Annotated in this window: 118 protein-coding genes, 5 tRNA genes and 1 pseudogene (1 of these 124 only partly in view); 57 read left to right on the forward strand and 67 right to left on the reverse strand. The window is 60.4% G+C overall.

Annotated features, from left to right (window positions below; genetic code table 11):
* Positions 1-167 precede the first annotated feature (167 nt).
* Positions 168-353, reverse strand: coding sequence for a hypothetical protein (locus tag QQL85_RS16350; protein WP_284354819.1), 186 nt, complete (start codon positions 351-353; stop codon positions 168-170).
* Positions 354-1,073: 720 nt separating this feature from the next.
* Between QQL85_RS16350 and QQL85_RS16355 the strand changes: the two genes are divergently transcribed.
* Positions 1,074-1,268 carry a hypothetical protein gene (locus QQL85_RS16355; RefSeq protein ID WP_284354818.1) on the forward strand — a complete coding sequence of 65 codons (195 nt, stop codon included), beginning with the start codon at positions 1,074-1,076 and terminating at the stop codon, positions 1,266-1,268.
* A 130-nt stretch (positions 1,269-1,398) separates the two neighbouring features.
* Here QQL85_RS16355 and QQL85_RS16360 read toward each other — a convergent pair whose 3' ends face one another.
* On the reverse strand, positions 1,399-2,304 hold the full coding sequence (locus tag QQL85_RS16360; RefSeq protein ID WP_284354817.1) for a LysR family transcriptional regulator: 906 nt from the start codon (positions 2,302-2,304) through the stop codon (positions 1,399-1,401).
* Positions 2,305-2,404: 100 nt separating this feature from the next.
* Between QQL85_RS16360 and QQL85_RS16365 the strand changes: the two genes are divergently transcribed.
* Positions 2,405-3,166, forward strand: a complete 762-nt coding sequence (locus tag QQL85_RS16365; protein WP_284354816.1) for a sulfite exporter TauE/SafE family protein — start codon at positions 2,405-2,407, stop codon at positions 3,164-3,166.
* A 1-nt stretch (position 3,167) separates the two neighbouring features.
* Here QQL85_RS16365 and QQL85_RS16370 read toward each other — a convergent pair whose 3' ends face one another.
* The 4 genes from QQL85_RS16370 to QQL85_RS16385 form a co-directional block, all read right to left on the reverse strand.
* Entirely contained in the window at positions 3,168-4,592 is a 1,425-nt protein-coding gene (locus tag QQL85_RS16370; RefSeq protein ID WP_284354815.1) for a GGDEF domain-containing protein, read from the reverse strand.
* 137 nt (positions 4,593-4,729) lie between these two features.
* Complete coding sequence (locus tag QQL85_RS16375; RefSeq protein ID WP_284354814.1) at positions 4,730-6,559, reverse strand: SLC13 family permease; 1,830 nt, start codon at positions 6,557-6,559, stop codon at positions 4,730-4,732.
* Between the two features lie 138 nt (positions 6,560-6,697).
* Positions 6,698-7,087 carry a glycine zipper domain-containing protein gene (locus QQL85_RS16380; protein WP_274080488.1) on the reverse strand — a complete coding sequence of 130 codons (390 nt, stop codon included), beginning with the start codon at positions 7,085-7,087 and terminating at the stop codon, positions 6,698-6,700.
* A gap of 73 nt (positions 7,088-7,160) precedes the next feature.
* Positions 7,161-7,352: a hypothetical protein gene (locus tag QQL85_RS16385; RefSeq protein WP_284354813.1), complete on the reverse strand. Its 192-nt coding sequence runs from the start codon at positions 7,350-7,352 to the stop codon at positions 7,161-7,163.
* 224 nt (positions 7,353-7,576) lie between these two features.
* Between QQL85_RS16385 and QQL85_RS16390 the strand changes: the two genes are divergently transcribed.
* From QQL85_RS16390 to QQL85_RS16400, 3 genes are all read left to right on the forward strand, one after another.
* Positions 7,577-8,737 (forward strand): GGDEF domain-containing protein, encoded by a 1,161-nt coding sequence (locus tag QQL85_RS16390; RefSeq protein ID WP_284354812.1) that lies wholly within the window; start codon positions 7,577-7,579, stop codon positions 8,735-8,737.
* Positions 8,738-8,810: 73 nt separating this feature from the next.
* A complete protein-coding gene (locus QQL85_RS16395) occupies positions 8,811-9,161 on the forward strand; it encodes a hypothetical protein (RefSeq protein WP_284354811.1) in 351 nt (116 codons plus the stop codon).
* A 116-nt stretch (positions 9,162-9,277) separates the two neighbouring features.
* Complete coding sequence (locus QQL85_RS16400; RefSeq protein WP_284354810.1) at positions 9,278-10,099, forward strand: class I SAM-dependent methyltransferase; 822 nt, start codon at positions 9,278-9,280, stop codon at positions 10,097-10,099.
* On the opposite strand, the gene QQL85_RS16405 is transcribed toward QQL85_RS16400, so the two are convergent.
* From QQL85_RS16405 to QQL85_RS16420, 4 genes are all read right to left on the reverse strand, one after another.
* Positions 10,100-10,867, reverse strand: coding sequence for an SDR family oxidoreductase (locus QQL85_RS16405; RefSeq protein WP_284354809.1), 768 nt, complete (start codon positions 10,865-10,867; stop codon positions 10,100-10,102).
* Positions 10,868-10,903: 36 nt separating this feature from the next.
* Entirely contained in the window at positions 10,904-11,971 is a 1,068-nt protein-coding gene (locus QQL85_RS16410) for a phosphotransferase family protein (protein ID WP_284354808.1), read from the reverse strand.
* 184 nt (positions 11,972-12,155) lie between these two features.
* On the reverse strand, positions 12,156-12,473 hold the full coding sequence (locus tag QQL85_RS16415) for an SCP2 sterol-binding domain-containing protein (protein WP_016487959.1): 318 nt from the start codon (positions 12,471-12,473) through the stop codon (positions 12,156-12,158).
* Positions 12,474-12,529: 56 nt separating this feature from the next.
* Complete coding sequence (locus tag QQL85_RS16420) at positions 12,530-13,240, reverse strand: histidine phosphatase family protein (protein ID WP_284354807.1); 711 nt, start codon at positions 13,238-13,240, stop codon at positions 12,530-12,532.
* A gap of 197 nt (positions 13,241-13,437) precedes the next feature.
* On the opposite strand from QQL85_RS16420, the gene sohB reads away from it, so the two are divergent.
* Both sohB and QQL85_RS16430 read left to right on the forward strand, forming a co-directional pair.
* Positions 13,438-14,457 carry a protease SohB gene (gene sohB, locus QQL85_RS16425; RefSeq protein WP_284354806.1) on the forward strand — a complete coding sequence of 340 codons (1,020 nt, stop codon included), beginning with the start codon at positions 13,438-13,440 and terminating at the stop codon, positions 14,455-14,457.
* A 154-nt stretch (positions 14,458-14,611) separates the two neighbouring features.
* Positions 14,612-14,685, forward strand: a tRNA-Cys gene (locus tag QQL85_RS16430).
* Between the two features lie 276 nt (positions 14,686-14,961).
* On the opposite strand, the gene QQL85_RS16435 is transcribed toward QQL85_RS16430, so the two are convergent.
* The 4 genes from QQL85_RS16435 to QQL85_RS16450 form a co-directional block, all read right to left on the reverse strand.
* The gene (locus QQL85_RS16435) at positions 14,962-16,290 is read right to left on the reverse strand and encodes a PDZ domain-containing protein (RefSeq protein ID WP_284354805.1); all 1,329 of its coding nucleotides are present in this window, start codon (positions 16,288-16,290) and stop codon (positions 14,962-14,964) included.
* A gap of 560 nt (positions 16,291-16,850) precedes the next feature.
* Positions 16,851-17,750: a DMT family transporter gene (locus QQL85_RS16440; protein WP_284354804.1), complete on the reverse strand. Its 900-nt coding sequence runs from the start codon at positions 17,748-17,750 to the stop codon at positions 16,851-16,853.
* A 142-nt stretch (positions 17,751-17,892) separates the two neighbouring features.
* Entirely contained in the window at positions 17,893-19,404 is a 1,512-nt protein-coding gene (locus QQL85_RS16445) for a sensor domain-containing diguanylate cyclase (protein ID WP_284354803.1), read from the reverse strand.
* A 302-nt stretch (positions 19,405-19,706) separates the two neighbouring features.
* On the reverse strand, positions 19,707-20,774 hold the full coding sequence (locus tag QQL85_RS16450) for an SDR family oxidoreductase (RefSeq protein WP_284354802.1): 1,068 nt from the start codon (positions 20,772-20,774) through the stop codon (positions 19,707-19,709).
* A gap of 73 nt (positions 20,775-20,847) precedes the next feature.
* Between QQL85_RS16450 and QQL85_RS16455 the strand changes: the two genes are divergently transcribed.
* Entirely contained in the window at positions 20,848-21,243 is a 396-nt protein-coding gene (locus QQL85_RS16455) for a MerR family transcriptional regulator (RefSeq protein WP_284354801.1), read from the forward strand.
* Positions 21,244-21,307: 64 nt separating this feature from the next.
* Here the strand turns inward: QQL85_RS16455 and QQL85_RS16460 are convergent, their stop codons facing one another.
* Together QQL85_RS16460 and adhP are read right to left on the reverse strand one after the other, a co-directional pair.
* A complete protein-coding gene (locus QQL85_RS16460) occupies positions 21,308-21,514 on the reverse strand; it encodes a DUF6434 domain-containing protein (protein WP_284354800.1) in 207 nt (68 codons plus the stop codon).
* Between the two features lie 90 nt (positions 21,515-21,604).
* A complete protein-coding gene (adhP, locus tag QQL85_RS16465; protein ID WP_019096527.1) occupies positions 21,605-22,615 on the reverse strand; it encodes an alcohol dehydrogenase AdhP in 1,011 nt (336 codons plus the stop codon).
* A 158-nt stretch (positions 22,616-22,773) separates the two neighbouring features.
* On the opposite strand from adhP, the gene QQL85_RS16470 reads away from it, so the two are divergent.
* Positions 22,774-23,187, forward strand: coding sequence for a DUF3224 domain-containing protein (locus QQL85_RS16470; RefSeq protein WP_284354799.1), 414 nt, complete (start codon positions 22,774-22,776; stop codon positions 23,185-23,187).
* Between the two features lie 290 nt (positions 23,188-23,477).
* A complete protein-coding gene (locus tag QQL85_RS16475; protein WP_284354798.1) occupies positions 23,478-23,675 on the forward strand; it encodes a hypothetical protein in 198 nt (65 codons plus the stop codon).
* A 1-nt stretch (position 23,676) separates the two neighbouring features.
* On the opposite strand, the gene QQL85_RS16480 is transcribed toward QQL85_RS16475, so the two are convergent.
* A complete protein-coding gene (locus tag QQL85_RS16480) occupies positions 23,677-24,090 on the reverse strand; it encodes a DoxX family protein (RefSeq protein ID WP_284354797.1) in 414 nt (137 codons plus the stop codon).
* Positions 24,091-24,194: 104 nt separating this feature from the next.
* A tRNA-Leu gene (locus QQL85_RS16485) sits at positions 24,195-24,279 on the reverse strand.
* 201 nt (positions 24,280-24,480) lie between these two features.
* On the opposite strand from QQL85_RS16485, the gene QQL85_RS16490 reads away from it, so the two are divergent.
* From QQL85_RS16490 to QQL85_RS16505, 4 genes are all read left to right on the forward strand, one after another.
* Positions 24,481-24,756 (forward strand): hypothetical protein, encoded by a 276-nt coding sequence (locus QQL85_RS16490; RefSeq protein ID WP_284354796.1) that lies wholly within the window; start codon positions 24,481-24,483, stop codon positions 24,754-24,756.
* Between the two features lie 84 nt (positions 24,757-24,840).
* Positions 24,841-26,001, forward strand: coding sequence for a two-component system sensor histidine kinase NtrB (locus QQL85_RS16495; protein ID WP_284354795.1), 1,161 nt, complete (start codon positions 24,841-24,843; stop codon positions 25,999-26,001).
* A gap of 5 nt (positions 26,002-26,006) precedes the next feature.
* Positions 26,007-27,452, forward strand: coding sequence for an ATPase domain-containing protein (locus QQL85_RS16500; RefSeq protein WP_284354794.1), 1,446 nt, complete (start codon positions 26,007-26,009; stop codon positions 27,450-27,452).
* A 12-nt stretch (positions 27,453-27,464) separates the two neighbouring features.
* Positions 27,465-27,818: a response regulator gene (locus QQL85_RS16505; RefSeq protein ID WP_284354793.1), complete on the forward strand. Its 354-nt coding sequence runs from the start codon at positions 27,465-27,467 to the stop codon at positions 27,816-27,818.
* Between the two features lie 43 nt (positions 27,819-27,861).
* Here QQL85_RS16505 and csrA read toward each other — a convergent pair whose 3' ends face one another.
* From csrA to QQL85_RS16545, 8 genes and pseudogenes are all read right to left on the reverse strand, one after another.
* Positions 27,862-28,059: a carbon storage regulator CsrA gene (csrA, locus tag QQL85_RS16510; RefSeq protein WP_004375914.1), complete on the reverse strand. Its 198-nt coding sequence runs from the start codon at positions 28,057-28,059 to the stop codon at positions 27,862-27,864.
* 253 nt (positions 28,060-28,312) lie between these two features.
* Positions 28,313-28,522 (reverse strand): annotated as a pseudogene (locus QQL85_RS16515) (DNA topoisomerase IB); the annotation flags it as partial.
* Between the two features lie 5 nt (positions 28,523-28,527).
* A complete protein-coding gene (modC, locus tag QQL85_RS16520) occupies positions 28,528-29,619 on the reverse strand; it encodes a molybdenum ABC transporter ATP-binding protein (protein ID WP_284354792.1) in 1,092 nt (363 codons plus the stop codon).
* Between the two features lies 1 nt (position 29,620).
* Positions 29,621-30,301: a molybdate ABC transporter permease subunit gene (gene modB / locus QQL85_RS16525; protein ID WP_016487935.1), complete on the reverse strand. Its 681-nt coding sequence runs from the start codon at positions 30,299-30,301 to the stop codon at positions 29,621-29,623.
* Positions 30,301-31,059 carry a molybdate ABC transporter substrate-binding protein gene (gene modA, locus QQL85_RS16530; protein ID WP_284354791.1) on the reverse strand — a complete coding sequence of 253 codons (759 nt, stop codon included), beginning with the start codon at positions 31,057-31,059 and terminating at the stop codon, positions 30,301-30,303. The genes modB and modA overlap by 1 nt, the downstream gene beginning before the upstream one ends.
* Before the next feature lie 80 nt (positions 31,060-31,139).
* Positions 31,140-32,228: an NAD(P)H-dependent flavin oxidoreductase gene (locus tag QQL85_RS16535; RefSeq protein ID WP_284354790.1), complete on the reverse strand. Its 1,089-nt coding sequence runs from the start codon at positions 32,226-32,228 to the stop codon at positions 31,140-31,142.
* 51 nt (positions 32,229-32,279) lie between these two features.
* A complete protein-coding gene (locus QQL85_RS16540; protein ID WP_012051910.1) occupies positions 32,280-32,450 on the reverse strand; it encodes a hypothetical protein in 171 nt (56 codons plus the stop codon).
* A gap of 7 nt (positions 32,451-32,457) precedes the next feature.
* Entirely contained in the window at positions 32,458-32,760 is a 303-nt protein-coding gene (locus QQL85_RS16545; RefSeq protein ID WP_284354789.1) for a DUF1883 domain-containing protein, read from the reverse strand.
* A gap of 159 nt (positions 32,761-32,919) precedes the next feature.
* On the opposite strand from QQL85_RS16545, the gene QQL85_RS16550 reads away from it, so the two are divergent.
* The 8 genes from QQL85_RS16550 (at position 32,920) to QQL85_RS16585 (ending at position 40,249) form a co-directional block, all read left to right on the forward strand.
* Entirely contained in the window at positions 32,920-33,279 is a 360-nt protein-coding gene (locus QQL85_RS16550; protein ID WP_284354788.1) for a hypothetical protein, read from the forward strand.
* Between the two features lie 77 nt (positions 33,280-33,356).
* Positions 33,357-34,007, forward strand: coding sequence for a c-type cytochrome (locus QQL85_RS16555; RefSeq protein WP_284354787.1), 651 nt, complete (start codon positions 33,357-33,359; stop codon positions 34,005-34,007).
* Positions 34,004-34,918, forward strand: a complete 915-nt coding sequence (locus QQL85_RS16560; RefSeq protein ID WP_284354786.1) for a c-type cytochrome — start codon at positions 34,004-34,006, stop codon at positions 34,916-34,918. Before QQL85_RS16555 ends, QQL85_RS16560 begins: the two co-directional genes overlap by 4 nt.
* A 237-nt stretch (positions 34,919-35,155) precedes the next feature.
* Positions 35,156-35,995: a UTP--glucose-1-phosphate uridylyltransferase GalU gene (galU, locus tag QQL85_RS16565; protein ID WP_085676094.1), complete on the forward strand. Its 840-nt coding sequence runs from the start codon at positions 35,156-35,158 to the stop codon at positions 35,993-35,995.
* 97 nt (positions 35,996-36,092) lie between these two features.
* Positions 36,093-37,448: a glutathione-disulfide reductase gene (gene gorA, locus QQL85_RS16570; RefSeq protein ID WP_284354785.1), complete on the forward strand. Its 1,356-nt coding sequence runs from the start codon at positions 36,093-36,095 to the stop codon at positions 37,446-37,448.
* Positions 37,449-37,654: 206 nt separating this feature from the next.
* Positions 37,655-38,218 (forward strand): alkyl hydroperoxide reductase subunit C, encoded by a 564-nt coding sequence (ahpC, locus tag QQL85_RS16575; RefSeq protein ID WP_003250537.1) that lies wholly within the window; start codon positions 37,655-37,657, stop codon positions 38,216-38,218.
* Positions 38,219-38,342: 124 nt separating this feature from the next.
* Entirely contained in the window at positions 38,343-39,905 is a 1,563-nt protein-coding gene (gene ahpF / locus QQL85_RS16580) for an alkyl hydroperoxide reductase subunit F (protein WP_284354784.1), read from the forward strand.
* A gap of 155 nt (positions 39,906-40,060) precedes the next feature.
* Positions 40,061-40,249 carry a hypothetical protein gene (locus QQL85_RS16585; RefSeq protein ID WP_284354783.1) on the forward strand — a complete coding sequence of 63 codons (189 nt, stop codon included), beginning with the start codon at positions 40,061-40,063 and terminating at the stop codon, positions 40,247-40,249.
* Positions 40,250-40,253: 4 nt separating this feature from the next.
* Here QQL85_RS16585 and QQL85_RS16590 read toward each other — a convergent pair whose 3' ends face one another.
* From QQL85_RS16590 to nhaR, 3 genes are all read right to left on the reverse strand, one after another.
* Positions 40,254-40,901 (reverse strand): YceH family protein, encoded by a 648-nt coding sequence (locus tag QQL85_RS16590; protein WP_284354782.1) that lies wholly within the window; start codon positions 40,899-40,901, stop codon positions 40,254-40,256.
* An 88-nt stretch (positions 40,902-40,989) separates the two neighbouring features.
* A complete protein-coding gene (sstT, locus tag QQL85_RS16595; RefSeq protein ID WP_284354781.1) occupies positions 40,990-42,201 on the reverse strand; it encodes a serine/threonine transporter SstT in 1,212 nt (403 codons plus the stop codon).
* Between the two features lie 91 nt (positions 42,202-42,292).
* On the reverse strand, positions 42,293-43,186 hold the full coding sequence (gene nhaR, locus QQL85_RS16600) for a transcriptional activator NhaR (protein WP_284354780.1): 894 nt from the start codon (positions 43,184-43,186) through the stop codon (positions 42,293-42,295).
* 131 nt (positions 43,187-43,317) lie between these two features.
* On the opposite strand from nhaR, the gene QQL85_RS16605 reads away from it, so the two are divergent.
* On the forward strand, positions 43,318-43,557 hold the full coding sequence (locus QQL85_RS16605; protein WP_284354779.1) for a hypothetical protein: 240 nt from the start codon (positions 43,318-43,320) through the stop codon (positions 43,555-43,557).
* A 28-nt stretch (positions 43,558-43,585) separates the two neighbouring features.
* Entirely contained in the window at positions 43,586-44,338 is a 753-nt protein-coding gene (locus QQL85_RS16610) for a TerC family protein (protein ID WP_284354778.1), read from the forward strand.
* A gap of 47 nt (positions 44,339-44,385) precedes the next feature.
* On the opposite strand, the gene QQL85_RS16615 is transcribed toward QQL85_RS16610, so the two are convergent.
* Positions 44,386-44,562: a hypothetical protein gene (locus QQL85_RS16615; RefSeq protein ID WP_284354777.1), complete on the reverse strand. Its 177-nt coding sequence runs from the start codon at positions 44,560-44,562 to the stop codon at positions 44,386-44,388.
* A 166-nt stretch (positions 44,563-44,728) separates the two neighbouring features.
* Between QQL85_RS16615 and QQL85_RS16620 the strand changes: the two genes are divergently transcribed.
* The gene (locus QQL85_RS16620; RefSeq protein ID WP_284354776.1) at positions 44,729-45,463 is read left to right on the forward strand and encodes a peptidase C39 family protein; all 735 of its coding nucleotides are present in this window, start codon (positions 44,729-44,731) and stop codon (positions 45,461-45,463) included.
* Between the two features lie 120 nt (positions 45,464-45,583).
* Here the strand turns inward: QQL85_RS16620 and QQL85_RS16625 are convergent, their stop codons facing one another.
* Positions 45,584-46,867 (reverse strand): NAD(P)/FAD-dependent oxidoreductase, encoded by a 1,284-nt coding sequence (locus QQL85_RS16625; protein ID WP_284354775.1) that lies wholly within the window; start codon positions 46,865-46,867, stop codon positions 45,584-45,586.
* A gap of 202 nt (positions 46,868-47,069) precedes the next feature.
* Between QQL85_RS16625 and QQL85_RS16630 the strand changes: the two genes are divergently transcribed.
* The 4 genes from QQL85_RS16630 to QQL85_RS16645 all read left to right on the forward strand — a co-directional run bounded on the left by QQL85_RS16630 (position 47,070) and on the right by QQL85_RS16645 (position 48,622).
* Positions 47,070-47,146, forward strand: a tRNA-Val gene (locus QQL85_RS16630).
* Between the two features lie 170 nt (positions 47,147-47,316).
* Positions 47,317-47,393: transfer RNA gene (locus QQL85_RS16635), tRNA-Val, on the forward strand.
* A gap of 131 nt (positions 47,394-47,524) precedes the next feature.
* Positions 47,525-48,094: an SPOR domain-containing protein gene (locus tag QQL85_RS16640; protein ID WP_284354774.1), complete on the forward strand. Its 570-nt coding sequence runs from the start codon at positions 47,525-47,527 to the stop codon at positions 48,092-48,094.
* Positions 48,095-48,196: 102 nt separating this feature from the next.
* The gene (locus tag QQL85_RS16645) at positions 48,197-48,622 is read left to right on the forward strand and encodes a GTP pyrophosphokinase (protein WP_284354773.1); all 426 of its coding nucleotides are present in this window, start codon (positions 48,197-48,199) and stop codon (positions 48,620-48,622) included.
* Positions 48,623-48,625: 3 nt separating this feature from the next.
* On the opposite strand, the gene QQL85_RS16650 is transcribed toward QQL85_RS16645, so the two are convergent.
* From QQL85_RS16650 to QQL85_RS16710, 13 genes are all read right to left on the reverse strand, one after another.
* The gene (locus tag QQL85_RS16650; RefSeq protein ID WP_284354772.1) at positions 48,626-49,318 is read right to left on the reverse strand and encodes an endonuclease I family protein; all 693 of its coding nucleotides are present in this window, start codon (positions 49,316-49,318) and stop codon (positions 48,626-48,628) included.
* A gap of 6 nt (positions 49,319-49,324) precedes the next feature.
* Positions 49,325-49,567, reverse strand: a complete 243-nt coding sequence (locus QQL85_RS16655; protein ID WP_016711353.1) for a DUF1654 domain-containing protein — start codon at positions 49,565-49,567, stop codon at positions 49,325-49,327.
* A 210-nt stretch (positions 49,568-49,777) separates the two neighbouring features.
* Positions 49,778-50,968, reverse strand: coding sequence for an aromatic amino acid transaminase (locus tag QQL85_RS16660; RefSeq protein WP_284354771.1), 1,191 nt, complete (start codon positions 50,966-50,968; stop codon positions 49,778-49,780).
* A gap of 18 nt (positions 50,969-50,986) precedes the next feature.
* Positions 50,987-52,633, reverse strand: a complete 1,647-nt coding sequence (locus QQL85_RS16665) for a thiamine pyrophosphate-dependent enzyme (protein ID WP_284354770.1) — start codon at positions 52,631-52,633, stop codon at positions 50,987-50,989.
* Between the two features lie 11 nt (positions 52,634-52,644).
* Positions 52,645-54,057 carry an amino acid permease gene (locus QQL85_RS16670; protein ID WP_284354769.1) on the reverse strand — a complete coding sequence of 471 codons (1,413 nt, stop codon included), beginning with the start codon at positions 54,055-54,057 and terminating at the stop codon, positions 52,645-52,647.
* Positions 54,058-54,243: 186 nt separating this feature from the next.
* Positions 54,244-55,194, reverse strand: a complete 951-nt coding sequence (locus QQL85_RS16675; RefSeq protein WP_284354768.1) for a LysR family transcriptional regulator — start codon at positions 55,192-55,194, stop codon at positions 54,244-54,246.
* A gap of 8 nt (positions 55,195-55,202) precedes the next feature.
* Positions 55,203-55,922 carry a B3/B4 domain-containing protein gene (locus QQL85_RS16680; RefSeq protein ID WP_284354767.1) on the reverse strand — a complete coding sequence of 240 codons (720 nt, stop codon included), beginning with the start codon at positions 55,920-55,922 and terminating at the stop codon, positions 55,203-55,205.
* Between the two features lie 151 nt (positions 55,923-56,073).
* Positions 56,074-57,369: an NAD(P)/FAD-dependent oxidoreductase gene (locus QQL85_RS16685; RefSeq protein ID WP_284354766.1), complete on the reverse strand. Its 1,296-nt coding sequence runs from the start codon at positions 57,367-57,369 to the stop codon at positions 56,074-56,076.
* A gap of 54 nt (positions 57,370-57,423) precedes the next feature.
* Positions 57,424-57,846: a RidA family protein gene (locus QQL85_RS16690; RefSeq protein ID WP_284354765.1), complete on the reverse strand. Its 423-nt coding sequence runs from the start codon at positions 57,844-57,846 to the stop codon at positions 57,424-57,426.
* 31 nt (positions 57,847-57,877) lie between these two features.
* Positions 57,878-59,017, reverse strand: a complete 1,140-nt coding sequence (locus tag QQL85_RS16695; protein WP_284354764.1) for a tyramine oxidase subunit B — start codon at positions 59,015-59,017, stop codon at positions 57,878-57,880.
* A gap of 125 nt (positions 59,018-59,142) precedes the next feature.
* Entirely contained in the window at positions 59,143-60,360 is a 1,218-nt protein-coding gene (locus QQL85_RS16700; protein ID WP_284354763.1) for a multidrug effflux MFS transporter, read from the reverse strand.
* A 144-nt stretch (positions 60,361-60,504) separates the two neighbouring features.
* Complete coding sequence (locus tag QQL85_RS16705) at positions 60,505-61,815, reverse strand: hypothetical protein (RefSeq protein ID WP_284354762.1); 1,311 nt, start codon at positions 61,813-61,815, stop codon at positions 60,505-60,507.
* Between the two features lie 173 nt (positions 61,816-61,988).
* A complete protein-coding gene (locus QQL85_RS16710; protein WP_284354761.1) occupies positions 61,989-63,476 on the reverse strand; it encodes an aldehyde dehydrogenase family protein in 1,488 nt (495 codons plus the stop codon).
* A gap of 249 nt (positions 63,477-63,725) precedes the next feature.
* Here QQL85_RS16710 and QQL85_RS16715 point away from each other — a divergent pair, with 249 nt between their 5' ends.
* The 3 genes from QQL85_RS16715 to feaR all read left to right on the forward strand — a co-directional run bounded on the left by QQL85_RS16715 (position 63,726) and on the right by feaR (position 66,833).
* A complete protein-coding gene (locus tag QQL85_RS16715) occupies positions 63,726-65,222 on the forward strand; it encodes an APC family permease (protein ID WP_284354760.1) in 1,497 nt (498 codons plus the stop codon).
* Positions 65,203-65,775, forward strand: coding sequence for a DUF3156 family protein (locus tag QQL85_RS16720; protein WP_284354759.1), 573 nt, complete (start codon positions 65,203-65,205; stop codon positions 65,773-65,775). The genes QQL85_RS16715 and QQL85_RS16720 overlap by 20 nt, the downstream gene beginning before the upstream one ends.
* Positions 65,776-65,888: 113 nt before the next feature.
* A complete protein-coding gene (gene feaR / locus QQL85_RS16725) occupies positions 65,889-66,833 on the forward strand; it encodes a transcriptional regulator FeaR (RefSeq protein WP_284354758.1) in 945 nt (314 codons plus the stop codon).
* Here the strand turns inward: feaR and QQL85_RS16730 are convergent.
* Together QQL85_RS16730 and QQL85_RS16735 are read right to left on the reverse strand one after the other, a co-directional pair.
* A complete protein-coding gene (locus QQL85_RS16730) occupies positions 66,815-67,180 on the reverse strand; it encodes a cupin domain-containing protein (RefSeq protein WP_284354757.1) in 366 nt (121 codons plus the stop codon). The two genes, feaR and QQL85_RS16730, sit on opposite strands and share 19 nt — an antisense overlap.
* Before the next feature lie 29 nt (positions 67,181-67,209).
* Positions 67,210-68,508: an NAD(P)/FAD-dependent oxidoreductase gene (locus QQL85_RS16735; protein ID WP_284354756.1), complete on the reverse strand. Its 1,299-nt coding sequence runs from the start codon at positions 68,506-68,508 to the stop codon at positions 67,210-67,212.
* A 245-nt stretch (positions 68,509-68,753) separates the two neighbouring features.
* On the opposite strand from QQL85_RS16735, the gene hpaR (QQL85_RS16740) reads away from it, so the two are divergent.
* On the forward strand, positions 68,754-69,176 hold the full coding sequence (gene hpaR / locus QQL85_RS16740; protein WP_284354755.1) for a homoprotocatechuate degradation operon regulator HpaR: 423 nt from the start codon (positions 68,754-68,756) through the stop codon (positions 69,174-69,176).
* 11 nt (positions 69,177-69,187) lie between these two features.
* Here the strand turns inward: hpaR (QQL85_RS16740) and QQL85_RS16745 are convergent, their stop codons facing one another.
* Positions 69,188-69,787 (reverse strand): TetR/AcrR family transcriptional regulator, encoded by a 600-nt coding sequence (locus QQL85_RS16745; RefSeq protein ID WP_284354754.1) that lies wholly within the window; start codon positions 69,785-69,787, stop codon positions 69,188-69,190.
* A 201-nt stretch (positions 69,788-69,988) separates the two neighbouring features.
* Between QQL85_RS16745 and QQL85_RS16750 the strand changes: the two genes are divergently transcribed.
* On the forward strand, positions 69,989-71,158 hold the full coding sequence (locus QQL85_RS16750; protein WP_284354753.1) for a p-hydroxyphenylacetate 3-hydroxylase oxygenase component: 1,170 nt from the start codon (positions 69,989-69,991) through the stop codon (positions 71,156-71,158).
* Between the two features lie 79 nt (positions 71,159-71,237).
* The gene (locus QQL85_RS16755) at positions 71,238-72,167 is read left to right on the forward strand and encodes a p-hydroxyphenylacetate 3-hydroxylase reductase component (RefSeq protein WP_284354752.1); all 930 of its coding nucleotides are present in this window, start codon (positions 71,238-71,240) and stop codon (positions 72,165-72,167) included.
* A 38-nt stretch (positions 72,168-72,205) separates the two neighbouring features.
* Here QQL85_RS16755 and hpaI read toward each other — a convergent pair whose 3' ends face one another.
* From hpaI to QQL85_RS16795, 8 genes are all read right to left on the reverse strand, one after another.
* On the reverse strand, positions 72,206-73,009 hold the full coding sequence (gene hpaI / locus QQL85_RS16760; RefSeq protein ID WP_284354751.1) for a 4-hydroxy-2-oxoheptanedioate aldolase: 804 nt from the start codon (positions 73,007-73,009) through the stop codon (positions 72,206-72,208).
* Positions 73,010-73,019: 10 nt separating this feature from the next.
* Entirely contained in the window at positions 73,020-73,823 is an 804-nt protein-coding gene (gene hpaH, locus QQL85_RS16765) for a 2-oxo-hept-4-ene-1,7-dioate hydratase (protein WP_284354750.1), read from the reverse strand.
* Between the two features lie 17 nt (positions 73,824-73,840).
* A complete protein-coding gene (locus tag QQL85_RS16770; protein ID WP_284354749.1) occupies positions 73,841-75,148 on the reverse strand; it encodes an MFS transporter in 1,308 nt (435 codons plus the stop codon).
* A 55-nt stretch (positions 75,149-75,203) separates the two neighbouring features.
* Positions 75,204-75,608: a 5-carboxymethyl-2-hydroxymuconate Delta-isomerase gene (locus QQL85_RS16775; RefSeq protein ID WP_016498996.1), complete on the reverse strand. Its 405-nt coding sequence runs from the start codon at positions 75,606-75,608 to the stop codon at positions 75,204-75,206.
* Positions 75,609-75,671: 63 nt separating this feature from the next.
* Positions 75,672-76,595, reverse strand: a complete 924-nt coding sequence (gene hpaD, locus QQL85_RS16780) for a 3,4-dihydroxyphenylacetate 2,3-dioxygenase (protein ID WP_284354748.1) — start codon at positions 76,593-76,595, stop codon at positions 75,672-75,674.
* A 66-nt stretch (positions 76,596-76,661) separates the two neighbouring features.
* Positions 76,662-78,122: a 5-carboxymethyl-2-hydroxymuconate semialdehyde dehydrogenase gene (gene hpaE, locus QQL85_RS16785; protein ID WP_043199800.1), complete on the reverse strand. Its 1,461-nt coding sequence runs from the start codon at positions 78,120-78,122 to the stop codon at positions 76,662-76,664.
* 5 nt (positions 78,123-78,127) lie between these two features.
* On the reverse strand, positions 78,128-78,892 hold the full coding sequence (locus QQL85_RS16790; protein WP_284354747.1) for a fumarylacetoacetate hydrolase family protein: 765 nt from the start codon (positions 78,890-78,892) through the stop codon (positions 78,128-78,130).
* Positions 78,893-78,902: 10 nt separating this feature from the next.
* On the reverse strand, positions 78,903-79,562 hold the full coding sequence (locus QQL85_RS16795) for a fumarylacetoacetate hydrolase family protein (protein ID WP_284354746.1): 660 nt from the start codon (positions 79,560-79,562) through the stop codon (positions 78,903-78,905).
* A gap of 171 nt (positions 79,563-79,733) precedes the next feature.
* On the opposite strand from QQL85_RS16795, the gene hpaA reads away from it, so the two are divergent.
* Both hpaA and hpaR (QQL85_RS16805) read left to right on the forward strand, forming a co-directional pair.
* Complete coding sequence (gene hpaA, locus QQL85_RS16800; protein WP_284354824.1) at positions 79,734-80,639, forward strand: 4-hydroxyphenylacetate catabolism regulatory protein HpaA; 906 nt, start codon at positions 79,734-79,736, stop codon at positions 80,637-80,639.
* A 154-nt stretch (positions 80,640-80,793) separates the two neighbouring features.
* Positions 80,794-81,216 (forward strand): homoprotocatechuate degradation operon regulator HpaR, encoded by a 423-nt coding sequence (gene hpaR / locus QQL85_RS16805; protein ID WP_119370607.1) that lies wholly within the window; start codon positions 80,794-80,796, stop codon positions 81,214-81,216.
* Positions 81,217-81,279: 63 nt separating this feature from the next.
* On the opposite strand, the gene QQL85_RS16810 is transcribed toward hpaR (QQL85_RS16805), so the two are convergent.
* Positions 81,280-82,368, reverse strand: coding sequence for an asparaginase (locus tag QQL85_RS16810; protein ID WP_284354745.1), 1,089 nt, complete (start codon positions 82,366-82,368; stop codon positions 81,280-81,282).
* Positions 82,369-82,682: 314 nt separating this feature from the next.
* On the opposite strand from QQL85_RS16810, the gene QQL85_RS16815 reads away from it, so the two are divergent.
* The 7 genes from QQL85_RS16815 to QQL85_RS16845 all read left to right on the forward strand — a co-directional run bounded on the left by QQL85_RS16815 (position 82,683) and on the right by QQL85_RS16845 (position 89,713).
* A complete protein-coding gene (locus tag QQL85_RS16815; RefSeq protein ID WP_284354744.1) occupies positions 82,683-83,639 on the forward strand; it encodes a sugar ABC transporter substrate-binding protein in 957 nt (318 codons plus the stop codon).
* A 21-nt stretch (positions 83,640-83,660) separates the two neighbouring features.
* Entirely contained in the window at positions 83,661-85,214 is a 1,554-nt protein-coding gene (locus QQL85_RS16820; RefSeq protein ID WP_284354743.1) for a sugar ABC transporter ATP-binding protein, read from the forward strand.
* Entirely contained in the window at positions 85,211-86,206 is a 996-nt protein-coding gene (locus tag QQL85_RS16825; RefSeq protein ID WP_284354742.1) for an ABC transporter permease, read from the forward strand. Before QQL85_RS16820 ends, QQL85_RS16825 begins: the two co-directional genes overlap by 4 nt.
* 4 nt (positions 86,207-86,210) lie before the next feature.
* Entirely contained in the window at positions 86,211-87,233 is a 1,023-nt protein-coding gene (locus QQL85_RS16830; protein WP_284354741.1) for a LacI family DNA-binding transcriptional regulator, read from the forward strand.
* A 9-nt stretch (positions 87,234-87,242) separates the two neighbouring features.
* The gene (gene rbsK, locus QQL85_RS16835; RefSeq protein WP_284354740.1) at positions 87,243-88,151 is read left to right on the forward strand and encodes a ribokinase; all 909 of its coding nucleotides are present in this window, start codon (positions 87,243-87,245) and stop codon (positions 88,149-88,151) included.
* Positions 88,148-88,546 carry a D-ribose pyranase gene (gene rbsD, locus QQL85_RS16840; RefSeq protein WP_198750848.1) on the forward strand — a complete coding sequence of 133 codons (399 nt, stop codon included), beginning with the start codon at positions 88,148-88,150 and terminating at the stop codon, positions 88,544-88,546. The genes rbsK and rbsD overlap by 4 nt, the downstream gene beginning before the upstream one ends.
* A gap of 165 nt (positions 88,547-88,711) precedes the next feature.
* Complete coding sequence (locus tag QQL85_RS16845) at positions 88,712-89,713, forward strand: nucleoside hydrolase (RefSeq protein ID WP_284354739.1); 1,002 nt, start codon at positions 88,712-88,714, stop codon at positions 89,711-89,713.
* On the opposite strand, the gene QQL85_RS16850 is transcribed toward QQL85_RS16845, so the two are convergent.
* Entirely contained in the window at positions 89,685-89,897 is a 213-nt protein-coding gene (locus tag QQL85_RS16850) for a hypothetical protein (RefSeq protein ID WP_284354738.1), read from the reverse strand. The two genes, QQL85_RS16845 and QQL85_RS16850, sit on opposite strands and share 29 nt — an antisense overlap.
* A 258-nt stretch (positions 89,898-90,155) precedes the next feature.
* Here QQL85_RS16850 and QQL85_RS16855 point away from each other — a divergent pair, with 258 nt between their 5' ends.
* The gene (locus tag QQL85_RS16855) at positions 90,156-90,476 is read left to right on the forward strand and encodes an I78 family peptidase inhibitor (RefSeq protein WP_284354737.1); all 321 of its coding nucleotides are present in this window, start codon (positions 90,156-90,158) and stop codon (positions 90,474-90,476) included.
* A gap of 75 nt (positions 90,477-90,551) precedes the next feature.
* On the opposite strand, the gene QQL85_RS16860 is transcribed toward QQL85_RS16855, so the two are convergent.
* On the reverse strand, positions 90,552-90,764 hold the full coding sequence (locus QQL85_RS16860) for a cold-shock protein (RefSeq protein ID WP_003250656.1): 213 nt from the start codon (positions 90,762-90,764) through the stop codon (positions 90,552-90,554).
* 162 nt (positions 90,765-90,926) lie between these two features.
* Positions 90,927-91,232 (reverse strand): hypothetical protein, encoded by a 306-nt coding sequence (locus QQL85_RS16865; RefSeq protein ID WP_075044741.1) that lies wholly within the window; start codon positions 91,230-91,232, stop codon positions 90,927-90,929.
* Between the two features lie 339 nt (positions 91,233-91,571).
* On the opposite strand from QQL85_RS16865, the gene thrS reads away from it, so the two are divergent.
* The 11 genes from thrS to QQL85_RS16920 all read left to right on the forward strand — a co-directional run bounded on the left by thrS (position 91,572) and on the right by QQL85_RS16920 (position 101,489).
* Positions 91,572-93,494 carry a threonine--tRNA ligase gene (gene thrS, locus QQL85_RS16870; RefSeq protein WP_284354736.1) on the forward strand — a complete coding sequence of 641 codons (1,923 nt, stop codon included), beginning with the start codon at positions 91,572-91,574 and terminating at the stop codon, positions 93,492-93,494.
* Complete coding sequence (infC, locus tag QQL85_RS16875) at positions 93,494-94,045, forward strand: translation initiation factor IF-3 (RefSeq protein WP_012052879.1); 552 nt, start codon at positions 93,494-93,496, stop codon at positions 94,043-94,045. The genes thrS and infC overlap by 1 nt, the downstream gene beginning before the upstream one ends.
* Before the next feature lie 61 nt (positions 94,046-94,106).
* Positions 94,107-94,301, forward strand: a complete 195-nt coding sequence (gene rpmI, locus QQL85_RS16880) for a 50S ribosomal protein L35 (RefSeq protein ID WP_003250667.1) — start codon at positions 94,107-94,109, stop codon at positions 94,299-94,301.
* A gap of 27 nt (positions 94,302-94,328) precedes the next feature.
* Positions 94,329-94,685, forward strand: a complete 357-nt coding sequence (gene rplT / locus QQL85_RS16885) for a 50S ribosomal protein L20 (protein ID WP_003250671.1) — start codon at positions 94,329-94,331, stop codon at positions 94,683-94,685.
* 109 nt (positions 94,686-94,794) lie between these two features.
* The gene (pheS, locus tag QQL85_RS16890) at positions 94,795-95,811 is read left to right on the forward strand and encodes a phenylalanine--tRNA ligase subunit alpha (RefSeq protein ID WP_016487883.1); all 1,017 of its coding nucleotides are present in this window, start codon (positions 94,795-94,797) and stop codon (positions 95,809-95,811) included.
* 33 nt (positions 95,812-95,844) lie between these two features.
* Positions 95,845-98,226 (forward strand): phenylalanine--tRNA ligase subunit beta, encoded by a 2,382-nt coding sequence (gene pheT / locus QQL85_RS16895; protein ID WP_284354735.1) that lies wholly within the window; start codon positions 95,845-95,847, stop codon positions 98,224-98,226.
* A 4-nt stretch (positions 98,227-98,230) separates the two neighbouring features.
* The gene (gene ihfA / locus QQL85_RS16900) at positions 98,231-98,533 is read left to right on the forward strand and encodes an integration host factor subunit alpha (RefSeq protein WP_003250679.1); all 303 of its coding nucleotides are present in this window, start codon (positions 98,231-98,233) and stop codon (positions 98,531-98,533) included.
* Positions 98,514-98,870: a MerR family transcriptional regulator gene (locus QQL85_RS16905; RefSeq protein WP_003250681.1), complete on the forward strand. Its 357-nt coding sequence runs from the start codon at positions 98,514-98,516 to the stop codon at positions 98,868-98,870. Before ihfA ends, QQL85_RS16905 begins: the two co-directional genes overlap by 20 nt.
* Positions 98,871-98,986: 116 nt before the next feature.
* Positions 98,987-99,063, forward strand: a tRNA-Pro gene (locus QQL85_RS16910).
* A gap of 482 nt (positions 99,064-99,545) precedes the next feature.
* Positions 99,546-100,565 carry a hypothetical protein gene (locus QQL85_RS16915; RefSeq protein ID WP_284354734.1) on the forward strand — a complete coding sequence of 340 codons (1,020 nt, stop codon included), beginning with the start codon at positions 99,546-99,548 and terminating at the stop codon, positions 100,563-100,565.
* Positions 100,566-101,489, forward strand: coding sequence for a hypothetical protein (locus QQL85_RS16920; protein WP_284354733.1), 924 nt, complete (start codon positions 100,566-100,568; stop codon positions 101,487-101,489).
* Positions 101,490-102,458: 969 nt separating this feature from the next.
* On the opposite strand, the gene QQL85_RS16925 is transcribed toward QQL85_RS16920, so the two are convergent.
* From QQL85_RS16925 to QQL85_RS16955, 7 genes are all read right to left on the reverse strand, one after another.
* The gene (locus QQL85_RS16925) at positions 102,459-102,977 is read right to left on the reverse strand and encodes a hypothetical protein (protein WP_284354732.1); all 519 of its coding nucleotides are present in this window, start codon (positions 102,975-102,977) and stop codon (positions 102,459-102,461) included.
* A 5-nt stretch (positions 102,978-102,982) separates the two neighbouring features.
* Entirely contained in the window at positions 102,983-103,441 is a 459-nt protein-coding gene (locus QQL85_RS16930; protein ID WP_284354731.1) for a very short patch repair endonuclease, read from the reverse strand.
* Positions 103,441-105,099, reverse strand: a complete 1,659-nt coding sequence (locus QQL85_RS16935) for a DUF2357 domain-containing protein (RefSeq protein ID WP_284354730.1) — start codon at positions 105,097-105,099, stop codon at positions 103,441-103,443. Before QQL85_RS16935 ends, QQL85_RS16930 begins: the two co-directional genes overlap by 1 nt.
* Positions 105,100-105,102: 3 nt before the next feature.
* Positions 105,103-106,785 (reverse strand): McrB family protein, encoded by a 1,683-nt coding sequence (locus QQL85_RS16940; RefSeq protein WP_284354729.1) that lies wholly within the window; start codon positions 106,783-106,785, stop codon positions 105,103-105,105.
* The gene (locus QQL85_RS16945) at positions 106,751-108,256 is read right to left on the reverse strand and encodes a DNA cytosine methyltransferase (RefSeq protein ID WP_284354728.1); all 1,506 of its coding nucleotides are present in this window, start codon (positions 108,254-108,256) and stop codon (positions 106,751-106,753) included. The genes QQL85_RS16940 and QQL85_RS16945 overlap by 35 nt, the downstream gene beginning before the upstream one ends.
* 462 nt (positions 108,257-108,718) lie before the next feature.
* Complete coding sequence (locus QQL85_RS16950; protein ID WP_284354727.1) at positions 108,719-108,988, reverse strand: DUF3077 domain-containing protein; 270 nt, start codon at positions 108,986-108,988, stop codon at positions 108,719-108,721.
* A 160-nt stretch (positions 108,989-109,148) separates the two neighbouring features.
* Positions 109,149-109,391 carry a hypothetical protein gene (locus tag QQL85_RS16955; protein WP_284354726.1) on the reverse strand — a complete coding sequence of 81 codons (243 nt, stop codon included), beginning with the start codon at positions 109,389-109,391 and terminating at the stop codon, positions 109,149-109,151.
* A 470-nt stretch (positions 109,392-109,861) separates the two neighbouring features.
* On the opposite strand from QQL85_RS16955, the gene QQL85_RS16960 reads away from it, so the two are divergent.
* Positions 109,862-110,578, forward strand: coding sequence for a hypothetical protein (locus QQL85_RS16960; RefSeq protein ID WP_284354725.1), 717 nt, complete (start codon positions 109,862-109,864; stop codon positions 110,576-110,578).
* Between the two features lie 259 nt (positions 110,579-110,837).
* Here QQL85_RS16960 and QQL85_RS16965 read toward each other — a convergent pair whose 3' ends face one another.
* A protein-coding gene (locus QQL85_RS16965; RefSeq protein ID WP_284354724.1) for a TonB-dependent receptor domain-containing protein crosses the window boundary here: on the reverse strand, positions 110,838-111,117 show its 3' end. It continues 1,769 nt past the right edge of the window; the window shows 280 of its 2,049 coding nt (coding positions 1,770-2,049); its start codon lies off the right edge, out of view; it ends in the stop codon at positions 110,838-110,840.

Genomic DNA, 111,117 nt, shown 5'->3' on the forward strand with positions numbered 1-111,117 from the left:
ACGGTCTGTACTGCTGTGAACAGTCAGAATCGGGCATTTAGTCCCACCACCCCTTCAAGTCTAACCATACAAGCGGGCATGCCCGCTCCCACAGGTTTTGCGCGGGTTTCAGCTATGGCGCAATCCTGTGGAGCCAGCCAGCCAGCGCTGTGCAGAAAGAGTACAGGTCACTGCAAAGTCACGGGCTTCACGCTATCCGGTAACTGCTGGATCGCCGCCTCGATCTTGGCGATCGGCTCAGCCAGCGTGTCTGCTTCCTTGTCCTTGCCCTCTCTTCTCAAGCGATCGCGCTCAAGGCGCAGGTTAAGCAGATTCTTCTGCAGTTTCAGGGCTGAAGCATTGTACGGGTCCATGCTTTTCTCATGCGGTGGGCTTCCGTGCCGTTGTAGGAAAACCGGACCGTATCAGCTCGAAATTGCTGGGGAAACTGATGTTTCATACAGGAAAATCCATCTACCTCAACTATTCCTACACGGCACGGTAAAACATCCTACAAGCCGTATTTCAAGTCGTGTCATTCAAACGCCGTTCAACCCCGCGTGATAGCTGTCGAGGATAGGTTTTCGCCCCTGCAGGCCCTTTGCCCAGTCCTGCCCAGTCCCTGCCGAGCGTTTCGAAATCTTATGTAGCAATTGCCGCATTGCCAGGGCAATTGTGAGCGTGGCTGTCTACGCGTAGACAGCTTCAGGGGTCTTCATCTGATCTGGCTTTTTTTCACGAAGCTGAATCTGTAACCGTATCAGTCCACGCCCGACAATAGGCCCATTCCCGCATCACAACTGTAGAGGTTCCAATGGGCAAGCTGGCGCTGTTCCTGGGTGGTTTTCTGCTGCTGACCATTCTGATTGGTATTCTTGGCACCATTCCGCCAAGCTGACTTCAACTGCGGTTTTCCTGCGCGGCCCGTCTACTTCAACTGACGGGCCCAACCTCTGAGCCATTGGTCAGTATTCTCCCTTGTTGCACGGCTGAATCAGTGCCATGTGCAAATAATTCTCAAGTGCAAAGGCTTCGTGTAGTCTCCTGCTACCGCTCATTCGGGCTGGTATTTTTGCCTTGGAGTCGATACATCAATGGAATACAAAGAAGGCACTTCAGCCATGCTGGAGTGGCGTTGCTGTTTTCTTGCCGAGGGCATACTTGATGAGCAGGGCTATGACCAGGCATTGCGCAATGCCCAGGTGATGGAGCAAGCGGGGCTGATCAGTACGCGGGAGTGGATCGAGCTGGTCAAACTGGCAAACACAGCATTGCTGCGGGTGCGATAAGTCATTCTTTGCGCTGGGAAATCTGTCCACAAAAAACGTGGGTAGGTCTGTGGATAAAGTGCTGTAAGCCAAGCCCACGGCGGGCTCTGTTAAATTGAGCAGAAATTGAACAGTCGTTTCAGTGGCTGTTTCAATGGCCCAGGCCGGCTCGGCGCAGGGCTGTCAGCACGTCACGTACACGCGCCGGCAGCTCGCCAGCAGGGTATAGCGCATGCATCTGAGGGTCCTGGCCGCTGCTGGAGGTCAGGCGGTACTGCGGGCACACCCGCACCAGGCGCCCGGTCTTGACCTGCGCTTCGCCAACCCAGGCGGCCAGGCGGGCGATACCGGCACCGGCCAGGGTGCTGTGGTACACCGCATTGCCCGAATCCAGGCGCAGCCTGGGCCTAGGGCGCAGGCTAGTGATCTGGCCATCGCGGCAGAAATGCCAGGCCTTGAGGATGCGTGGTGCGGTATGCAGGATCAGCGTGTGCCCATCCAGGTCCTCCGGCTGTTGCGGTGTACCGGCCAGGCCCAGGTAGCCGGGGCTGGCATACAGGTGGCGCTGGTAGGGCCAAAGCGGGTAGCCGATCAGTTCGCTTGATTGCGGGAAGGCACCGCGCACCACGAAATCGAATTTGCCCTGCAGCGGGTCAAGGGCTTCGTCGGTGTACTGGACGTCCAGGGTCACTTGCGGGTGATGGCGAGAAAACTCGGCAAGCACCTGCGGCAGCACATGCTCCCCCAGCAGCTGCGGCACCGCAAAGCGGATCCAGCCTTGGGCACTGCCGCTGAGCGCGGCCAGTTCGTCGGCTGCATCACGTTGCACATCCAGCAAGCGTTCAGCGTGCGGCAGCAGTCGCTCGCCGGCTTCGGTCAGCGTCACGGCGTTGGCGTTGCGATTGAGCAGTTTGCTCCCGGCATTGTCTTCCAGGGTTTGTACAGCCCGGGTAACGGCGCTGGGTGAGCGCCCCAGTGCGCGGGCGGCGGCCACGAAGCTGCGCTTGTGCGCCACGCTGACGAATGCCTGGATTTCCCGCAGCATGTCCAATGCCATCGCCTGCTCCTTGTTGCAGTTTTCGCAATATGGCATTTCAACACAAGCGCGGCACTTTGATTAGCCTTGCTGGCGTCTTCTCTGCCTCTGGGCCCGCATCATGATGGATATCGCTGTACTTTCCGTGTTCGCTTTTGCCGCCGGGCTGATTGACGCCGCCGTGGGAGGCGGTGGGCTGATCCAGATCCCGGCCTTGTTCAATGTGCTGCCCACCGCACAGCCAGCGGCATTGCTCGGCAGCAACAAGCTGGCGTCGGTATGCGGCACGGCCTTCGCGGCGCGATCGTTTATCCGCAAGGTGACGCTGGACTGGGGGTTGATCGTACCGGCGGCGCTCAGCGCCTTTGTCATGTCGTTCGCCGGCGCCGCCACGGTGTCGCTGGTGCCGCCCAGCATGATGCGCCCGGCGGTGCTGGTGCTGATCGTGCTGATGGCCATTTACACCTTCTGCAAGAAAGACTTCGGCACCCTGCACAAGCCCGCGCGAATCGGCCGCAAGGAGCAGTGCCTGGCGGTGCTGATCGGCGGTGCGATCGGCTTTTACGATGGCCTGTTCGGCCCCGGCACGGGTAGCTTCCTGATCTTCCTGTTCATCCGCTTCTTTGCCCTCGACTTCCTGCACGCCTCGGCGTCGGCCAAGGTGGTGAACATTGCCACCAACCTGGCGGCGCTGGTGTTCTTCGTGCCGACGGGCAACGTGTTGTACGCCATCGCCCTGCCCATGGCGGTGTGCAACATCCTGGGTGCGTTGACCGGTACCTGGCTGGCAGTACGCAAGGGCGCCGGCTTTGTCCGCGCGCTGTTCCTGGTGCTGTTGTGCGTATTGATCGCCAAGCTGTCGTGGGACTTGCTGGCCGGTTGACTCAGATCACCTGGCGCTGCGCCTCGGCCTGCTCGACACGATTGCGGCCATGGGCCTTGGCCCGGTACAGCGCTTGGTCGGCGCTTGCCAGCAACGCGTCCAGGCTGGGGGCCGGGCGGTCGGCGTCGCAGCCGGCCAGGCCGATACTGACGGTAATCTGCAGGCGCTGGTCGGCCTGCACCACATGCAGGTCCTGTATGGCGCGGCGCAGGCGTTCGGCGGTGAACTTGGCCCGTTCTGGCGCAAGGCCCGGGAGAATGACGACGAACTCCTCGCCACCCAGGCGCGCGAGCAGTTCATCGTTGTGCAACTGGTCTTGCAGGGTGCTTGCGAACTGGCGCAACACCTGGTCACCGACCGCGTGGCCGTGGGCATCGTTGATTGACTTGAAGTGGTCGATGTCCAGCATCATCAGGGTCAGCGGCAGTGCCTGGGCATGCTGCTGGCGGCTGTCCAGCAGTGCGTTGGCGCGGCGGGTAAAGGCACTGCGGGTGAGCACGCCGGTAAGGTGGTCGATGGTCGCCTGGTGCGCCAGGCGGGCCATCAGGCTGCGGTTGGCCTGGCTGACGCAGGCCACCACCAGCGGGCCAAGCACCAGCATGGCGATGCCCAGGCGCGCCGACATCAGCGTGGTCACCCCTGGCTCGCTTTGCGGCACGCTAAAGTGCATGAGGTTTTGCGCCACCGCCACAATCAAGGTACTGCCGGCGGTGAGTGTCAGCAGTGAAACCATGAACGGCGAATAGGTCCAGGCACACCACAGCAAGGCGGCAATCGGGAAGGCGATGGCCCCGGGGCCGCCAAAGGCAATGCTGAACGCGAGCGAGGCCAGCAGTACCAGCAGCGGTGCCAGGCGAATGGCCTGGGCACCACCGCGCACCAAGGCCCGCACCGAGGGCGCAGTGAGCAGTACCGGCAGCACCAGCACGCTGGTCGAGAACTGTTCGCTGAACCAGGCCAGCCAAGTGGCGCGCAACGATTGTTCGAACCAAGGCGTGGCCATCACCGCCGCCATGCTGGCTGCCACCATGGCGCCGGCGGCGCAGGCGGCGAATACGCTGAGTACGCCGTGCGGGGTTCGCATGCGTCGGTGCAGGCGCGGCAAGCGTGACAGCAATTGCCAGAGGGTAACCACCACGCCCAGGTTGCACAGGTTGAACCACAGGGCCGGGGCCCAGGCACTGCCACACAGCAGGTCGGCACCGACCATGGCCAGCCAGACGAGGCCAAAGCCGGTAAGCGTGGCCTGGCGAGGGTAGCGCAGCAGTACACCGGCCAATACTGCATTCACCGGCCAGAACAGCGACAGCGACTCGATCGGGCGTGCCAGGATGCCGCCCAGGGTAAGGGCAAAAGTCAGGCAAAGCAGAACGACGTAAGGCAACAAGCGCGATTGGGCAGCAAAAACCATGGGCTCGACCGGCAAGCGGAAACGAAATCCAGGACAACGCCTTGAAGCACCTGGGGCAATGATCCGCAGTGTGTTTCGTCAGGGTAGTTGATGTCAATCTGCCGCGATCGGTCGGGATAATGTCAAATTGCCTTCATTCGCGAGCTTTGTCCTCACAGCCCGAAGAACCACGGTACCATCAACACGGTCACCAGCATCACCAGCAAGGTGAATGGCACACCGATTTTGACGAAGTCGGCAAAGCGATATTGCCCAGGGCCCAACACCAGCGTGTTGACTGGCGATGACACCGGCGTCATGAACGCCGCCGACGCGGCCAGTGCCACGGTCATGGCAAACGGGTAGGGCGACATCCCCAGCTGTGCTGCGGTACTGACGGCCACCGGTGCCATCAATACCGCAGTGGCCGTGTTGGAAATGAACAGGCCAATCACCGCCGTGACGGCGAACAGGCAGGCGAGAATCGCAACCGGGCCGGCGCCCCCCAATACGTTGACCAGGCCGCCCACCGCCAGGTCGATGCCACCGGTTTTCTGCAGGGCCTGGGCGAATGGCAGCATGCCGACGATCAGCACCAGGCTTTGCCAGTGAATGGCCCGGTAGGCGCTGTTCATGTCGATGCAGCGGCCGGCACCCATCAGCAGGCACCCGATCAGCGCGGCGATGACATTGGGTACGGCGCCGCTGACCATCAACCCGACCATCACCGCCAGGCTCAGCAACGCTTGCGGCGCGCGCGTGCGGGCGGGTGCGACCTGGTCGATCTCGGCGGGCAGGCTCAGTACCAGGAAGTCCTTGGGCTTGCTTTGCAACTGGCGCACCGCTTTCCACGGGCCGACCACCAGCAGGGTATCGCCCAGACGCAGCTTTTCTTCCACCAGTTGCTCTTCAATCGCCGCCTGCTCGCGGCGTAGGCCGACCACGTTGAGGTCGAAGCGGGTACGGAAGGCCAGTTCGAGAATGCTCTTGCCAATCAGCTGTGAGCCCGGTGGCAGAGAGACTTCCGCCATGCCCAGCTCCTGGGACTGATCGATGAAATAGGCTGCCTTGAAATGCAGTGGCTCCAGTTGCATGGTCTGGCACAAGCTGCGCAGGTCGTCACGGTTGGCGAACAGGTCGAGCAGCAGCACGTCGCCCTGGTGCAGCACGGTGCTGGAGTCGGCGGCGATCACACGCGTGGTGAACTTGTGCTGGCGCTCGATGCCGATCACGTTGGCGCCGTGCCGGGTGCGCAGTTCCAGCTCTCCGAGGGTGTGGCCGATCAGTGGCGAGTGGGGGCGGATGCGCAGGCGCCGTTCGCGGCCGTTGAGTTTGTAGTCCAGCACCAGGTCCAGCAGTGTCCGGCGGGTTTCCACACGGCCGTCCTTGCGCACTTCGCCGTTGAGCCAGTGGCGGGTCAGCAGCATGTAGCCGATGCCCAGCACCAGCACCACCAGGCCGAACGGGGTAAAGCTGAAGAAGCTGAAGCCGGCTTCGCCATTGCGCACCAGCTCGCTGTGTACCACCACGTTGGGCGGTGTGGCCACCAGGCTGAGCATGCCGCTGATCAGGCCGGCGAAAGCCAGTGGCATCATCAGGCGGCTGGGTGAAAGCTTCAGGCGTGCGGCAATGCTGAGCACCACCGGGATGAAGATGGCCACCACACCGGTGGAGCTCATGATCGAGCCCAGCCCGGCCACCGACACCATCAGCAGCACCAGCAGGCGTGCCTCGCTGTTGCCGGCCCGTTCGCTCATCCACTCGCCGATACGGTAGGCAATGCCGGTGCGCACCAGGCCTTCGCCGATCACGAACAGGGCGGCGATCAGCACTACGTTGGGGTCGCTGAAGCCGGCCAAGGCCTGCTCCACCGTCAGGATGCCGAGCAGTGGCAGGGCGAGAATTACCAGCAGTGCGACCACGTCCATGCGTGGGCGGTTGATGACGAACAGGATGATGACGATGGCCAGCAGGCCGAGGACCCAGAGCAGCTCTTGGTTCATGGGGAGGGGGCGTTCCTTCACACGGGGGCACGGTAGACAGTAGCAGCCAGTGTGCCAGCTTGTGATGAAGGGGGCGTTGATGTGCTGCAGGGTTTGCCAAACAAAAGGGGCCGCATTGCGGCCCCTTGGATCACCAGATCAGTGACGGTGACGGCGGTGCTTCTTGCTGCCGTTGTTGTCGCCCAGGTGGTTGCCGATGGCACCACCGGCTGCGCCGCCCAGGCCGGCACCCACCGTGGAGCCGGTCTTGCCGCCCACCGCGCCGCCCAGCAGCGAGCCACCAGCCGAGCCCAGGCCACCGCCGATAGCGGCTTCAGTACGGTTGCCCTTGCGTGCACCTACCGCACTGCCGGCTGCGCCGCCGAGGCCGGCGCCGATGGCCGCCCCGGTCTTGCCGCCCATCGATTGACCGACAACGTTACCCAGGGCACCACCCAGGCCACCGCCAATGGCGGCAGTACCGTCACCGGCGAAAGCGCCCTGGCACAGCAGCAGGCCGAGAGCAAGGGAAGGCAGAGTCAGACGCATGATACGAACCTCAAAGGAATCATCAGGTTAAGGTGCCGCGCAACGGGCGGCAGGTCAGGGGTGTAAAGACGCTTCAGCGGTAGTAGCGGTCACCGCGGTATTGACGATCGTCATCGTCGTCATCGTCGCGGTCATGACGATGGTGGTGGCGATGGCCACGGTCGCGGTCACGCCAGCCATCGTCGTCGTCATGGTAGCGGTGGCTGTGGCAGCCCGCGGTCAGCAGGACAACAGCAATCAGTGAAAGGCTTGCAAGGCGGGTCATCACGATGTAGGTCCTTGATCCGCAATGGTTTACAGGGCATTTGTTGAGACTGGAAATGATCCATTTGGTTTCCCTGACAAGCAAAAATTTGTCGCGCCAGTGATGAGCGGCGTGCTTATGAGCTGCTGTTCTGTCTCATTCGGTCATGGTCGAGCTGCTAATGCCCCTCTAGACTGTGGGGTAAGCCGCAGGCAAGACGGCAATTTGCCACACAGTGAATCATGATGATCGCCCATACCCCCACGTTGTTCGCCGCCGTTGCCTTGGTTGCAACCATTCTGGCCTTCTGTCTGTTGCTGGTCGGGCGTAGTAGCCGCAGTGACAACCTGCTACTCACAGGGTGCGGGCTGCTGGTGCACGCCTTGGCCTATGTCTGCTACACCGTCTATGCCCAGGCCCCGCTGTGGCTCAGCTACGGCTTGGGCAACAGCCTGCTGTCGCTGGCCCTGGCGTTCTATACGGCCAGCCTGTTCCGGGTGCGTCAGCAAGTGGTGCCTTGGCGCATTATCTTCATTATTCCGGCGTGCATGCTGGTGGGGCTGATGCTGCTGCTCGATACGGTGGAGCCTCGTATGCTGCTGGCAACGCTGGTACTGATGCTGCAGTGCTCGATGATCCTCTACTGGGCGCGACGCTATGCCGAGCGGCCGGGCAAGGCCCATCTGTTGCTGCAGATCGGTGCATTGATCAGCCTGGTCGGCCTGGGCATGCGCGTGGTGGCGGTGGCCAATGGCACGGCGGTGGAAATGCGTTATGACACCAGCAACCTCAAGCAGAGCATTTCCGTGGCGATTGGCACAGCCACGGTGATGATGTACTCGATAGGGCTGGTTCTGATGGCCAAGGAACGCAGCGAATCCCGCTTGCAGCACCTGGCCCTGCACGATGTGCTGACCGGCACACTGAACCGCAGGGCGATCCTGGAGCGCTTTTCCGTAGAGTTGGACCACGCTCGCCAGCAGCAGGGGAGCCTGGCTGTGGCGATGATCGACATCGACCATTTCAAACGCATCAACGACCTGTATGGGCACCTGGCCGGTGACGAGGTGCTGTGCCATTGCGTACGTCAGTTGCAACAGCGGCTGCGCCAGGGTGACTGCCTTGGCCGTTACGGCGGTGAGGAATTCCTGTTGTTGCTGCCGGGCGCTGACCGCAGCGGAGCGATGGCGGCGCTGCAAGGGCTGCGCGAGGCCATTGCGCGCAACCCGGCGTGTTTTGCCGGTGATCAGATCGAGCTGCGTTTCAGCGTTGGCTTGTGGTGTGGCGTACCGGGCCCCAGGGACAACACCGCCAGCCTGTTGGCTCAGGCTGACGCAGCGCTATACCAAGCCAAGGCCGCCGGGCGCAATACGGTGCATATGGCGGCAATGGCCGAGGCGGGTTGAGTGCGCACAAGCATTCACGCGTGATACTGGCCAATGCTAGAGTCGCCTTCTTTTTTTACCCTGAGGATGGAACATGCGTGCGATTCTGCCGATGGCCGCAGCGCTGATGCTGGTCGGTTGTGCTTCTGCGACCATGGAGGCAGCCCGCGGCGGCAAGCCGACTGCGCAGCTCGATTCGCACAAGGCGTCAGCGTTGGTAGCCCAGTGCATCCAGTTCAGCTGGCAGGAAGAGAAGGTGTTCGGTGACGATGCCAGTGGCTACCTGGAGCCGCGCAAGCAGGGCGGGTTTACCGTGTACACCCGCGAGGCCGAGGCGTTTGTGGACGTTTACCCGCAGGCGGGTGGAGCGCGGGTCGACTATTACGCGCAGAAGAATGACAGCGTGGCGCTGCAGCGCCGGGCGGCAGCGGCTACCTGTTTGTAACAGCTTAGAGCAGCCCCAGTGGCGCGAGCGGGGCTTTACAATTTTTAGCAAGGCAGTTGTGTCACATGGCGCGTGGTGACGGCTAGCATGAGCCGTTACCACTCAAGGACGACACCATGGACCGCTCACTGCAACTCAACCGTGCCAGCTGGGACGAACGCGCTCCGCTGCACGCTGCCTCCAAGGACTATGAAGTCGAGCTTCTGGTCCAGCGCCCCGGGCATCTTTCCGAAACCGTCCGCTTCGACCTGCCATTGCTCGGCGATATCAATGGGCTGAACACTGTTCACCTGCAGTGTCACATCGGCACCGACACCCTTTCGCTGGCGCGCCTTGGCGCCAAGGTCTGCGGCCTGGACTATTCCTCAGCTTCGCTGGCCGAGGCGCGGCTGTTGGCCGAGCGTTGCCGGGTGCCGATCGAGTATGTCGAGTCCGACGTCTATGCCGCCGACAAGGTGCTGCCGGCAGGCACGTTCGACCTGGTCTACACCGGTATCGGCGCACTGTGCTGGCTGCCCCGCATCGAGCCGTGGGCACGCACGGTCGCAGCGCTACTGAAACCAGGCGGGCGGCTGTTCCTGCGCGATGGGCACCCGATGCTGATGGCCGTCAACGAAGACCACCAGGACCGCCTGCAGCTCGAATACGCGTATTTCGAGCACGAAGCGCCAACGGTGTGGCACAACGACCAGACCTACGTCGAAACCGAACAGCGCCTGACCCACATCGAAACCCATGAATGGAACCACGGCCTGGGCGAAGTGGTTACCGCGTTGCTGGCGCATGGGCTGCAACTGACGGCACTGGTCGAGCACCAGAGCATCCCCTGGGAGGCGCTGCCAGGGCAGATGGTCAAGGGCAGCGACGGTGAGTATCGCTTGCGCGAGCAGCCTGCGCGCTTGCCCCTGAGCTACACCTTGGTGGCGGTCAAAGCCTGATCAGGACAGGTAGCCGCCGTCGACATTGAGTGCCGTACCGGTGGTGTAGCTGGACGCATCGCTGGCCAGGTACAACACCGCGCCGGCCATTTCCTTGGGGTCGGCCACGCGCTTGAGCGGGATTTGCTGCAAGGCGGCGTTGAGGATGGCATCGTTTTTCACCAGCGCCGAGGCGAACTTGGTGTCGGTCAGGCCCGGCAACAGGGCGTTGCAGCGAATGCCGAACTGGGCGCACTCCTTGGCGAAGACTTTGGTCATGTTGATGACCGCCGCCTTGGTCATCGAATAGATACCTTGGAAGTGGCCGGGCGACACCCCGTTGATGGACGCCACGTTGACGATGCTGCCACCGCCGTGCTCGCGCATCAGTTTGCCGGCCTCTACCGACATGAAGAAGTAGCCGCGGATGTTCACGTCCACGGTCTTCTGGAAGGCGTTCGGGTCGGTGTCCAGCACGTTGCAGAATTGCGGGTTGGTGGCAGCGTTGTTGACCAGCACGTCCAAACGCCCGAATTGCTCGCGAATACCCGCGAACACCTGCTGGATCTGCTCCAGTTCACCAATATGGCAGGCCACCGCCGTCGCTTTGCCACCTGCGGCAATGATGGCGTCGGCCACCTGTTGGCAACCGTCGAGCTTGCGGCTGGAGACGATGACATGGGCGCCTTGCTGTGCCAGCAAGTGGGCGATGGCCTCGCCGATGCCACGGCTGGCGCCGGAAACGAAGGCAATCTTGCCGTCGAGGTCGAACAGGTGGGTCTTGGACATGCTGTTTTCCTTGTTATCCGTCGTCGTGGTCGTGGCTTACAGGCTGGACTTGGCGATGACCTGCAAGGTCATCTGCTCCAGCAAGCGGTTCATGTGGATGAACTGGGCGAAACGCTTGTCCTGGGTCTGGCCGTGGTAGTAGCGGTAATAGATTTGCTGGACGATCCCGGCCAGGCGGAACAGGCCATAGCAATAGTAGTAATCGAAGTTGTCCAGCTGGATGCCTGCGCGCTCGGCGTAGTAATCGACGAACTGGCGGCGGGTGAGCATGCCCGGCGCGTTGCTCGGCTGGCGGCGCATCAGCTGCACCGGCGCCGGGTCGTCAGCCTCGATCCAGTAGGCCAGGCTGTTGCCCAGGTCCATCAGTGGGTCGCCCAGGGTGGCCATTTCCCAGTCCAGTACCCCGATGATGCGCATGGGGTTGTCAGCATCGAGGATCACGTTGTCGAAGCGGTAATCGTTGTGCACGATGCCGGGCTTCGGGTGGTCGGCGGGCATTTTATCGTGCAACCAGGTGGTCACCTGTTCCCAGCGTGGGGCATCCGGGGTGAGGGCTTTTTCGTAGCGGCTGGTCCAACCCTCGATCTGGCGCTGCACATAACCTTCCGGTTTGCCCAGGTCGGCCAGGCCGCAGGCGTTGTAGTCCACCTGATGCAGTTCGACCAGGCGGTCGATGAAGCTTTTGCACAGGGCCTCGGTGCGGTTGGTGTCCAGATTCAGCTCGGTGGGGATGTCCGAGCGCAGGATGATGCCTTTGACCCGCTCCATCACATAGAACTCACCGCCGATCAGGCTGCTGTCGGTGCAGTGCGCATAGGCCTTGGGGCAGTACGGGAAGCCTTTGTTCAACTGGTTGAGGATGCGGAACTCGCGGCCCATGTCGTGAGCCGACTTGGCCTTTTGCCCGAATGGCGGGCGGCGCAGCACGAAGTCGCGGCCCGGGTAGCTGACCAGGTAGGTGAGGTTGGAGGCGCCACCGGGGAACTGGCTGATGCTTGGCAGCCCATCCAGGCCGGGGATATTGGCCTTGAGGTAAGGGTCGATGACGGCCGCGTCGAGCTCTTCGCCGGGGCGTACCTGGGTGGACTGGTCGGTGAGCGTCATGCGTTTTCCTTATTCTCGATCGCAAGGACTATTGGCTAATCTAATGGCCAGCCGGGGCTGGAACAAGCGTGCCAGGAGCCATATAGGTGAGGGTGTTGCCGATGGATCACTGCACCGAATGCAGGGCGAAAAAAAACCGAAGCCGGGAGGGCTTCGGTTTTCGATCATCCAGTATCCCCAGCCCTCAGGACGGGAACAGCTCGCTGAGTTTCATCGACAGCATCATGTCGCCTTCAACGCGCAGCTTGCCGCCCATGAAGGCCTGCATGCCGTCGGTTTCGCCGCTGACGATACCCTTCAGGGTTTCGCTGTCCATCACCAGGGTGCAGTTGGCATCCGGGTTCTCGCCTTCCTGCAGGTCGCAGGTGCCATCTTTGACGATCAGCGCGTACTGCTTGCCTTCGTCAGTGATGTTGAAGCCGAACACCAGGTCCAGGCCGGCGGCAGCGGATGGGTTGAACTTCTCTTGCATCTTTTTGACGGCATCAGCTACGGAGGTCATGGCGCATTCCTTATAAAGTTATTTACACGTCCCCGCAGGGACACAACAAGCCGGGCTCATCGATAGGTGACAAGCTCCGGCGCCCTCAACAGCTGCACATGGGCCTGGCTGTTGAAGGAGGCCAGTGCTACGTCGCGGCCGCGGAACTTCAGCTGGCTGAGCGACGTGTTGATGATCTGCCAGTTCAGCGCGAACGCCTGGCTGGGGGTGATACGGGTAACCAGGTGGAGCAGGGCGGCTATGGTGCCACCCGAGGTGAAGATGGCGATATTGTCGCCGCTGCCGGCGTTATCCAGTACGCGTTGCAAGCCACCCTGTACGCGGGCGGTGAACGCTTGCCAGGTTTCCAGGCCGTCGTCGGCATGCTCCCCATCGTGCCAGCGCTGCACCATCAAGGCGAACAGGCGCTGGAACTCGCTGCGATGCTGCGCACCATTGCGCAGGATGTGCAGGGCGTTTGGCTCTTGCGGCAGCAGCCCGGGCAACAGGGCACGGATGACACCGTCGGCATCGAACTCGTTGAACGCCGCGTCGGTCTCAACCGCTGGCACCGGGCAGCCATTGGCCTGCAAGGCCTCCAGAGCCAGGCGCGCGGTATCCTGCTGGCGGCGCAGGTCGCCTGCCACGCAACGGTCCAGCCGCACACCCAGCTGGACAAGGTGCTCACCCAGGGCCTGGCTCTGACGCACGCCCACGGGAGAGAGGACGTCGTAGTCATCGGCACCGAAGGAGGCTTGGCCATGTCGGATCAGGTAGAGGTTGCCCACGAAAGGTTCCGGCCTGTTGGAGGTTGCTGCGAGGTTAGGATGCGGCACACGGGCTGTCAACGAAAAAACATACAAGCGTTTGAAAAGGTTGTTTGAAAGGTGTTGCCAGCGTTTACACCAGCTGGCAGCGCCTCGGGCTCAACGGTATGCTTGCAACAGTTACGCGCCGCATTGGCGCAGGTATTTAAGGAGTCAACGTGGAGTTTCTTGCCGAGTACGCAAGCTTTCTCGCCAAAACCGCCACCCTGGTCATTGCCATCCTGGTGGTGCTGTCGGCCATCGCCGGGCTGCGCGGCAAAGGGCGGCGTAAACCGGGTGGGCAATTGCAGGTCACCCGCCTGAACGAATTCTACAAGGACCTGCGCGAGCGCCTGGAGTCCGGCCTGCTCGACAAAGCCCAGCTCAAGACGTTGCGCAAGCAGCAGGCCAAGGCGGAAAAGCAGCAGAAGAAAGGCAAGGCCGAGGAAAAGGGCCGGGTCTTCGTGCTGGACTTCGATGGCGACATCAAAGCGTCTGCCACCGAAAGCCTGCGCAACGAAATCACCGCGCTACTGACCCTCGCCACCCCGCGTGACGAAGTGGTGCTGCGCCTTGAAAGCGGTGGTGGCCTGGTGCACAGCTACGGCCTGGCGGCATCGCAACTGGCGCGCATTCGCCAGGCGGGCATCCCGCTAACCGTGTGCATCGACAAGGTGGCCGCCAGCGGTGGTTACATGATGGCCTGCATCGGCGAGAAGATTGTCAGCGCGCCGTTCGCGGTGCTGGGTTCGATCGGGGTGGTGGCGCAGTTGCCCAACGTCAATCGCCTGTTGAAGAAGCACGACATCGACTTCGAGGTGCTGACCGCTGGCGAGTACAAGCGCACCCTCACTGTGTTTGGCGAGAACACCGAGAAGGGCCGGGAGAAGTTCCAGGAAGACCTGGACATCACCCACCAGCTGTTCAAGGACTTCGTTGCCCGCTATCGCCCGCAACTGCACATTGACGAAGTGGCCACCGGCGAAGTCTGGCTGGGCGTTGCCGCACTCAACCGCCGGCTGGTGGACGAGCTGCAGACCAGCGACGAATACCTCAGCGAGCGTGCGCGCAACGCCAACCTGTTCCACCTGCACTATGCCGAACGCAAGAGCCTGCAGGAACGCATCGGCATGGCGGCCAGTGGCACGGTGGAGAACACGGTGGTGGGTTTGTGGAGTAAACTCGGGCGCCTGCGCTAACACCTTGAACCCGTTGAAATTTTTTTTCGTTCAGGGGGTTGCAAGGTTAGATGAATAGGGACATAATGGCGCCCATCGAAACGCAGCAAACTTTGAAAAAGGTTAAGCGTTTCAAGGAGATAGCGAAGCGTAAGCAGCTAGATCCGACCTTTGAGGCCGAGTAGCAAAGTGGTTATGCTCCGGATTGCAAATCCGTCTACGCCGGTTCGATTCCGACCTCGGCCTCCACCATTCGAAAGCCCCGCAGATTAACGTCTGCGGGGTTTTTCTTTGCGGGTCGAAAAATGCCGAAGCCCCAAAACCAATCACCCGCAGTCCCAAAACATCCTTACTCCGACGTCGCCGTCGGTCGGATGTCGCGGAACTGGAGCTGCCGAGCTTTGGTGGCTTTTCGCGCAGCCGATCGGCGATCAGGCGCCACTGCTGGTGACCTTCGGTGAAGCTAGAAATATCAACGAGGTTACAAGTTCCCGATGGGCGTGCACGACCGGATTACACACAGTACTAGTTCAACACCATCTTCAAATCCTTTTTCGCCCGATCACGCCACACTACGATGGGTGCGTTGTAGCCCTTGCGCATTTTCGATCCTATGGCTGTGAAGTCATCTGGCGAGGTGACTTCCTGCCCGGAGACTTCGAGGATGACATCCAAGGGTTTGATGCCAGCGCGTTCGGCCGTGCCGCCTTTAGCCGTTTCGATCACCCAGGCGCCTTTTGGCTCCTGTAGGCCGACCGCCTTGGCGTAATCGTGCGTGACGCTACCTAATTGCATATCCAGCGGCGAGGTCATGACCGCTGGAGTCGTGCTGGAGGACTTTGGTGCGGCTGCGACTGGAGGCGCCAATGGCGGGCCAACCTGCACAGGGACATCGATGAAAGCCGTTTTACGCCATACCTTCAGGACGGCGGTAGAACCAGTGGGCATCTTGCCGATGGCGACTAGAAACTCCACATCGTCATTTACCGGTGTCGATCCGACCCCTACGACCACGTCGGTAAACTGTAGCCCCGCCCGTTCGGCATTGCCGCCGGGTACAAGGCCCTCTACCGATGCCCCTTGCCCCGGCATGTTCAATTGCGGCGCTTTGATTGGATCAACAGCACTGATATAGGCGCCTGTGCGGCCACTGCCATTGGCGGTCCATACAGGGCAATTCCGGGAGTCCAGCACTTGACGGACAGCCACGCGCTGGCTGGCTCCCACCGCCTGGGCCGGAACACTCGAAGAGGCTTCCAGTTGCTGGCTGCGAGCCAAGGCTTGCTGCAGGTAGTCACAGGAGCGTCCCTGGTACTTCTGTGGATTTTCACGGGCAACCCATTGTGCAAGTGACGTCTGGTTACGCCCTGTTTTCGACACCGAACCCCAACCTTCTGGAGGGCTGGCGATGACTGCGGAAAAACTAGCTGGGTCTCGCTCTACAGTTGCCGCAGGGGTTGGCGTTGGCACGGATGCGGACGCTGCAGCAACGGGGGTGTCCGGGACTACGCAGCCCTTCTCCCGAATGACCTGCTCAGCCGCATCCAAGGCTATTTTTCCGCCCCACTGAGTATTGTCTTTGGCAACGGCTTCTTTCCTCTCGGGCCAGAACATCGTTATCTGTTCGCAGGTTTCACCCCGGTATTCAGTGATAAAGGTGTTCTTCATATAGGCATCATGTTCTGCCTGTATCTCGGCATCAGTGGGGCCGGCGGCGTCAGCCGCATACATGATCGGGTCCGTGATGAGAGATATCGGATCCAGCACGCATCCGCTCAACAGCGTACAGGATGTCCCCAGCACAGTCGCCAGCGTCACTGTGGTGACGCGTTCCATCGACTTGTTCATTTTCACGTTCTGACCCTCCCCAGGCAGTTCGCCATCATCACCGATCAACCACAGCCAAAGATAGTGTCCGTCATCGCTAAACGAAGTGGCGGTAGTGAAAATTGTTACGTTTGATGCATTCACCGTTCGTGAGCTGGAACGTGAAACTATCGAGGGCGAGCGCGATGGGGTTTCTGTCAGTCAATAGCCGGGGCTCTTAACATCTCATTGATCAACGCTAACGGAAACCCGTTTAATACTCGCCAACTAGGAAGCCAAGTAGTTCAGGCCTTGCGGGCGACAACCAAGGGTGCAGAATTAGTCCCAGGCCAAGCCTGTGGAAACGTGCCAAATTCGTCAGCCCCAGTTTTATAGGCGTTGCTGAAATGGCAACCCTTTTAGAGGGCGGGTTAAAGGAGGTCAAGTCGTATTGCCCGCGCCGTGTCGTCGCTGTGGTTCAAGGTAGAGACTTGCCTCCTCTCCACCAGGGCGCACATCGGCAGTTGTCCGATGTGCGCTGGCTTCATTTGATACGGTGCTTTTATGCCGATGCATATTTAAATATGCATCGGCCTCGTAGGGGCGGATTAAGCACGGGATGGCAGTGATGCTTTCTTGCCCAATCGAATCAACTCGTTCGAGAAGCACAGCCCGCATAGAATAAGCCCAGCCCCCAAGTACAAAGTGTCTCGCGGCAGCTCATTGAGGAATGCGAACGCCAGCAGCGCGGCAAACAGCGGTTCAGTCAGTTCCAGTGCTTGAACTTGTGATGGCTTCAAGTGCTCGATGGCCTTGGTGGTGCAGAAGAAACCGAGGATGGTCGGCAACGCAGCCAGAGCCAGTAATGCCATGACCGCCACGAGCGACAGTTCTCCCATGATGAACCCATCGGTCGCAGCCGGCATCAGCAGGTATAAACTGCCGAAGAACAACAGTTGCCGAGTGAAGTGCAGGCCACCCGAAACGCCCATGCGCTTCATGACAACCGAGAATGCGCCATAACCGCAGCCTGCAATCGAAGCGAGTAGGGCGCCCTGCAGCGTGAAGCCTTGTTCCAGGTCTGCGCCAAATATCACGGCGATACCGGCTATCGTCAATCCGGCACCTACCGTCGCGTTAGCGGTAATGGCGTCCTTGAGAACAATCCGTCCCAGCAATATCGAAGAAATGGAGGCGCTTGCCATCAGGATAACCACCACGCCTGCTGCGGCGTAATGGCGATAAGCCGACGTTTCAAAGTGGAACAACACAAAAATGCCGAGAAAGGCGCAAGCCGCTGCCTGGAACCACTTCGCCGTGCGCAGGGGGCGCTTGAGGAACAGTAGCAAGACTGAGAGCAGTAGGCAGCCGACTACGGTTTTTATGAGGGCGATGCTGCTGGAGCTGAAACCACTGCTCATCAGCACCTTGCTGAGTACGCCGATTGTTGCATTCAGTGCAGCGGCGCAGAGCGCAAAGAGGACGCCTTTGCCGAGATGAGATTGCATTGTACATTCCTTGTCATGGGTCTTTGGGCTGTGGGGCACATATCGCTATGAACAGACACCAGGCATCGCGTGGCCCGCGTACAGGTATTCCTTGCGCCATCATTTAGAGGGGAGGCGTCCCCGGTCATCGGCACGTTTTCTGTTATGGATTGGCTCGGTCTGCATGCATGCAATTGCGGCCCGCCTGCTTTGCGATATAGAGCGACTGGTCGGCGCGCTCAAGTAGCGATGATGAGTTATCGAGTGCCGTTCCATCGGAGCAAGCAATCCCGATACTGACAGTCACATGTCCGAAAGGGCTTGCTTTGTGAGGGATAAGTTCTGAGGCCAAGCGCTCGAGCATCAGACTGGCAACGACAACCGCTCCGTCGTAGTGGGTATCGGGCAGGATCACAGCCATTTCCTCCCCCCCGTAGCGTGCCAGCAGGTCGTGAGGGCGGCGGATGCAGGAAGACAGTAGAGCCGCCATCTGCTGTAGGCAGGCGTCGCCAGCCGGATGCCCGTAGGTGTCGTTGAAGCGTTTGAAATGGTCGATGTCGATCATCAGCAATGCCAACGTGGTTCCATGTCGATTGGCGCTGCGGATTTCCTGGCTCAGCGCCTTGTCGAAGAAGCGTCGGTTGGCAAGCCCTGTCAGCGCATCGTGCATCGCTTGGCGTTCAAGCTTTTGGTTACTTTCAAGCAACTCCTGTTGAGTCAGTCGAAGTTTGCTTTCGATCGCATTTCGCCGACTCATGGCACGAATGAGCAGCCAGCCAATAGCGCCTGTCAGTGTGAGCAGCGTAGAGACTACCAGCAACGACAACAGTGCCTCGAACCGCCAGGCTGCGAGTGCCTCATGCTTGCCCAACGCGACCGTTGTCACCAGGGGTAGCTTGTCACTCTTGCGAAATGCATAGAGGCGATCCACGCCGTCCAGGCTGGAGGTGAACGACGCGGTGCCCACTGATTGGTCGACGAGGTACTTGGTGTAGATTGGCGACTTCGAAAAGTTGCGATCCATGTCTTGTTCCCGAAAGGGATAACGCACCAGCATGGAACCGTCGGTATAGGACAGTCCAATCGCACCGTCATGGCCGACGTCCAGCTTGCCGAAAAGTTGCAGGAAGTTCTCCACGCCAAGCGTTACGGCCACAACACCTGCGAACTCGCCTTGCTCATTGTTGAATCGCCGGCTGATAGTGATCACCCATTCCTGGGTAGCGCGGCTACGGATGGGTAGCCCGATAAAAGGGTCGCGGGAAGGGTCGTCGCGGTGGTGGATGAAAAAGGCGCGATCGCTGCTGTTGGCGCCTGCGGGGATTGGACGATTGGATGACATCAGCCAGCGCCCATCCTTGGCGTAGATAGTGATGCCGCTCATTTGCGGCATCAATGTGTGCTGGCGCTTGACCAGCTGACTCAGTCGTTCGATTTGCGCAGGTCCGGCGCCCTCTGTTTCCAGGCGCTCGACCAGGCCGAGCAAGAGCAGTGAACTCTGTCGGACGATACCGTCTGAATAGGTGGACAGTGCTTGGGTCAGGTTCAGGCCATGAACGTTAATTTCTTCCAAGGCGCGTTCACGAGAGGCCATGACCTTCCATAACGTCAATGACGCGAGAGAACAACCGATGATCGATAACAGTAGAACAACGAGATGGATGTCACGCTTCACGTCAATACCTGATGGAGATTCCGGTTTCTCTTGCGGTTTATTCTTGTTCTCAAGAACGAATCGCGTGATCTTGGCGCTAAGCCTCCTGACGAGCAATACAGCGTGCATGCTTATGCAGGGCAGGGGGCGTAGTGATAGGCCAAGCATCTTTTTCCCAAAGACAAAACTAGGCGTCGATGCGATTTAATTAACCAAACGGTCAAGAAGTAACCAGTTGGTCCATGCGCAAAAATATAGCATCTAAATTACAGGGATGTCTGGCAAACTGCGCGGCGGTCAGGCACCCGCAGTAGAAGGCTGCATTATGTCTTCGCCAAGTAGCCGTTGACGTAGCGCACTGTGTTTTCCAATGCGCGTGTCATGTCGGGATGTGTAAACTGGTACTTTCGCTCCAATTGCCTGCTGCTGCCCATGTCGAAGCGCTGCGTCTGAATGAAGTTTAATGACTCGGCGCTGATTGCGAGCCGGGTTGCCAATCCGGGAATGGTCAAAAGCGACCTGAGCAACCCAATGGGTATATGGCGGCGGGGGGCCTTGACCTCTAGCGTGTTTGCGATCTGCAGAAGCATCTCCTGTAAGTTTGGCGTTTGCTCATAGAGCGCCAAGACCTGCCGATTCGCCATCGAGGGGTCGAACGCCACGCCAATCATCATCTTCACCAGATAATCGACGCTGACTAATGGCAACCAGTGTCTGGTGGAGCCGGGGACGGCTTTGAACCGGCCTTGTGCCAGATTTCGAATGAGTTCGGCAAGCGGTTGTCCTTCCAGGATATGCCCGTTCACGCTGTGGCCGCACACCGTGGCAGGATGAACAATCGTGTAATCCGCGTCCGTGTCCTGCATGTAACGGATGACTGCAAAATGGGACTCGAGTTTGCTGCCTTCGTAGCCACCTACACGGCCATAGACTGCAGGCCAATTTGTGTTTTCAGGGCACTCGATATCCACCCCGACACTGGAAAGGTGGGTAAGGTTTTGCAGCATGAAGCCGCCTACCATCAGCAATCGGATGCGCCGGCTAGCCGCGAGCCTGGCCACGTTCAGAGCCCCTTGAACATTAACTGCACGCGCGCGCTCCAGTGTCAGCCCCCAGGAAAACTCGGCAGCGAGATGGAAAAATACAGCGGCCGAGGACACGCGTTCTTCGTCTGCCTCGCTAAGCCCAAGCCCCGTTCTGCTGATATCGCCTTCAACCGCATGGATACATTCAGGGTTACCTCCCAGTTGGCCTACCTGATCCCTGAGGCGTTCAATGTTTCCAGGGCGGCGCATAAGCACCCAGGTCTTGTGCCCTGCCGCAGTAAGGCGGGCCAGTAAATGTTGGCCTACAAACCCACTGCCACCTGTGACGAAGCATTCCACACTCATGTCTGAGTCCTTGTTTGGATGTTCGGCGCAGGCTAAGGTATAGAGCCAGCTCTAGGGTCAAGGAGTTTCTATCGTGAACATTGGGGAGTTGGAGCGCCGGAGTGGGCTCAGTCGCCATGCATTGCGCTATTACGAGCAGCTCGGGCTTATCGTGCCTCACCGACAAGCCAACAACTACCGCAGTTACAGCGACCAGACCGTTGTTGACTTGGCCTTCATTCAAAGTGCCCAGAGTGGGGGGTTTTCACTGACGGAGATCGGGGGCATCCTTGCGGCCAGGCGGGGTAATACGATCGATTGTGCGCAAGGTGCGGCCTTGGTCGCTGCCAAGATGGCTGAGATTCAAACGAAGATCACCACGCTCCAAGCCGCTTATGTTTTTCTGGACGCGGAGCGTGCGAAGCTTGTGGCCAGTGCTATTGCGAACGGACAGACTGTTCCTCAACTTCCTGTTCATGGCCATGCTTAGAGGCAAATCATATTCGCATCAGTGAGCATCGTTTGCGCATGACGCCCTCAGCCAGGCAGCGCGTTCACCGCTGCCTGCGTTGCCACTCGTCTGCCACATCGCCCATGGTGGAGGGGGCCCCGCTCTTGATCCAGGCCATGAAAGGGCGGTCGAACTTGAAAGCCTCACCACACTCGCGGACCAGAAACTGGCGGACGGTCTGTGTGTTGCGGTAGTGCTTGTCCAGTGGGGTGGCTCTGCTAATCGGCCCGGCGTGCCAGTCGAAGCTCATGGTCTGTTCCTTGACGATCAAGATAGAAAAAGCCCGCAGATGGCAGGCTGCGGGCGTTGGTGTTGGTCGAAACTGTCAGGCTTCAGCCTATCAACCTTCGAACTGGATCACCATCCGGCCTTTGATCTTGCCTTCCAGCATCTCGTCGAAGATCTGGTTGATGTCCTCGATCGGCCGCAGGGTCACCTTCGGCACTACCTTGCCTTCAGCGGCAAACTGGAAGGCCTCTTGCAGGTCTTGCCGGGTGCCTACCAATGAGCCAACCACTTCGATCCCGTCCAGCACCAGGCGCGGGATATTCAGGTCCATGGACTCTGACGGAAGCCCGACGGCAACCAGGCGGCCGCCTGCGCGCAGCGCGTCGACGGCCGAGTTGAACGCGGCTTTGGCAACGGCAGTAACCACAGCCGCATGGGCGCCCCCGGTCTTGGCCTGGATGACTTTCGCGGCGTCTTCAGTGCGTGAGTTGATAACCAGATCGGCGCCCATTTCGCTGGCGAAGCGCAGTTGCTCTTCGTTTACATCAATGGCGATCACTTTGGCGTTGAAAACGTTCTTGGCGTATTGCAGCGCCAGGTTGCCCAGCCCGCCTAGTCCGTAGATGGCAATCCATTGGCCAGGGCGGATGTTGGAAATCTTTACCGCCTTGTAGGTGGTCACGCCGGCGCAGGTAACGCTACTGGCGGCAGCGGAGTCGAGGCCGTCGGGTACTTTGACCGAATAGTCGGCTTTGACGATGCAGGCTTCGGCCATGCCGCCGTCCACGGTGTACCCGGAGTTCTTCACCTCGCGGCACAGCGTTTCGTTACCGCTGGTGCAATAGTCGCAATGCCCGCACCCTTGGTAAAACCATGCAACGCTGGCACGGTCGCCCGGCTTGAGTGAGGTAACACCCGGCCCGACTTCCTGGACCACGCCGATGCCTTCGTGGCCTAGCACGACGCCGGTCTTGTCACCGAAGTCGCCATTTTTTACATGCAGGTCGGTGTGGCATACACCGCAGCATTGCATCTTCAGCAGCGCTTCGCCGTGTTCGAGGGGGCGCAGGGTTTTCTCAACCACATCCACGCGACGGCCTGGTGCAACAACAGCAGCTTTCATAAGAGCCTCCGTGTCTATCCGAGTGAGCTTGGGTTATCGCTGGGTTAGCATAGCCCTTGCGTGGCCGGGCAAAACTGCTTCAGGTCATGATCGCTGGCATAAGCCGGAACGCCCGTAGTCAACGCGAAACCTCTCGAACATGGATGGAAGTAATCCTTATGGAAGCGTCAGCCACTTTTTCTACCTGCAATTTCAAACCCGTGGGCGTAAGCCTTGAGCCTCAGGTCGCAACAGGTTTGCCTGTTTCCGTCAGCACCATGGAAAAGCGGTATTCAGGTGCCATCGAGGGCACTTCCTCGACGGTGTTCACGGCGGCATTCGATCATGCGACCAGAACCGGTAGCTACATCGCGATTGAAAGCTTCAAGGGCGCAGTGAACGGGAGGCAGGGGGCGTTCAACTTCATTCATTCTGCTTCTACGAGCGGTACGGATCGTGCGGGCGAGTTCTTCAGCATTGTCGCCGGCAGTGGTACGGATGAGTTGGCAGGGATCACCGGGGCCGGCGGTATCGCTATCGAGGCAGATGGCACACACCGCATCTGGTTGAGCTACCAGTTCCAGCCAGGCTAGCGGCGGGCGCCACAAAAAGAAAAGCCCGCGGCAATGAGGCGGCGGGCTGCAAAAACGTACGGAGCAGGGCCAGTGTGCCCATCCGTTTGTCAGCATTTCGTGAAGCGCAGGTCATGAGGCTGTCATGTGCGTAATACCATAAAAAAGCCCGCCATGAGGGGCGGGCAAAAGACGTTTGAAGGGAGAGCCTGCAGGCTGCGCCCGGCCGGTTAACCCAGGATTAAGTGGCAACGCATTGACCCAGGATCCTGATCAGCCTATATAGGCCTGCCATCACGCCAGGAGCCAGCATGCACGACGAAGACGACCTGCACGAACCCGAGCACGATCACCTGCTCGACCGTGAGTTTCTCTATGACGACCTGGAGTACGAGGCGGATGCCCAGGGCGCCGAGGATGAGGTGGAAGAAGACGAGGAAACGCTGGATGACCTCGATGACGAGGAGCGGGACCACCCAGCCTGGTTCGACGATTGCGAAGACGACTGACTCAGCGGCCGTCCACCGAGAAACGCCCTGGGCCGCTCACGGCCAGCAATAGCAGGCCGCCCATGATGGCGAGGTTTTTCAGGAACTGGGTCATGTTGGCGCTGCGCTCGGGGTCGACCATGTTCCAGAACGGGTGGCCCAGCAGCGCCGTGCCCAGTACGAACAGTGCGAACAGAAACGCCAGCGGCCGGGTGTAGAAGCCGAGGATCAGCAGAATGCCGACCACGAACTCCATGAGCACGGCAACCGCTGCCGCCAGCATAGGGGCAGGGGCACCCAACGAGGTCATGTAGCCAACCGTGCCATCAAAGCCGGTCAGCTTGGCCCAGCCAGACAAGATGAACAGGATCATCAGCAGCACGCGGGCAATCAGGATAATGATGTCGCGTTGGCCATCGAACAGGGAGTAGCGCATGGCGGCGTTCCAGTGGACGAGTACACGCTCCACTCTAGCAGCTGCGCAAGACATTGCTGGCAGGCAGCAAAAAAGCGCCGCAAGGGCGCCTTTTCAAAGAAGTTTGGTGCGAGTGGCGGGACTCGAACCCGCAAGGCTCACGCCGACAGATTTTAAGTCTGCTGTGTATACCAATTCCACCACACTCGCACATATGAAGGGGTCGTACCGACCGGCTCGCTTCTAAGCAGAAGGGCTTCGCAATCAAGCGCGCTTTATAACCCATTGTTATAGTTGAGTCAACCGCAGCACCTATGATCAACAGAATGAAGGGTCGATCGAACCGGCAATTGACACCTTGCTGTCATTACGCCACTGTTGCCCTTTTATTGGATCCAAGAGTATGCGCCGATGACTCAGTCTGACGCTTGCGAGCGCGTCGTGCGCCCACGGCTGTTCTGGCGGCTGCTGTTTGCGCAGGTGATCGTGTTGGGGGCTTTTCTCTACCTCAGCCTGGTCAGCCTGGGTGTTTACCTGCTGATGGTGGGGTTGGATGTCGAACATCCTCAGCCGCAGCGGCTGATGGCCTTGGCAGGGGGCGGGTTTATCATGCTGGTTGGCCTGTGGCTGCTGAAAATAGCCATGCCACGGCGCATCAGCCCGACGTTGGTCGAGCCTGAGCGTTGACCGTCGGTAGCCCCACGGCTGTCTATCGCAGGGCGCGTTCGGCTAAGCTCATTTTGTCCCTCCTGCTGTGCCAGTGGAGTTTGCATGGTTTCAGCTGACTGTCTCGACCACCCCGTCATGCCTGCCCACCGCTATGAGCAGTTGGTTCAGTCGGTGGTGGATTACGCCATCTACATGCTTGACCCATCCGGTCATGTGGTGTCGTGGAATGCCGGTGCGCAACGGATAAAGGGTTACCGTGCCGATGAAGTGATCGGCAAGCATTTTTCGCTGTTCTTCACGCCTCAGGATTGTGCCGAAGGCCGTCCCGAGCGCTTGCTGCGCCAGGCGCTGGAGCAGGGCGTGGCGCAGGATGAAGGGTGGCGCGTGCGCAAGGACGGTACACAGTTCTGGGCCTTGGCGGCGCTGGACGTGATCCGCGATGACCAGGGCCAGATCATCGGCCTGGCCAAGGTCACGCGGGACATCACCGACCGCCGCGAGTCAGCGATGCAGCTGGACGCGGTGCGTGCTCAGCTGTTCCAGGCGCAGAAGCTGGAGGCCCTCGGCCAATTGACCGGGGGCTTGGCGCATGACTTCAATAACATGCTGACCATCATCCTCAGTTCGGCGCGCCTGGCGCTGGCCACTCAGGACCCGGCGCGTGCCCAGCGCATGCTGCAGCATATTCTCGATGCCGGGCAGCGGGGCACCGAACTGACCCAGCAACTGCTCAGCTTTGCCCGCCACCGCCAGCTCGATGTCGCTCGCGTCGCCCCAGCGGATCTTGTTGCGGCCACCCGAGGCCTGCTGGAACATGCCCTGCCAGGTTCGATTGACCTGCAGGTGCAGTTGCAGGCGGACTTGCCAATGATCGAAGTGGATGCCGGGCAGTTGCAGATGGTGCTGCTGAACCTGTTGTTCAATGCCCGGGATGCTATCGCAGGAGAGGGCCGAATCGGCTTGGCGGCCGAGGTGGTCGAGCTGGCTGGGGAAGTAGATGGGCTGCGCGGCAGTTTCGTGCGCTTCGTGGTGGAAGACAGCGGCGAAGGGATTGCGCCGGACGTTTTGCCGCGTATCTTCGAGCCCTTCTTCACGACCAAGCCCTTTGGCAAGGGCACTGGCCTAGGCCTTAGCCAGGTGTATGGCTTTGCCAGGCAGAGCGGCGGCGCCATTTATGTGGTAAGTGAGCCCGGCCATGGAACTTCCATGCAGCTTTACTTGCCAACGTATCAGGATAGGACCAACAGCCAACTCGACAGGTAAACATCATGGCGCAGGCACTCAGGCGACTGGTGACAGGTATCGAAGGGCTCGATGCGCTGCTCAAGGGTGGCCTGGTAGCCGGTGCCTCCTACATCATTCAAGGCCCGCCGGGTGCCGGCAAGACCATCCTGGCCAATCAACTGGCCAGCGGGCATGTTCACGCAGGTGGTCGGGTGTTGGTGGCCACCTTGTTAAGCGAGTCGCATGAGCGGTTGTTCCAGTACCTGGCGACCCTGGACTTCTTCGACCCGGCACTGGTCGGTGACCAGATACAATTCGTCAGTGCCTTCGACACCCTTGAGCAGGAAGGGTTGGATGCCGTGGTGCGGCTGCTGCGCCAGGAAATCGCCCGGCAACAGGCCAGCCTGTTGATCGTCGACGGCGTGCTCAATGCCCGGGTGCGTGCGGAAACCACACTGGATACCAAGAAGTTTGTCTCCGAGTTGCAGGGCCATGCGGCCTTCGCCGGCTGCACGGTACTGTTGCTTACCAGTGCACGGCTGGATGAGGGCAGCCCGGAGCACACCATGGTCGATGGCGTGATCGAACTGGGTGAGCAACTGGTGGGCAGCCGCGCCGTGCGCCATGTACAGTTGCGCAAGACCCGCGGCAGTGCGGCGTTGTCGGGGCGCCATGAGTGCCTTATCGATGAAGGCGGCATGCATGTCTACCCACGCCTGGAGGCGTTGTACAGCCACCCCAGCCACATGGGCAGCACCACGCTGGCGCGTGTCAGCAGCGGTGTACCTTCCCTGGATGAAATGCTCGGCGGTGGCCTGGCCACGGGGTCGGTCAGCCTCCTGATCGGGCCTTCGGGTATTGGCAAGACATCATTGGGATTGGCCTTTCTTGGCGCCAGCAGCGTGCAGGCACCGGGGCTTCATTTCGGCTTTTACGAAACACCTGAACGCTTGCGCAGCAAGGCGGCATCGCTGGGTTACGATTTTGCGGCGATGGAGCAGAGCGGCAGCTTGCAGCTGTGCTGGCAACCGACAACTGAAGGGCTGCTAGACCAGGTCGGTGCGCACCTGCTTGAACGCGTCGAGGCTTTGGGCAGCAAGCGTGTGCTGATTGACAGCCTCGGGGCGTTCAGCCGTCTGGCCGTCGACCCTGCACGGCTCAATGCGTTTTTCCGGGCCTTGACTGGCGAGCTGCGCGCGCGCGATGTGAGCGTGATGCTGACTTGGGAAATGCGCGATATCTTCGGCGCAGAAATCAGCGCTCCGGCCCCAGACCTTTCGAGTATCGTCGATAACCTGATGCTGATGCGCTTTGTCGAACTGGACTCGCGACTGCGGCGCATGCTGTCGATCCTCAAGGTGCGTGACAGTCACCATGACCCTGCCTTGCACGAGTTGCTGATCGGGCCGCAGGGCATTACCTTGCGCAAGGCGTTCGAAGGCGCCTGCGGTGTGCTCTCGGGAACGCCGGTGCCGCCTGGGGGCGGGTGACGGAGCGAGCCGATGAACACCATCCTGATCGTCGATGACGAGTACCTGATTGCCGACATCCTTGGCTTTGCCCTGGAGGATGAAGGTTATCTGGTGGAAAAGGCCAGCAACGGCAGCAAGGCACTGGAGGCGCTAAAGGAAAAGCGCGTGCAGTTGGTGATCACCGACTACATGATGCCGCTGCTCAACGGCGAAGAGCTGGTGCGTGCCATGCGCGATGACCCGGCGCTCAGCGAGTTGCCGGTCATACTCATGAGCGGCGCGCAGGCCAGCCAAGGATGCCCGGCCCTGTTCGCCGCCATTTTCGACAAGCCGTTCGACATGGACGAGATGATCGCCAAGGTGCGTCAGTTATTGAGCACCTGAGGCTGGCGGTCGAGCGCATCCATGCACCGCGGGGAGGGTAGGCTCAGTGCGAGTCGTCGTGCTTCTCCGGCGCCGGGCTTCCGGCCTGGATGCGCTTGAAGATTTCTTCGCGATGGACCTGCACATCTTTCGGTGCATCGATACCAATCCTCACCTGCATCCCTTTGACGCCCAGAATGGTGACTTTGATGTCATCGTTGATGACGATGCTTTCGCCAACCTTACGGGTGAGTATCAGCATGTAGTTCTCCTTGGTGATGTAAAAGACCGCAGGGCTAGTTGCCGCAGCGGCGGGAGCGGGTCCCTCTTCCTTCTCATTAAAGACGCTTTCGGCGGATAGTAATTCCCCGACAGAAAAATTCTGTTGCGTGCCTTCACTTGCAGGCGCCAAAGCAAACCGTCAGCGGTTTGTCGGCCAAGGTGCTCGATGGCAAGAATAGGGCGCTTGGTGGTCAATGGGAAATTTCTTCTCATCATAGGCTGAATAGACAGGCTTAATGGTCATCCTGTTCCTCAGGTGCCTGAAGAAATAACAGCAGCGCTACTTCTTCGCGGTCCAGGCCCTTACGGACACGGTGTTTCGGCAAGTTGGCCAGGCGCCCAAGGGCATAGTGCTCAAGTACCGCCAGATGGATGTAGCAGCGCCTGCATACCGCTGGCGTATTGCCCAGGCGTGTGGCGACTTGGCGGACTATTGCGGCGACGATGCTCAGCCCAACAGGGCCACCGACTTGATCTGGGCAAACAGCACCTGCCCCGGGTGCAGGCCAAGCTGGTCTGCCGAGTAGCGGGTGATTCGGGCGAGCAAGGCGTTGCCACCGGCATCCAGGCTGACCAGCACATGGGCGGGGTTTTCGGCCGGGCGGCTTTCACGCACGCGCACCGGCAAGCGGTTGAGAATGCTCGACGTGCTGTCGGCCATCAGCGCCAAACTGACGTCCCGGGCCTGCACTTTGATGCGCAGGGTACTGCCCATCACATGCGCGGGGTGGGCGATGCGCAACAGCGGCCCGCCGCTGCCGGGCAGGCGTAGGTCGAGCAAGTCGTAGTGCGGGTCATGGCCCACCACCATGCCCTCGAACACCACGCCGGCATCCTCGCCCTGGGCCAGCGACAGGTCCAGGCGGGCAAGGGTTTCGCCGATAGGGCCGCTGGCGACCGCCTGGCCTTGCTCTAGCAATACCAGGTGGTCGGCCAGGCGTGCCACTTCATCCTGGGCGTGGCTGACATACACCAACGGAATGTCCAGTTCGTCGTGCAGGCGCTCCAGGTAGGGCAAGATCTCGCGCTTGCGCGGCCCGTCGAGTGCTGCCAGTGGCTCGTCCATCAACAGCAGGCGCGGGCTGCTGAGCAGGGCGCGGGCAATGCCCACCCGCTGCGCCTCGCCGCCAGACAAGGTAGCAGGGCGGCGCTCCAGCAAGTGGCCGATGCCCAGCAACTGGCAAGCCTGGTCGAGGCTGACCTTGCGCTCAGCCGCAGCCACCCGGCGCCAGCCGAATTCCAGGTTGCCGCGCACTGACAGGTGCGGGAACAGGCTGGCCTCCTGGAACACATAGCCTACCGGGCGCAGGTGCGGTGCCTGGAAGTAGCCGCGGGTACTGTCTTCCCAGACTTCGCCGTTAACCTCGATGTAGGCGCTGGCGGCCCGCTCCAGCCCGGCCAGGCAGCGAAGGCAGCTGGTCTTGCCTGAGCCCGAGTGGCCGAACAGCGCGCTGATGCCGCGCCCAGGCAGGTGCAGGTCAACGTCCAGGGTAAAGTCATCGCGCGCCAGTTTCAGGCGCGCCACAATCGATGCGGTCATTTCAGCTCCAGCCGGCTTTGCCGCGGCGCCCGGCGTACAGCAGGAGCAGCACCAGGAATGAGAACACCAGCATGGCACCGGCCAGCCAGTGGGCTTGCGAATACTCCATGGCCTCGACGTGGTCGAAGATCTGCACCGAAACCACGCGGGTCTTGTCGGGGATGTTGCCACCGATCATCAGCACAACACCAAACTCGCCCACGGTGTGGGCAAAGCCGAGGATGCTGGCAGTGACGAAGCCGGGGCGAGCCAGCGGCAGCACCACATGGACGAAGGTGTCCCACGGGCTGGCGCGCAGGGTGGCGGCGACCTCCAGTGGCCGCTGGCCGATCGCGCCAAAGGCATTCTGCAGGGGTTGCACCACGAACGGCATGGAATACACCGTCGAGCCGATTACTAGGCCCGTGAAACTGAACACCACACTGCCCAGGCCCAGTGCCTGGGTCGCCTGGCCGAGCCAGCCGTGCGGGCCGAGAGCGATCAGCAGGTAAAAACCGATCACTGTTGGGGGCAGTACCAGCGGCAGTGCCACCACCGCACCCACCGGCCCGCGTAGCCAGGAGCGCGTGCGCGCCAGCCACCAGGCGATGGGTGTGCCAATAACCAGCAGGATCAGGGTGGTCAGGCTAGCCAGTTTGACCGTCAGCCAGATTGCACCCAGGTCACTGGCGTCCAGTGGCATCAGAGTTCATAGCCGTAGGACTTGATCACGGCAGCGGCTTTAGGGCCTTTCAGGTACTCGACCAGCGCCTTGGCGGCGGCGTTGTCCTTACCTTTGTTGAGGATCACGGCGTCCTGGCGGATAGGGTCGTGCAGGTTGGCTGGCACGATCCAGGCCGAGCCATTGGTCACTTTGCCGTCCTTGTAGATCTGCGACAGGGCGACGAAGCCAAGCTCGGCATTGCCGGTGGAGACGAACTGGAAGGCCTGGGTGATGTTCTGGCCTTCGACGATCTTGCCTTTGGTGGCTTCGGTGAGCTTCAGCTTGTCCAGCACCTGGGTGGCGGCCAGGCCGTAAGGTGCCGCTTTCGGGTTGGCGATGGACAGGTGTTTGAATTCGTTCTTCTTCAGTACTTCGCCCTTGGCGTCTACATAGCCTTCTTCGGCAGACCACAGGGCGAGGGTGCCGATGGCGTAGGTAAAGCGCGAGCCGGGGACGATTTCCTTTTCGTCTTCAAGCTTCTTCGGGGTGCTGTCATCAGCGGCAAGGAACACTTCAAACGGTGCGCCGTTCTTGATCTGTGCGTAGAACTGCCCGGTGGCGCCGTAGGCTGCGACCAGTTTGTGGCCGGTGTCTTTCTCGAAGTCCTTGGCAATGGCCTGGATTGGGGCTGTGAAGTTGGCTGCGACCGCGACCTGGACTTCATCGGCCCAGGCAGTGTTGAAGGCGAACAGGCTGGCCAGGGCAGTGACGGCCAGGTGGGACGGGCGGATACGCATGAAGACAGCTCCTTGGGGTTATCGTTATAGCTTGAACTATATAGCGATAGGCCATTTGCCGGGAAGAGGTCCGTGCCTGCTTATGAAAATGTCTGCTGCCCGACCACAGCCAGTGCTTTTTCAGCAATCGCCTGTGTCAACGCCCTCGCGGGCATGTGCCTGCCCAGCCGCAACGCCTGCCCCGACCACAAGTTACTGAAATCACTGTTGCATTGCGGGTCGGTAATTGCGCGCAGCGGCATCAGTGCCCCACCTGCCAGCGGGAAGCGCGGCGCCAGGTCGCTCATTGGCCCCAGCTCGCGCATGAGGCGGTTGTTGATGCCACGCGCCGGGCGGCCGGTAAACAGGTTGGTCAACGCCGTGTCACTGGCGGGCGCGCTGTCCAAGGCCTGGCGGTGGGCTGCTGATACCTTGGCCTCGGGGCAGAAAAGGTAAGCCGTTCCGATCTGCACTGCCGACGCCCCCAAGGCCAGTGCCGCCACCAGGCCGCGGTGGTCACCGATACCGCCAGCGGCAATGACCGGCACGCTGACCGCATCCGCCACCTGCGGTACCAGGGCGAAGGTACCAATCTGGCTGGTGATGTCGTCGCTGAGGAACATGCCGCGATGGCCGCCGGCTTCATAACCCATGGCGATGATCGCGTCACAGCCATTGCGTTCCAGCCAAACCGCTTCTTCCACCGTCGTCGCGCTGGACAGCACCTTGGCACCGCTGGCCTTCACCCGCTGCAGCAGGTCAGCCTGCGGTAGGCCGAAGTGAAAGCTGACCACCTCCGGGCGCAGTTGTTCGACCAGCTGGCAGCTTTGTTCGTCGAACGGCGCACGGTTGGACACCGGCGTGGGTGCCGAGAAGTCGGCGCCCGTTTCGCGGTAATAAGGCGCCAAGGCCTGCTTCCAGCGCGCGTCACGCTCGGTATCGGGTGCTGGCGGCTGGTGGCAGAAGAAGTTCAGGTTCAGCGGGCGCCCCGGGCAGCCGGTGCGGAAAGCGGCGACTTCCATGCGTATCTGTTCGCCGTTAAGCATGGCGCAGGGCAGGGCACCTAGCCCGCCTGCCAGACCCACGGCAATGGCCATGGACGAGCCCGTCGCACCGGCCATGGGCGCCTGCAGAATGGGCAGCTCGATGCCCAGCAGGTCGAGGATACGGCGGTCGGGCCAGTGGCTCATGCGATTCTCCTTGCGTGGGACGAGCGGCGCGGCGGGGCTGCGGTGCCTTTTTTACAGGGCCTTGCTGACCTGGATGTCGCTGATTTTCTCGGCGTCTTCGCCATGGATCTTGCGCAGGGCCTCAAGGGCTTGCTCTTGCGAGGCATCGGGCATCAGCGCGAAGTCCCAGCGGCGCTGGCCGTCGAGCTTGTATTTGATGACGTACTTGATGGTTTGGGTCATGGTGGCCTTATCTGAGTTTCGACGACGAACGACGGATGATCTTGATCTTGTGGGTCAGGGTCGGCTTGCGGGTGACCGAGATCGGGCGGGTGGTTACGGTATCGATGGTGATGTTCCAGAACCCCGTGCTGGGTACGGTGATTTTCGCCGGGAACTTGTCGAAATGGCCGCCGTGGTAGGTGTGACGGCCGCCGTTCTTGAAGCTGCGGAAGTTGGCGTCGTTCATCAGGCGGATATTGCAGCGCTGGGAGCACTCGATGACGATGATATCGTCCTCGTTGAGGTGCTCGCGCTGGTGTACGAATTTCATGTGATGCTCCGCAAGGTTTGGATCTGCAAAGGCAAAAGATACCACGATGTGCCGTTACACTGCCGCGCTGTTCGCCAGGCGCAGATAATTCTGCCAAAGCAGGGAGCAAAACCGCTTGGCTGTGGTCGAAACGGATTCTTGATGGCAGAGGTGCTGCAAATGAAATGGATGGTAGCGGCGTTGTCGGTGACGCTCGGTGGCTGCGTGAGCGTTACGGAGTTGGAACAATCGCGAGAAACGCTGGATGTGATTTCTGGCAAGAGCCCACGCGCCTATGCCGATTGCATCAAACAGAAGCTGGCCGATACACGTGACCCGCTGACGGAAGAGCAGCGTGGCGACGGCCTGCGGCTGATCGTGCCACAGAAGATTACCTCGGGTGCTGGCCCGGCGGCGTTGGTGGATATCGACAAGCGGGGCAGCGGTAGCAGCATCAAGCTGCACGAGCGGTTGAACAATTTCCCGCTGCGCCTGGGTGACGTACGCACTGCCGCCACCCAATGCATCTCCGGGAGTTGATCTGAGGCAACGGACCTTCCGCTCTTTGCTTATATGTTTTAAGCCTAAACATATAACAAAAGAAAAGGAGCTTCGTGATGACACCGTTGAGACGCGTTGTGATCGGCAGCCTGCTGATCCTGGCCTGGCCGATGGCGCATGCCGCCGATGGCCAGAAAATCTTCACCCAGGGTGGGGCCAACCCCGCCGCCATGGCCTGCCTCGGTTGCCATGGCCCGGACGGCAAGGGCATAGCCGCTGCCGGCTTCCCACGTTTGGCCGGGCTACCGGCCGGTTACCTCAGCAAGCAATTGCATGACTGGCGCAACGGCAGCCGCAAGCAGCCGGTGATGGAGCCGTTGGCCAAGGCCTTGAGCGAAGATGAAATCAAGGCGGTCAGCATCTACCTGGCCAGCCTGCCGGCAGACCCCGTTGGCGACCTGCGGCGCCAGCAGATTGCCGATGACCCTACCACTCGCATGGCCCTCTACGGCGACTGGAGCCGGCAGATTCCCGGCTGCGTGCAGTGTCACGGCCCCGGTGGTGGCGGGGTTGGCGAACACTTCCCACCCTTGGCCGGCCAGCCCGCCAGTTACCTGATTGCGCAGCTCAACGCCTGGCGTGACGGCAACCGCAGCAATGACCCCAACCAGCTGATGGTCGGCGTGGCCAAGGCCATGACCGATGACGAGATCAAGGCCGTCGCCGAGTTCTTCGCCCGCCCCGTCAGCCAGGAGGTCAAACCATGAAGCCAATGATTCCAGCCTTGTTGCTGCTGGCCGTGGGTAGCGTCCAGGCCGCCCCGATCGCCATGGAAGACCAATCGCAGTTGAAGGTGCCCGGCGTCCAGGCCGCACCGCAATTCGTACCGCCTGCTGAAAGTGAATTGCCCGACAATGCCTTTGGCAAGATGGTGCGCGAGGGTCATGCCCTGTTTGTCGACACTCGCCGGCTGATGCCCGAGGCCGTGGGCAACGGCATGAACTGCAGTAACTGCCACCTCGACCAAGGGCGGCTGGCGCATTCGGCGCCGATGTGGGGCGCGTACCCGATGTACCCCGCGTACCGCAAGAAAAACGACAAGGTGAATACTTACGCCGAGCGTATCCAAGGGTGTTTCCAGTTCAGCATGAATGGCAAGCCGCCTGCCGCCGATAGCCCGCAGATGACCGCATTGGCGACCTATGCGTACTGGCTGTCGACCAAGGCGCCGACCGGCGTGGAGATTGCCGGGCGTGGTTACCCGGAGGTGCCGCAGCCTAAGGATGGCTATGATTTCAAACGTGGCCAGCAGGTGTACCGCGAGCAATGCGCGATTTGCCACGGTGACAGCGGCGAAGGGCAGAAGGTGGCAGGCGAATATGTGATGCCGCCGTTGTGGGGCAAGGATTCGTACAACTGGGGGGCCGGGATGCACCGCATCAATACGGCGGCGTCGTTCATCAAGTACAACATGCCGCTGGGCAAGCCGGGCAGCTTGAGCGATCAGCAGGCCTGGGACGTGGCGGCGTGGATCAACCGCCATGAACGACCGCAGGATCCACGGTTGGTGGAGGGCTCCATCGAGAAGACACGCGTGAAGTTCCATGCCAATGACGGAGTGAACCTGTATGGGCAGAAGATTGATGGGGTGCTGATTGGGGAGGGCACGGGTAGTTGATGTCTGGCCTGTACCGGCCGCTTCGGGGTTTTGCCCGCGAAAAGGCCGGCACAGGCAACATCATTTTGCTGTCATCCACCCGTCATGTATGACCGTAAAATTCACGATCCCCCGGAACTATCTACACTGGGATATCTCTATGATGGCATCGGTCGATATCGGGGGGCATTGTAAGGTGACTGCCGCCTGATTAGACTGCGCCGAATTCCACAGGCCTAGCCTTTTGTAAGGACGTTTATGATCAAGAAATGCTTGTTCCCGGCAGCCGGCTACGGCACTCGCTTCCTGCCTGCTACCAAAGCCATGCCCAAGGAAATGCTGCCGGTGGTCAACAAGCCACTGATCCAGTATGGCGTTGAAGAAGCATTGGATGCCGGTCTGAACGAAATCTCCATCGTTACCGGTCGCGGCAAGCGCGCCCTGGAAGACCACTTCGACATCAGCTACGAGCTGGAAAACCAGATCAAGGGCACCGACAAGGAAAAATACCTGGTCGGCATCCGTCGCCTGTTGGACGAGTGCTCGTTCTCCTACACCCGTCAGACCGAAATGAAAGGTCTGGGCCACGCCATCCTGACCGGTCGCCCGCTGATCGGTGATGAGCCGTTCGCCGTGGTGCTGGCGGATGACCTGTGCGTCAACCTCGACGGTGAAGGCGTGCTGGCGCAGATGGTCGCGCTCTACAAGAAGTACCGCTGCTCGATCGTCGCCATCCAGGAAGTCGATCCGCAGGAAACCAACAAGTACGGCGTCATCGCCGGTGAAGAGATCAAGGACGGCATCTTCCGTGTTGACGCCATGGTCGAGAAGCCGAAGCCTGAAGATGCGCCGTCGAACCTGGCCATCATCGGCCGTTACATCCTGACCCCGGATATCTTCGAGAAGATCGAACAGACCGAGCCGGGCAAAGGTGGCGAGATCCAGATCACTGACGCCCTGATGAAACAAGCGGCCGAAGGCAACGTGATTGCCTACAAGTTCAAAGGCAAGCGTTTCGACTGCGGTGGCGCCGAGGGTTACATCGAGGCGACCAACTTCTGCTTCGAGAACTTCTACAAGGCTGGCAAGGCTTACTGATAAGCCCAGCTGGTACCAGAGCCACCCTTCGGGGTGGCTTTTTTGTTTGTGGCGGTCAACGGCGTTATGCTGGGCGCCTGCCTAGGAGACTGAATACATGGCCTACGATTTTGATCTGTTCGTGATTGGCGCCGGTTCCGGCGGCGTGCGCGCGGCGCGGTTTGCCGCTGGCTTTGGCGCAAAAGTGGCAGTGGCCGAGAGCCGCTATCTGGGCGGTACATGCGTCAATGTCGGCTGCGTGCCGAAAAAGCTGCTGGTGTACGGCGCGCACGTTGCCGACGAACTGGAGCAGGCCGCAGGATTCGGCTGGACCCTGGAAGAAGGGCATTTCGACTGGGGCACCCTGATTGCCAACAAGAACCGCGAGATCGAGCGCCTCAACGGCATTTACCGCAACCTGCTGGTCAACAGTGGTGTGACCCTGCTGCAGGGCCATGCACGCCTGACCGGCGCCAATGAAGTGGAAGTGGACGGCCAGCGCTACACCGCCGAGCACATCCTCATCGCCACCGGTGGGTGGCCGCAGGTACCGGACATCCCCGGCAAGGAACTGGCCATCACCTCCAACGAAGCCTTCTACCTCAAGGACCTGCCACGCCGGGTGCTGGTGGTGGGCGGCGGCTACATCGCCGTCGAGTTCGCCGGCATCTTCCAGGGCCTGGGGGCCGACACCACGCTGCTGTACCGTGGCGACCTGTTCCTGCGTGGCTTCGATGGTTCGGTGCGCACGCACCTGAAGGAAGAGCTGGAAAAGCGCGGCCTGAACTTGCAGTTCAACGCCGACATCCAGCGCATCGACAAGCAGGAGGACGGCAGCCTCAAGGCCACCTTGAAAGACGGCCGCGAGTTGGTCGCAGATTGTGTGTTCTACGCTACAGGACGGCGTCCGATGCTGGACAACCTGGGCCTGGAGAACACTGGCGTCGAGCTGGACGCACGCGGATACATCCGCGTTGACGAGCAGTACCAGACCACCGCGCCGTCGATCCTGGCGATTGGCGACGTGATCGGCCGTGTGCAACTCACGCCGGTAGCCTTGGCCGAAGGCATGGCCGTGGCACGGCGTCTGTTCAAGACTGAACAATACCGCCGGGTGGATTACCAGAACATCCCCACTGCCGTGTTCAGCCAGCCACCGATCGGCACTGTGGGCCTGACCGAGGAGCAGGCACTGGAAGCCGGGCATAAGGTGCAGGTGTTCGAAAGCCGCTTCCGCGCCATGAAGCTGACCCTGACCGACATTCAGGAAAAAACCCTGATGAAGCTGGTGGTCGATGCCGAGACTGACAAGGTGCTGGGTTGCCACATGGTGGGCCCTGACGCTGGCGAGATCATCCAGGGCCTGGGCATTGCCCTGAAGGCCGGTGCGACCAAGCAGCAGTTCGACGAAACCATCGGCGTGCACCCGACGGCGGCTGAAGAGTTCGTGACCATGCGCACCGTTACCCGCTGATGCTAACAGCCTCATTGCTGGCTTGCCGGCAATGAGGCCCAAACGCACCCCGCAATCCTTTGCTCAGCCGATTCCCTTCTATTAATTAACCCCGGTTATAGCCAAAACCAATCGCAAGCATGAGCTTTGCCAATGAGCCATCTGCGGGATGATTAGTTAGGATTCTATCCATCAACTGATTCCAACCCCATGAAGGAGCGTCTCTCATGCCAATCATCAACAGCCAAGTCAAACCGTTCAACGCCACCGCCTACCACAAGGGCGAGTTCGTCCAGGTCAGCGAAGCCGACCTGAAAGGCAAGTGGTCTGTCGTGTTCTTCTACCCGGCCGACTTCACCTTCGTCTGCCCGACCGAGCTGGGTGACCTTGCCGACAACTACGCCGAGTTCCAGAAACTGGGCGTGGAAATCTACGGCGTGTCCACCGACACCCACTTCACCCACAAAGCCTGGCACGACACTTCGGACACCATCGGCAAGATCGAATACCCGCTGATCGGTGACCCGACCCATGTCATTTCGCGCAACTTCGACGTGCTGATCGAAGAAGCCGGCCTGGCCGATCGCGGTACCTTCGTGATCAACCCGGAAGGCCAGATCAAGATCGTCGAACTGAACGACGGTGGTGTAGGCCGCGATGCTGCCGAACTGCTGCGCAAGGTGAAGGCTGCCCAGTACGTTGCCGCTCACCCAGGCGAAGTGTGCCCGGCCAAGTGGAAAGAAGGCGAAGCCACCCTGGCGCCATCGCTGGACCTGGTCGGCAAGATCTAAGACTGTGAGCCAGTCGCGGGCGGTACTCAGCCGCCAAAGCTGAAGTTGTTACCGCCCCGTCAAACGCCCGGGCGACCTCGCCTGGGCGTTTTTGTATCCGAGTTTTGAAAAAGGAATCGCCCGTATGTTGGACGCCACGCTTAAATCGCAACTGAAAACCTACCTGGAGCGGGTCACCCAGCCGATCGAGATCGTTGCCTCCCTCGACGACGGCGCGAAGTCCCGCGAATTGCATGACCTGCTGGTGGAAATCGCCGGCCTGTCAAACTTGATTACCCTGCGCGCGGATGGTGATGACGCCCGTCGTCCATCGTTCTCGCTCAATCGCCCCAATGGCGAGATCAGCCTGCGCTTTGCCGGCATCCCCATGGGCCACGAATTCACCTCGCTGGTGCTGGCGCTGTTGCAAGTCGGCGGCCACCCGTCCAAGGCCAGTGCCGAAGTGATCGAGCAGATCCAGGCCCTGGAAGGCGAATTCACCTTCGAAACCTACTTCTCGCTGTCGTGCCAGAACTGCCCGGACGTGGTCCAGGCGCTTAACCTGATGGCGGTGCTCAACCCCAACGTGCGCCATGTGGCCATCGACGGCGCGTTGTTCCAGGCAGAAGTGGAAGCGCGCAAGATCATGGCGGTGCCAAGCGTCTACCTGAACGGCGAAGTGTTTGGCCAGGGTCGCATGGGCCTGGAAGAAATCCTCGGCAAGATCGACACCAATGCCGGCGCTCGTCAGGCGGAGAAGATCAACGCCAAGGATGCCTTTGATGTATTGGTGGTCGGCGGTGGCCCAGCTGGCGCCGCAGCGGCCATCTACGCCGCACGTAAAGGCATCCGCACCGGCGTTGCCGCCGAGCGTTTCGGCGGCCAGGTGCTCGATACCCTGGCCATCGAGAACTTCATCTCGGTGCAGGAAACCGAAGGGCCGAAGCTGGCCACGGCACTGGAAGAGCACGTCAAGCAGTACGATGTCGACATCATGAACCTGCAGCGCGGTGAAGCGCTGATTCCGGCCACCGATGGCGGCCTGCATGAAGTACGCCTGGCGGGTGGCGCCTCGCTCAGGGCCAAGACCGTGATCCTGGCCACCGGTGCCCGCTGGCGCGAAATGAACGTACCGGGTGAGCAGGAATACCGCGCGCGTGGCGTGGCCTACTGCCCGCACTGTGACGGCCCGCTGTTCAAGGGCAAGCGCGTGGCGGTGATCGGTGGTGGCAACTCGGGCGTGGAAGCGGCCATCGACCTGGCTGGTATTGTCGCCCAGGTGACGCTGATCGAGTTCGACAGCCAGCTGCGTGCCGATGCGGTGTTGCAGCGCAAGCTGCACAGCCTGCCGAACGTGAAAGTGATCACCAGCGCGCTGACCACCGAAGTGCTGGGCAATGGTGAGAAAGTGACCGGCCTGCGTTACAAGGACCGCACCACCGACGAGCAGCATGAGGTGGCGCTGGAAGGTATCTTCGTGCAGATCGGCCTGCTGCCGAACACCGACTGGCTGAAAGGCACCGTCGAGCTGTCACCGCGTGGCGAGATCATTGTCGATGCCAAGGGGCAGACCAACATCCCGGGTGTGTTTGCGGCGGGTGACGTAACGACCGTGCCGTACAAGCAGATCGTGATTGCGGTGGGCGAGGGGGCCAAGGCCTCGCTGGCCGCCTTCGACCACCTGATCCGGACCTCGGCGCCGGCGTAAGCCTGTACAGGCCCGATCGCCGGCAAGCCAGCTCCCACAGGGTAATCACAGATTCCGAAACTGTGGCACACCTGTGGGAGCTGGCTTGCCGGCGATAGGGCCTATGAGGTTCAAGGGTGTCTATGATTACTGAAGACCCCCTCAGGAATCCCACCATGACCCTGATCAGCCGCGAACCCTGGTGGTTAGTCCCTCCAAAGCCCGGGCAAAAAGAACAGGACCTGCACTGGGGTTACCTGGAAATCTACGCCGACGGCCACACCGTGTTCGTCAACCAGCGCCCCAGTGACCGGGAGCTGGCCGAGCGCAAGAGCTGCCGCAACTTCCCCGACCCCGAGCCGTGACGGCTCAGCCTTCCAGTTCGGCCAGGCGCGCCTCCAGCGCCGCGATGCGGGCCTCCAGGGCTTCGATGCGTTCTTCCGACACACTGGCACCACTGCTGCGCGCGCCACCTTCCTGCTGACGTGCAGCGAGGATCGCCTCGATCTCCGCCGGGTCGCCCAATGCATGGGTGTAGCGGTCTTCACGCTGGCCGGGCTGGCGTGGCAGGTGCAAGGCCAGATCCCGCGAAATCAGGCGCTCCAGCTGGTGCTGGATCTGCTCGGTGTCGTCGAAGTCGTGCAGGCGGTTGCTGCGGGTCAGCAGTTCGTTGAGGGTTTGCGGGCCGCGCAGGAACATCAGGCCCATCAGTATCAGCTGCGCCGGCACCAGCTCCAGCGCCTTGTCCACCCGTTGTTCCCAGCGATCGGCACGGCTGCCCATCTGCAGGCGGGTCATGTCCTGCCCTTCGAGGGCGCGCAGGGCCTGGCCGACCTGGCCTTGGGTAAGGTTCATCACCGGCTCGCGGCTGGTCTTCTGGTTGCAGGCCAGGACCAGGGCATTGAGTGTCAGCGGGTAGCTTTCCGGGCTCGTGGCCTGCTTTTCGATCAGCGAGCCGAGAATGCGGATCTCGACGCTGTTGAAGCGGCCTTCACCTGCGGTTTCGTGTTCTGGCATGGCCCTGTCTCATTGCTGGGGAAAGGCCACTAGGGTAGGTAATGCCGCCGTGTAAGGCAATTGGGGCCGCAAAGCGGCCCCGACGATCTCACGCGTTGCGTCGCGCTTCTGCCTGGCACGCCGCCGCTGTGAACAGCACATCGGTCGATGAGTTCAGCGCCGTTTCGGCCGAATCTTGCAACACGCCGATAATGAAGCCCACCGCCACCACTTGCATGGCAATTTCGCTAGGGATGCCAAACAGGCTGCATGCCAGCGGAATCAGCAGCAGCGAGCCCCCGGCCACGCCCGAGGCGCCACAGGCACATACCGCAGCCACCACGCTGAGCAGCACGGCAGTCGGCAAGTCCACCGGAATACCCAGGGTATGCACGGCCGCCAGGGTCAGCACGGTAATGGTGATCGCCGCACCGGCCATGTTGATGGTCGCGCCCAGCGGGATCGACACCGAGTAAGTGTCTTCATGCAGGCCAAGGCGCTCCGACAGGGCCAGGTTGACCGGGATGTTGGCCGCCGAGCTGCGGGTGAAGAACGCGGTAATGCCGCTTTCGCGCAGGCACAGCAGGGTCAGCGGGTAGGGGTTGCGGCGGATTTTCCAGAATACGATCAGCGGGTTCATCACCAGTGCCACGAACAGCATGCAGCCGATCAGTACGGCCAGCAGATGCAGGTAGCCCAATAGAGCCTCAAGGCCCGACTGGGCCAGGGTAGAACTGACCAGACCAAAGATGCCCAGCGGGGCGAAACGGATGACAACCCGGACGATCAGCGTTACGCCGTTGGACAGGTCGTCGACCACAGTACGGGTAGTTTCGCCGGCATGACGCAAGGCGATGCCCAGGCCGATGGCCCAGGTCAGCACGCCAATGAAGTTGGCGTTGAGCAGGGCGTTGACCGGGTTGTCGACCGCGCTCAGCAACAGGTTCTGCATCACCTCGGTGATCCCGCCAGGCGCACTTAGTGTGGCCTCTCCGGTGCTCAGCACCAGGTTGGACGGGAACAGCATGCTGGCGACCACGGCCACCACCGCTGCGGCGAAGGTGCCCAGCAGGTACAGCCAGAGGATCGGGCGGATATGGGTTTCCTGGCCATGGCGGTGGTTGGCGATCGAGGCCATGACGAGGATGAACACCAGTACGGGCGCCACCGCCTTCAGTGCGCTGACGAACACCTTGCCGAGGAAGGCCAGGTCGCGGGCAACGGCGGGCGCCAGAAGGGCCAAGGCAATACCGGCAAGCAGGCCAATGACGATCTGCGTCACCAGGCTGGTTCGGTTGAGTAGGCGAAGTACAGGGGGCATGTGCAGCACAATCTCATTATTGTGAAAGGGCGCGACTTTAGCACAGAGCTTGGCGCCGCTGCCCCGGCTGTGTCGTCACAGGGCGTCCACGTCACCAGTGAAACAACTCCCGCCGCGCGCCTTCGGTAATCGCCACGATCCCCGGGTGCTTGACCTTGCGCTCCACCGAAATGGCATAGAACGACTCATGCACGGCCTCGGTCTGCCCGATCAGTTCCACACCATACTGGCGGCACACTTCCTCGGTGATCACGCTGGGGGCGACGAAAATGCCGCTGCCCGACTGCCCGAACGCCTGCATCAAGGCGCTGTCATCGAACTCGCCCACGATCCGTGGCTGCACCTGCTGCTCGCCTAGCCAGCGCAGCAGGCGGCTGCGCACCACGGTCTCCTGACCAGGAACAAGCAGCGGCGCATCCCGCAGGCAAGCCGGGAAGGGGCCGTCCAGCCGTTGCGCCAGCGCCGGGGTGGCGAAGAAGCTCAGCCCGCACTCGCCCAGCTTCTGACTGTAGCCTTTGATGTCCAGATGGTTGGGCATGGGGCTGTCGGAAATCACCAGGTCCAGGCGCTGGATGGCCAGGTCTGCCAGCAATCGCTCCAGTTTGTCTTCGCGGCAGTTGATACGCAGCACTTCGTCCAGCTCCATGGTCGGTGCCAGCAACCGGTAGACAATGGATTTGGGCACTACGTCAGCCACCCCCACGCGAAACAGGATCTGTTCCTGAGGGCCGGCACGCAGCATGGCTTCCAGCTCGCCACCAATCTGGAACATTTGCTCGGCATACACCAGCGCCTGGCGGCCGGTCTCGGTCAGCTCCAGCTGCCGGCCAGCACGCTGGAACAGTTCCAGGCCGTAGGTTTGCTCGAACAGGCTGATCTGCCCGCTGATGGTTTGTGGTGTGAGGTTCAGCTGTTCGCTGGCGCGGGTAATGCTGCCCGTCTTGGCCACGGCCCAGAAATAATGCAGCTGGCGATAGTTGAGCACCGTTGGTCGCCCCGATTCGTAAAAACCGAAGTATACGCCATGAAAATACGAATTTTCCTGAACTATTGACGTCTCTAGAATGCACGGCATCAGGCGCTATGCGCCGCCGGGATATTTCAAGCGAGGACACCATGCTGCAACTCAAATCCATTGGCACCCCGTTGGTGCTGGCTATGGCCCTGTTCGCCCTGGCAGGCTGCGACCAGGCCGAGAAATCGGCCCAGCAGATGCTCGACCAGGCTGCGCAGTCGGCCAAGCAGGCGATCGACGACACCAACAAGGCCGCCCAGCAGGCGTTGAGCGAGGCCATTGGCACTGAAGGACACAAGCCTGAAGATGCCGACAAGAAGAAAGACACTCAGGAAATCTGACCCCAACCGCCGCTGCAGGATTTGAACAATGGAATACTTGCTGGAACTCGCCGCTAGCCCTACCGCCTGGGTTGCCCTGGCTACGTTGGTGGCCATGGAGGTTGTACTGGGCATCGACAACCTGATCTTCATCTCCATCCTCACCAACAAGCTGCCGGTGGAGTACCGTTCCAAGGCGCGACGCATTGGTATCAGCATGGCCTTGGTCATGCGTCTGGCCTTGCTCAGCACGGTGGCCTGGATCGTTCAGCTGACCGATCCGGTGTTCGAAGTGTTCGGCAACGCCTTCTCGTGGAAGGACGTGATCCTGATTGCGGGTGGCCTGTTCCTGCTGTGGAAGGCGACCAAGGAGATCCACGAAAGTGTTGACCCGCACGGTGCCAAGGAAGAAGCCAAGGTCGGTTCGACAATTACCTTGGGCTTTGCTGCGGCGATCTTCCAGATCCTGCTGCTGGACATCGTCTTCTCGGTCGACAGCATCATCACCGCTGTGGGCATGACCGAGCACTTGCCGATCATGATCATTGCCGTGATCACCGCTGTAATCGTCATGATGGTGGCCGCCGATCCGTTGGCTAACTTCATCAATGACAACCCGACCGTGGTGATGCTGGCCCTGGGCTTCCTGATCATGATCGGCATGACACTGATCGCCGAAGGCTTTGGCGCTCATGTGCCGAAGGGGTATGTGTATGCGGCCATGGCATTCTCGACCGCGATCGAGATCCTCAACATCCTGGCTCGCAGGGCGCGATTGAAGCGTGAGGCGGCTGAAGGTTGATAAAAAGATACGGGGCGCCATGCGCCCCGTTCGCGGTTTCTGAAACCTTAGTGCACCCCGGCATGCCGCCGAGCCCGGCGCACAGGCTGCGGCTTGGCTGGGGCCTGCGGTGGCAGGTGGTGGTGGGAATGACGCCGCACGATACGCAGCACACCCCACAGCATGGCGGCTGCGACGCTCAGCCACATGCCTATCAGCATGAGGATTGCCATGGTCAGGCTCATCTGTGCCTCCATCTCCAAGGGCAGCGCTCGGTCAGCCAGCGCTCGCCTTCCAGACACTGCTTTAGTCTAGCCTTTCGCCTGTGACGTTCCATCGAACAAAGGTCTATCTCTGGGTCCGATTCGCTCTAAGCCGCTGTCGGACTATACCCGCGCCGTTGTGGGACCTATGATCGTTGGCCAGAGCCGGGCGCTGCCTGCCTGGCGTTGGAGCAAGCGAGTGTCCATGCAGCAACATTCCTTCAAAACCGTCCCCCGTCGGCTGCTGGCTGCCTGCCTGATTGCCGCCAGCCTGGCCGGTTGTGCAAGTGCACCGCCCGCGAACCTCAAGGGCCTGCCGCAGCGTGTCGAGATCAGCAGCGTGCCGTTCTACCGCGGCAACGCCAACCACAGCGGCGCCATGGCCCTGGCGGCGGTGCTGTCGCAACAAGGCGCACCTATTACCCCTGGCTTGCTGGACAAACCATTGAACCTGCCCCAGGGCGTCGAAGCGCTGGACACCGGCATTCCTCGCGTGGCGCGGGACTATGGCATGGTGGTGTACCCGTTGGACAAACAACTGGATGCGTTGCTGGCCCAGGTGGCGGCAGGCAACCCGGTGTTGCTGCGTTACGAGGACGGTTCGGCCTGGTGGAGCGAGCCACGTTATGCCGTGCTGATCGGCTATGACCGCTACAAGCAACGGGTGCTGTTGCGCTCGGGCATGCACCGGCGGCAGGTGATGGCGTTCGATGACTTTGCCTCGGCGTGGGCGAAGCAGGGGAGTTGGGCGGTGCTGGTACAGCCACCGCGGCAGCTTCCGGCACAGGTGGATCGCCAACGCTGGTTGAAGGCGGCGGACGAGCTGGCGCGGGCGGGGCAGGAGATTGCGGCGAAGCAAGCTGTGAGTAGCCTGAACAAATAGCGTTGCCTGTGCCGGCCCTTTCGCGGGCAAGCCCGCTCCCACAGGGATCGCACTGAGCCTGAAACCAGTGCGGAACCTGTGGGAGCGGGCTTGCCCGCGAATAGGCCTGGCCTGCTTACATCAGAAGCCCAGGCGGTCGCGCAGGCTGTAGTACCAGGCACCGATGGCGCTGAACGGCACGCGCAGCATCTGGCCACCCGGGAACGGGTAGTGCGGCAGGCCGGCGAAGGCGTCGAAACGCTCAGCCTGGCCGCGCAGGGCCTCGGCCAGCACCTTGCCCGCCAGGTGGGTGTAGGTCACGCCGTGGCCCGAGCAACCCTGGGAGTAGTAGATGTTGTCGCCGATACGGCCAACCTGCGGCAGGCGCGACAGGGTCAGCAGGAAGTTGCCGGTCCAGGCGTAGTCGATCTTCACGTTCTTCAGCTGCGGGAAGGCCTTGAGCATCTTCGGACGGATGATCGCCTCGATGTTGGCCGGGTCACGCGCGCCGTACACCACGCCACCGCCGAAGATCAGGCGCTTGTCGCTGGTGAGGCGGTAGTAGTCGAGCAGGTAGTTGCAGTCTTCGACGCAGTAATCCTGCGGCAGCAGGGTGCGTGCCAGTTCTTCACCCAGTGGCTCGGTGGTGATCACCTGGGTGCCGCATGGCATGGACTTGGCGGCCAGTTCCGGCACCAGGTTGCCCAGGTAGGCGTTGCCGGCGACGATGACGAACTTGGCGCGCACCTTGCCCTGTGGGGTGTGCACGACCGGGTTGGCACCGCGCTCGATGCGTACGGCCGGGGTTTGCTCGTAGATGATGCCACCCAGCGACTCGACCGCAGCGGCTTCGCCCAGGGCCAGGTTGAGCGGGTGGATGTGGCCGCCGCTCATGTCGAGCATGCCGCCGATATAGCTGTCGCAAGCGACCACTTCACGGATGCGCTTCTGGTCCATCAGCTCCAGCTGGTTGTGGCCGAAGCGCTCCCACAGGCGCTTTTGCGACTCCAGGTGGCCCATCTGCTTGCTGGTGAGGGCGGCGAATACGCCACCGTCTTTAAGGTCGCACTGGATGTTGTACTTGGCCACGCGCTCACGAATGATGCGGCCGCCTTCGAAGGCCATGTGGCCCAGCAGCTGTGCCTCTTTGGGGCCCACGGTGCGTTCGATGACGTCGATGTCGCGGCTGTAGCTGTTGACGATCTGACCGCCGTTGCGGCCAGACGCGCCGAAGCCGACCTTGGCCGCTTCGACGATGCTCACCTTGAAGCCGTTCTCCAGCAGGAACAGGGCGCTGGACAGACCGGTGTAGCCGGCGCCGATGATGCACACATCGGTTTCCACCTCACCCTGCAGCGCCGGACGTGGCGGCACCGGGTTGGCCGAGGCGGCGTAGTAGGACTGGGGGTAGGGGGTGTTAGCCATGCTGCAGGAACCTCGTGTTTTATATTTTTAACGAATGTACCGATGCTATCAATAATAATAAACACCCGCTAGTCGTCTGATGAAAATCCTTTACGCGGTACCTGACAGCCCTTCTTCTATAAAGAGTTTAAGATTCAGTAGCTTAGCGCGAAAAAAAGTGTTGACAGGGTTTTAGGAATGCGTAGAATGCGCACCACACGACAGGCACATAGCTCAGTTGGTTAGAGCACCACCTTGACATGGTGGGGGTCGTTGGTTCGAGTCCAATTGTGCCTACCAAATCGAAGAAGGGGTGATCCGCAGGGGTCACCCCTTTTTTCATTGCCCATTTTTCAGGGCCGTGAAACCGTTACACGGACGCAGACTGCTTACATTCGAAAGTTTTTGATTTTTCTCAAAAAAAAGCTTTACAGGTACGCATTGGATCACTATTATGCGCACCACACGACAGGCACATAGCTCAGTTGGTTAGAGCACCACCTTGACATGGTGGGGGTCGTTGGTTCGAGTCCAATTGTGCCTACCAAATCCGAAAAGGGCGATCAGAAATGATCGCCCTTTTTGCATGTGCGCGCGAAGCAGCGTGTAACGTTTGGTCGCGGGTCGGGCATGGCCCGCCGTGATAGAATCCGCGCCTTCGAATCTGGAGGTACACGCGTGCGCAAACTGGCTGTGGTAATGGCAGTGCTCGCCCTGGCGGGCTGTGAGAACGAGGTCGAAGGTGTGCACAAGCAGGTGGCCGAACACCTGCACAACCCCAAGACTGCCAAGTTCGGCAACGTGCGGATCGACACCCAGGGCACCCTCTGCGGCCAGGTTCGCGGCAAGGATGATGCCGGGCAGTACGAAGCCTACCGCAGCTATGTGGCGATCAAGCGAGATGGCCAGTACGACATCATCGTCGATGACACCGGCAACAATCTGCGCATCCGCGAACTGTGCGGCGGCGCCGATCTGCAGCGCCGTGCCGAGGCACTGGCTGACCAGCCGGCGCCAGAAGGCTGGGATGTGGAGGTAGTCCAGGGCGCCAACATGGGCGCACTGAGCGACATGACCGCACGGCTTATCGAAAAGGGCATCCCGTCTTCGGTGGAGTACCGCAACGGTAAGCCGGTGGTGCTGATGGGGCCGTTCCCTACGCGTGAAGAAGCGCAAGCGCGCAGGGACGAAGTGATGGCCAAACTGGGCACCGATTCGGTGGTTATCCAGCACGGGGCTGCACGCTAAGCGCTCCTTCGGGCCCCGCCAGGCACGCTTAGCGTTGCGCTAGACAATGTTCACACAAGTTTGGCTATGCTTGGGGGAAGATGCCGAACGGGGAGGGGCCTCATGTCTACACTGGAGCGGGCCATTGCCGTGGCCGCCAGAGCGCATGAAGGGCAATACGACAAGGGTGGGGCTGCCTATATTCTCCACCCGCTGCGTGTGATGATGCGGGTATCCACACCCGAGCAACGGATTGTTGCGGTGCTTCACGATGTGATCGAGGACACCCCGCTGACCCTGTCCGACCTGGCGCGCGAGGGTTTTGCGCTTAAAATCCTTGCAGCCTTGCTGGCGCTCAGTCGCCGCGAGGGTGAAGCTTACCAGGACTTCGTGGTGCGTCTGGGCGATGACCCGCTGGCGCGTACCGTCAAACTGGCCGACCTGGCCGATAACAGCGACATTTCGCGCATCCCTTGCCCAAGCCCCGCCGACCTGGCGCGGTTGGCCCGTTACCGGGAGGCCAGCGCCTATTTGCAAGCGTTGGCCTGAGGCTCAGCCGCAGGCCTTGAGGTTGACCGGCCCGACGAACGCATTACCCCGGCCCATCACGCACGCCACCTGCTGGTTGCGTTGCCGCTCCCATGCCTGCGGCGGATAGGTCTTGTTCCAGGCCTCGAACAACTGGCGGTCCTGCCGGGACAAGCGCAGGTTGTACTGCTTGCTCATGTAGAAGTAGGTGCGAGCGATCATGCCGCGTATCGAGGGGCGCGGCATGACCTTTTTGGCCTTGAAGTCGACCTGGGTCAGGCAACTGCCGTACTGGCCGCGCTGTTCCGGCAGCCAGCCGAAACTGAAGTTGCTGCGGTCGCCGTTAACCTCACCGATGCTGGGTACAAGGTTGTGCAGGTCGGCCTCGGCGCGTTTGTACACGTCGTCATGCTGCGAGCACTGCTTGCGCCCGCCGTCCTGCCAGCACTGGCGCTGATGGCCGATCTGCCAGGCGGGCACAATGTGCTCCCACTCGATTCGCGACGCGCGCTGGGCATTCTTGCGCGGGGTATAGCCGCAGGACGCCAGGTCGACCTTGTTGCCCTTGTATTTGCAGCCGCAATAGAACTCGGTCGATTGTGGTGCGTACAGCTTCCAGGCGACCTTTTTGGCCTCCTGAAAGGTACGCGGGGCATCGGCTTGGGCAAGTGGAGCGGTCAGTAACAGGCAGGCTGCGGCAAAAAACGAAACTCTCATGCGGGGTCAGTCTTCCTTCGGCACGGTCCAGAAAACCTGCACGCCGCCATCGTCGCGGTGAGCGAGGGTGACGTTGTCGTTTTCTGCGATCTCCTCCAGCAAGGTTTCCCAGTCTTCCGGGCTTTCCTGTTCCAGGCGGAAGATCAGCGCCGCTCGGCTGCGCTGGGCGGTAGGGCTGTTGATGATCTTCTGGATGCGTACACCCAGCTGTTCATAGCTGCTCGGGGTGGCGGAGGCGGTGCTGGACACAGGCATTTCCTTGTTTTGCTGTATGCACATACAGTATTTCACTGTAAGTAAATTCGCAACAGCTTGTCGGGGGAAATCCATTCTTGGTCAGTCATGGCGTTTGCGAAATTGCCGTTGCCATCGCCACATGTGGCCGCTACTGCAAACGGCCCCACCCGCGCAGCGGGGCAGTTTGCATGCTATCTACCGATTGTTTCTGTGGATGCTCAGTTACCTGGTGCTGGCCAAGGCGCTGGCCACGGCGTCGAGGTTGCCCTCGTTGAGGCCGGCAATGCAGATGCGCCCACTGCGTATCAAGTACACCGCATGCTGCTCGCGGATGCGGTCAACGGCCTGCGCACTGAGGCCGGTGTAGCTGAACATGCCTTTCTGTTGCAGCAGGTAGCTCACGTCCAGCTCGGGGTTCAGCGCCTTGATCCTTTCATGCAGTGCTTGGCGCATGGCGATCATGCGAGTGCGCATGGTTTCCAGCTCTGCCCGCCAGGCACGGTGAAGGTCGTCGTCGCTGAGGATCGTCACCACCAGTTCGGCGCCGTGCCGTGGCGGGTTGGAGTAGTTGGTGCGTACTGTGCCTTTCAATTGCCCGGCAACACGCGTGGCGATGGCCGTGTGCTCACAGATCACCGATAACGACCCCACACGTTCGCCGTACAGCGAGAACACCTTGGAGAACGAGTTGGCGACCAGCCCGGTAATGCCCGCCTTGGCCAGTGCACGGATGGCATAGGCATCCGCTTCGACACCGTCGCCCATGCCCAGGTAAGCGGCATCCAGGAAGGGGATCAGGCAGCGCTGGCGGCACACCTCGAAAACGGTGTCCCACTGTTCAGGCGACAGGTCGATACCCGTGGGGTTATGGCAACAGGCGTGCAGGAGCACGATCGAGTGCGCGGGTAGCCGGTCGAAGCAGGCTAGCAGGCGTTCGAACGCCACGTTGCTGCCGGTTTCATCCAGGTATGGGTAGCGTTGTACGGTAAACCCGGCACCACTGAAAATTGCCAGGTGGTTGTCCCAGGTGGGGTCACTGACCCACACCTGGGATTGTGGGTAATAGCGCTTGAGGAAATCAGCCCCCACACGCAGGGCACCGGAGCCGCCGACCGACTGCAGGGTAACGATGCGTTCGCTGGCTTGCCGGTCGAGTTCACCAAACAAGTAGGCCTGCACGGCACTGCGAAATGCCGGATGGCCATCCATGGGCAGGTAAAGGTTGGCTGACGGGGCCTGGGCATCGAGTTGCGCCTTGGCGGCCTGCACAGTATCGAGCACGGGCACTTGCCCGGCTTCGTCGTAATAGAAGCCAATGCTGAGGTTGACCTTTTCGCCTCGTACATCGGCATGGAAATCATCCATCAACGACAGAATGGGGTCGCCCGGGTAGGCTTCGACCTGTTCGAACATCGGGGTTTACCTCGGTAATCAGTTGGAGAAGTCAGGGTGCAGGAACTGCCAGGGGCTGCTGTCGCTGCCGCGTGGCACGCTGACCTCGATCAGCACCGGCTTGTCGGCGGCGAAGGCGCGTTCCAGCACCGGCCGAAGGCGCGCCGGGCTATCCACCCGGTAAGCTTCGACGCCGAAGGACTCGGCGAACTTGATGAAGTCCGGGTTGATCAGCTCGGAGCCCAGCAGGCGCCCGCCGAAGCTTTCCTGCTGGTCGCGGTACACGTTGCCGAAGGCGTTGTTGTTGAACACGATGGTGACTAGGTTGAGCTGGTACTGCACAGCCGTGGCCAGCTCCTGGGCGGCGAACATGAAACCGCCGTCTCCGCAGATCGATACCACCGCCTTGTCCGGGTGGGCTGCCTTCACCCCCAGTGCTGTCGGGAAGCCGAAGCCCAAGGTGCCTTGGTGGCCCGACGTAACGAGGGTGCGTGGTTTGTACACCGGGAAGCCGAAGATCGAGGTGAAACCGACCTGGGAGATTTCCTCGACGAAGAAGCCATCGCGTGGCAATACATCGCGAATCACCCGCAGGTAGTCCAGTTGCGGTTGGACGCACTGGATAGCCTGCTCGGCGGCTGCCTTGGTTTCGGCCAATTCGCTATCGCGGCGTTTGGGCGCGCCTTGCTTGAGCACGGCCTCGGCCAGCGCCGCGGAGCCTTCGGCGGCATCGGCCACCAGGTTGACGTCCGCCGCCATGCGCCGCACTTCTGCCGGGTCGATGTCGATACGGATCAGCTTTAGCCCGGCCGGGCGATGGCGCCAGCGAATATCCAGCAGTTCGAAGCGTGAGCCGATGACTACGGCGACATCGGTCTTTGGCCACAGCCGCGCGCCAGCCGCCACGGTGAAACCCAGCGGATGGTCATCGGCCACTACGCCGCGCCCGCCACGGAAGCTGACCACTGGCGCGCCCAGCACCTCGGCTAGCTGGTTGACCTCGGCGCTCGCGTCCAGCGCACCGGAGCCTACGAAAATCATCGGGCTGGCGGCCTGGCTCAGCAGCTTTGCCGCCACGCTCACTGCATCGCTGTCCACCGGCGGTTTCGGCTGCAGGGCCAGCGGCTGCTGGATCTGCACCGCAGCAGGGCGGGTGAAGAAGTCCCACGACGCTTGCAGTGAGACCACTCCAGGCCGCCCCGATTGCATGTGCTGGAATGCTTCGGCAACGCGCCAGGATGCCTCGGCAGGCTGTTCGATATGCGCAGCCCATTTGCCGATGCCTTGCAGCACTTCCAGCTGCCGTGGCAGTTCATGCAACTGGCCGCGGCCGCGGTCCTTGAACGGGCTCATCACGTCGCCGGTCAGGGCCAGCACCGGGGCATTGCAGCCGTGCGCCGTGAGCATCGCCGCGCTGGCGTTGAGGATGCCAGGGCCGGGTACCACAGCGAACACGCCGGGGCGCCCGGAGGAACGGGCATAACCGAAGGCCATGTAGGCGCTGGTTTGCTCGTGGCGTGCGCCGAAGATACGCAAGCTGTCGCTGTTGCGGGCCAGGGCGTCGGTCAGGCCATAGATTTGCGCACCGGGCAGGGCGAACACGGTGTCGACGTTGTGGGCTTTCAGGCTGGCGACGATGGCATCGCCCCCGGTCAGCGTCTGCACGGGTGTTGGGTGGTTTTTCATCGGGGTACCTATCAGGCGTTACTGGAAACGGGGTGAATGGCGGCGGGGCTGTGTTTGACTTTTTGATATGTGATGGCCATGACCAACAGCCAGCAGGGGATGAGCAGGACGGAAATGCGCATGCCCGGAATGAAGGCGATGATCAGCAACAGCCCGGCAATGAAGGCGATGCACAGGTAGTTGGTCAGCGGGTACAGCGGCGAGTGATAGGCGGTCTGTTGCCCGGCCTCGCGTTTTGCCTTGCGGAATTTCAGGTGGATGACGCTGGTCAGCGCCCAGTTCATCATGGTGGTCGCCACTACCAGCGACATCAGGGTTTCCAGTGCGCCATCGGGGGACAGGTAGTTGAGCACCACCGCAGCCGCTGTCACCAGGCCGGTGAGCAGCAGGGCATTGATGGGGATGCGCCGATCACTCAGCTTGACCAGGGCGCGTGGTGCATGGCCTTGTCGTGCCATGGCGTGCAACTGGCGAGAGTTGCAGTACACCACTGCGTTGTAGACCGAAAGGGCGGCGGTAAGCACGACGAAGTTCAGCGCATGGGCGGCGTAATCCACCTTGAGCAAACTCAGTATCTTGACGAACGGGCTGGCGCTGTAGGGATCGCCCGCTGCGCTCAGCGATGCGACCAGGTTGTCCCACGGGGTAAGCGCCAGCAGCACTGCCAAGGCCAGGATGTAGAACAGGCCAATGCGATAGAGCACGGCATTGATCGCACGCGGGATGGTTTTGCCCGGCTCGCGCGCCTCCCCAGCGGTAAAACCGATGAATTCCAGGCCGCCGAAGGCGAACATGATCAGAGGCAGTGCCATGATCAACCCCTGCCAGCCATTGGGCATGAAGCCACCGTGGCTCCACAAGTTGCTGAGGGTTGCCTGGGGTGGCGTGTGGGGGCCGAAGATGAACCAGGCGCCCATGACGATCATCAGCAGTACAGCGCCTACCTTGATGATGGCGAACCAGAACTCCGACTCGCCGTAGATTTTCACGTTGAGGGTATTGATGCCACTGATCAGCAGCAGGAAAAAACCGGCTGTTGCCCACGCGGGAAGTTCTGGCCACCAAAACTGCATGTATTTGCCAAGTGCGGTAAGTTCGGCCATGCCGACCAGAAAGTAAGTGACGGTATAGTTCCAGCCGGTGAGGTAGCCCATGAAGCCACCGCCATATTTATTGCCGAAATGACTGAGGGAACCGGAAACCGGTTCATCGACCAGCATTTCGCCAAGTTGGCGCATGATAAGGAATGCAATAAGGCCAGCGATCATGTAACCCACCAACAGGCTTGGGCCGGCGGATTTGATAACCCCAGCACTGCCAAGGAACAGTCCGGTGCCAATGGCCCCGCCCAGGCCGATCATTTGTATATGCCGGTTTGAAAGATTTCGCTCGAAGGTGTGTTCGGTACTTTCTGTTCTGCTCATCGTTTTATTCTCGATTGTTTCAGGTGCGCGAATGCCTTCTCGCGAACTCGAATGATTTGGCAGAATAATAGGGGCTTGCGCGCGATATTATTGTTAGGCGAGGCGTCGCGTGTTTAACGTGTCACCGCGTTGATTAACAAGTTAACAGTTATCGGCTTAATGTGAATTCCGGTTTCTGAAAGTGAGTTATGCAGAGACTGGATAGTGGCTGTTGTCAGGTCGCAACGACTGCGACTGCTGGCAATGCGTGTGCACCAGGCGGCGGAACCACGCTTGTTCCGCAGAGCTGTGCGTGCGGCTGTGCCAGACCACCCAGTAACGGAACTGGTGTTCGATGAAGTCGAGTGGGCGGTAGCAGACGGCGTCTTGCGCTGACCATTTTCGGGCAATGTGTTCGGGCAGCATCAGCAGCATGTCACTGGTGCTCAGCACGGCCAAGGCAGCAGAGTAGAACGGTACGCAGAGTTTCAGGTTGCGTTGCAGGGCGTGCCTGCGCAGGTAGGCGTCGAGGAAGCCATCTTTGTCTCCGCCAGTGGTGATCTTCACATGGTTCCAGGCCAGGTAATCGTCGATGCCCAGTGCCGTTCGCGTGGCCAGTGGGTGGTTGGCGCGCATGCAGCAAACGGCCCGGTCTTCGCCAATGATTCTGCCGTGATACGCCGCCGGCGTGTCCTGCAGCATGCTGACGGCGATGTCCAGTTCACCTGTGGCCAGCCAGTCGAAGCGGTCGGGTTGCCACAGGCGAAAATCCACGTCGGCCTGTGGGGCGACTGTTGCCAGGTGCTCAAGCAATCCTGGCAGGATGTGCTGGGCAACGTAGTCGGAACCGGCCAGGCGAAAGCGCCGGTTGCAGGCCTGCGGGGTGAAGGTGGTGGGCCGGCTCATTTCCTGAAGCCTTTCCAGGAGGGTGCGCACCGGTTCTACGAGGGCTTCACCGCGCTCTGTCAGCACATACTCGCGTTGCTGGCGGATCATCAGCGGATCGGCGAAGGCGTCGCGCAATTGGGCCAGGTGGCGGCTGACGCCCGACTGGCTGGTACCCAGACGGATGGCGGCCTGGCTAAGGTTGCGCAGTTCCAGGAGGGTCAACAGTGCCGTCAGTTGCGAAATGCTCAGGTTGCTGAAGGCACTGTTCATTGGCGGGCTCAGCCGAGACTGACTGTGAAGGTGGGTTGTTCGCCATCGAGGATCGCTTGCCCGACGCACTGGCCGCCGCAGTAGGTGGTCACCAGCATGACGATATCGGCCATTGCTGCGCTGACGGTTTCCCTTGATACCGGGGGCAGGCCATCGATGTCGAAAAACACGCAATCGGTATCGGCGAGGGTACGGGTATCACCGGCCTGTCGCCAGGTCCAGCGGCGGGTCAGCACACGGTTGCCCGTTGCCAGCACGATCTCGCCCGAGGGGATGGCTTCAGGTGCTTCGCCAGGTGCAGTGAGAAAACGGTCATCCGCTTGAGCCTTGCGCAGGGCCAGGCTTTTCGACTGCGGGCCTGCCGGGTGCACCCCGGCGGGCAGCACATGGCGCAGGGAAACCAGATTCCCGATATCAACCAAGGGGTTGATGTCGGGCAGGTTATCGGGTTTGAGCACGCGGCGGCCCAGGGCCTCGATCGAGCTGCGGTGTTCCGAAGGCTTGGCGCCGAACTGGCGGTAGGCGTCACGCCAAGCGGCAATGTTGGGGTATTCGGCCGGGTTGCCGGTAATACGCTGGCGCAGCTGGTTTTCGGCCTGCCGGAGCAGGGCGGTGAGTTCGGCGTTTGCTTGGCTGTTATCCAGGTGCTTGAAAACGAGCACGCCCCGCAGGTAGTGCGGATGATCGGCAAAAACGTCCGGGCTGATGGTGTAGGTGAAAGAATTCACGCTTGCTCCTGTTCGGGACATGGTCCGCTTGTCAGAGGCCCCGAATATAGCACCGGCACCTTGGGCAATCGGCACCAAGGACTGGGATGCAACTATGCGCAAACTGGATAGTTGGGAACGGTTGCACTAAATGAACCCGTTCCCACAGGCGTCAGGCGAAGCGCTCGAAGCGGTAAGGGGTTGGGTCGATCAGCGGAGCGTCCTGGGACACCAGGTCCGCTGCCAGTTGGCCGGCAGCAGGTGAGGTGCCGAAGCCATGCCCGGAGAACCCGGTGGCCAGGGTCAGGCCCGGAATACTGGTCACCTGGCCGATCACCGGGTTGGAGTCGGGGGTGACGTCGATCGTGCCGGCCCAGGCGCTGGCGATTTGTGCCTGCTCGAACACTGGCCAAGCCGCCTTGAGGTTGCGCATGGCCTCGTCGTTGAGTGCCGGGTTGGCGTGCGGGTCTTGTACCCTTACACGCTCGAAGGGGGTCACATCGGTGGCCTTCCAGCGCCGGGCCAGGGCCAGGTCCTTGAAGAAGTACTTGCCAAAGCTGATGCGCAAAAAATCCCGCTGGGCACGCAGCTGGGGCAGGTAACGCTTGCCCAGCAGCAGGTGGTCCAGGGTGAGGAAGGCATCCAGCGCGCCGCGCTGGGTGATGATGTAGCCGCCGTCCTTGTGCTTGCGGAAGGAAAAGTCCGGTGCACCAACGGCGATGTCGGTGGGCCCATCCATGGGCTCGGTGCGCAGCACGGAGCAGGTCAGCGGCAAGGTTGGCAGGTTGATGCCCAGGTTGCCGAGGAACTTGCGCGACCACAGGCCGCCGGCCAGCAACACCTGGTCGCAGCGGATTTCGCCTTGCTCGGTGACCACCCCGCTGACACGACCCGCTGCGGTGACCAAGGTGCGCACTGCGCAGTTCTCCACTACCACCGCGCCCTTGGCAATGGCCGCTCGGGCGATGGCGCTGGCGGCCAGGGTCGGTTCGGCGCGGGCGTCCGAGGGGGTGAAGATGCCACCCGCCCAATCCGCCCGACCCCCCGGCACCATCCGGTCGATTTCACGCGCGCTCAACAGGCGCGAATCCAGGCCCAGCGCCTCGACGCTTTTCAGCCAGCCTTCATGCATGCCCATCTGCGTGTCGTTACGGCCGATGAACATGATGCCGGCCTGACGATAGCCGACGTCGCTATTAACCCGTGCGGGCATCTCGGCCCACAGCCGATCAGCGGCCAGCGCCAGGGGAATGTCGTGGGCGTGGCGGTTGGTCTTGCGCACCCAGCCCAGGTTGCGCGACGACTGCTCGCCAGCGATGCGCCCCTTTTCCAGCACCACCACCGGTATGTTGCGTTCGGCGAGGCTCAATGCGGCGGTGAGGCCGATAATGCCGCCACCGATGATCACCACGGTGGTGGCGTCGGGGTGGCGGGTGCTGGTTTGCACAGGGGCGATCGTGGGAGACATGGCTTTACTCTTTGTTGTTCGTGCAGGGGAAGTGCTTAGCGCCAGCCAGTGGCCTCACTGGCCAAGGCGGATCATGGTCACCTGCGCTTGCCCCGCACCGCGGTAGGCGGTGACCTCCAGCTCGACCTTGTACACGGTCGAACCCAGCGGCGGGCAGGTGACCGTGGTGGCCGGGTCGATGCCGCGGAACTTCTCGCCGATTACGTCCATTACGCGTGGCACATCGGCAGGGTCCTGGATGAACACGCGTGAGTTGATGACGTCGGCCAGGCTGGCATCGACCGCAGCCAGGGCGGTTTCGATGTTGGCGAACACCTGGTGGGTCTGTTCGATGACGTCCTCTGGGATGAGCTGGGTCTGCGGGTTGCGCCCGGCGGTGTTGGAGACGTGAATCCAGTTGTCCACCGCCACCAGGCGGGAGTAGCTGGCCATGTCTTCGAACTTGGAGCCGGTTTTCAGTTTGATGATCTGTGTCATGGGCTTTGCCTTGTTATCCGGTTGCGGGGAATCAGCTGAGAACGGGGGTTTCCCAGAGGTTGAGCTTCACGCCGATGCCTTGCTCAAGCGCCTTGCGGTACACCACGGTGCCCCAGGCCACGTCTTCGACGGGCATACCGCCCACCGACATCAGGATGATTTCGTCGTCATGCAGGCGGCCCGGCGCATCGCCGCTGATGATCTTGCCGATGTCTTCCACCTGCTCGGCGGCCAGCTTGCCTTCGGCAATCATGTCCATGAAGCGCACACCAACCAGCGGTACATGGTTGTGTGCGGGCTTGGGCAGCTCGGCGAACCAGGCTTCGTACAGGCCGGTGTTGTCCACCACCTTGCGCACGTCGTCCTGCTCCATGCCGGCGTCGATGCTGCACGGGGCCGGCATGGCCAGGAAGGCACCGGGTTTGACCCACTCGCGGCGTACCAGCGGGTACTGGCTGGGGTCACCGACTTCGCCCGAACTGCAGTAGCTGACCAGGTCGGAGCCGCGTACCACGTCTTCCAGGGTTTCAACCACCTGGAGGGTGGTGATCTGCGGAAACGTCGCCTTGACCCAGGCGACGAACGCATCGAGGTTCTTCTGGCCACGGCCCTTGATCTTGAGGGTGTCGATCAGCGGGCAGACGGCCATGAAAGCGGCGACCGTGGTCTTGCCCATCACGCCCGGGCCGGCCAGGCCGATGACCTTGGCGTCCTTGCGTGCCAGGTGGCGAGCGCCCACACCCGGGATGGCGCCGGTGCGGTAGGCCGACAGCAGGTTGGCCGACATGTGCGCCAGCGGAGCGCCGGTATCGGCATCGTTGAGGGTGAACATCAGGATCGAGCGCGGCAGGCCTTTTTCGCGGTTGGCGATGTTCGAGCCGTACCACTTGGCGCCTGCGGTCTGGAAGTTGCCGCCCAGGTACGCCGGCATCGCCATCATGCGCCGGTCGGCGGTGGGCTTGGGCATGGTGGGGAATGGCGAGTGCTCGGGGAACGTGATCATCGCGCCGTGGGAGTCGCTGTTCGGGCCGGCCATGCGGTAGTCGCCCTGATACAGCAGGCCGAACATTTCTTCCATGGTGTCGACGCAGGCCGGCATGTCGGTGACGCCGGCGCGGATCATGTCCTGCTCGGACAGGTAGATGAAGTCAATTCTGGTATCGAGGGTCATGGCGGGTCTCGCAGGGCTGGCTGCCGTCGGATTTGTTGTTGGTTTCGAGGCAGCCAGTTTCGCTAACGACTGGTAGGTCGTCTTGTGCCTGCCTGCCAGCCGAGTTGACCGTCAGTGCCAGGGCTTCAATGGCCCGCGAGCGAGAAGCTGGCCGGGGTGTCGCGCAGGCTGAGGGCGGTCAGCAGGCACACCACCAGGGTGCACAGGGCCAGCAACGCGGCCCACGCGGTCGGGCCGTGGTTGAGTACCACTGCGGCCAGAGGGGCCGCGCCGGCAGACGCCGACAGCTGGATGGCGCCCAGCAGCGCTGCGGTGGAGCCTAGTGCTTTTTCTTGCGAGGCCATGACCAGCGACATCAGCGTCGACTCGGCTATCCCTAAGCCGAACAAGGCCACCACCATGCCGCCGGCCACGCCCGGCAGCCCCAGACCGGTCAGTGCACCGAGCAGGCTGATGCAGGCGCCGCCGGCCATGCACAGCACGCCCACCCGAGTCAGGGTATTCAGGCCCAGCCGGCTGATCAGGCGGCTGGCCGTCATGGCGCCGAACAGGATCGACACCCCGGTGGCGCCGAACAGCAGGCCGAAGGCCTGGGCGCTCAGGCCGTAGTGGGCCTGGTACACCAAAGTGGCACCGCCGATGTAGGCGAACAGAAAGAAGAACACGGCAGCCACCGCCAGGGTCGGGCGCAGGAAGCGGCGGTCGGCGAGGATGGCCAGGTAGGTACGGCACGCGTGGCCCAGGCGCAGGGGTTCGCGTTTGCAGGGTGGCAGGGTTTCCGGCAGGTTCAGCAGGCTGTTGGCCAGCACCGCCAGGCCCATGCCAGCGAGTACCAGCATCACTGCGCGCCAGCCGAAATGCGCGTCGATCACGCCGCCCAAGGCAGGTGCCAGAATCGGCGCCACGCCTTCGATGGTCATCAGCAGGGCGAACAGTTTGGTCGCGGCAACACCCTGGCTCACATCACGCACCATGCTCATGATCACCACCAGGGTCAGCGCGCTGCCCAGGCCCTGGAAGAAGCGCAGCATGATCAAGGTATCGAGGCTGGGGGCTGCGGCTGCGCCGAGCGAGCAGAGGATGAACAGCAGCAGGCCGGCCATCAGCGGTTTGCGCCGGCCACAGGCGTCGACCACGGGACCGAAGACCAACTGGCCGGCCCCCATGGCCAGCAGGAAGAAGGTCAGCGTCAGCTGCACACGGGTGAAGCTTGCCTGATAGTGGTTGGCGATTTCCGGCAGGCTCGACAGGTACATGTCAACGGCGGAAGGGCCGAGGGCGCCGACCAGGCCGAGGCCTAGGGCGAAGCTGAAGCGTATTGGGGGTGAGGGATCTGCTTGCATGGTCTTCTCTGGTTGATTTTTCACCTACCGGTCGGTAGGTTGGCGAATATTATTCGCCAGGCCAGGCAAGGTCAAATCCCTCAGTGCAAAGATTTTGTTGGGCTGCGCTCCTACATTGACTGCGTCAACGCCAAGTCATGCGGTTTAGAACGGCACGGCCACGGTCAACTGGCTGTACACATTGGTGCCATTCCCTCCCACCTGGTTGCCGCCGTTGTTCTCGTCCTTGCGCGGCTGGTACAGGCCCACCAGCGGGCTGATGATCAGGTGTTCGTTGACCGCCCATTCCAAGTACAGGTCCAGCTCTCGGGCATCGAGGTTGAGGCTGTCGCGGGTGCGCACCGTGTCGAAGTCGAAGTACAGGGCGCCGACCGTAACGTTTTCCAGCGGCGTCGCCTTCACGCCCACATGGTGGATGCCGGTGTTGCTGTTGAAGGGGCCGGCATAGTTGGCCGCGACTTCACCTTGGAACCAGGTGCCATAACCGCTGGACAGGCCGCTGAACAGTGAGTCCCAGCCCGCCGAGTAGCGGGTATAGCGGTAGGTGACTGACGGGGTCCAAGGCAGGTCGGCAAAGGTGTAGCCGGCCTGCAGGTACCAGGCTTGCTCGGGGCCGCCAGTCTTGTCCTGCCAGGCGTATTCGAAGGCGAAACTGGCATTGTCGATGCCGGCACTGCCTTCGCCGCGTACGCTGTAGACGTCCATGCCCTCGCGGGCTTTCTGGAACTCGCTGGCCCACTGGTCGGTAACGTCGATGCCGTGAATCCAGGTCAGGCCCAGGGTGCCCAGCGCGTGGGTGTAGTCCAGCGTGCCGGCGGCCAGTTCGGTTTCGGCCTGGGCGCGGTTGTCGGATTTCAGCCACAGCAGGCTGCCATGCAGGCCATCGCTGCCACCCAGGCGCAGCAGCGCGGTGCGGTCGAAGGCGTGGCGGGCGGCCAGGTAGTAGGCGCCACCACGGTCCAGGGCGCCATCGGCCACACCATTGCCCAGGTTCGGGCCGTCGTCGTTTATCAGGAAACCACTGCCCAGGCGAAGGGTCTGGCGGCCAGCGGAAACGTCCACGCCATCCTTGCCCAGCACGGGGAACAGGTCGGCCGAGCGCCAGCCGAGGAAGGCGTCCTCGATCTTGGTGGTGCGTTCGGAACCGTCGGTGTTGCCGGCTGCGTCACCATCGCCCCAGGTGGCCGAGCTCACCCAGTTCAGGCTGCCATACAGTGTGCCGTTGCCGGCCAGGCCCTGGTCACCGCTGAGGCCATACTTGATGAAGCCCTCGCGCCAGGTTGATCCCCCCGGGGTGCCGTTGTAGTTCTTGCGGCTGTTGAACATGCCCCATACCGCCAGCATGTCGGCGTTCAGGTGGCTGTCATCGTCGGCGTACAGCTCATACGCTGGCGCGGCCTGGCTGGCCAGCAGGGTGGCCAGAGCCAGGGTGGACAGCGTTTGCAGTTTGACCATTACACATCCCTCGATTGTTCTCGGCGACCTTCACAGGGGCCTTTGTTGTTCGGGGGCACCCTCGTCTGGCGAGGGGCCATCGCGGTTGGCGGCGATGGCCTATTAGGGCGTGTGCGGCGGGGTGGGGTCTTGTTCGTGGCTGCCAAGGCGCTTGCACGCCTTGGCCAGGGGCGTCAGTAGCGGATCATCACCGACTTGAGCTCGGTGAAGTCATCGATGAAAGCCGAGCCGAACTCGCGGCCAATGCCGGAGGCCTTGATACCGCCAAACGGCACAGCCGGGTCAAGCAGGGTGTGCATGTTCACCCACAGGGTACCGGCCTGGATTTCCGGGATCATGCGCATGGCTTTGCCCAGGTCGTTGGTCCACAAGCTGGCGCTGAGGCCGTAGGGCGAGGCGTTCATCAGGTGCAGCAGTTCGTCTTCGTCGTCATAGGGCAGGAAGGTGGCTACCGGGCCGAAGGTTTCCTGGTTGAGCAGGGTGTCGCTGGCCGACTTGGCGAGGATTACCGTAGGTTCGACGAAGCAGCCGGGGCCGTCGCCCAGCTTGCCGCCATGGATGATCTGGCTGCCCTCGGCGCGCGCGATGGCGAACAGTTCGGCCAGCTTCTGTTGGTGCGGTTTGTTGGCCACCGGGCCGAACTGGGTGGCTTCGTCCAGCGGCGAGCCGATCTTCAGCTGGCCCAGGCGCTGGGACAGGGCGTCCAGCAGCGGGTCGATGCGCGAGCGGTGCACATAGAAGCGCTCGCCTGCGGCGCAGATCTGCCCCGAGTGCAGGAAGCCGGCTTCGATGATGCCGTCCACCGCTTTGTCGGTTGCCACATCGGGCAAGAAGGCCACCGCGTTCTTGCCACCCAGTTCCAGCGTCGCGCGGGTCAGCTTGGCGCCCATGGCGGCCTGGCCGACGGCGATGCCAGTGGGCACGGAGCCGGTGAACGAGACCTTGTCGGTGCCAGGGTGCTCGATCAGCGCCTTGCCCACCAGGCCGCCACCGGTCAGCACGTTCAGTGCACCGGCCGGCAGGCCTGCTTCGGTGGCCAGTTCGGCAATGCGCAGCAGCGTCAGCGGGGTGAATTCGCTGGGCTTGAGGATGATGCTGCAGCCGGTGGTGAGGGCCGAGGCCAGCTTCCAGATGGCGATCATGGTGGCGAAGTTCCACGGCACGATGCCCACCACTACGCCTATGGGTTCACGCAGGGTGAAGGCGCTGTAGCGCTCACCGGCGAACGAGGGCAGCGACGGGGTGATGGTCTGGCCGGTGATCTTGGTCGCCCAGCCGGCGTAGTAGCGCAGGAAGTGCGCGGCCTGCTCTACTTCGAAGGCACGAGAAATGCCGATCAGCTTGCCGGACTGCAAGGTTTCCAGCTGCGCCAGTTCTTCGCGGTTGGCTTCCAGCAGGTCGGCCAGCTTGAACAGCACGGCGGCGCGGGCGGCGGGGCTGGTGCGCGACCAGGTGGTGAAGCCTTGGCGCGATGAGCTGACGGCCTGATCGACATCGGCCTGGTTGGCGTCGGCGATGTGGGCGATGGTCTGGCCGTTGGCCGGGTTGACCACGGCAACTTTCGCGGACGACTGGCTGGTGAGGTGCTGACCGTGGATGAACACGCCATGCTCGCGGGCCAGGAATGCCGTGACAGCAGGAAGGAGGGTAATGTCGCTCATGCAAACTCCGGGGGCAGGAAGCCAAAGCTTGCAGCTTAGTGAGCGCGCGCGAGCGGTTCTTGTGCCTGCGTGACAGCGGCATGACTGTGGCTGCCAACCTCACCTGCCAAGCCTGCTCCCACAGCAGCTCTGGGGGCTGCGCTGGCAGGCAGCAACAAACCTGGCGGCAGCCATCGGCAAGACGCCATGCCACACGCAGCGCAGAGTAATCACTCGTTCAACGCCACAAAAACAAGCCGGGGCACAACGATGTCACTCAATAACAAGCTCACCGAGCACCTCAACCGCGGTACGGTCGGTTTCCCCACCGCACTGGCCAGCACTGTCGGGCTGATCATGGCCAGCCCGGTTATCCTCACCGCGACCATGGGCTTTGGCATCGGCGGCAGCGCCTTTGCCGTGGCCATGGTCATTGCCGCACTGATGATGCTGGCGCAGTCCACCACCTTCGCCGAGGCCGCGTCGATCTTGCCGACCACAGGCTCGGTGTACGACTACATCAACTGCGGCCTGGGCCGTTTCTTCGCCATCACCGGCACGCTGTCGGCCTACCTGATCGTGCATGTGTTTGCCGGCACCGCTGAAACCATCCTCTCGGGCGTGATGGCGCTGGTGAACTTCGAGCACCTCAACACCCTGGCGGAATCCGCCGGCGGATCGTGGCTGCTGGGGGTGTGCTTCGTGCTGGCGTTCGCGGTGCTCAATGCCTTTGGCGTCAGCGCCTTCAGCCGTGCAGAGGTGATCCTCACCTTCGGTATGTGGACCACCTTGATGGTGTTCGGCGTGCTGGGCCTGATCGCAGCACCGGCAGTGGAGCTGGACGGCCCGTTCGGCGTATCGCTGGTGGGCACCGACCTGATGACCATCCTGTCGCTGATCGGCATGGCCATGTTCATGTTCGTCGGCTGCGAGTTCGTCACCCCGCTGGCGCCCGAGCTGCGCCGCTCGGCCTGGGTGCTGCCGCGGGCGATGGCGCTGGGCCTGTTCGGTGTGGCCAGTTGCATGTTCATCTACGGTGCGGCGATGAAGCGCCAGGTGGAAAACGTGGTACTCGATGCCGCCAGCGGCGCGCACCTGCTGGACACGCCCATGGCCATCCCGCGCTTCGCCGAGCAGGTGATGGGTGACATCGGCCCGGTGTGGCTGGGCATCGGCTTTCTGTTTGCCGGTGCGGCCACCATCAACACGCTGATGGCCGGTGTGCCGCGCATTCTCTATGGAATGGCGGTCGACGGCGCGCTGCCCAAGGTGTTCACCTACCTGCACCCGCGCTTCAAGACGCCGCTGCTGTGCATCCTGGTGGTGGCGCTGATTCCTTGCCTGCACGCCTGGTACCTGGGCGGCAACCCGGACAACATCCTGCACCTGGTGCTGGCCGCTGTGTGTGCGTGGAGCACCGCTTACCTGCTGGTGACGCTGTCGGTGGTGATCCTGCGCATCCGCCGCCCGGACCTGCCGCGTGCCTACCGCTCGCCGCTGTTCCCGCTGCCGCAGATCGTGTCCAGCGCCGGTATTCTCATCGGCATGGCATTCATCACGCCGCCGGGCATGAGCCCCGCCGACGTCTATGTGCCGTTCGCCATCATGCTCGGTGCCACGGCGGCCTACGCGCTGTTCTGGACGTTGTGCGTGCAGAAGGTCAACCCGTTCAAGCCGGCGCGGGTCGAGGATGTGCTTGAGAAAGAATTCGCCGCCGAGCCCGGCCATGCCGTGGAGCATCTGCAGCATGATCAGACGTTTGCGTGAACGCCTGCTGGCGCCTCGTGCGCCTTCCGGTTATCGCGCCGGGGCGACCTTGGCGTGCCTGGCGCGCAACCTGGGGCAGCAGGGCGTAGCGGCGGCCGGGGTGGTCCAGGACCCGGCACAGGGCTGGCAGGCCAGGGTGTACGAACGCGTCGAAGCCCATCTGCTGATGCATGTCGTCACCTGTGAGTTCCAGCTGCAGTTGCCTGCTCTACAAGGGGGCGAGGTCACCCTGGAGCTGCGCCATACCGGTGCGCTGCGCCGTACCGGCCTGGCCTGCGTGTACCGCAAAGGCGACCGGGCGCGCTTCGCCCAAGTGCGTGACCGGTTGTTGCAGCAGGCAGCGCTGTTGGCAGCGCTGATGCCACTGGATTTCAAGCGCCTGATCCTGGTCTGCCGCGATGGCCAGTGGCAGCTGGCGCTGGAGCACATGGGTGGCAGCGAAGTGGTCAACCGTATGCCCGCGTTTCGCCGCTACATTTCCATCAGCCCGCAACAGCGGGCGCACCTGATGGCCAGCCTGGCCCATTTCAACAGCTTGCTACCCACTCTTTGACGCCGCTTGGCATACGCCTTGCTGTGTCTAACGACAAATGATGACAGTTGTGCGTACATAGATAACATGTTAACAATGTACGCATAACAACAAATCCTGCGTCGAGGGCAGCCATGCATACTCAACAATCCAACCGTCAGGGGCTGGAACGCTGGACCACGGCCATGCAGCAGATCTGCGGCCGCTTCGAGACGGAGCTTGCGTCCAATCACTCGCTGTTCATTGGCGAGGTTTCCACCTTTTCCCGCGCCGGCTTGCCGCTGGCCAACCTGCGCACCAACGCCGGCAACATCCGCCGGCTGGGCGAGAACCCCACCTTGGATGATGATCAGCATTGCTTCCTGGTCAGCCAGCGTGCGGGGCATTCGAGCGTGTCCCAAGGCGGTATGCAGGTCAGCCTGGCGCCGGGCGAGTTGCTGTTGATGGATTCGGTCGGACGTTGCGAGATCACCCCCAGCGGTTTGATCGAGCACGTCTCGTTGGCGCTGTCACGCGAGCAGGTGCGCAAGTATGTGCAGGGCAGCGGCCCGATGTTCGGCAAGATTTCTTCGACCAACGCCTGCGGGCGCATGCTGCATGTGTTGATGGACCAGTTGTGCAAGGACGGCCATGTGGGCGGTGATGGCGCCCAGGGCGACGCGCTGCAGACCGCCTTTATCGCCCTGCTGGAGCCGGGCTTCGAGCGCCATGGTGAAGCACCCGCTAATCTTGGGGCCTTGAACGGTGCCAATCTGCGGGGTTATGTGCAGCAGGTGATCGACGAGTCGTTGTCACAGCCTGGGCTTACTCCATCCAGCCTGGCCGGGCGCCTGAACATTTCGGTGCGCCACTTGTACCGGCTGTTCGAGGAGGAGGGCGATAGTGTGTGCCGCTACATTCAGCGGGCGCGCCTGAAGCGCAGTGCCGATGACCTGGCCAACCCGTTCTTCAAGGGCGAGTCGATCACCTCGATCGCCTACAAATGGGGGTTCACCGACTCTGCGCATTTCAGCCGTTCGTTCAAGAAGCAGTTCGAGCGCTCGCCCAAGGATTATCGGGCTCAGGCCACCGCCAGGTAATGCTTGACGAACGACTCGCTCAACACCTCCCATAGCACCGGCGTGCCCTTGGTCACGAACCAGGCATCGCCGGCTTTGTAGCGGGTGACCTGGCCGGTGGATTCATCGGTCAACTGGATCTCGCCGGTCACGATCACGGCCTGTTCGTCGAACGGGTAGACCATGCGGAACTTGCCGCGTGTGGTGCCGAAGTAGGCACTGCTGATGGCGTCGTCGGGTGCACCGTAGGTCATCTTGCCAAAGGCTTTTACCTCGCCTTCGAGTATTTCCGAGCCCAGGTCGGCAACGGTGCCCCAGGCATCGAGTTCGGACAATTGTACGCCTTGCTTGGCGGCGGTCAGGGTCATGGCAGTTCTCCAGGGTTGGGTCAAAAGGTTCAGCGACGGCCGTTGAAGTAGCCCGACAGCTGGTGCACCGTCTTGCCGGCAGTCAACAGCAGCGGGCGGAAATGGTCCTTGCCGAGGATGCGCGCATGCTTGACCGAGCTGACCAGGTCGTAGCGCTTCGATCCTTCCTGCATGCCCTCGGCCAGGACCTTGCAAATGATGTGGCTGGGCGTGACGCCAAAGCCGGAATAGCCCTGCACATAGAAGGCGTTGGGGCGGTTGCTGAGGGTGCCGATCTGCGGGAACAGGTTGGCACTGGTGGCCATCGGGCCGCCCCAGGCCAGGTCGATGCGTACGTTCTTCAAGTAGGGGAATATCTTCAGCATCAGGGCGCGATTCCAGGCCTTCAGGTCCAGCGGGATGTGCTCGACAAAGGGGGTGGCAGCACCGAACAGCAGGCGGTTCTCGCGGGTGACCCGGTAGTAGTCGATGACCGGGCGGATATCGCTGTAGGCCCCGCGTATTGGGCTGATGCGCTCGATCAGTTCATCCGGCAGCGGCTCGGTCATCATTTGGAAGGCGTAGGTGTTGATGGTGCGTGCGTGCAGCTCTGGTTCCAGCTTGTTGAGGAAACTGTCGCAGGCCCACAGCAGTTTGCTGGCACGCACCGAGCCACGGCCGGTGCGCACCTTGATGCGCTCGCCGTAAGTCACTTCCAGGGCCGGGCTGTGTTCGAAGATGCGCGCACCGTGGCCGACCAGTGCCTGCGCTTCGCCCAGCAGCAGGTTCAGCGAATGCACATGGCCACCGCCCATGTGCAGCAACGCGCTGCTGTAGGCGTTACTGCCGATGATCTGGCGCACTTCACTGCTGCCGAGAAAACGGATTTCGTCGCGGGTGTTGATCGCGTTGAATGCCTTCTCCCACTTGCGCAGGGTCTGTTCCTGGCGGCGGTTGAAGCCCATGTAGCCGTAGCCATGGCAGAAGTCGGCGTCGATGGCGTAGCGGGCGATGCGCGCCTTGATGATGCCGGCGCCCAACTCGCTGATTTCGAAAATGTCCCTCACGCCCTCGTCGCCGACGCTACTGCGGATCTTTTCGAGGTCGTGGCCAATGCCCGCCATGATCTGCCCGCCGTTGCGCCCGGTACCGCCGTAGCCCAGGTAGCGGGCTTCGAGCACGACGATGTTGGTCACGCCTTGTTCCGCCAGCTCCAGCGCAGTGTTGATACCGGAAAAGCCGCCACCGATCACCACGACATCGGCCTCGATGTCGCTTTCCAGCGTGGGGAAGCTCAGGTTGTACTTCTTGGTCACCGAGTAGTAGGTGGGGCTTTCGAGGGTAATCATGACCAGCCTGCTGATTTGGAGTTGTGATAGGGCTGTTTCGCAGCGCACTGGCACAGGTGGCCATTGAGCGCCGGCCGCTCGCCGAGTGTCTTGTTCTTGCCTGCCATCGAATTTAACCAGCCTGCCAGGCAGTGTCGTCGACTGGCGTTGCGGCATCGAAATGGGTAGAAACCATTCTATTAATGTATTAATGATTGTGCACTGGCATACTCGCCGGTTTGCTATTCCCAGCCCCACGAGCCCGCATGAGCACACCAAGACCCTCCCTGACCCTGACCTTGCTGCAGGCGCGAGAAGCCACCATGGCGTTCTTCCGCCCGGCGTTGAATGCCCATGACCTGACCGAGCAGCAATGGCGGGTAATCCGTATCCTGCGCCAGCAAGGCGAGCTGGAGAGCCACCAGCTGGCCGAGCTGGCGTGCATCCTCAAACCCAGCATGAGCGGGGTGCTCAAGCGCCTGGAGCGTGACGGCATCGTGGCGCGGCGCAAGTCGCCGGAAGACCAGCGCCGGGTGTTCATCAGCCTGACCGATGCCGGCCAGCAGGCGTTCTTGGCGATGAGTGAGGAAATGGCGCGCAACTACGACAAGATCATCGCCCAGTTCGGCGAGGACAAGCTGCAGCAGCTGATGCAACTGCTGGATGAAATGAGGAAGATAAAACCCTGACGCACCAACCGTCAGTGGTTGAGTGACAGTGAATCTTCGAGCACTTTCAGCAGCGCTGTCGCACGTCGCTCATAGGCGGCGGGGCCCGCGTACATCAGCTCCACATACAGGCTGTCGATGATGCCCAGGTAGGCATCTGCATAAAGCGCCAGGCGGCTGTGCTGCTCATCAGCCCAGCTGCGGCGAGCTTGCAGGGCCTGGCAGAACCCTTCGCGTATGCCGTCCAGGTATTGTTCGAAGCCCGCCGTGACAATCGGCTTGATGCCCGCCGGGGGGAGGAACGCCGTGCGCAGCACGAAGCGCAGCTCAGCCGAGTCGCGATAACGTTCGGCCAGGTGCAACGCCAGCCAGTGCCCGGGTGCCAGGCCGTCGCGGCCTTCCTGAGCAAAACCCTGCTCGACAAAGGCCGTTTCCTGCACCAGCGCACGCTGGAACACCTCAACGAACAAGGCATCCTTGTTGGCGAAATGCGCATACAGGGAGGCCTTGCGCATGCCGGCCAACTGGGCGATTTCGTTCAGCGAAGAGGCGTCGTAGCCGTACTCGGCAAAGTGGCCGACAGCGGCATCGCACACCCGCACCGCAGAAGGGGAAAGGTCTTTCAACTGCATCGCTCCGTCAGGGGCGCGGTGGGCCGCGCGCGTCTCGAAGGGGGATTGTGGTGATCGATAATCCACGGGTCAATGCTTGTTGCAGGGCAATTTAACAGCGCCATGGAAAGTGCAATGTTCCCCTCGTAACGTGCATTCCTCCGCCAAAACAGCAATCACATACTGAGCGCGTCTTCGAATCCAATAATAAAGAGCCCGTTCATGAAAAAGCCAAACCCGCTGTTGGAAGACCTGAAGTCCATCCTGCCGACCATCGCTGCCAATGCCATGCGCGCAGAGCAGGACCGCAGTGTGCCAGCAGAGAACATCGCCTTGTTGAAAAGCATCGGCATGCACCGCGCCTTTTTGCCTAAACACTACGGCGGCATGGAAATCACCCTGCCGGAATTCGCCCAGTGCATCGCGTTGCTGGCCGGTGCCTGTGCCAGCACCGCCTGGGCCATGAGCCTGCTGTGCACCCACAGCCACCAGATGGCGATGTTCTCGCCCAAGCTGCAGCAGGAGGTGTGGGGCACCGACCCGGATGCCACCGCCAGCAGCAGCATCGCGCCGTTCGGCCGCACCGAAGAGGTCGAGGGGGGTGTGTCGTTCAGCGGTGAGATGGGCTGGAGTTCCGGCTGCGACCACGCCGAGTGGGCGATTCTCGGCTTCCGTCGCAAGAATGCCGAAGGCAGCCAGGATTACTGCTTCGCCATCCTGCCACGCAGCGACTATGAGATCCGTGATGACTGGTATGCCGTGGGCATGCGCGGTAGCGGCAGCAAGACCCTGATCGTGCGTGATGCCTTCGTGCCCGAGCACCGTATCCAGAAGGCCAAGGACATGATGGAGGGCAAGTCGGCGGGCTTTGGTTTGTACCCCGACAGCAAGATTTTCTTCGCCCCGTATCGCCCGTACTTCGCCAGCGGCTTCTCCACGGTCAGCCTGGGCGTTGCCGAGCGCATGCTGGAGGTGTTCCGCGAGAAAACCCGCAACCGCGTGCGGGCCTACACCGGTGCAGCGGTGGGCGCCGCGACCCCGGCGCTGATGCGCCTGGCCGAATCGACCCACCAGGTGGCTGCCGCCCGGGCATTGCTGGAAAAGAGCTGGGACGAGATTGCCGAGTACAGCGCCCGCCACGAATACCCGTCGCGTGGCACGTTGGCGTTCTGGCGTACCAACCAGGGCTACGCCGTGAAGATGTGCATTCAGGCCGTCGACCGCTTGATGGAAGCCGCCGGTGGTGGCGCCTGGTTCGAGAGCAACGAACTGCAGCGGCTGTTCCGCGATTCGCACATGACCGGTGCTCATGCCTACACCGACTACGACGTGTGTTCGCAAATCCTCGGCCGCGAGCTGATGGGCCTGGAGCCTGACCCGGCGATGGTCTGAGACGCCACCTGTTTTCAACCATCCCCTACAAGCACAACAACAAACAGGGCAGCCTGCCAAGCCTGCCCGGGAGTCTTGCATGTCCAACGAAACCTTCGATTCACGTGCCTTCCGCCGCGCCTTGGGCAACTTCGCCACCGGCGTGACCGTGGTGACTGCCGCTGGCCCCAGTGGCCGCAAGGTCGGCGTTACCGCCAACAGCTTCAACTCGGTATCGCTGGACCCGGCGCTGATCCTGTGGAGCATCGACAAGCGCTCGACCAGCCATGAAGTGTTCGAAGAGGCCTCGCACTTTGCCGTGAACATTCTGGCGGCTGACCAGATCGACCTGTCCAACAACTTCGCTCGCCCGAAGGAAGATCGCTTTGCCGGCATCGACTACGAAACGGGCGCAGGAGGTGCGCCGTTGTTCGCCGATTGCGCGGCGCGCTTCGCGTGTGAAAAGTACCAGCAGCTGGACGGTGGCGATCATTGGATTTTGGTGGGCAAGGTGGTGGCCTTCGATGATTTCGGCCGTTCGCCACTGCTGTATCACCAGGGTGCCTATTCCATGGTGCTGCCGCATACCCGCATGACCCAACGCGCAGAGGGGCAGGCACCGAGCAGCCACTTCCAGGGCCGACTGCAGCACAACCTGTACTACCTGATGACCCAGGCGTTGCGCGCCTACCAGGCTGACTACCAGCCACGCCAGTTGTGCACCGGCCTGCGCACCAGCGAGGCACGCATGCTGATGGTGCTGGAGAACGATGCGGGCCTGAGCCTGAACGACCTGCAACGGGAAGTGGCAATGCCGGCACGGGAAATCGAGGAAGCGGTTGCCAACCTCAAGCGCAAAGGGCTGATTGCCGATGACGAGGGCCGCGTGCGGTTGTCGGTGAAGGGCGTGGATGAGACGGAGGCGTTGTGGACCATTGCCCGGGAACAGCAGGACAAGGTGTTCGGGCAGTTCAGTGAAGAGCAGTTGGATACTTTCAAGACCGTGCTCAAGGCGTTAATCAATATCTGAAGCTGAAAGCTGGGGCCGCAAAGCGGCCCCCAAGTGCCTCAGTAGACACTCCCTCCGGGACTGCCAACCACTGGGGTACCCTTGAACTTCCCCGCCAGCTCGCGCAACCCGCGCATCAGCACCGTGGTATCCACCCCCACTGCCACGAACGCCGCGCCCAGCTCGATGTAACGCCGCGCCAGCTTCTCGTCGGCACTTAGAATGCCTGCAGCCTTGCCCGCCTTACCGATGCGCACGATCGCGTCTTCGATCGCGGTCTGCACGTCCGGGTGCCCGGGGTTGCCCCGATGTCCCATGGCCGCACTCAGGTCCGCAGGCCCGATAAACACGCCATCCACACCCTCAACCGCAACGATTTCGTCCAGGTTGGCCAGGCCTTCCTTGTTCTCGATCTGCACCAGCAGGCACATCTGTTCATCGGCGTGGTCCAGGTAACCGGGGAGGGTGTTCCAGCGCGAAGCCCGCGCCAGCGCACTACCCACCCCGCGAATGCCGTTGGGCGGGTAATGCATGGCCTTCACCAGTTGCTGCGCCTGCTCAGCACTTTCCACCATCGGCACCAGCAACGTCTGCGCGCCGATATCCAGCACCTGTTTGATCAGTGCGGTATCGCCGATCACCGGGCGGATCACCGCCTGGCTCGGGTAGGGCGCCACGGCCTGCAACTGCGCGAGCATGCCGCGCAAGTCGTTGGGCGCGTGTTCGCCGTCGATCAGCAGCCAGTCGAAACCGGCATTGGCGGCCAGCTCAGCGCAGTAGGCATCGGCCAGGCCGAGCCACAGGCCGATCTGCGGCTCACCGCTGCGCAGGCGTTGCTTGAAGTGATTGATGGGCAGGTCCATGGGCAGGTCCTCAAACGAAGCGGCAGGCGATGGCGCCGAGCATGTCGTAGTCGACGTGGAAGGTGTCACCAGGGCGCGCAGCGACCGGGCGGGTGAACGAGCCGCCCAGGATGATCTGGCCGGGTTGCAGGGTGACGTCGTACGCGGCCAGTTTGTTGGCCAGCCAGGCAACGCCTTTGGCGGGGTGATTGAGCACGGCGGCACTTACACCAGACTCCTCGATCACGCCATTGCGGTACAGCACGGCCGGCACCTTGCGCAGGTCAATTTCGGTGGGGCGTACGGCGCGGCCACCCATGACCACGCCCGCGTTGGCCGCGTTGTCGGAAATGGTGTCGAACACTTTGCGGGTGGCCTGGGTGTGCGGGTCGACCTGCTGAATGCGCGCGTCGATGATTTCCAGGGCAGGGATCACCCACTCGGTGGCGTCCAGCACGTCGAACACAGTGACGTTGGGGCCCTTCAGTGGCTTGCCGAGGATGAACGCCAACTCCACTTCAACGCGCGGCACGATGAAGCGCTCGAAGGGGATGTCGCTGCCTTCCTCGAACAGCATGTCGTCGAGCAAGGCGCCGTAATCGGGCTCGGTGATGTTCGACGACACCTGCATGGCGCGCGAGGTCAGGCCGATCTTGTGGCCCACCAGCTTGCGGCCGGCGGCGATCTTTTTCGCCACCCAGGCACGCTGGATGGCGTAGGCATCTTCAAGGGTGATGGCGGGCTGCTCCAGCGAGAACTGGCGCACTTGCTCGCGGCTGCGTTCGGCCTGGTCGAGGCGTTCGGCGGCTTGCTGGATGAAAGCGTTGTCTAGCATGGGGGAAGTCTCTTGATTCAAGGGTTGACGATGGCAGCCCGGGTGCGCAGCACCAGCAGGCCACCCAGGGCGATGAACACGGCAAGTACATAGAGCGCCAGGCTGGCGCTGTGGGTGGTGTCGCGCACCCAGCCGATGAAGTAGGGCGTGAAGAACGAGGCGATGCTGCCCAGCGAGCTGATCAGGGCAATGCCGGCGGCCTGGGTGCGTGAATTGAGGAACGCTGGCGGCAGTTGCCAGAACATCGGCAGTGCCGCGCTGGCGCCCATGCCGGCCAGTACCAGACCGGCCATTACCGGCAGCGCTTGTTCCGGGGCAATGGCAGCAATGGCGATGCCGGCGGCGGCCATCAGCAGCGGTACGCACAGGTGCCAGCGGCGCTCGCGCAGGCGGTCGCTGGAACGGCCGCAAGCCAGCATGAACACGCAACCGGCCAGGTACGGCACAGCGCTGAGCAGACCGACACTGGCGTCGCTGCCCACCCCGGCGCTGTGAATCAGGCTGGGCATCCAGAACGCCAGGGTGTTGACCGCCAGCATCACCGCGCCATACACCGCCACCAGTAGCCACAGTGCCCGGCTGGCGAAAATGGCGCTGAACGAAGTGACCGGCTTGCGCTGCTCTTCCTCGCCAAACTGAGCGCGCAACGTGGCTTTCTGCTGGTCGTCCAGCCAGCGCACCTTTTCGAAATGCTCCGGCAGCACGGCCAGCACCACCAGGCCCAGCACCACCACTGGCGCGCCTTCAAGCAGGAACATCCATTGCCAGCCACGCAGCCCGGCGGTGTCGTGCATGAAGGCCAGGATGGCCCCGGACACCGGCCCGCCAACCACCCCGGCCAACGGCACGGCAATGGCGAACAGCGCGGTGACCTGGGCACGGCGCCCGGCCGGGTACCAGCGGTTGAGGTACACCAGAATGCCCGGGAAGAACCCGGCCTCGGCCGCGCCCAATGCAAAGCGCAGCAGGTAGAACGCGCTGCTGCTTTCAATCAGCAGCATGCTGGTGGACAACAGCCCCCACACCACCATCAGGCAGGCGATCCAGCGGCGCGGGCCGACGCGGTCCAGCATCAGGTTGCTGGGCACGCCGAACAGCGCATAGGCAATGAAGAACAGCCCGGCGCCCAGGCCATAGACCGTGTCGGACAAGTGCAGGTCCTGGCTCATCTGCATCTTGGCGAAGCCGATGTTGATGCGGTCCAGGTGGGCGAACAGGTAGCACACCAGCAGCAACGGCATCAGCCGCCAGGTGACTGCCCGATGGGTACTGTCGGCCCGTTCAACGTGCGCCTCGCGTGGCGAGGCTTGTTCGAGTGTGCTCATGTTTTTGTACTTGTTCTGTAATGAGTCAGGGAGGGCGTGGTTTTGAACCGCCGCGCTAGCGGTTGAACAGCGGGTGCAAGGTGCTGTGCTTGGCGTCGTAGACCTGGGCGGTGCTGTGGTCTATCTGCACGGTGATGCCGATCGGGCGTTGTTGCAGCAGCGGGTCCAGGCGGGCTTTCAACACTGCCAGCAAGCTGTCGCCCACTGTTTTGTGCACCTCGGCGCTGCGGCCGGTAGCCATGCGCAGGTTGGCATACAGGAAGCCGTATTCGCCTTTGCCGTCGGCCACCGCGCAATGGGCGGCGGGGTAAGCCAGCACGCGGGTACCGCCAGTGGGGAATACGGCTTTGCCTTCGGCATCGCGCTGTTCAAGCATGGTGTCGGCCAGGGCGCGGCACAGGCCGGGGATGTCAGCGTCGGTTTCCAGGTCGGGGGTGTAGAGCAGAACCAGGTGTGGCATGGGAGCCTCCTCGGTAAGGCGCGACTGGCCATCTGTGCCGGCAGCCAGCCGCAGGCAGGTGGGTTACAGGCGGCTGGTGGACACCACGGCGGCCGGGTTGGCGGCCTGGGCAGCGGGGATGGCGCCGCCGTCCTGCGGGGTGACCGGGAAGATCGCGTTGATCTGGCCTGTGCCGGAAGAGCCGAAGTAGGGCGTGACCACTTCGGCCTTGCCGTCGTAATCGGACCAGCCCAGCGCACCCAGCAGCATCGCCGTGTCGTGCATGAAACCTTCGCCGTGGCCTTTGGCGGCGTACTCCGGCAGCATCCCGCAGAACGCTTCCCACTCACCGTCCTGCCACATTTGCACCACACGGTGGTCGAGGGTTTCGAGAAACGGGCTCCACACCTTGGTGGCGAAGTCCGGCGCCTGGCCGTTCTGCGCAAAACGGTGCGACAGCGAGCCGCTGGCCAGGAACGCCACGGTGCCGTCGTAATGGTCTTCTACCGCCTTGCGCATGGCCCAGCCCAGGCGGGCGCTGTCGGCCAGGTAGTGCGAGGTGCACAGTGCCGAGACCGAGACCACCTTGAAGTGCTGGTCCTGGTTCATGTAGCGCATCGGCACCAGGGTGCCGTACTCCGGGGCCAGGGTAGTGGCGTGATGGGCCATGGTCTCGACGTTGAAGCGGTTGCATTCCTCGGCCAGCAGCTTGCCCAGTTCGGGGTTGCCGGGGAAGGCGTAAGGCATGTTGCTGATGAAGTGCGGCAGTTCGTTGCTGGTGTACACGCCTTCGAAGTGCGGGCCGCACAGCACATGGTAGTTGGCGTTGACCAGCCAATGGGTGTCGAACACGACGATGGTGTCCACGCCCAGCTCGCGGCAGCGGCGGCTGATTTCGTAGTGCCCGTCGATGGCCGTCTGGCGAAAGCCCTGGCGTGGGCCTGGCAGTTCGGACATGTACATGGACGGTACATGGGTAATCTTGGCAGTGAGAGCGAGTTTGCCCATGGAAAGCTCCTTGTTCTTGTGAGACCAAGAGGTTGGCGCGCAGGCGCCAACCCGTTGGCAAATGGGTCACACGCCCCAGCGAGGGATGTGGTGGCTACCCATCGAAATACACACGTTCTTGATTTCTGCAAAGACCTCGAAGCTGTACTGGCCACCTTCGCGCCCGGTACCGGAGCCTTTCACCCCGCCGAACGGCTGGCGCAGGTCGCGCACGTTCTGGCTGTTGATGAACACCATGCCCGCCTCGATGCCACGCGCCAGGCGGTGAGCCTTGCCGATGTCCTGGGTCCAGATGTACGAGGCCAGGCCGTACTCGGTGTCGTTGGCCAGTTGCAGCGCTTCGGCCTCGTCCTTGAACGGGATCAGGCACACCACCGGGCCGAAGATCTCTTCCTGGGCAATGCGCATCTTGTTGTTCACATCAGCGAACACGGTGGGCTGAATGAATTGGCCCTTCGCAAGGTGAGCCGGCAGGTTGGCCGGGCGCTCCAGGCCACCGGCGACCAAGCGTGCACCTTCTTCGATGCCGATGCGGATATAGCCGGTGACCTTGTCGTAGTGCTGCTGGGTAATCATCGAGCCGACCTGGGTTTTCGGGTCGGTCGGGTCTCCCACGATCAGGCGCTTGGCGCGGGCAGCGAACTCGGCAACGAACTGCGGGTACACGCTTTCCTGGATGAAGATGCGGCTGCCAGCGGTGCAGCGCTCGCCGTTCAGCGAGAAGATGGTGAACAGCGCGGCGTCCAGTGCGCGTTCCAGGTCGGCGTCTTCGAAAATCAGCACCGGCGACTTGCCGCCCAGTTCCATCGAGTACTTTTTAAGGCCCGCGGTCTGCATGATCTTCTTACCGGTGGCGGTGCCGCCGGTGAAGGAAATGGCGCGCACATCCGGGTGGCGCACCAGTGCATCGCCAGCGGTAGCGCCGTAGCCCTGGATCACGTTCAGCACGCCATTGGGGATGCCGGCTTCAACCGCCAGGCGGCCCAGTTCGTTGGCGGTGAGTGGCGACAGCTCGCTCATCTTCAACACGGCAGTGTTGCCCAAGGCCAGGCACGGCGCGGTCTTCCAGGTGGCGGTCATGAACGGTACGTTCCACGGGCTCACCAGGCCACACACACCTACCGGCTGGTAGAGGGTGTAGTTGAGCATCTGGTCGTCGACCGGGTAGGTGTGGCCGTCCATGCGCGTGCACACTTCGGCAAAGAAGTCGAAGTTGTGCGAGGCACGCGGGATCAGCACGTTCTTGGTCTGGTGGATCGGCAGGCCGGTGTCGAGGGTTTCCAGCTCGGCCAGTTTCGGCACGTTCTGCTCGATCAGCTCACCCAGCTTGCGCATCAGCCGGGCACGTTCCTTGGCCGGGGTGTTGGCCCACTTGGGGAAGGCTTCCTTGGCAGCAGCCACGGCCTGGGCCACTTCTTCGGCACCGCCGCTGGCGACTTCGCAAATGGCATCACCGGTGGCCGGGTTGTAGTTGACGAAGGTGTCTTTGCTCTCGACCTCACGGCCGTTGATCCAGTGCTTGATCATGCTGCTCATGCCTTGTTGTTCTTGAAGAAGTCAGCTTCGCTGACGATACGGTTGACCAGGCGACCGACGCCTTCCACTTCGACCACCACTTCATCGCCCGGCACCACGTCGGCCAAGCCTTCCGGGGTGCCGGTGGCGATCATGTCGCCCGGTTGCAGGGTCATGAAGCTGGAGAAGTATTCGATGAGGTGCGGGATGTCGAAGATCATGTCCGCGGTGGTGCCTTCCTGCTTCAGCTCACCGTTGATCCAGGTGCGCAGCTTCAGGTTGCTGACGTCCGGCACATCGGCCGCATCGACGATCCATGGGCCGACAGGGGTGGTGGCATCGCGGTTCTTCACTCGCAGGTTGGGGCGGTAGTAGTTTTCCAGGTAGTCGCGGATGGCGTAGTCGTTGCACACGGTGTAGCCGGCTACATAGTCCAGGGCGTTTTCGCGCTTGACGTTCTTTGCCGGCTTGCCAATGACCGCGACCAGCTCGCACTCGTAGTGCATGTATTCGACGTTGTCCGGGCGCCAGGTGACCTGGTTGTGGCCGGTATAGGTGCCTGGCGACTTGATGAAGGCCAGGGGTTCGGTGGGCGGCGCGAAGGCGAGCTCCCTGGCGTGGTCGGCGTAGTTCAGGCCCAGGGCGAACATGCTGCCGGTGGCAGGTGGCAGCCAGGTGACCTGGTCTTGGTGGACCAGGCGACCGTCGGCCAGGCGCAGGTGATTGTCTTCGACGGTGACAGCGTGGACCTGGCCGTCGAACTGGATACGGGCGTGTTTCACAGGTAATTCCTCACTCGGCGACGATGTGGTTGGTCAGCTTGCCCAGGCCGTCGATCTCGATATCGACGCGGTCGCCTGGCTGTACATCGACACGGCCCTCGGGGGTGCCGGTGATCAGGATGTCGCCAGCGTGCAGGGTCATGAACTCGCTGATTTCGGCAATCAGCTGGGCCACCGTGCGCACGCAGTTGGCGGTGTTGTTGTGCTGGCGCAGTTCGCCATTCACATACAGGCGCAGGCCCAGGGCGTCGGGGTTGGCTACCCGGCTGGCCGGCACCAGCTCCGGGCCGATCGGGCAGAAGCCATCACGGCACTTGGCCTTGACTGCCGGGCGGTAGTAGCTGTCTTCGGGCAGGCTGACTTCGTTGACGATGGTGTAGCCCGCCACATGTTTCAGGGCATCGGCCACGCTGACGCGGCTGGCGTCCTTGCCAATCACCACGCCCAGCGCCGGGCCTGGCTGCACGCGTTGTACACCGGCCGGGAACACCACCTGGCCTTGGTGCTGGTTGCGGGTGTTCGGGGTTTTCACGAACAGCACCGGCTTGACCGGCAGTTGCTTGTACGGTGCTTCGACGAACGCCGCTTGGTGCTGCTGCAGCAAACCCTGGTAGTTCAGTGCAACGCCGAACAGGGTGCCGCTGGCAACGTCATGCAGGGCATGGCTCATGCTCTTCTCCTGGCAGTGCAGGGCGGTGGCCGTCCTGCGGATTTCGTTAATGTGTTAATGTTATAGTTAATATGTTAACGATGGTCAAGGGGTGGCCAGTGGCGCCCGCCGGCAAGGCGGTGCACCATGGGCCATCGTCAACAGGGTCAAGCGATTTGCGAGCAAGCAGCCATGAGCGACCGGCATCCGATACCGAACATCAACATCGGCCAGGTCTACGACCAGCGCTACAGCGACAGCGAGGTGCATTACGACCGGCTGGGCAACCTGGCGGGCTTTTTCGGGCGTAACATGCCAGTGCACCGGCATGACCGGTTTTTTCAAGTGCACTATGTGAAGTCGGGCACGGTGCGGGTGTACCTGGATGACCAGCAGTACATCGAATCGGGGCCGATGTTTTTCCTCACACCGCCGACCGTGGCCCATGCCTTCGTCACCGAGGCGGACAGCGACGGGCATGTGCTGACCGTACGCCAGCAATTGGTGTGGCAATTGATCGAAGCCGATGCCAGCCTGCTGCCGGCAGGCATGCAGGTGCAGGCGGCCTGCGTGGCGTTGGGTAACCTGCCGGCCGCCTACCAGGCCGAGGCGCAGCGCCTGCAAGGTTGGCTGGAAGCGTTGAGCGACGAATTTGCCACGCAGCAACCGGGGCGCGAGGCGGCGCTGCAGTCGCTGACCCGGTTGATCATGGTCAGCTTGCTGCGCCTGTGCCCCAACTCGCTGGAATCGACCCCGGCGCGCCATGAAGACCTGAAGATCTTCCACCGCTTCAATGCATTGATCGAAGCGCATTACCTGGAGCATTGGCCGCTGGCCCGCTACGCGCAGCAGATCGGCGTGACCGAGGCGCGGCTGAACGATGTGTGCCGGCGCATCGCCGACCTGCCGTCCAAGCGCCTGGTGCTGGAGCGGCTGATGCAGGAGGCCAAGCGCCTGCTGCTGTTCTCTGGCAGTACGGCCAACGAAATCTGCTACCAGCTCGGTTTCAAGGACCCGGCCTATTTCAGCCGCTTCTTCAACCGCTACGCCAAGCTCACGCCCGGGGAGTATCGACAGCGGCAGGCGGGCTTGCAGTGAAAGGGCCATGGCAGTGCACCCGGAATGTATTGTTGTTTGCAGCGGATGGTCGCAGCCCGCGCGCCGGGCTTGAATGGGTTTTCCGTGGAACAGATTGCACTTTCCATCGTGCATGCCCTTAAATTCGTGATCAGAGAAAACCACAGGCTTGACCATGACCAAGACGCAACCTTCGCTCACGCTAAGCCTTTTGCAGGCCCGAGAAGCCGCGATGGCATTTTTCAGGCCGCTGTTGAATGAGCACGACCTGACCGAGCAGCAGTGGCGGGTAATCCGCATCCTCAAGCAGCATGGCGAGCTGGAGAATTACCAGTTGGCAGAGTTGGCCTGCATTCTTAAACCGAGCATGACCGGGGTGCTGGGGCGGCTGGAGCGTGACGGGCTGGTGCGGCGGCAGAAGGCGGCGCAGGACCAGCGGCGGGTGTTTGTTACGCTCACCGAGGGTGGGGAGGCTTGTTTTGCCTCGATGAAGGAGGGGATGGAGGCCAACTACCAGAAGATTCAGGCGCAGTTTGGTGAAGAGAAGCTGCAGCAGCTGATGGGGTTGCTGAATGACCTGAAGCGCATCGCGCCCTGAGACGTCCCAGGGCAGGATAATGAAGCCCCCAGAGCCAGCGTGCCGGCCCTGAGGGAGGATCGATCAATACTCCCAGAAGATCCGCTGCAACGCTTTGCTGTCCTGAGTCTTGGTCATCGCCACCATCGCCAGAATCCGCGCCTTCTGCGGGTTCAGGTCATGGGCCACGACCCAGTCGTTCTTGTCATCCGGCTGTTCGGCGTTGCGCAGCACGAAACCGCCTTGGTTCACATGCGACGAGCGAATGATCTGCACGCCGTTCTTGCGCAGCTCCTGCAGTGCCGGCACTACCCGCGACGACACCGAGCCGTTGCCGGTACCGGCGTGGATCAGCGCCTTGGCGCCGTTCTGCGCCAGTGCCTTGTAGGCGGTATCGGTCACGTTGCCATAGCCATAGGCGATGTCCACTTGCGGCAGGCTGCTGATCTGCTTGATGTCGAATTCGGAGTTGACCGTGTGGCGCTTGGCCGGCAGGCGGAACCAGTACGACTTGCCTTCCACCACCATGCCCATCGGGCCCCAGGCGCTCTTGAAGGCTTCGGTCTTGATGTTGACCGACTTGCTCACGTCACGGCCGGACTGGATCTCGTCATTCATGGTCACCAGCACGCCCTTGCCACGCGACTGCTTGTCGCTGGCCACGGCAACGGCGTTGTACAGGTTGAGCATGCCGTCGGCGGACATTGCGGTGCCCGGGCGCATCGAGCCGACTACCACGATCGGCTTGTCGGTTTTTTCCACCAGGTTGAGGAAGTAGGCGGTTTCTTCGAGGGTGTCGGTGCCGTGGGTGATGACGATACCGTCGACGTCCTTGCTCTCGGCCAGTTCGGCGACACGCTTGCCCAGCTTCAGCAGGTCGTCGTTGGAGATACTTTCAGAGGCGATCTGCATCACCTGCTCGCCGCGTACGTTGGCAATGTCGGCCAGTTCAGGCACACCGGCAATCAGCTTGTCGACGCCCAGCTTGGCGGCCTGGTAGGTGGCACTGTTGGCGGCACTGGCGCCAGCACCGGCAATGGTGCCGCCGGTGGCGAGGATAACCACGTTGGCCAGCTTCTGCTGGGTTTCGGCTTCTTTGGCCGAGGCGGTGGCGGGCAGGATCAGCAGCAGGGCGAGGGCGCTGGGGGCGAAGGTTTTGAGTGCAGCATTCATCGTTATTGTTCTCTCTCTTCCTAGTGAGATTTTTTGTATGTCGCACAGGACTCAAGGCATGTTTCATACCAGCTTGTGCGAATGAGTGATGCCGCGGCCTTGTGCCGCGAACGGGGACAGTATTCCATTCGAAATTCCGAACGGGCGTAGGAAAAGGTGTTCGGTTTTCCGGAAAAATTCTGGATAATCGGCGTCAGCAGCCTGTTGACCACCGAACGCCAAACGGATTTGACAAACCCCGGTCTTGTTTCCATAGTTAGGCAACGCAAACGTTTGCGATCCGATAAAAAACACAAGATTCGGAGTCATCGTCCATGAAACTGCCGTTCCCCGGTCGTCTGCTGGCCCTCGCTGTCGTTTCCACCTTGTCCCTCGCCCTGCCGTTTTCCGCTGCCCACGCCGAAGACAAGCCCAAGGTCGCCCTGGTGATGAAGTCACTGGCCAATGAATTCTTCCGCACCATGGAAGACGGCGCCAAGGACTACCAGAAAACCCACTCGGACGAATTCGACCTGATCGCCAACGGCATCAAGAACGAAACCGATACTGGCGAGCAGATCCGCATTGTCGAGCAGATGGTCAACGCTGGCGCCAAGGCGCTGGTGATCGCCCCGGCCGATTCCAAGGCACTGGTCTCCGCAGTGAAAAAGGCCATGGACCAGGGCGTGGTGGTGATCAATATCGACAACCGTCTGGACCCTGAACTGCTCAAGAGCAAAGGCATCAGCGTGCCCTTTGTCGGCCCCGACAACCGCAAGGGTGCGCGACTGGTCGGCGACTACCTGGCCAACGAAAAACTCAAGGCCGGTGACCAGGTCGGCATCATCGAAGGCGTGCCGACCACCACCAACGCCCAGCAGCGCACCGCCGGCTTCAAGGACGCCATGGAAGCGGCGCAGATGAAGATTGTCTCGGTGCAGAGTGGTAACTGGGAAATCGACAAGGGCAACGCCGTTGCCGCCTCCATGCTCAACGAATACCCCGACCTGAAGGCCCTGCTGGCCGGTAACGACAGCATGGCCTTGGGTGCCGTGTCGGCCGTGCGCGCAGCCGGCAAGGCCGGCCAGGTACAAGTGGTGGGTTACGACAACATCAACGCTATCAAGCCGATGCTTGCCGATGGCCGCGTGCTTGCCACTCTCGACCAGGCGGCCAGCCAGCAAGCGGTGTACGGCATCCAGGCAGCGCTGAAAATGGTCAAGGGTGAGAAGCCAGATGTGGATGCCGACAACGTCATCCAGACCCCGGTCCAACTCATCACCAAACCCTGATTGCTGGCAGGAGATACGGCCATGCCTGCATCGGCCAACGAAGTGGTGCTTGCTGCCAGCGGGTTGGGCAAGACCTACGCCCAACCCGTGCTCTGCGAGGTCAGCCTGAACCTGCGGGCCGGCGAAGTGCTGGCCCTTACGGGAGAAAACGGCGCGGGCAAGAGCACCCTGTCCAAGCTCATCAGCGGCCTGGAAACCCCCACCACCGGGCACATGACTTATCGCGGTCAGGCCTACGCGCCCGGCAGTCGCAGCGAGGCCGAGCGCTTGGGTGTGCGCATGGTCATGCAGGAGCTGAACCTGCTGCCGACGCTGACCGTGGCGGAAAACCTGTTCCTCGATAACCTGCCCAGCCGCTTTGGCTGGATCAGCCACAAGCGCCTGCGCCAGCTGGCCACTGAAGCTATGGCCCGGGTCGGGCTGGATGCCATCGACCCAGACACGCTGGTGGGCGAGCTGGGTATTGGCCATCAGCAGATGGTCGAGATCGCCCGCAACCTGATCGGTGATTGTCATGTGCTGATCTTCGACGAACCCACCGCCATGCTCACCGCCCGCGAGGTGGAGCTGCTGTTCACCCAGATCGAGCGCCTGCGTGAACACGGCGTGGCTATCGTCTACATCTCGCACCGCCTTGAAGAGTTGCAGCGCGTGGCCCAGCGCATTGTAGTGCTGCGCGACGGCAAGCTAGTGTGCGACGAGCCGATCCAGCGTTACAGCAGTGCCGAGCTGGTCAACCTGATGGTTGGCCGGGAGCTGGGCGAGCATATCGACCTAGGCCGCCGGCAGATCGGCGCACCGCTGCTCAGGGTCGACAAACTTTGCCGAGCGGACAAGGTGCGCGAGGTGTCGTTCGAGGTCAGGGCAGGGGAGATCTTCGGCATCTCCGGCCTGATTGGCGCCGGCCGTACCGAGCTGTTGCGCCTGATCTACGGTGCCGACCGAGCCGACAGCGGCAGCATCGCGCTTGGCCAGCCACTGCAGGCGATAACCATCGATTCGCCCAAGGCCGCAGTGCGGGCTGGTATCGCGCTGATTACCGAAGACCGCAAAGGCGAGGGCCTGCTGCTGACGCAATCGATCAGCGCCAATATCGCCCTGGGCAACCTGGGCGCGGTATCGCGGGCTGGCGTGCTGAATGGCCAGGCGGAAAGTGCCTTGGCCGAACGCCAGATCCAGGCCATGCGCATCCGCAGTGCCGGTGCGCAGCAAGTGGTGGGCGAGCTGTCTGGCGGCAACCAGCAGAAGGTGGTGATTGGCCGCTGGCTGGAACGCGACTGCCAGGTGCTGCTGTTCGACGAGCCCACGCGTGGCATCGACGTGGGTGCCAAGTTCGACATCTACGGCCTGCTGGCCGAACTGGCGCGCCAGGACAAGGCTTTGGTGGTGGTGTCCAGTGACCTGCGCGAGCTGATGCTGATCTGCGACCGCATCGCCGTGCTGTCTGCCGGTCGCCTGATCGAAACCTTCGACCGTGACCATTGGAGCCAGGACCAGCTGCTGGCCGCCGCCTTCTCCGGTTATCAGAAACGTGACGCGTTGCTGCACGACGCAGCCCCCAGGATGGATGCATGAAAACCACCCCGCTAAACAGCCAAGGCACCGCCTCCGTGCGCCGCAGCGGCACTTACTTTGGCCTGGGTACCTACCTGGGGCTGGCCGGCGCTTTGCTCGCGATGATCGTGCTGTTCTCGTTCCTCAGCAGCCACTTCTGGTCGTACAGCACGTTCAGCACACTGGCCAACCAGATACCTGACCTGATGGTGCTGGCGGTGGGCATGACCTTCGTGCTGATCATCGGCGGCATCGACCTGTCGGTAGGCTCGGTGCTGGCCCTGGCTGCCTCCACGGTGAGCGTGGCGATTCTCGGCTGGGGCTGGGGCGTGCTGCCCTCGGCGTTGCTGGGCATGGCCGTGGCTGCGCTGGCCGGCAGCATCACCGGTGGCGTCACCGTGGCCTGGCGTATTCCCTCGTTCATCGTTTCGCTTGGTGTCCTGGAGATGGCCCGCGGCCTGGCCTATCAGTTCACCGACTCGCGCACCGCCTACATCGGCGATGCCTATGCCTGGTTCTCCAACCCGGTCGCCTTTGGCATATCGCCAGCGTTCATCATTGCGTTGCTGGTGATCGTGCTGGCCCAGTTGGTGCTGACCCGCACCGTGTTCGGCCGCTACCTGATCGGCATCGGCACCAACGAAGAGGCCGTGCGCCTGGCGGGTATCGACCCGCGCCCATACAAGGTGCTGGTGTTCGCGCTGATGGGCCTGCTCGCCGGCCTGGCCGCACTGTTTCAGATTTCGCGCCTGGAGGCGGCCGACCCCAATGCCGGCGCCGGCCTGGAGCTGCAGGTGATCGCCGCCGTGGTGATCGGCGGCACCAGCCTGATGGGCGGACGCGGCTCGGTCATCAGCACCTTCTTTGGCGTACTGATCATTTCGGTGCTGGCCGCCGGGCTGGCGCAGATCGGTGCCAGCGAACCGACCAAACGCATCATCACCGGGGCGGTGATCGTCATCGCCGTGGTGCTCGACACCTACCGTAGCCGGCGTGCAAACCGGCGGAACTGAAAACATGGCAACCATCAAAGACGTCGCGGCACTGGCGGGCATTTCTTACACCACCGTGTCGCATGTGCTGAACAAGACCCGACCTGTCAGCGAACATGTGCGGCAGAAGGTCGAAGCCGCCATCCTCGAACTGGACTATGTGCCCAGTGCCGTGGCGCGCTCGCTCAAGGCGCGCAGCACGGCCACCATCGGCCTGCTGGTGCCAAACAGTGTCAACCCGTACTTCGCCGAGCTTGCGCGGGGTATCGAAGACGCCTGCGAGCGCAACGGTTACTGCGTCATTCTGTGCAACTCCGACGACAACCCGCAGAAGCAGCGCAGTTACCTGCGCGTGTTGCTGGAAAAGCGCATCGACGGCCTGGTGGTGGCCTCGGTGGGCCAAGACAGCGACTTGCTGCAAAGCCTGGCCAGCGTGCGCACGCCGATGGTGATCGTCGACCGTGAGCTGGAAGGCGTCGATGCCGACCTGGTGCGCATCGATCACGAGCAGGGCGCGTACCTGGCGACCCAGCATTTGCTGGAGCTGGGGCACCGAGATATCGCCTACATCGGTGGCCCCGCCGAAACCGGGGTGACCCAGCTGCGCCTGAGGGGCTACTGCCGGGCCATGGCCGAGGCCGGGGCGCAGGTACAGGGCAACCGCGTATTGCATTGCGACTTCACCAGCCCCGGCGGCCATGCCGCAGCGGCGCAGGTGCTGGAGGGCAAACGGCCCACGGCGATTTTTGCCGGCAACGACATGATCGGTTTTGGCGTGTTGCGTGCTGCAGCCGAGCGCAAAATCACTGTACCCGGTGAGCTGTCGGTGATCGGCTTCGACGATATCGAACTCAGCCGCTATGTGTACCCGCCGTTGACCACGGTGGGCCAGTCGATTCGCGAGCTGGGCGAAAACGCCGCGTCGCTGTTGCTGACGCGCATTGCTGCACCCCGCCAGGGCGCGGCAGAGCAACGCATCGTCGCCCCGCGCATCGTGCTGCGCGAGTCCACCGGGCCGCGCCCGGACCTGTTCAACGATTACCGCTAAGGAAATGTCATGAGTGCCAAGGTCGTGGTAGTGGGTAGCCTCAACATGGACCTGGTGGCCCGCGCGCAGCGCTTGCCCCGGGCTGGCGAGACCCTTCCCGGCGAGAGCTTTTTCACCGTGCCGGGCGGTAAGGGCGCCAACCAGGCCGTGGCGGTGGCGCGGCTGGGTGGCAGCGTGGCGATGATCGGCAATGTGGGTGACGATGATTATGGTCGGCAGTTGCACCGGGCCTTGTATGTCGAGGGCATCGACTGCCAAGGCATCAGCACTTGCCCGGGGGCGTCCAGTGGTGTGGCGCTGATCACTGTGGATGCCGCCAGCCAGAACTGCATCGTCATCATTCCCGGCGGCAACGGCCTGCTGACGCCGCAGTCGGTGCAGCGCTACGATGCGCTGTTGCAGGCGGCCGAGGTGGTCATCTGCCAGCTGGAGGTGCCGGCCGAAACCGTGGCCTGGACCTTGGCCAGGGCGCGTGAACTGGGCAAGCAAGTCATCCTGAACCCGGCGCCTGCCACTGGCCCGTTGCCGGCGGACTGGTTCGCCCGCATCGATTACCTCACACCCAACGAAAGCGAGGCTGAAACCCTCACGGGTATGCCAGTGACCGACCAGGACAGCGCCCGGCGCGCAGGTGAACGCTTGCGGCAACTGGGGGCGGGCAAAGTGATCATTACCCTGGGTGCGCAGGGGGCCTTGCTGGTGACTGCCCAGGGCCACCAGCATTTCCCGGCGCCGGTGGTGCAGCCACTGGATACCACCGCGGCAGGCGACACCTTCATCGGTGGCTTCGCCGCGGGCCTGGTGCGGGGCCTGGGGGAGGGCGACGCCATCGCCTTCGGCCAGCGTGCGGCGGCATTGTCGGTTACCCGCGCCGGTGCACAGCCATCAATTCCCTACCTGGCGGAGCTTGCACCATGAAGAAAACCCCGCTGCTGAACGTTGCCCTGTCGCGGACCATCGCCGGCATGGGGCATGGCGACATCCTGGTGATCGGCGATGCCGGGTTACCGGTGCCGCCGGGTGTGGAACTGATCGATCTTGCCATCACGCCAGGCTTGCCGGATTTTGCCAGCGTGTTGCGGGCGGTGCTGAGCGAGTTGCAGGTAGAGCGGCATGTGCTGGCTGAAGAAATGCAGAAAGTGGTACCGCCGGCGTTGGTCGAGATCGAGCGGCTGAAGGGCAAGCTGGGCAAGCGGGAGTGGCTGAGCCACGAAGATTTCAAGGTGCTGTCACGCAGTGCCCGCGCCGTGGTGCGTACTGGCGAATGCCAGCCCTACAGCAACATCGCCCTGATCTCCGGCGTGACGTTCTAGCTAATCGTACTGGCCTGAGGAGATCCTTGTGGGAGCGGGCTCACCCGCGAACACCGGCGAAGCCGGTGCCATCCACCGCGCTGTATTCTTCGCGGGTGAACCCGCTCCCACAGGGTGCTGCGGTAATTCAGGAATATTTATTCAGGCAACAAGGAGTGCCACCCCATGCTCAAACCCCTGCTACAAGGACTCGCCCTCATGGCCACAGCCACCACCCTCCAGGCTGCCCCGATCGACCTGATCATCGACACCGACCCCGGCGCCGACGACGTGGTCGCGCTGTTCCTGGCCATGGCCTCGCCCGATGAGCTCAACATCCGCGCCATCACCACCGTGGCCGGCAACGTGCGCCTGGACAAAACCTCCCGCAATGCCCGCCTGGCCCGCGAATGGGCCGGCCGCGAGGATATCCCCGTTTACGCCGGCGCAGGCCGTCCACTGGTGCGCACACCCATCTACGCCGCCGATGTCCACGGCGAAGAAGGCCTGACCGGCATACAAGTACACGAACCGAAAAAGCCCCTGGCCCAAGGCAGCGCCGTGCAATACCTGATCGACACCCTCGGCGCCGCCAAATCCCACAGCATCACCGTCGCCATGCTCGGCCCACAGACCAACCTGGCCCTGGCGCTGGTTCAGCGCCCGGATATCGTCAAAGGCATCAAGGAAGTGGTGGTCATGGGCGGCGCCCATTTCAACGGCGGCAACATCACCCCGGCAGCGGAATTCAACCTCTACGCCGACCCGCATGCTGCACAGGTGGTGCTGGCCAGTGGCGTGCAACTCACCTACCTGCCACTGGACGTCACTCACAAACTACTGACCAGCGACGCCCGTCTGAAACAGCTGGCCGCTGTGAACACCCAGGCCGGCAAACGGGTGGTGGATATCCTCAACGCCTACATCACCCACGACATGGACCTGTACGGCATGCCGGGCGGCCCGGTGCATGACGCCAGCGTCATCGCCTACCTGCTAAAGCCTGAGCTGTTCAGCGGTCGGCGCATCCACATGAGCATCGACAGCCGCGAAGGCCCGACCTTCGGCCAGACCCTTGCTGACTGGTACGGCGTGCTCAAGCAGCCCGTCAACGTGATGTGGGTGGAGCAGGGCGATGCCCAAGGCCTGTTCGACCTGCTCAGCGCCCGTTTGGCGCGGTTGGAGTAGCCGCGTGCGGCGCAAAGCGCTCAAGCACCTGGTCGACGAAGCTGCGTGCCGCCTCGGCGCCGCGGTCGCGCACCAGCAGGTCGATGGCGATCAACAGCAACTCCTCTGGCGTGCCAGGGCTGTACGCGCTCTGGCCCTCGGCCCATTTGACCTTGATATCGGCATCGATGCTGTGGCTGCTCATGAAAGGCTCTCGCTTGGGCCCGGGGCGGAGGGGCGAATACCGGATCCGGGTATTCGGGGGAGGCACTGTGCCTTCACTTCCTAAAGTAAATCATGACTTTGCAGCGCAAACCAAGCGCCTCGTCGGTGCAGCAGTAAAATTCGGTCACGATTGCCTTTCGCTCAGGGCGCCCGGTTCAGGCAGACTTGCCCGGTTTTGCAACGAATTCTTGGTGGAGCTGTCGGAACAGACAGTTCTCAGATCGATTTAGGAGGCTTCATGTTCCGTACCCGTGCTTTGTTGGCAACCCTGGCGGTAGCGGCTGTCCTGGCTGGTTGCAGCACTGGTGGTAACTCAGGTGGTGGCGGCTCGCCAGCCGCAGCAGCTGGCAACGATGGCCGCTGCGAAGCCAGCGGTGCCGACTTCGCCATTGGCAAGCAGGGCAGTGCCGAACTGCTGGAGCAGGCGCGCAAGGCCAGTGGCTCGCAGATAGCTCGCATTCTCAAACCGCACGATGTGGTCACCCTGGAGTACCGCTCCGAGCGGCTGAACCTGAATGTGGACGAGCAGGGTAAGGTCGCCCGCGTTAACTGCGGTTGATGCAGGGGCTGCACAGGCGGGGACCAACCATAAAAAAACCCGCCACAAGGGCGGGTTTTTTTACAGCTATCCGAATTACTCCGGACGAACCTGTGCAGCCTGCATGCCCTTCTGGCCGCGCTCGGCGACGAAGGAAACAGTCTGGCCTTCTTTCAGGCTCTTGAAGCCGTCGGATTCGATGGCTTTGAAGTGAACGAACAGGTCGTCGCCGCCGCCTGCTGGGGTGATGAAGCCGTAGCCTTTCTCATCATTGAACCATTTGACGGTGCCTTGTTGGCGATTGGACATGGGTGAATCTCCAGAACATTTAGTTTTTTCAGTGGTGCAATGCGGCCGAGGCTACGGAGCACGGGATACATCATAGTCTAATTCTGCGCATCTAGCGCCTTTTACCTTCGCAGGATATTGATCCAGCTCAAAGAATGGCTGGCCCGCCCTGGCTTTAAGGTTTCAGCTCTTCGGTGCGCAGGCCTGTTTCACGACCGTCTGGGCCTTTTGCATCAGCTTGGCATCCACACCGTCATTGCTGTCCAGGTCGGCAATCTCCGCGTCGGTGAAATTCTTTTTGATGGCCTGGGCGCCGCAGTCGCAGTGCTTTTTCGCGGTCGCAGCGTCAACGCCCTGGCCGCTGGCCACTTGCGTGCACTGGGCCATGTAGCCAGCTTCCTTGCCTGGTGGGAAGTTGCCAGCGTTCGCCGCCATCGGCAGCAGCAGGGCCCCTGCGGCCGCCAGGGCCAGAAGAGACGGAACTCGCATAACCAGTTACTCCTTGGGTTAAGGTCTCATCAAGAGTAGGTTGCTTCCCAAGGTCTGATAGGAATTTTTCCGCGTTAGTTCACCCGGAAGAAGCAATTGCCAAATATTTCTGCCTGGGGTGCAACCCGCGTGCTAGCATGCCCGGCCTGCAGCTGACAACTTCCAGCCTGCAGCTATCTTTACTTCTTTCCAGTCACTCTGGTTCGTCCCTTGCAAGCCGAAAGGCTTCTGCCACTGTGAGGCAGGCTTCCTGTTAGAGGAGGGCAGGTCGGATCTTGTACTGGCTCATCCCAACCCATGTGACCTTTGGTAGGGGTCACCACTAGGAGAGGAGGCGCCATGCCCGTTATTACTCTTCCCGATGGCAGTCAACGTTCGTTTGATAACGCCGTATCCGTAGCCGAAGTAGCCGCATCCATCGGCGCCGGCCTGGCCAAGGCCACCGTCGCCGGCAAGGTCGACGGCAAACTGGTCGATGCTTGCGACCTGATCAGCCACGACGCCACCCTGCAGATCATCACCCCTAAAGATGAAGAGGGACTGGAGATTATCCGTCACTCGTGCGCCCACCTGGTTGGCCACGCCGTGAAGCAGCTGTACCCGACCGCCAAGATGGTGATCGGCCCGGTCATCGACGAAGGCTTCTATTACGACATCGCCTACGAGCGCCCCTTCACCCCTGAAGACATGGTCGCCATCGAAAAGCGCATGATGGAGCTGATCGAAAAAGACTACGACGTGGTCAAGAAAGTGACCCCGCGCGCCGAAGTCATCGATGTGTTCAAGGCCCGTGGCGAAGACTATAAGCTGCGCCTGGTCGAAGACATGCCGGACGAACAGGCCATGGGCCTGTACTACCACGAAGAATACGTCGACATGTGCCGTGGCCCGCATGTGCCGAACACCCGCTTCCTCAAGGCATTCAAGCTGACCAAGCTGTCTGGTGCCTACTGGCGTGGTGATGCCAAGAACGAGCAGCTGCAACGCGTGTACGGCACCGCATGGGCCGACAAGAAGCAGCTGGCCGCGTACATCCAGCGCATCGAAGAAGCCGAAAAACGCGACCACCGCAAGATCGGCAAGCAGCTCGACCTGTTCCACCTGCAGGAAGAGGCCCCAGGCATGGTGTTCTGGCACGCCAACGGCTGGACCGTGTACCAGGTGCTCGAGCAGTACATGCGTCAGGTTCAGCGCGCCAATGGCTACCTGGAAATCAAGACCCCGCAGGTTGTCGACCGTATTCTGTGGGAGCGTTCCGGCCACTGGTCGAACTACGCCGAGAACATGTTCACCACGTCGTCGGAAAGCCGCGACTACGCGGTAAAACCGATGAACTGCCCGTGCCATGTGCAGGTGTTCAACCAGGGCCTGAAAAGCTACCGCGACCTGCCGCTGCGCCTGGCCGAGTTCGGTGCCTGCCACCGTAACGAGCCGTCCGGCGCCCTGCACGGCATCATGCGCGTGCGTGGATTCGTACAGGACGACGCGCACATCTTCTGCACCGAAGAACAGGTGAAGAAAGAAGCCGCCGACTTCATCAAGCTGACCCTGGATGTGTACAAGGACTTCGGCTTCACCGACGTTGCCATGAAGCTGTCGACCCGTCCGGCCAAGCGTGTCGGTTCCGAAGAGCTGTGGGACCGTGCCGAAACGGCGCTGGCCGACGCTTTGAACGAATCTGGCCTTGAGTGGGAATACCAGCCAGGCGAGGGCGCCTTCTACGGCCCGAAAATCGAGTTCACCCTGCGCGATTGCCTCGGCCGTAACTGGCAGTGCGGTACCCTGCAGTACGACCCGAACCTGCCAGAGCGCCTGGATGCCAGCTATATCGCCGAAGATAACAGCCGAATTCGCCCGGTCATGCTGCACCGTGCCATCCTCGGCTCGTTCGAGCGCTTCATCGGCATGCTGATCGAACACTACGCTGGCGTGTTCCCGGCCTGGCTGGCGCCCACCCAGGCTGTGATCATGAACATCACCGACAAACAGGCCGATTTCGCCCTTGAGGTTGAGAAATCTCTGAACGGTAGCGGTTTCCGTGCCAAGTCGGACTTGAGAAATGAGAAGATCGGCTTTAAAATCCGCGAGCATACTTTGCTCAAGGTCCCGTACCTTTTGGTTATAGGGGATCGCGAAGTCGAAACGCAAACCGTCGCAGTGCGTACTCGCGAAGGCGCAGACCTGGGCTCCATGCCTGTCGCCCAATTCGCTGAGCTTCTGACACAAGCGGTTTCCCGGCGTGGTCGCCAAGAATCGGAGTAATGACTATTAAGCGTGAAATGAGAAACGATAAGCGTGCTGTACCGAAGGCCCCGATCAACGAGAATATCTCGGCCCGCGAGGTTCGGTTAATTGGCGCAGACGGCGAGCAGGTTGGCATCGTCTCGATTGATGAAGCGCTGCGTATCGCTGATGAAGCGAAGCTGGATCTGGTAGAAATCTCTGCAGACGCGGTACCCCCGGTCTGCAAGGTCATGGACTACGGCAAGCACCTCTTCGAAAAGAAGAAGCAGGCCAACGAAGCCAAGAAAAACCAGAAGCAGATCCAGATCAAAGAAATCAAGTTTCGTCCAGGGACGGAGGATGGGGATTACCAGGTAAAACTACGCAACCTGGTACGTTTCCTTACCGATGGGGACAAGGCCAAGATCTCTCTGAGATTCCGTGGTCGTGAGATGGCCCACCAGGAGCTGGGCATGGAGCTGTTGAAGCGGGTCGAAGCCGACCTCGCCGAATACGGCACCGTTGAGCAGCATCCGAAGATGGAAGGACGCCAGCTTATGATGGTCATCGCCCCCAAAAAGAAGAAGTAATCTCCCGGGCACGGCAGGCCTGATGATTATTGTGTAATTTTTTTCGAATGCGGAGTTCAACATGCCAAAAATGAAAACCAAGAGCGGTGCTGCGAAGCGCTTCCTGAAGACAGCTTCGGGCTTCAAGCACAAGCACGCTTTCAAAAGCCACATCCTGACCAAAATGTCGACCAAGCGTAAGCGTCAACTGCGCGGTGCCAGCTTGCTGCACCCGTCCGACGTGGCAAAAGTCGAGCGCATGCTGCGCGTTCGTTAATTCTGGTTAAGATAGAGGAAGTTACTCATGGCTCGTGTTAAGCGCGGCGTTATCGCTCGTAAGCGTCACAAAAAAATTCTGAAACTGGCTAAAGGTTACTACGGTGCACGCTCGCGCGTATTCCGCGTAGCCAAGCAAGCGGTCATCAAGGCAGGCCAATACGCCTACCGCGACCGTCGCCAGAAGAAGCGTCAGTTCCGCGCACTGTGGATCGCTCGTATCAACGCCGGTGCCCGCACCAACGGTCTGTCCTACAGCCGTCTGATTGCTGGCCTGAAAAAGGCTTCGATCGAAATCGACCGTAAGGTTCTGGCCGATCTGGCAGTGAACGAAAAAGCGGCGTTTGCTGCGATTGTCGAGAAAGCTAAAGCCGTTCTGGCTTAAGTACCCGCGACAATCACCCGGCGGCGCTAGCGTCGTCGGGCATTGAACGTCATCGATAGGGGAAGAGCCTTCAAAGCTCTTCCCCTATTTTCGTATCTGGAGTCTGTACATGGAAAACCTGGATGCGCTGGTCTCCCAAGCCCTAGAGGCCGTGGAACGCGCTGAAGACATCAATGCCCTGGAACAGATCCGGGTTAATTATCTCGGCAAGAAGGGCGAGCTGACCCAGGTGATGAAGACCCTGGGCAACCTGCCAGCCGAAGAGCGGCCGAAAGTCGGCGCGCTGATCAACGACGCCAAAGAGCGCGTCACCGTTGTGCTCAATGCCCGCAAGGCCGCCTTTGAAGAGGCCGAGCTCAGCGCTCGCCTGGCAGCCGAATGCATTGACGTCACCCTGCCAGGCCGCGGCCAGGCCACAGGTGGCCTGCACCCGATCACCCGTACACTCGAACGCATCGAGCAGTTCTTCACCCACATTGGCTACGGCATTGCCGAAGGCCCCGAGGTTGAAGACGACTACCACAACTTCGAAGCGCTCAACATCCCCGGCCATCACCCGGCCCGGGCGATGCACGACACCTTCTACTTCAATGCCAACATGCTGCTGCGCACCCACACCTCGCCGGTGCAGGTGCGGACCATGGAGTCCACACAGCCGCCGATCCGCATTGTGTGCCCAGGCCGCGTTTATCGCTGCGACTCGGATATCACCCACTCGCCGATGTTCCATCAGGTCGAAGGCCTGCTGATTGATCGCGATATCAACTTCGCCGACCTCAAGGGCACCATCGAAGAGTTCCTGCGCGTGTTCTTCGAAAAAGAACTGGCGGTCCGTTTCCGCCCATCGTTCTTCCCCTTCACCGAGCCGTCCGCCGAAGTCGACATCCAATGCGTGATGTGTTCCGGCAACGGCTGCCGCGTGTGCAAGCAAACTGGCTGGCTGGAAGTGATGGGCTGCGGCATGGTGCACCCGAGTGTGCTGCGCATGTCTGGCATCGACCCTGAAGAGTTCCAGGGCTTCGCCTTCGGCATGGGCGCCGAGCGCCTGGCCATGCTGCGCTATGGCGTCAACGATTTGCGTCTGTTCTTCGACAACGACCTGCGCTTCCTCGCGCAATTCCGCTAGGTCAATGCCCGACGCAACTTTCAGGAGAACAGCATGAAATTCAGTGAACAGTGGCTGCGCGGTTGGGTAAACCCGCAAGTCTCCCGTGACGAACTGGTCGCCCGCCTGTCCATGGCCGGCCTTGAAGTTGACAGCGTTACCCCCGCTGCCGGCCAGTTCAGCGGCATTGTCGTGGGCGAAATCCTCGCCACCGAACAACACCCGGACGCCGATAAGCTGCGCGTGTGCCAGGTGACCAACGGCCAGGAAACGTTCCAGGTCGTGTGCGGCGCCCCTAACGCCCGCCCAGGCATCAAAATTCCGTTTGCCATGATCGGCGCCGAGCTGTCTGGCGACTTCAAGATCAAAAAGGCCAAGCTGCGCGGCGTCGAGTCTTTCGGCATGCTGTGCTCGGCGGCCGAGCTTGAAATCAGCGAAGAAAACGACGGCCTGCTCGAACTGGCTGCGGACGCCCCGGTTGGCGAAGACATTCGCATCTACCTGAACCTGGATGACGCCAGCATCGAAATCGGCCTTACGCCGAACCGCGGTGACTGCCTGTCCATCGCCGGCCTCGCCCGCGACGTCAGCGCCCTGTACGACACCCCGGTCACCCGCCCGGTCGTGCCAGCCGTACCGGCTGCCCATGACGAAGTGCGTCTGGTGGAAGTCAGCGCCCCGGCTGCCTGCCCGCGCTACCTGGGCCGCGTTATCCGTAACGTCGACCTCAGCAAGCCGACCCCCCTGTGGATGGTTGAGCGCCTGCGCCGCAGCGACGTACGCAGCATCGACGCCGCCGTCGACATCACCAACTATGTGATGCTCGAACTCGGCCAGCCGATGCACGCCTTCGACCTGGCAGAAATCAACGGTGGCATCCGCGTTCGCATGGCCGAAGAGGGCGAAAAACTCGTCCTGCTCGACGGCCAGGAAGTCGCTCTGCGTGCCGACACCCTGGTCATCGCCGACCACACCCGCGCCCTAGCCATCGCCGGCGTCATGGGTGGCGAGCACAGCGGTGTAAACACCGAAAAAACCCGCGACCTGTTCCTGGAAAGCGCCTTCTTCGAGCCGATTTCCGTCGCAGGTAAAGCCCGCTCCTACGGCCTGCACACCGATGCCTCGCACCGCTACGAGCGCGGCGTCGACTCGCAGTTGGCCCGCGAAGCCATCGAGCGCGCCACCCAACTGGTGCTCGACATCGTCGGCGGCGAAGCCGGCCCGGTAGTGGAAGCCGTAAGCGAACAGCACCTGCCACAAGTGGCCCCGGTCATCCTGCGCGACGAACGCATCACCCAGATGCTCGGCATGCAGATGGACCCAGCCCAGGTCGAGCAACTGCTCAACGCCCTGGAGCTGAACACGACCAAGAGTGGGGAAGGGCAGTGGACTGTAACCGTCCCAAGCCATCGCTTTGACATCAGCCTGGAAGTAGACCTGATCGAAGAGCTGGCCCGCCTGTACGGCTACAACAACCTGCCGGTTCGCTACCCGCAAGCCCGCCTGGCCCCACAGGGCAAGCCGGAAACCCGCGGTGACCTGCCAACCCTGCGCCGCCTGCTGGTTGCCCGCGGTTACCAGGAAGCCATCACCTACAGCTTCATCGACCCGAAACTGTTCGAACTGTTCAGCCCGGGCGTAGAGCCGCTGCTGCTGGCCAACCCCATCTCCAGCGACATGGCCGCCATGCGTGCCTCGCTGTGGCCGGGCCTGGTCAAAGCACTGCAGCACAACCTGAACCGCCAGCAAGACCGCGTGCGCCTGTTCGAAAGCGGCCTGCGCTTCGTTGGCCAGCTGGGCGACCTGCAGCAGCAGCCAATGATCGCCGGCGTTATCACCGGCAGCCGCCTGCCAGAAGGCTGGGCCAACGGCCGCGACGGCGTCGACTTCTTCGACGTCAAAGCCGACGTGGAAGCCCTGCTGGGCTACTCCGGCGCCCTGAGCGACTTCACCTTCAGCGCCGGCAAACACCCCGCCCTGCACCCAGGCCAAACCGCCGCTATCGAACGCGACGGCAAACTGGTCGGCTACCTCGGCGCCATCCACCCGGAGCTTGCCAAAGCCCTGGGCCTGGACCGCCCGGTGTTCCTGTTCGAGCTGGTGCTGGGCGACGTGGTCGAAGGCCGCTTGCCGAAATTCAGCGAACTGTCCAAGTTCCCGGAAACCCGTCGCGACCTGGCGTTGATTGCAGGACGTGATGTTGCTTCTAGCGCGGTGCTTGAATTAATTCGTGACAATGCAGGCGAATGGCTCACAGACCTCAGGCTGTTTGATGTCTACCAAGGTAAAGGCATTGATCCTGATAGAAAAAGCCTTGCCGTCGGCTTGACCTGGCAGCATCCATCGCGCACTCTTAACGACGATGAGGTGAACACTACCCTGCAAAATATCCTCACCTCGCTCGAACAAAGGTTGAACACCACGTTAAGGAAATAACGGCATGGGTGCTCTGACGAAAGCTGAGATGGCCGAAAGGCTGTACGAGGAGCTGGGGCTTAACAAGCGTGAGGCCAAGGAGCTGGTCGAGCTGTTTTTCGAAGAAATTCGGCACGCACTTGAAGAGAACGAGCAGGTGAAGCTGTCCGGTTTCGGCAACTTCGACCTCCGCGACAAACGCCAGCGGCCGGGCCGCAACCCCAAGACAGGGGAAGAAATCCCGATCACTGCACGGCGCGTCGTCACCTTTCGTCCAGGGCAGAAGTTGAAGGCCCGGGTTGAGGCCTATGCTGGAACCAAGCCATAACGACGAACTGCCCCCCATACCGGGCAAACGCTACTTCACCATTGGTGAAGTGAGCGAGCTTTGTGCGGTAAAGCCGCATGTGCTGCGGTATTGGGAGCAGGAGTTCGACCAGCTTAACCCTGTGAAGCGGCGGGGGAATCGGCGGTATTACCAGCGGCAGGATGTGCTGATGATTCGCCAGATTCGTGCGCTGCTTTATGACCAAGGGTTCACCATTGGCGGGGCGCGGTTGCGGCTCTCCAGTGATGAGGCTAAGGATGAATCGAGCCAGTACAAGCAGCTGATTCGGCAGATGATTGTTGAGTTGGAGGATGTGTTGGTGGTTTTGAAGAAGTGAGCTGGGCTTTTTCTGATGAGTGGAAAATTTTTTGAGAAAAAGGTTTCATTTATCAGAGGGTTAGGGTACATTCTTCAACGTTCTCGGCAAGATTGAGAACATGCTTCAAGCCCAGTCGGGGCGTAGCGCAGCCCGGTAGCGCACTTGCATGGGGTGCAAGGGGTCGAGTGTTCGAATCACTCCGTCCCGACCATTATTGAAACGAAAAAGCCCAGTCGGAAACGACTGGGCTTTTTTTTTGATGTGTTTGGCATCTGTTTTTATTAGAGTTTGTTAATAGAAGCTCCATTCCTAAGGGTGCTGCTTGTCACGTCAGACTCACCGCTTCACGCTGTCAGCCTAGCTGTTTTAGTTTAAGCACGCCTGCTGCAACGAGTTTGCCGGAAATAGGAAGACGATCTTAGATTAGATGCGTTCCCGCTATTGATTCGAGTCGCTTAGGCGTATTTAATGGCAGTGCCAATGCAATTTGCTCTGGTGGCTGTTGTCAAGCCTCAATACTTAATCTGAGTCTTCGAAGCGGCAGTGACGCTACAGCGCTCCAATCACACTTCTCTATGTTTCATGAGTGTTCTCGGATTATTTTTATTAGCAAAAAATATGTTAAAATCATGGTGTTTCATTATTTAGTGAACTGGTTGGCGGGTTGTTTAGGTTTTGAATGGGGTTTTACTTATGAGCTTTAGTGTTTACTCAGTAAATTATGATCAAGTCATAAAGAGCGCTTTTATTAACGCGGAAGCCGATTATGAGTTTGCGTTGAAAAGGTTGGTTCCGCGGGCTGGTCAACTTTCAACTCAGCGTGAGTTGCAGAATCAGCGGTTTTATGATCGTTTGGCTAGGGATATTCTCAATGGTTGTATTATGCCGCCTCTTACAGTGGCAATAATAGCGTCGCCAGATGAGTGTGGAAAAGACTATAAAGCATATATTGAGGATAATATTGATAAGCTCTTTATTCTTGACGGTATTCAGAGGTTGAATACTCTCGTTAGGGTCACTAAATCGAATGATTCGGTAGATCTTACGCGGCCAATATATTTGAATATTTTGATTTGCCCGTCGATGGATCATTTGCTTTATCGGATGATTACTTTAAATAATGGTCAGAAACCTATGACCGCCCGGCATCAAATCGAAATAATAGCGGAGAATGCATATGATTTCACTGCTCTGCCTGTCCCTATGCAGTCAGAAAAACGGAAGAATGGTGAAAAAAGAAAGCGTGGAGCGTTCAAAAAAGTAGACCTTATTAAGTCCTATTTGGCATTTTTGTCGAAAAGCATCAATATTGACAATGATAAGGTCATCCAGGAGAAAATGGATGAGCTCATCGCGACAAAAATTATGGAGTCTAATATCGTTGATAGCGATATTGAGTTCGATCAGGTTATTGACGAAGTGCAGCGGTTGACCGAAGACGAAGAAATAAAGAAATGGTTTTCAAATCAAAACAACCTAATTGCATTCTGTGCTAGCGCGCATTCTTCATACGATTTTGTCGCTGCAATGAATTTTGATGAGTTTAAAGATTGTGTTAATTCTCTTGAAGGCGCGATTGGCATGCTGGAAGTTTCACGAATCAAGATTGGTTCGAGCCGTAGGAAGGCCGTCGAGTTCTATTTTAATAATATCGCTCGGTTTAAAGGCAAGGATGAATTTGCGGTGATAGATGAAATTTCAATGATCGTTTGAGTGAAAATTATGACTTGCTTTACGATAGACGGAACTACTCTTGATTTTTCGAGCTCTCAACAGAAGGGCGTTAAGGTTAGTCCATTACATATTTCCTCCAATGATACCCATGCAAAAGCGCTAACAAGATTACTGTTGGGAGGGTGTGCCATTGATGGGAAATACGGAAGGGTCGTTCAGCCTAGGAACTATTTGGCTATAGGCGCGCCAAGTAGCTCAATTTTTCCATCTCGAGAATTAGCGAGAGTATTTAGTGATCTTGGAGTGGAGAGGGGCGGTAGAGTTTACAATGTTGGAGTGATTAGGTCGGTATGCACCCACCTCGACTCTCAAAGAAATAATCATAGTTTGTTTTACCCTATGCTAAATGAGGTAAGTAAGTCTTTTTATAATCATGCTCATGGCAGATGTATGTCGGGCTTTGTTCACGCCTATAGAGCCTTTGAAAGCATGAGTTACGCCTTTCCGCTTTTTTACTGTCGTTATAATACTAGCTATACCAGAGTGTATTCTTTGCTTAAGGATTTTTTTAAAGGGGGGGAGTTGGAGTTCTGTGCAAATTTTTATAAAGATCTCTTAAAGGATGACTCTCTGGATGCGTTAACTTACAGAGTAAAATTCAGAGGTGTATATTCGGCTGAATTAGCAGAGTACCTAGAGAAAAAGCTAAATTGGCAAAATAAGAAAGCTCTTCAGCCTGCTCTGGCGCGCATTGATGTTGACGAGATAGAGACCTCATATTCAAATCTGTTTGATTTGATTGTAAATGCAAGGAACGCATATTTTCATCATTTGTCAGGTAGCTCCTCAAGTGCAACATCTGCCGATATAAAGGATCATGAGGATTATTTTTTTGAGTTGAATAAAGTAGCTTACCAAGTGATCGGATACTTGCTGTCGCGACTAATAAGAGTTCAGATTTGATTACTAGCCTGGAATGGTTCTTGTTTGTGTGGTTGCTAGGGTTTGGTAGCGTTAAAATTTACTACCTAACTTAGGTTGGTGGTTTTTAATGGTTTGCTCCTTTGTTTGCATGGGGTGATCGGCTTAAATAATTTTCAAATTGGTTTTCAGGTTTTATACTCGACAAGTCTAGGGGTGCGATTTTAACGATGAACCGATAGTCATGGTTGTGAATGAGGTGGCTTTCGTGTTGTTTTTAAGGATGCAGTCTCGTAGTTCTTGGCTTCGTACTTAGGTTGTCTGGTCGTATTTGCTTTGTTACGAGTTTATTGGCTTTGTCTTTATGCAGTTGCTTTCTATAAATTTTGGGTGACTTAAGATGTTGGAAGTATTCTGCGTGCCGAAAACTATCGTTGGTAGTGTCGCAGCTTAACATGTTAATAAGGCAAAACTGTGTGCCCGGGTAAACCTAGAGGGTGCGGATTATTCAAGTGGCCAAATGTTTGTAACCGATGGCGAGTTGGCTCGATAATTTAGGTTCAGTGCAGAAAGTAAGTTTATGGGTACGGTCTTCAGCACTTCAGTGTGATCGGGGTGGCGAGTCTTTTTCAATATTTATAGTAAGTGGGCGCCCAGCGCTAGTGTACTTTCAATTAATCAAGAAACCGCTTGATGATACTTCTTCATCGATGATTGAGTTTGTGTTTCGTGAGTTGCTGATAAATTACACGCTATATGCGATTGGGGTCGCGGCGGTGTTGCGGATAGTTGGATTATAATTATTATCCCGCGAGAAATATCTTCGAGCAGGCTTGACTAAAAGAGATGATGCGTAGCAGTATGCATCATGTTGCGCACGCCATGTGAACTTCCTGTTGCCAGATAAAGTCGGATCTTCCTAAGTATGCTAGAAAAGCTAGTGTGCGGAAGGTCAAGCTTTCAATTAATTTCGAGAAGCTTCAAGGGCGATAATGCAGGGCCTAGGGCTGGTTAGGGAAGGCAGACCTGCACATATGGATAAATTTGGCGCCCAGCACTTAGCACACGGTTAGAGCGGGCTAAATACCAAGCATTCATTCTGCTATCCCAGCTGCGGACTGCGCAGAATTGTTGCCAGTCAAGTTCGATGATGCGTTTTAATGTAAAATCTTCATGCATTAATACGATAAGTATGAATTCGAAAATCTGACGTTCTTTATCGGACTGGTCAGGGTAAATCGTTCCAGACTTTTTTGCCCGTTGAAGTGTCTTAATCGAGTATCGGTTTCCTTCCCGAGAGATTGCATCTATATTTTTTGTGCCGCGAGGGGACGGGGCTAGTACAGGTAGATCAGGTCGCTCTTTAAAAGTGGAAATTGCCAGTTTCTCGCCCATTTCGCCGACATTGAAGCTTAAGCCTCTACTTTTGGCTTCTCTGGCAACAGCTGCATGTAGTGCCAGGAGCTTGAGGTCGTCAAGGTGGGTCAGATCCATTGTCTCTTCGCTGGGCTTAATTTTGATTTTATTCATGCTGCTCATGCAGTCCCGGAAATTTCGATAAACCTAATTTCCTTTGATAGTAGGAATGTTTGGCATCTTGTAAAAACTTCATCGCGGGTAAGCTTGCTAGGCCCTCTGATGCTGCATTCCCAAATAGTTGCCACACGCCAGCCTAGCTCAAGCAGAGCCATGGTTGCTCGCTCATCCCGAGTACGATTAGATGCGATTTTTGTGGCCCAGAAATCCTGACGCGTTGCCGGAAGTTTGAAAAGTTGGCAGTCGTGGCCATGCCAAAAGCAGCCGTGGACAAATACCGCGACATGGTGGCGCGGAAATACAAGGTCCGGACGGCCAGGCAATTTGCGATCTTGGAGTCGATAGCGAAAGCCACGCGCATGTAATCCTTGACGGATGAGCATTTCTGGTTTGGTATCACGTCCGCGAATACAGCTCATATTGAGATGGCGCTGTTCCGGAGTTAGGATATCTACCATCAGTGCTCTCCAATAGCGTCTGCGACAATCGTTATTAGGGTACTTCGGAGGTCTTCACTGCTCATCCCTGGGCGTAAAGTAATTGCGCCGAAGCGGAATTTGTCCCGGTACTGAGGATGAAAAAGACGCCCCGGAACTGGGGTGCTCTTGAAGTCAAAGCTGAGAGCAGGAGCGTGTGGTGTCAGCAAATAGGCAGCTGTTACAATTCCCTCAATCTTGCCGCTTTCGGCCTCTTGTACTAAAGCATCGCGATATGTGTGAATCGAGGTGAGTGCATCATTAAGACCGTCGTTGATTCGATACTTTGCATCTAGGACGATAACCTGCCTCCCAGGGCTTCCGAAGCCGGTCCCAGCCAGAACCACATCTGGTACCATGGCCCGGCTAAAACTGCCTTGTCCACTTGCTTCTAGCCAATACTCACGGTATTGGCGTTGAAAGCACAATGTCTTGTCAGAACCTATTGATACCGTTACAGCACCTGCAGAAATGGTCACACCACCGGCAGCATCGGTCACGAAAAGGTTGTTCAGGTCTAGACCCGTTGTACCGTACTCTTGAACAGACGCCCGAAGAAGGCGCAGGTAGCACCATAGTTCATACAGTTCATGCGTTCTGGCCAGCGGCATCTGCAAGAAATCGCCGAACAGAGCCGCAAGGCCTAGGTTCATGTCTTGCCATAGTCGATAGAAACGGTGGTAAACAGGGTCATTGCGAAACAACGAAGACATCTGCAGCATCGCAGGGCTGTCGGAGACCTCCGTCATAAAGCCTGAGCTTGTTGCATCGTTGAATTTACGTGCCATATACCTGGTGCGCACAGCCCAATTACCGGCCGTGGTCAGTATCTCAGAGTCTCCGTTACGACCCACCTTTGCGAGCATATCGGCAACGCTCGATAACCAAGCTGCCCACGACCGAAGACATGCCTTTATCTGCCGATGCTCTGGTATATCTACGCTATTGCAACGTTGGCGTATGGTAATGTGAGCTGGTAGACGTCCGCCGAGGGCTTTAGGCAAACGTGATGGCTGGTTGGTTTCAGTCCGGATAATACCAGATCGGAACGACTTGATAATTTCCGGGCCCGTAGCACATACCGCGCGGTGGGAGGGTACGGTTACCTGCTGAGCGCGAAGGTAATGCCTGGGTGAGCGGTTAATTGCACTAATGGTTTGCGTAATTTCCTCGACTCGAGAGCGCAGGAATTCCAGCCGGGCAAGCGGTGGTGGTTTACTTCCGCGTTGACGGGCAATGCTTTTACGGAATGCACTGAGTGAGAAAAGAGCGTAGGTGTCTTCTAAGACCTCGCGAACCATAGAGTCAAAGTCATTGCGGGTAAGCTTGCGTAGGTCCGGGTCTGTGGTAATTTCGAACCGAGATACTTCTTTGCTAGGCAGATGAAGTGAAACTTCTACCGAGCCGGCATGAAAGCCTGGCGTCCAGCGCCAGCGTGCTACAGTTAAATGGCGCGAACGCAAAGCCTCAAGAGGTACGTCGTCGATCAGAAGATCGGCGGCAATCGCATTATCGCAGTCGCGGAGTTCGAACAGGTAGCAAGAAGCTTCCCTGATTGAGCCGCTGGGAATTACATCCTGCGAAGGCCAGACCTGCCACGCAGGTCCACCTTTTTCGCTCTGGATATATAGAGCTCTCATTTCTCAGCGCATCGCCTGGAAGGAGCCGAACTCATCAAGGTCACTCAATAGTCTTCGCACATATTTAAGGGCTTGGGGAAGACTCTCAAACGCCTTTTCCAGAGCATTTAGCAGTGGGCGCTGGCGCTCTGCGCCACGCAGCTTGACGAGTATTTTTTGTACCAGTAACTGGTCCGTAACATTGTCAACTGGGTTCTGTAAATACCTTGTGTCGAAGGCTTGATATCGGACGAATTCTTCAATTACTCGATAACCGAACCCCAAGCCGTAGCGTTCCAAAAGCCCGTGGACTTCTACGAGTTTCGACTCTGCTGTATCCTTTGCATTCTGCAGTTCAGGGCAGCGCTTAACAAGTGATGCCAGAAAGCCAGATACGTCCACCGTTGACATCTCGATCACTGATGCCCGATCAAGTACTTTGTCGCTGACAGGGTTAGTTGTCTCATCGACGTTAATTGTACCAATTATGAACAGATTAGAAGGCAACGGGATTTCGGCACGCACGCTGGCGCCTGTGGTGCCTTCTAACGGTACCCCGTTGGAGTGCAGTTGCAGAGCTCCGCTGGTTTCAATAGCTGACAGTATGTCAGAAAGGTAGTATTCAACCCGGGCAAGGTTCATCTCATCCAATATGACAAATACCGGGGAGTCTCGGTGCGCCGTTGCAACCAGCACTGCCTCCAGAAAGGTCGGAACGACATATCGGTTTGTCAGTACATCGTAGTAGCCTGTCAATCCTGTGGGGTCTGTCCATTCTGGACGAACCGGGCACTCGAAAAGCAGCGGATCGGTAGCTGTATTTGAAGTCAAGCCATGAATTACACGTGCGTATTTTAGTGCTAGTTGCGTTTTGCCTGTACCTGAAAGTCCCGAAAGAATTACAAAGTGCTTGTGATCCAGGAAATTTAAAGCGGCATGAAACCTACGCACTTCTCCATTTGGGTAGTGACCACCCAAAGTCATAATCCCCGTCTCGATTTCTTCAATCGGTATGGTTTGTGGCAGGCGCCGCATGTCTTGGCTGAGTGTTGCCGTATCAGCCCATACGGGAATTTCGTGAATTTTTTCCCTACCGACCAAACTGCCTAGCCAACCGATGAACTCGCGAGCAAGGAGGCTGCGCCTTGCGGAGGCCGTCGGTGGATACAGGGCAACAACGATCTCATCTGGCTCTGTGGAGGGTCCGAAAGGTGAAAGGTCGAAAGCCAAACTGTCCCAGAATTTGGCATTGCGCAGCCACAGGCGCCCATCTTTTGCCAAGTAAATAGGTACCAAATTATTCCTTGCGCTGTATTTGATGGTAGTCCCTGCGGGCTCTGGCAAATCGTCACTGTCTCCGGCCGTTTCCAAAGCAAATTCTGAGTCATCATCGACTGTACTCTTTGATGCTGCGCCCAGACGCTTCATCTCGGCCAAACGGTCAATGAAGTTTTTTTTGTCCTTGCGGACTAGAACAGCAAAGTAGACCTCATCCTCCGGTGGGAAACGGAGAACGCATCCAAATAGTAGAGACTCGGTATCCTCTCTGACGCTATCTAAGTTGACTACGCCAAGTTGGATGCCGCCCTCAACAATCTTGGCGCTATTCGATACTCCGAACAGTCCGCGTGGGCGGACTGCCTTCGATGTGCCGAAGTGCTTCTGGGCAGCTTCAAGAAACTGTCGTTGTCGCTCGACGAGGCTCATCTACCGAATCCTTTTGTATGATTGCCTGTTTGATAGTCTGCTTGATGTGGGTGGCTAATGCTCTGGCCATGAGGGGCGGCACCGCATTACCGATCTGCTTAAAAGCTGGGTTCATAGTGCCACTGAAACGAAAACCGTCAGGGAAAGACTGAAGGCGCGCAGCCTCGCGAACTGAAATGGTCCGAGCTTGCTTGCTGTCGTAATGGATGTGGCTGTAGCCATCTTTGCCCAGATGAGCTAAGAGTGTGCGGGCGGGCTGGTTACGCCACATTTTACGCCACTTATTTGGAAACTTGCTTGCGTCATATGGCGGTACAATCGAGGCCATCAATGCCTTGTATTCAACCGAGCCTTCAACGAGCTTTTCTCCGTTGGCGCGCGCAATGGCTACGCGCTCCTGGAACATTTCAATCGCATGTGCATAAGCTTCAGGATATTGATCACCTGGATTCATGCGCGCAAAAAGCTCGTAGTCCCGTGGCAGATACCGGATAACATGATCCGTCAATCCATCTTTGGGGGCCACATGGCCGGACCATGTACGCATCAGTTCTGCATAGGCAGAAGGCTTCTGGCGATTATAGCTGACCGGGCTATCAAAACGGCGGGCACCACGTGTGATTTTCCCAGCAGCAAGTAGCTCTCGAGCGTTGATTGCTGGAAGGTCTTGAAGTGCGTCTTCCGCTGTTACTGCAGGTGGGAGGTCTGGAGTTGCGACTGGTGGTTCGATGTAGGAATGAGCCTCATCAGCCAGATTACGTAATGACTTGAGTGCGACAGAACGAGAGCCTTCATATCCTGGAGGGAGTATCAGCCAGTGGCTGGGAGAGGGGAACGAGACGTTCGCCCCTAGCTCACGTCTGTATGCAATCAGGAACATCCGTTCCCGCATCTGTGGTACTCCATAGAATGCTGAATTGAGAAGGGTATAGCCGCAAACATAGCCTTTGGTTTCCAGAACCTCGCAGGTTTCTTCGGCAATGTTCTGGCCGCCATGGTTCAGAATGTCGGGTACATTTTCCATGAGTACGGCCAGTGGCTGGAAGGCGTCTACATATTCCAAATACTTTTTGTAGAGCTGCGCCCGCGGATCGTGGATAAAGGCCTCCGGATGCTCCTCGATTTCTCGCAGTTTAGACCTGCCTACTCTCGCAAATGCTTGGCAAGGTGGTCCTCCTACTACAATGTCGAAGGCATCTGCAACCTCGCCAAGATCGAGCTGCCGGCACAAATCAGCCGGCGTAGTCTTTGTAATGTCAATTGGCTGACTGTGGGCTTCAGCACCACCATGGAAATTCAGGCCATGCGATCTGGCCGCATCAGGGTCAAACTCAACAGAGCCCCGAATTTCGAAGCCTGCAGTTTCGAAGCCAAGAGAGATACCGCCGCATCCGGAGAACAGGTCTAGGACGCGTGGTTTCGCGGATGTTTGGAGGCGTGCCAGTTTACGAAGAAGGACATCGTTGTTCATGAATCAGATCCTTGGCGCGCAGACATACGAAGAGGCAGCTCCAACTGCCCCTGGTGCTCGTCCAGAAAGCGCTGGACCGCCATACGGATTACCCAGGCTGACGAAACGTGATTCGCATCGGCCAGAGCTTGCACCTGGAAGTGGACATCCTCAGGCAACATGAGTGAGGTCCTGACCGTCTTGCGATCAGGAGAGATAGGGGGGCGAGCCATAAGCTGGAGACCGGTGATGATAAAGGCGTAATTGTGCACCACATTACATACCTTTGCACCGAATTCCTTCCCATGATACCGGTAAGGTAAGGCTGTGAGGTGCGTCGTTCACCATGACGGAGTCTTGAGAAATCGTTGTATCAATCTGAAAGCTCCCCTAGTGCTTGGTTTGCTGGGGCCGCGTTGCGGCACTTTCGCGAGCAGTGTGAACTCCTACAGGGGCGGTTTCGGCCCTGTAAAGGCGTCTATTTTAAGGTTTTTTCATCATGCCCAGCTCGGCATCATCCATCAGCGCCTTGGCCAAGGCGCACAAGTAATGGGAGGCCCAGATCAGCTGTGGCTTGTCTTCCATCAAGCCGTCTAGGGTCATATCCCGTGCGTAGCCCATCAACTCCGAAGCCTGTTCACGGGCGCTCTGGCAAGGAATGCCGGCTTCGATGCGGAAGAGGGGATGGGTCTGGTTTTCACCTTGGTAGAAGGTGGCTTTGCCAACGGTGAATTTGGTTTCTTCTGTAGACATTATTCAATCTCCCCGAAATCTCTAGTACCTGGGCGGGCTTCATCGCCAGCAATCCCCACAGCTGCTCACAAGCACTTGGGCCTGTGACGTAGGTCAGTTCACTGTTGGGGCCTGGCTTGCCGGTGATGGGGCATGCCCAAGCGATACAATCAGTAAGGCCTCAGTGCGATGTTCTGGGCTCACTGGGCATCTGTAGCTGAACCAGCGCGGACTCAAGCAAAGCTCGCAGCGTCTCCAGTTCATGCATCGAGGTCATCATCAGAATCGACGCAGGCGACTTGGGCTGCAGAAGCATTGCCTGATGCACGACGGTCGCAGCGCATAGCGCGTAATCCGTGGCTTGGATCAGGGTGTCTTCAAGGCAGAGAGTTTTGTAGGGTGGATCAGGAACGATCTTCAGCATCTTTTGGTCCTCAATGGAGCGACCAGCGCTTGCTGTCAAACAAGTGGTGGCAGCTGTGTATGGGTTGACAGACCGGTGAAGACCAAACCGGCGCACACGAGGTGCCCCACACACAGCCGCCATAGGCAAAGTCGCGTGTTTGGTCGTCAGTCAGCCTGTCAAAGCTAGTCGTTGATGTGCAACGACGGACCGAGACTAGAACGCTGAAAAAGCGACCGCAACGAAAATCAGGCGCAGGGAGTATCTTTGGGAAATGCCCTACGAGGAAGTTCTTTTTTCTGATTTTTTCCCGCCTTTGCCGTCGAATTCTGCAGTTTTCGCTGCTCGGTTAACCCTTCAAAGCTCTCAAAAAGCGAACCACTCACCCATCCCTGTATCCAGCCATGTCCCGATGATGTCAAACGGTCACCATGGACTTCCGCCCCCTAGCCCCCGAAACTGCCCCTCTCGCACCCAGACCAAGGCAGGTCATGACCAACCTCAAGCGCGCCACCTCCCTCCTGCTCCTGCTGGCTACAGCCTCACTAACCGCCTGTCTCCCCTGGAAACGCGAACGCGCCGCCTACGCGGACCTCTGCGATTCCGAATTCCAGTTCAAAGTCCCAGGTGCACAAGGCGAAACCACCCTCTACCTGGAAACCCACCTCTACGACCACGCCGCCCAATGGGGCGAAAAGCGCTACGAGCAAGGTCTGCATGTGCAATACCCGGGCGAGGAATACCCACGGCCGGAATTCTTCGTGCAGATGATCGCCTACAACAAGGACCGCCAGCGCCCGTCGACCGATTCCAAACGTGGCGAACCGCCAATCCCGGTGCTCTACGACAGCCGTCAGGCCTACATCACTTTTGAAGACGGCTCACGCCTGAATGCACGGCCCGAGGTGTACGTGGGCCTCAACGATATCTACGACTTTCCGTCTCTGACCGAGCGTGCTGCCAGGCCATCGCCGTACGACATCAACAGCGATGAAGTGCACCGGCGCATTCCCAAACTCACCAACAACAAACGCTACGGCTCGGCTTATGTAATCTTCCAGACGGACAAGCTGAACGCCGATTCCAAGTGGACGATCAACATGGGTAGCTTGCAGGTGCAGGGGCGAAAGGTGGAAATTCCGCCCCTGCAGCTGTGTTATCACCCGGTGAAAAGATGGATCGGCATCGAGCCGCTGATGAAGCCCTGATAGCAGCGGTTGAAGGTGGCGGGTGCCTTTCTGGTTTTGCTGGGAATCCCGGCCCACCCATCCTGCATGCCTGCAAACACGTTCAGGCTTGGGCTTACCAGGCGCACCATGCAGTGCCGGCTATCGATGCAACCACTCGAGTTTGGGCGCTGCCCGAAAAGGGCGCCATCCTTAGGGGCCCTCCGGCGGCCAGAGCTTTCTTCATGAGTATGCGCGCTCAACTGTACATCCAGCTGAGCGCAGTTGCGGTTCGCTCAACTTAAAAGTAGGTGGTTACCCCGACAAAATACGCCCGACCGGGCACGTAAAAGCTGGTCGATTCATCACGTGGGTCTTCATCCAGCAAGTTCTGCACGCCGGCGTTCAGGGTTAACCAGTTGGTGGCCGCCCAGTTTGCGGTCAGATCATAGGTGGTGTACGACTTGACGAAGTCTGTGCCTAGTCCGCGTTGCTTGCCCACATGCTGAGCCGAAAGCTCGGTACCGATCCGCTCGCTGATCTGCCAATCGATTGCACTGAACAACGAGAGCTTCGGCGAA

This window comes from Pseudomonas putida (assembly GCF_030159595.1).
GTDB classification, from domain to species: Bacteria; Pseudomonadota; Gammaproteobacteria; order Pseudomonadales; family Pseudomonadaceae; genus Aquipseudomonas; species Aquipseudomonas putida_AC.

Coding starts and splice junctions, on each gene's coding strand:
- QQL85_RS16350 (WP_284354819.1), bottom strand. CDS start 353: ATGGACCCGTACAATGCTTCAGCCCTGAAACTGCAGAAGAATCTGCTT.
- QQL85_RS16355 (WP_284354818.1), top strand. CDS start 1,074: ATGGAATACAAAGAAGGCACTTCAGCCATGCTGGAGTGGCGTTGCTGT.
- QQL85_RS16360 (WP_284354817.1), bottom strand. CDS start 2,304: ATGGCATTGGACATGCTGCGGGAAATCCAGGCATTCGTCAGCGTGGCG.
- QQL85_RS16365 (WP_284354816.1), top strand. CDS start 2,405: ATGATGGATATCGCTGTACTTTCCGTGTTCGCTTTTGCCGCCGGGCTG.
- QQL85_RS16375 (WP_284354814.1), bottom strand. CDS start 6,559: ATGAACCAAGAGCTGCTCTGGGTCCTCGGCCTGCTGGCCATCGTCATC.
- QQL85_RS16380 (WP_274080488.1), bottom strand. CDS start 7,087: ATGCGTCTGACTCTGCCTTCCCTTGCTCTCGGCCTGCTGCTGTGCCAG.
- QQL85_RS16385 (WP_284354813.1), bottom strand. CDS start 7,352: ATGACCCGCCTTGCAAGCCTTTCACTGATTGCTGTTGTCCTGCTGACC.
- QQL85_RS16390 (WP_284354812.1), top strand. CDS start 7,577: ATGATCGCCCATACCCCCACGTTGTTCGCCGCCGTTGCCTTGGTTGCA.
- QQL85_RS16395 (WP_284354811.1), top strand. CDS start 8,811: ATGCGTGCGATTCTGCCGATGGCCGCAGCGCTGATGCTGGTCGGTTGT.
- QQL85_RS16400 (WP_284354810.1), top strand. CDS start 9,278: ATGGACCGCTCACTGCAACTCAACCGTGCCAGCTGGGACGAACGCGCT.
- QQL85_RS16405 (WP_284354809.1), bottom strand. CDS start 10,867: ATGTCCAAGACCCACCTGTTCGACCTCGACGGCAAGATTGCCTTCGTT.
- QQL85_RS16410 (WP_284354808.1), bottom strand. CDS start 11,971: ATGACGCTCACCGACCAGTCCACCCAGGTACGCCCCGGCGAAGAGCTC.
- QQL85_RS16415 (WP_016487959.1), bottom strand. CDS start 12,473: ATGACCTCCGTAGCTGATGCCGTCAAAAAGATGCAAGAGAAGTTCAAC.
- QQL85_RS16440 (WP_284354804.1), bottom strand. CDS start 17,750: ATGCAATCTCATCTCGGCAAAGGCGTCCTCTTTGCGCTCTGCGCCGCT.
- QQL85_RS16450 (WP_284354802.1), bottom strand. CDS start 20,774: ATGAGTGTGGAATGCTTCGTCACAGGTGGCAGTGGGTTTGTAGGCCAA.
- QQL85_RS16460 (WP_284354800.1), bottom strand. CDS start 21,514: ATGAGCTTCGACTGGCACGCCGGGCCGATTAGCAGAGCCACCCCACTG.
- adhP (WP_019096527.1), bottom strand. CDS start 22,615: ATGAAAGCTGCTGTTGTTGCACCAGGCCGTCGCGTGGATGTGGTTGAG.
- QQL85_RS16470 (WP_284354799.1), top strand. CDS start 22,774: ATGGAAGCGTCAGCCACTTTTTCTACCTGCAATTTCAAACCCGTGGGC.
- QQL85_RS16475 (WP_284354798.1), top strand. CDS start 23,478: ATGCACGACGAAGACGACCTGCACGAACCCGAGCACGATCACCTGCTC.
- QQL85_RS16480 (WP_284354797.1), bottom strand. CDS start 24,090: ATGCGCTACTCCCTGTTCGATGGCCAACGCGACATCATTATCCTGATT.
- QQL85_RS16490 (WP_284354796.1), top strand. CDS start 24,481: ATGACTCAGTCTGACGCTTGCGAGCGCGTCGTGCGCCCACGGCTGTTC.
- QQL85_RS16495 (WP_284354795.1), top strand. CDS start 24,841: ATGGTTTCAGCTGACTGTCTCGACCACCCCGTCATGCCTGCCCACCGC.
- QQL85_RS16500 (WP_284354794.1), top strand. CDS start 26,007: ATGGCGCAGGCACTCAGGCGACTGGTGACAGGTATCGAAGGGCTCGAT.
- QQL85_RS16505 (WP_284354793.1), top strand. CDS start 27,465: ATGAACACCATCCTGATCGTCGATGACGAGTACCTGATTGCCGACATC.
- csrA (WP_004375914.1), bottom strand. CDS start 28,059: ATGCTGATACTCACCCGTAAGGTTGGCGAAAGCATCGTCATCAACGAT.
- modC (WP_284354792.1), bottom strand. CDS start 29,619: ATGACCGCATCGATTGTGGCGCGCCTGAAACTGGCGCGCGATGACTTT.
- modB (WP_016487935.1), bottom strand. CDS start 30,301: ATGCCACTGGACGCCAGTGACCTGGGTGCAATCTGGCTGACGGTCAAA.
- modA (WP_284354791.1), bottom strand. CDS start 31,059: ATGCGTATCCGCCCGTCCCACCTGGCCGTCACTGCCCTGGCCAGCCTG.
- QQL85_RS16535 (WP_284354790.1), bottom strand. CDS start 32,228: ATGAGCCACTGGCCCGACCGCCGTATCCTCGACCTGCTGGGCATCGAG.
- QQL85_RS16540 (WP_012051910.1), bottom strand. CDS start 32,450: ATGACCCAAACCATCAAGTACGTCATCAAATACAAGCTCGACGGCCAG.
- QQL85_RS16545 (WP_284354789.1), bottom strand. CDS start 32,760: ATGAAATTCGTACACCAGCGCGAGCACCTCAACGAGGACGATATCATC.
- QQL85_RS16550 (WP_284354788.1), top strand. CDS start 32,920: ATGAAATGGATGGTAGCGGCGTTGTCGGTGACGCTCGGTGGCTGCGTG.
- QQL85_RS16555 (WP_284354787.1), top strand. CDS start 33,357: ATGACACCGTTGAGACGCGTTGTGATCGGCAGCCTGCTGATCCTGGCC.
- QQL85_RS16560 (WP_284354786.1), top strand. CDS start 34,004: ATGAAGCCAATGATTCCAGCCTTGTTGCTGCTGGCCGTGGGTAGCGTC.
- galU (WP_085676094.1), top strand. CDS start 35,156: ATGATCAAGAAATGCTTGTTCCCGGCAGCCGGCTACGGCACTCGCTTC.
- gorA (WP_284354785.1), top strand. CDS start 36,093: ATGGCCTACGATTTTGATCTGTTCGTGATTGGCGCCGGTTCCGGCGGC.
- ahpC (WP_003250537.1), top strand. CDS start 37,655: ATGCCAATCATCAACAGCCAAGTCAAACCGTTCAACGCCACCGCCTAC.
- ahpF (WP_284354784.1), top strand. CDS start 38,343: ATGTTGGACGCCACGCTTAAATCGCAACTGAAAACCTACCTGGAGCGG.
- QQL85_RS16585 (WP_284354783.1), top strand. CDS start 40,061: ATGACCCTGATCAGCCGCGAACCCTGGTGGTTAGTCCCTCCAAAGCCC.
- QQL85_RS16590 (WP_284354782.1), bottom strand. CDS start 40,901: ATGCCAGAACACGAAACCGCAGGTGAAGGCCGCTTCAACAGCGTCGAG.
- sstT (WP_284354781.1), bottom strand. CDS start 42,201: ATGCCCCCTGTACTTCGCCTACTCAACCGAACCAGCCTGGTGACGCAG.
- QQL85_RS16605 (WP_284354779.1), top strand. CDS start 43,318: ATGCTGCAACTCAAATCCATTGGCACCCCGTTGGTGCTGGCTATGGCC.
- QQL85_RS16610 (WP_284354778.1), top strand. CDS start 43,586: ATGGAATACTTGCTGGAACTCGCCGCTAGCCCTACCGCCTGGGTTGCC.
- QQL85_RS16615 (WP_284354777.1), bottom strand. CDS start 44,562: ATGAGCCTGACCATGGCAATCCTCATGCTGATAGGCATGTGGCTGAGC.
- QQL85_RS16620 (WP_284354776.1), top strand. CDS start 44,729: ATGATCGTTGGCCAGAGCCGGGCGCTGCCTGCCTGGCGTTGGAGCAAG.
- QQL85_RS16625 (WP_284354775.1), bottom strand. CDS start 46,867: ATGGCTAACACCCCCTACCCCCAGTCCTACTACGCCGCCTCGGCCAAC.
- QQL85_RS16645 (WP_284354773.1), top strand. CDS start 48,197: ATGTCTACACTGGAGCGGGCCATTGCCGTGGCCGCCAGAGCGCATGAA.
- QQL85_RS16650 (WP_284354772.1), bottom strand. CDS start 49,318: ATGAGAGTTTCGTTTTTTGCCGCAGCCTGCCTGTTACTGACCGCTCCA.
- QQL85_RS16660 (WP_284354771.1), bottom strand. CDS start 50,968: ATGTTCGAACAGGTCGAAGCCTACCCGGGCGACCCCATTCTGTCGTTG.
- QQL85_RS16665 (WP_284354770.1), bottom strand. CDS start 52,633: ATGAAAAACCACCCAACACCCGTGCAGACGCTGACCGGGGGCGATGCC.
- QQL85_RS16670 (WP_284354769.1), bottom strand. CDS start 54,057: ATGAGCAGAACAGAAAGTACCGAACACACCTTCGAGCGAAATCTTTCA.
- QQL85_RS16675 (WP_284354768.1), bottom strand. CDS start 55,194: ATGAACAGTGCCTTCAGCAACCTGAGCATTTCGCAACTGACGGCACTG.
- QQL85_RS16685 (WP_284354766.1), bottom strand. CDS start 57,369: ATGTCTCCCACGATCGCCCCTGTGCAAACCAGCACCCGCCACCCCGAC.
- QQL85_RS16690 (WP_284354765.1), bottom strand. CDS start 57,846: ATGACACAGATCATCAAACTGAAAACCGGCTCCAAGTTCGAAGACATG.
- QQL85_RS16695 (WP_284354764.1), bottom strand. CDS start 59,017: ATGACCCTCGATACCAGAATTGACTTCATCTACCTGTCCGAGCAGGAC.
- QQL85_RS16700 (WP_284354763.1), bottom strand. CDS start 60,360: ATGCAAGCAGATCCCTCACCCCCAATACGCTTCAGCTTCGCCCTAGGC.
- QQL85_RS16705 (WP_284354762.1), bottom strand. CDS start 61,815: ATGGTCAAACTGCAAACGCTGTCCACCCTGGCTCTGGCCACCCTGCTG.
- QQL85_RS16710 (WP_284354761.1), bottom strand. CDS start 63,476: ATGAGCGACATTACCCTCCTTCCTGCTGTCACGGCATTCCTGGCCCGC.
- QQL85_RS16715 (WP_284354760.1), top strand. CDS start 63,726: ATGTCACTCAATAACAAGCTCACCGAGCACCTCAACCGCGGTACGGTC.
- QQL85_RS16720 (WP_284354759.1), top strand. CDS start 65,203: ATGATCAGACGTTTGCGTGAACGCCTGCTGGCGCCTCGTGCGCCTTCC.
- feaR (WP_284354758.1), top strand. CDS start 65,889: ATGCATACTCAACAATCCAACCGTCAGGGGCTGGAACGCTGGACCACG.
- QQL85_RS16730 (WP_284354757.1), bottom strand. CDS start 67,180: ATGACCCTGACCGCCGCCAAGCAAGGCGTACAATTGTCCGAACTCGAT.
- QQL85_RS16735 (WP_284354756.1), bottom strand. CDS start 68,508: ATGATTACCCTCGAAAGCCCCACCTACTACTCGGTGACCAAGAAGTAC.
- hpaR (WP_284354755.1), top strand. CDS start 68,754: ATGAGCACACCAAGACCCTCCCTGACCCTGACCTTGCTGCAGGCGCGA.
- QQL85_RS16745 (WP_284354754.1), bottom strand. CDS start 69,787: ATGCAGTTGAAAGACCTTTCCCCTTCTGCGGTGCGGGTGTGCGATGCC.
- QQL85_RS16750 (WP_284354753.1), top strand. CDS start 69,989: ATGAAAAAGCCAAACCCGCTGTTGGAAGACCTGAAGTCCATCCTGCCG.
- QQL85_RS16755 (WP_284354752.1), top strand. CDS start 71,238: ATGTCCAACGAAACCTTCGATTCACGTGCCTTCCGCCGCGCCTTGGGC.
- hpaI (WP_284354751.1), bottom strand. CDS start 73,009: ATGGACCTGCCCATCAATCACTTCAAGCAACGCCTGCGCAGCGGTGAG.
- hpaH (WP_284354750.1), bottom strand. CDS start 73,823: ATGCTAGACAACGCTTTCATCCAGCAAGCCGCCGAACGCCTCGACCAG.
- QQL85_RS16770 (WP_284354749.1), bottom strand. CDS start 75,148: ATGAGCACACTCGAACAAGCCTCGCCACGCGAGGCGCACGTTGAACGG.
- QQL85_RS16775 (WP_016498996.1), bottom strand. CDS start 75,608: ATGCCACACCTGGTTCTGCTCTACACCCCCGACCTGGAAACCGACGCT.
- hpaD (WP_284354748.1), bottom strand. CDS start 76,595: ATGGGCAAACTCGCTCTCACTGCCAAGATTACCCATGTACCGTCCATG.
- hpaE (WP_043199800.1), bottom strand. CDS start 78,122: ATGATCAAGCACTGGATCAACGGCCGTGAGGTCGAGAGCAAAGACACC.
- QQL85_RS16795 (WP_284354746.1), bottom strand. CDS start 79,562: ATGAGCCATGCCCTGCATGACGTTGCCAGCGGCACCCTGTTCGGCGTT.
- hpaA (WP_284354824.1), top strand. CDS start 79,734: ATGAGCGACCGGCATCCGATACCGAACATCAACATCGGCCAGGTCTAC.
- hpaR (WP_119370607.1), top strand. CDS start 80,794: ATGACCAAGACGCAACCTTCGCTCACGCTAAGCCTTTTGCAGGCCCGA.
- QQL85_RS16810 (WP_284354745.1), bottom strand. CDS start 82,368: ATGAATGCTGCACTCAAAACCTTCGCCCCCAGCGCCCTCGCCCTGCTG.
- QQL85_RS16815 (WP_284354744.1), top strand. CDS start 82,683: ATGAAACTGCCGTTCCCCGGTCGTCTGCTGGCCCTCGCTGTCGTTTCC.
- QQL85_RS16820 (WP_284354743.1), top strand. CDS start 83,661: ATGCCTGCATCGGCCAACGAAGTGGTGCTTGCTGCCAGCGGGTTGGGC.
- QQL85_RS16825 (WP_284354742.1), top strand. CDS start 85,211: ATGAAAACCACCCCGCTAAACAGCCAAGGCACCGCCTCCGTGCGCCGC.
- QQL85_RS16830 (WP_284354741.1), top strand. CDS start 86,211: ATGGCAACCATCAAAGACGTCGCGGCACTGGCGGGCATTTCTTACACC.
- rbsK (WP_284354740.1), top strand. CDS start 87,243: ATGAGTGCCAAGGTCGTGGTAGTGGGTAGCCTCAACATGGACCTGGTG.
- rbsD (WP_198750848.1), top strand. CDS start 88,148: ATGAAGAAAACCCCGCTGCTGAACGTTGCCCTGTCGCGGACCATCGCC.
- QQL85_RS16845 (WP_284354739.1), top strand. CDS start 88,712: ATGCTCAAACCCCTGCTACAAGGACTCGCCCTCATGGCCACAGCCACC.
- QQL85_RS16850 (WP_284354738.1), bottom strand. CDS start 89,897: ATGAGCAGCCACAGCATCGATGCCGATATCAAGGTCAAATGGGCCGAG.
- QQL85_RS16855 (WP_284354737.1), top strand. CDS start 90,156: ATGTTCCGTACCCGTGCTTTGTTGGCAACCCTGGCGGTAGCGGCTGTC.
- QQL85_RS16860 (WP_003250656.1), bottom strand. CDS start 90,764: ATGTCCAATCGCCAACAAGGCACCGTCAAATGGTTCAATGATGAGAAA.
- QQL85_RS16865 (WP_075044741.1), bottom strand. CDS start 91,232: ATGCGAGTTCCGTCTCTTCTGGCCCTGGCGGCCGCAGGGGCCCTGCTG.
- thrS (WP_284354736.1), top strand. CDS start 91,572: ATGCCCGTTATTACTCTTCCCGATGGCAGTCAACGTTCGTTTGATAAC.
- infC (WP_012052879.1), top strand. CDS start 93,494: ATGACTATTAAGCGTGAAATGAGAAACGATAAGCGTGCTGTACCGAAG.
- rpmI (WP_003250667.1), top strand. CDS start 94,107: ATGCCAAAAATGAAAACCAAGAGCGGTGCTGCGAAGCGCTTCCTGAAG.
- rplT (WP_003250671.1), top strand. CDS start 94,329: ATGGCTCGTGTTAAGCGCGGCGTTATCGCTCGTAAGCGTCACAAAAAA.
- pheS (WP_016487883.1), top strand. CDS start 94,795: ATGGAAAACCTGGATGCGCTGGTCTCCCAAGCCCTAGAGGCCGTGGAA.
- pheT (WP_284354735.1), top strand. CDS start 95,845: ATGAAATTCAGTGAACAGTGGCTGCGCGGTTGGGTAAACCCGCAAGTC.
- ihfA (WP_003250679.1), top strand. CDS start 98,231: ATGGGTGCTCTGACGAAAGCTGAGATGGCCGAAAGGCTGTACGAGGAG.
- QQL85_RS16905 (WP_003250681.1), top strand. CDS start 98,514: ATGCTGGAACCAAGCCATAACGACGAACTGCCCCCCATACCGGGCAAA.
- QQL85_RS16915 (WP_284354734.1), top strand. CDS start 99,546: ATGAGCTTTAGTGTTTACTCAGTAAATTATGATCAAGTCATAAAGAGC.
- QQL85_RS16925 (WP_284354732.1), bottom strand. CDS start 102,977: ATGAATAAAATCAAAATTAAGCCCAGCGAAGAGACAATGGATCTGACC.
- QQL85_RS16930 (WP_284354731.1), bottom strand. CDS start 103,441: ATGGTAGATATCCTAACTCCGGAACAGCGCCATCTCAATATGAGCTGT.
- QQL85_RS16935 (WP_284354730.1), bottom strand. CDS start 105,099: ATGAGAGCTCTATATATCCAGAGCGAAAAAGGTGGACCTGCGTGGCAG.
- QQL85_RS16940 (WP_284354729.1), bottom strand. CDS start 106,785: ATGAGCCTCGTCGAGCGACAACGACAGTTTCTTGAAGCTGCCCAGAAG.
- QQL85_RS16945 (WP_284354728.1), bottom strand. CDS start 108,256: ATGAACAACGATGTCCTTCTTCGTAAACTGGCACGCCTCCAAACATCC.
- QQL85_RS16950 (WP_284354727.1), bottom strand. CDS start 108,988: ATGTCTACAGAAGAAACCAAATTCACCGTTGGCAAAGCCACCTTCTAC.
- QQL85_RS16955 (WP_284354726.1), bottom strand. CDS start 109,391: ATGCTGAAGATCGTTCCTGATCCACCCTACAAAACTCTCTGCCTTGAA.
- QQL85_RS16960 (WP_284354725.1), top strand. CDS start 109,862: ATGACCAACCTCAAGCGCGCCACCTCCCTCCTGCTCCTGCTGGCTACA.